The sequence below is a fragment of the Streptomyces sp. ISL-94 genome (assembly GCF_018614075.1).
Taxonomy (GTDB): Bacteria; Actinomycetota; Actinomycetes; order Streptomycetales; family Streptomycetaceae; genus Streptomyces.
On sequence record NZ_JAGGOZ010000017.1, the window covers coordinates 1 to 93,841 of the forward strand.

At 71.3% G+C, this 93,841-nt stretch carries 84 protein-coding genes, 3 tRNA genes, 1 pseudogene and 1 riboswitch; of the genes and pseudogenes, 39 read left to right on the forward strand and 49 right to left on the reverse strand.

The window, feature by feature from the left end; translation table 11 throughout:
• The 8 genes from J7E94_RS06335 to J7E94_RS06370 form a co-directional block, all read right to left on the reverse strand.
• The coding region (locus tag J7E94_RS06335; protein ID WP_215013081.1) for a glycosyltransferase family 39 protein at positions 1-759 on the reverse strand (759 nt) is incomplete at its 3' end.
• On the reverse strand, positions 756-2,030 hold the full coding sequence (locus tag J7E94_RS06340) for a bifunctional glycosyltransferase family 2/GtrA family protein (protein WP_215013083.1): 1,275 nt from the start codon (positions 2,028-2,030) through the stop codon (positions 756-758). The genes J7E94_RS06335 and J7E94_RS06340, both read right to left, overlap by 4 nt.
• A 25-nt stretch (positions 2,031-2,055) precedes the next feature.
• Positions 2,056-3,708 carry a HAMP domain-containing sensor histidine kinase gene (locus J7E94_RS06345; RefSeq protein ID WP_308344626.1) on the reverse strand — a complete coding sequence of 551 codons (1,653 nt, stop codon included), beginning with the start codon at positions 3,706-3,708 and terminating at the stop codon, positions 2,056-2,058.
• Positions 3,708-4,475 (reverse strand): response regulator transcription factor, encoded by a 768-nt coding sequence (locus J7E94_RS06350; RefSeq protein WP_285440720.1) that lies wholly within the window; start codon positions 4,473-4,475, stop codon positions 3,708-3,710. Before J7E94_RS06350 ends, J7E94_RS06345 begins: the two co-directional genes overlap by 1 nt.
• A 76-nt stretch (positions 4,476-4,551) precedes the next feature.
• Entirely contained in the window at positions 4,552-5,463 is a 912-nt protein-coding gene (locus J7E94_RS06355) for an amidohydrolase family protein (RefSeq protein ID WP_215013085.1), read from the reverse strand.
• Complete coding sequence (locus J7E94_RS06360) at positions 5,417-5,755, reverse strand: antibiotic biosynthesis monooxygenase (protein ID WP_215013087.1); 339 nt, start codon at positions 5,753-5,755, stop codon at positions 5,417-5,419. Before J7E94_RS06360 ends, J7E94_RS06355 begins: the two co-directional genes overlap by 47 nt.
• Positions 5,756-5,858: 103 nt before the next feature.
• Positions 5,859-6,743, reverse strand: coding sequence for a DUF2797 domain-containing protein (locus J7E94_RS06365; protein WP_215013089.1), 885 nt, complete (start codon positions 6,741-6,743; stop codon positions 5,859-5,861).
• Positions 6,740-7,174 (reverse strand): Lrp/AsnC family transcriptional regulator, encoded by a 435-nt coding sequence (locus tag J7E94_RS06370; RefSeq protein ID WP_215013092.1) that lies wholly within the window; start codon positions 7,172-7,174, stop codon positions 6,740-6,742. Before J7E94_RS06370 ends, J7E94_RS06365 begins: the two co-directional genes overlap by 4 nt.
• A gap of 107 nt (positions 7,175-7,281) precedes the next feature.
• Between J7E94_RS06370 and J7E94_RS06375 the strand changes: the two genes are divergently transcribed.
• On the forward strand, positions 7,282-8,193 hold the full coding sequence (locus J7E94_RS06375; RefSeq protein WP_215013094.1) for an SMP-30/gluconolactonase/LRE family protein: 912 nt from the start codon (positions 7,282-7,284) through the stop codon (positions 8,191-8,193).
• Between the two features lie 18 nt (positions 8,194-8,211).
• Here the strand turns inward: J7E94_RS06375 and J7E94_RS06380 are convergent, their stop codons facing one another.
• The 3 genes from J7E94_RS06380 to J7E94_RS06390 form a co-directional block, all read right to left on the reverse strand.
• On the reverse strand, positions 8,212-8,577 hold the full coding sequence (locus J7E94_RS06380; RefSeq protein ID WP_215013096.1) for a PH domain-containing protein: 366 nt from the start codon (positions 8,575-8,577) through the stop codon (positions 8,212-8,214).
• 204 nt (positions 8,578-8,781) lie between these two features.
• Positions 8,782-8,854, reverse strand: a tRNA-Arg gene (locus J7E94_RS06385).
• Positions 8,855-9,113: 259 nt separating this feature from the next.
• Positions 9,114-9,204: transfer RNA gene (locus J7E94_RS06390), tRNA-Ser, on the reverse strand.
• A gap of 186 nt (positions 9,205-9,390) precedes the next feature.
• On the opposite strand from J7E94_RS06390, the gene J7E94_RS06395 reads away from it, so the two are divergent.
• From J7E94_RS06395 to J7E94_RS06405, 3 genes are all read left to right on the forward strand, one after another.
• A complete protein-coding gene (locus J7E94_RS06395; protein ID WP_215013098.1) occupies positions 9,391-9,825 on the forward strand; it encodes an SSI family serine proteinase inhibitor in 435 nt (144 codons plus the stop codon).
• 119 nt (positions 9,826-9,944) lie between these two features.
• On the forward strand, positions 9,945-13,334 hold the full coding sequence (locus J7E94_RS06400; RefSeq protein ID WP_215013100.1) for a PAS domain-containing protein: 3,390 nt from the start codon (positions 9,945-9,947) through the stop codon (positions 13,332-13,334).
• A 13-nt stretch (positions 13,335-13,347) separates the two neighbouring features.
• Positions 13,348-13,923 (forward strand): antibiotic biosynthesis monooxygenase, encoded by a 576-nt coding sequence (locus tag J7E94_RS06405; protein ID WP_215013102.1) that lies wholly within the window; start codon positions 13,348-13,350, stop codon positions 13,921-13,923.
• 6 nt (positions 13,924-13,929) lie between these two features.
• Here J7E94_RS06405 and J7E94_RS06410 read toward each other — a convergent pair whose 3' ends face one another.
• From J7E94_RS06410 to J7E94_RS06480, 15 genes are all read right to left on the reverse strand, one after another.
• Positions 13,930-15,579 carry a long-chain fatty acid--CoA ligase gene (locus J7E94_RS06410; protein ID WP_215013104.1) on the reverse strand — a complete coding sequence of 550 codons (1,650 nt, stop codon included), beginning with the start codon at positions 15,577-15,579 and terminating at the stop codon, positions 13,930-13,932.
• A gap of 175 nt (positions 15,580-15,754) precedes the next feature.
• Entirely contained in the window at positions 15,755-16,288 is a 534-nt protein-coding gene (locus J7E94_RS06415) for a SigE family RNA polymerase sigma factor (RefSeq protein WP_215013106.1), read from the reverse strand.
• Between the two features lie 135 nt (positions 16,289-16,423).
• Entirely contained in the window at positions 16,424-17,590 is a 1,167-nt protein-coding gene (locus tag J7E94_RS06420) for a lipid-transfer protein (RefSeq protein ID WP_215013108.1), read from the reverse strand.
• Positions 17,587-17,982 (reverse strand): MaoC family dehydratase, encoded by a 396-nt coding sequence (locus J7E94_RS06425; protein ID WP_215013199.1) that lies wholly within the window; start codon positions 17,980-17,982, stop codon positions 17,587-17,589. Before J7E94_RS06425 ends, J7E94_RS06420 begins: the two co-directional genes overlap by 4 nt.
• A gap of 15 nt (positions 17,983-17,997) precedes the next feature.
• Complete coding sequence (locus tag J7E94_RS06430) at positions 17,998-19,032, reverse strand: acyl-CoA dehydrogenase family protein (RefSeq protein WP_215013110.1); 1,035 nt, start codon at positions 19,030-19,032, stop codon at positions 17,998-18,000.
• The gene (locus J7E94_RS06435) at positions 19,032-19,988 is read right to left on the reverse strand and encodes a bifunctional MaoC family dehydratase N-terminal/OB-fold nucleic acid binding domain-containing protein (RefSeq protein ID WP_215013111.1); all 957 of its coding nucleotides are present in this window, start codon (positions 19,986-19,988) and stop codon (positions 19,032-19,034) included. The genes J7E94_RS06430 and J7E94_RS06435 overlap by 1 nt, the downstream gene beginning before the upstream one ends.
• Entirely contained in the window at positions 19,985-21,187 is a 1,203-nt protein-coding gene (locus J7E94_RS06440; protein ID WP_215013113.1) for an acyl-CoA dehydrogenase family protein, read from the reverse strand. Before J7E94_RS06440 ends, J7E94_RS06435 begins: the two co-directional genes overlap by 4 nt.
• A gap of 193 nt (positions 21,188-21,380) precedes the next feature.
• A complete protein-coding gene (locus tag J7E94_RS06445; protein ID WP_215013115.1) occupies positions 21,381-21,692 on the reverse strand; it encodes a hypothetical protein in 312 nt (103 codons plus the stop codon).
• Between the two features lie 516 nt (positions 21,693-22,208).
• Positions 22,209-22,586, reverse strand: a complete 378-nt coding sequence (locus J7E94_RS06450) for a DUF6344 domain-containing protein (protein ID WP_251056229.1) — start codon at positions 22,584-22,586, stop codon at positions 22,209-22,211.
• Positions 22,587-22,775: 189 nt separating this feature from the next.
• Positions 22,776-22,860: transfer RNA gene (locus J7E94_RS06455), tRNA-Ser, on the reverse strand.
• Positions 22,861-23,116: 256 nt separating this feature from the next.
• Complete coding sequence (locus J7E94_RS06460; protein WP_251056230.1) at positions 23,117-24,067, reverse strand: peptidase; 951 nt, start codon at positions 24,065-24,067, stop codon at positions 23,117-23,119.
• 188 nt (positions 24,068-24,255) lie between these two features.
• Positions 24,256-25,302, reverse strand: a complete 1,047-nt coding sequence (locus J7E94_RS06465; RefSeq protein WP_215013119.1) for a YeiH family protein — start codon at positions 25,300-25,302, stop codon at positions 24,256-24,258.
• Positions 25,302-25,850: a cysteine dioxygenase family protein gene (locus tag J7E94_RS06470; protein ID WP_215013121.1), complete on the reverse strand. Its 549-nt coding sequence runs from the start codon at positions 25,848-25,850 to the stop codon at positions 25,302-25,304. Before J7E94_RS06470 ends, J7E94_RS06465 begins: the two co-directional genes overlap by 1 nt.
• 79 nt (positions 25,851-25,929) lie before the next feature.
• The gene (locus tag J7E94_RS06475) at positions 25,930-26,835 is read right to left on the reverse strand and encodes a LysR family transcriptional regulator (RefSeq protein ID WP_215013123.1); all 906 of its coding nucleotides are present in this window, start codon (positions 26,833-26,835) and stop codon (positions 25,930-25,932) included.
• 105 nt (positions 26,836-26,940) lie between these two features.
• Entirely contained in the window at positions 26,941-28,452 is a 1,512-nt protein-coding gene (locus J7E94_RS06480) for a S1C family serine protease (protein WP_215013126.1), read from the reverse strand.
• 224 nt (positions 28,453-28,676) lie between these two features.
• On the opposite strand from J7E94_RS06480, the gene J7E94_RS06485 reads away from it, so the two are divergent.
• The 3 genes and pseudogenes from J7E94_RS06485 (at position 28,677) to J7E94_RS06495 (ending at position 31,302) form a co-directional block, all read left to right on the forward strand.
• Positions 28,677-29,477 (forward strand): glycerophosphodiester phosphodiesterase, encoded by an 801-nt coding sequence (locus tag J7E94_RS06485; protein ID WP_215013128.1) that lies wholly within the window; start codon positions 28,677-28,679, stop codon positions 29,475-29,477.
• Between the two features lie 85 nt (positions 29,478-29,562).
• Positions 29,563-30,164 (forward strand): annotated as a pseudogene (locus J7E94_RS06490) (ATP-binding protein).
• 163 nt (positions 30,165-30,327) lie between these two features.
• Positions 30,328-31,302: a DUF5926 family protein gene (locus tag J7E94_RS06495; protein WP_215013130.1), complete on the forward strand. Its 975-nt coding sequence runs from the start codon at positions 30,328-30,330 to the stop codon at positions 31,300-31,302.
• A gap of 178 nt (positions 31,303-31,480) precedes the next feature.
• Here the strand turns inward: J7E94_RS06495 and J7E94_RS06500 are convergent, their stop codons facing one another.
• Positions 31,481-32,098 carry a hypothetical protein gene (locus J7E94_RS06500; protein ID WP_215013132.1) on the reverse strand — a complete coding sequence of 206 codons (618 nt, stop codon included), beginning with the start codon at positions 32,096-32,098 and terminating at the stop codon, positions 31,481-31,483.
• A gap of 109 nt (positions 32,099-32,207) precedes the next feature.
• Positions 32,208-32,927 (reverse strand): bifunctional DNA primase/polymerase, encoded by a 720-nt coding sequence (locus tag J7E94_RS06505; RefSeq protein ID WP_215013133.1) that lies wholly within the window; start codon positions 32,925-32,927, stop codon positions 32,208-32,210.
• A gap of 463 nt (positions 32,928-33,390) precedes the next feature.
• On the opposite strand from J7E94_RS06505, the gene J7E94_RS06510 reads away from it, so the two are divergent.
• Positions 33,391-34,920: a PP2C family protein-serine/threonine phosphatase gene (locus tag J7E94_RS06510; protein ID WP_215013134.1), complete on the forward strand. Its 1,530-nt coding sequence runs from the start codon at positions 33,391-33,393 to the stop codon at positions 34,918-34,920.
• Positions 34,921-35,051: 131 nt separating this feature from the next.
• The gene (locus tag J7E94_RS06515) at positions 35,052-36,518 is read left to right on the forward strand and encodes an aminopeptidase P family protein (RefSeq protein ID WP_215013135.1); all 1,467 of its coding nucleotides are present in this window, start codon (positions 35,052-35,054) and stop codon (positions 36,516-36,518) included.
• A 153-nt stretch (positions 36,519-36,671) separates the two neighbouring features.
• On the opposite strand, the gene J7E94_RS06520 is transcribed toward J7E94_RS06515, so the two are convergent.
• Positions 36,672-37,115, reverse strand: coding sequence for an ATP-binding protein (locus J7E94_RS06520; protein WP_215013136.1), 444 nt, complete (start codon positions 37,113-37,115; stop codon positions 36,672-36,674).
• 275 nt (positions 37,116-37,390) lie between these two features.
• Between J7E94_RS06520 and J7E94_RS06525 the strand changes: the two genes are divergently transcribed.
• The 9 genes from J7E94_RS06525 to J7E94_RS06565 all read left to right on the forward strand — a co-directional run bounded on the left by J7E94_RS06525 (position 37,391) and on the right by J7E94_RS06565 (position 47,219).
• Positions 37,391-38,230 carry a hypothetical protein gene (locus tag J7E94_RS06525; protein ID WP_215013137.1) on the forward strand — a complete coding sequence of 280 codons (840 nt, stop codon included), beginning with the start codon at positions 37,391-37,393 and terminating at the stop codon, positions 38,228-38,230.
• Positions 38,231-38,340: 110 nt separating this feature from the next.
• Positions 38,341-39,072, forward strand: a complete 732-nt coding sequence (locus J7E94_RS06530) for a YcnI family protein (protein WP_215013138.1) — start codon at positions 38,341-38,343, stop codon at positions 39,070-39,072.
• Positions 39,073-39,163: 91 nt separating this feature from the next.
• The gene (locus tag J7E94_RS06535; RefSeq protein WP_215013139.1) at positions 39,164-39,817 is read left to right on the forward strand and encodes an SCO family protein; all 654 of its coding nucleotides are present in this window, start codon (positions 39,164-39,166) and stop codon (positions 39,815-39,817) included.
• Positions 39,814-40,305, forward strand: coding sequence for a copper chaperone PCu(A)C (locus J7E94_RS06540; RefSeq protein ID WP_215013141.1), 492 nt, complete (start codon positions 39,814-39,816; stop codon positions 40,303-40,305). Before J7E94_RS06535 ends, J7E94_RS06540 begins: the two co-directional genes overlap by 4 nt.
• Positions 40,306-40,327: 22 nt before the next feature.
• Positions 40,328-42,346 (forward strand): copper resistance CopC/CopD family protein, encoded by a 2,019-nt coding sequence (locus J7E94_RS06545; RefSeq protein ID WP_215013143.1) that lies wholly within the window; start codon positions 40,328-40,330, stop codon positions 42,344-42,346.
• The gene (efeB, locus tag J7E94_RS06550; RefSeq protein ID WP_215013144.1) at positions 42,271-43,629 is read left to right on the forward strand and encodes an iron uptake transporter deferrochelatase/peroxidase subunit; all 1,359 of its coding nucleotides are present in this window, start codon (positions 42,271-42,273) and stop codon (positions 43,627-43,629) included. Before J7E94_RS06545 ends, efeB begins: the two co-directional genes overlap by 76 nt.
• A 43-nt stretch (positions 43,630-43,672) precedes the next feature.
• Positions 43,673-44,608 (forward strand): prephenate dehydratase, encoded by a 936-nt coding sequence (gene pheA / locus J7E94_RS06555; protein WP_215013145.1) that lies wholly within the window; start codon positions 43,673-43,675, stop codon positions 44,606-44,608.
• Positions 44,609-45,132: 524 nt separating this feature from the next.
• Positions 45,133-46,410: a serine--tRNA ligase gene (gene serS / locus J7E94_RS06560; RefSeq protein ID WP_215013146.1), complete on the forward strand. Its 1,278-nt coding sequence runs from the start codon at positions 45,133-45,135 to the stop codon at positions 46,408-46,410.
• Complete coding sequence (locus tag J7E94_RS06565; protein WP_215013147.1) at positions 46,407-47,219, forward strand: HAD family hydrolase; 813 nt, start codon at positions 46,407-46,409, stop codon at positions 47,217-47,219. Before serS ends, J7E94_RS06565 begins: the two co-directional genes overlap by 4 nt.
• Before the next feature lie 143 nt (positions 47,220-47,362).
• Here J7E94_RS06565 and J7E94_RS06570 read toward each other — a convergent pair whose 3' ends face one another.
• The gene (locus J7E94_RS06570) at positions 47,363-47,902 is read right to left on the reverse strand and encodes a hypothetical protein (protein WP_215013148.1); all 540 of its coding nucleotides are present in this window, start codon (positions 47,900-47,902) and stop codon (positions 47,363-47,365) included.
• A gap of 161 nt (positions 47,903-48,063) precedes the next feature.
• Here J7E94_RS06570 and J7E94_RS06575 point away from each other — a divergent pair, with 161 nt between their 5' ends.
• Together J7E94_RS06575 and J7E94_RS06580 are read left to right on the forward strand one after the other, a co-directional pair.
• A complete protein-coding gene (locus J7E94_RS06575; RefSeq protein ID WP_215013149.1) occupies positions 48,064-49,053 on the forward strand; it encodes a sensor histidine kinase in 990 nt (329 codons plus the stop codon).
• A 10-nt stretch (positions 49,054-49,063) separates the two neighbouring features.
• A complete protein-coding gene (locus J7E94_RS06580; RefSeq protein WP_215013150.1) occupies positions 49,064-49,708 on the forward strand; it encodes a response regulator transcription factor in 645 nt (214 codons plus the stop codon).
• On the opposite strand, the gene J7E94_RS06585 is transcribed toward J7E94_RS06580, so the two are convergent.
• The 5 genes from J7E94_RS06585 to J7E94_RS06605 form a co-directional block, all read right to left on the reverse strand.
• Entirely contained in the window at positions 49,705-50,367 is a 663-nt protein-coding gene (locus J7E94_RS06585) for a rhomboid-like protein (RefSeq protein WP_215013152.1), read from the reverse strand. The two genes, J7E94_RS06580 and J7E94_RS06585, sit on opposite strands and share 4 nt — an antisense overlap.
• A gap of 93 nt (positions 50,368-50,460) precedes the next feature.
• Positions 50,461-51,180 carry an ABC transporter permease gene (locus J7E94_RS06590; protein ID WP_215013153.1) on the reverse strand — a complete coding sequence of 240 codons (720 nt, stop codon included), beginning with the start codon at positions 51,178-51,180 and terminating at the stop codon, positions 50,461-50,463.
• 14 nt (positions 51,181-51,194) lie between these two features.
• Positions 51,195-52,106, reverse strand: coding sequence for an ABC transporter ATP-binding protein (locus J7E94_RS06595; RefSeq protein WP_215013154.1), 912 nt, complete (start codon positions 52,104-52,106; stop codon positions 51,195-51,197).
• 49 nt (positions 52,107-52,155) lie between these two features.
• Complete coding sequence (locus J7E94_RS06600; RefSeq protein WP_215013155.1) at positions 52,156-53,043, reverse strand: ABC transporter permease subunit; 888 nt, start codon at positions 53,041-53,043, stop codon at positions 52,156-52,158.
• A complete protein-coding gene (locus tag J7E94_RS06605; protein ID WP_215013156.1) occupies positions 53,033-54,022 on the reverse strand; it encodes an ABC transporter ATP-binding protein in 990 nt (329 codons plus the stop codon). Before J7E94_RS06605 ends, J7E94_RS06600 begins: the two co-directional genes overlap by 11 nt.
• A 284-nt stretch (positions 54,023-54,306) precedes the next feature.
• On the opposite strand from J7E94_RS06605, the gene J7E94_RS06610 reads away from it, so the two are divergent.
• The 4 genes from J7E94_RS06610 to J7E94_RS06625 are packed head-to-tail and all read left to right on the forward strand — an operon-like array spanning position 54,307 to position 58,814.
• Positions 54,307-55,164: a M24 family metallopeptidase gene (locus J7E94_RS06610; protein ID WP_215013157.1), complete on the forward strand. Its 858-nt coding sequence runs from the start codon at positions 54,307-54,309 to the stop codon at positions 55,162-55,164.
• The gene (locus J7E94_RS06615) at positions 55,161-56,951 is read left to right on the forward strand and encodes an SDR family oxidoreductase (protein ID WP_215013159.1); all 1,791 of its coding nucleotides are present in this window, start codon (positions 55,161-55,163) and stop codon (positions 56,949-56,951) included. Before J7E94_RS06610 ends, J7E94_RS06615 begins: the two co-directional genes overlap by 4 nt.
• Positions 56,948-57,889 (forward strand): metal-dependent hydrolase, encoded by a 942-nt coding sequence (locus tag J7E94_RS06620; protein ID WP_374224398.1) that lies wholly within the window; start codon positions 56,948-56,950, stop codon positions 57,887-57,889. Before J7E94_RS06615 ends, J7E94_RS06620 begins: the two co-directional genes overlap by 4 nt.
• 10 nt (positions 57,890-57,899) lie before the next feature.
• Positions 57,900-58,814 (forward strand): MerR family transcriptional regulator, encoded by a 915-nt coding sequence (locus tag J7E94_RS06625; RefSeq protein WP_215013160.1) that lies wholly within the window; start codon positions 57,900-57,902, stop codon positions 58,812-58,814.
• A gap of 90 nt (positions 58,815-58,904) precedes the next feature.
• Here J7E94_RS06625 and J7E94_RS06630 read toward each other — a convergent pair whose 3' ends face one another.
• Positions 58,905-59,738 (reverse strand): aquaporin, encoded by an 834-nt coding sequence (locus J7E94_RS06630; protein WP_215013161.1) that lies wholly within the window; start codon positions 59,736-59,738, stop codon positions 58,905-58,907.
• Positions 59,739-59,871: 133 nt separating this feature from the next.
• Here J7E94_RS06630 and J7E94_RS06635 point away from each other — a divergent pair, with 133 nt between their 5' ends.
• The 3 genes from J7E94_RS06635 to J7E94_RS06645 all read left to right on the forward strand — a co-directional run bounded on the left by J7E94_RS06635 (position 59,872) and on the right by J7E94_RS06645 (position 65,492).
• A complete protein-coding gene (locus tag J7E94_RS06635) occupies positions 59,872-60,411 on the forward strand; it encodes an RNA 2'-phosphotransferase (RefSeq protein ID WP_215013162.1) in 540 nt (179 codons plus the stop codon).
• 231 nt (positions 60,412-60,642) lie between these two features.
• Positions 60,643-62,472 (forward strand): HSP90 family protein, encoded by a 1,830-nt coding sequence (locus J7E94_RS06640; protein ID WP_215013163.1) that lies wholly within the window; start codon positions 60,643-60,645, stop codon positions 62,470-62,472.
• A complete protein-coding gene (locus J7E94_RS06645; RefSeq protein WP_215013164.1) occupies positions 62,469-65,492 on the forward strand; it encodes a tetratricopeptide repeat protein in 3,024 nt (1,007 codons plus the stop codon). Before J7E94_RS06640 ends, J7E94_RS06645 begins: the two co-directional genes overlap by 4 nt.
• A 57-nt stretch (positions 65,493-65,549) precedes the next feature.
• Here the strand turns inward: J7E94_RS06645 and J7E94_RS06650 are convergent, their stop codons facing one another.
• Positions 65,550-66,455, reverse strand: coding sequence for an LLM class flavin-dependent oxidoreductase (locus J7E94_RS06650; protein ID WP_215013165.1), 906 nt, complete (start codon positions 66,453-66,455; stop codon positions 65,550-65,552).
• An 80-nt stretch (positions 66,456-66,535) separates the two neighbouring features.
• Between J7E94_RS06650 and J7E94_RS06655 the strand changes: the two genes are divergently transcribed.
• Positions 66,536-67,423, forward strand: coding sequence for a Cof-type HAD-IIB family hydrolase (locus tag J7E94_RS06655; RefSeq protein WP_215013167.1), 888 nt, complete (start codon positions 66,536-66,538; stop codon positions 67,421-67,423).
• Positions 67,424-67,472: 49 nt separating this feature from the next.
• On the opposite strand, the gene J7E94_RS06660 is transcribed toward J7E94_RS06655, so the two are convergent.
• The 4 genes from J7E94_RS06660 to J7E94_RS06675 form a co-directional block, all read right to left on the reverse strand.
• Positions 67,473-69,209, reverse strand: coding sequence for a GAF domain-containing sensor histidine kinase (locus J7E94_RS06660; protein ID WP_215013169.1), 1,737 nt, complete (start codon positions 69,207-69,209; stop codon positions 67,473-67,475).
• 24 nt (positions 69,210-69,233) lie between these two features.
• The gene (gene cydD / locus J7E94_RS06665; protein WP_215013171.1) at positions 69,234-72,794 is read right to left on the reverse strand and encodes a thiol reductant ABC exporter subunit CydD; all 3,561 of its coding nucleotides are present in this window, start codon (positions 72,792-72,794) and stop codon (positions 69,234-69,236) included.
• A gap of 69 nt (positions 72,795-72,863) precedes the next feature.
• Complete coding sequence (gene cydB, locus J7E94_RS06670; protein ID WP_215013173.1) at positions 72,864-73,865, reverse strand: cytochrome d ubiquinol oxidase subunit II; 1,002 nt, start codon at positions 73,863-73,865, stop codon at positions 72,864-72,866.
• Positions 73,866-73,883: 18 nt separating this feature from the next.
• Positions 73,884-75,389: a cytochrome ubiquinol oxidase subunit I gene (locus tag J7E94_RS06675; protein ID WP_215013175.1), complete on the reverse strand. Its 1,506-nt coding sequence runs from the start codon at positions 75,387-75,389 to the stop codon at positions 73,884-73,886.
• 190 nt (positions 75,390-75,579) lie between these two features.
• Here J7E94_RS06675 and J7E94_RS06680 point away from each other — a divergent pair, with 190 nt between their 5' ends.
• The gene (locus J7E94_RS06680; RefSeq protein WP_215013177.1) at positions 75,580-75,948 is read left to right on the forward strand and encodes a cyclophilin-like fold protein; all 369 of its coding nucleotides are present in this window, start codon (positions 75,580-75,582) and stop codon (positions 75,946-75,948) included.
• Positions 75,949-76,008: 60 nt separating this feature from the next.
• Here the strand turns inward: J7E94_RS06680 and hisC are convergent, their stop codons facing one another.
• Positions 76,009-77,088, reverse strand: coding sequence for a histidinol-phosphate transaminase (gene hisC / locus J7E94_RS06685; protein ID WP_215013178.1), 1,080 nt, complete (start codon positions 77,086-77,088; stop codon positions 76,009-76,011).
• Between the two features lie 361 nt (positions 77,089-77,449).
• Between hisC and J7E94_RS06690 the strand changes: the two genes are divergently transcribed.
• The 3 genes from J7E94_RS06690 to J7E94_RS06700 all read left to right on the forward strand — a co-directional run bounded on the left by J7E94_RS06690 (position 77,450) and on the right by J7E94_RS06700 (position 81,006).
• A complete protein-coding gene (locus J7E94_RS06690; RefSeq protein ID WP_215013179.1) occupies positions 77,450-78,565 on the forward strand; it encodes a LacI family DNA-binding transcriptional regulator in 1,116 nt (371 codons plus the stop codon).
• Positions 78,566-78,782: 217 nt separating this feature from the next.
• Complete coding sequence (locus J7E94_RS06695; protein WP_215013203.1) at positions 78,783-80,027, forward strand: metallophosphoesterase; 1,245 nt, start codon at positions 78,783-78,785, stop codon at positions 80,025-80,027.
• 148 nt (positions 80,028-80,175) lie between these two features.
• Positions 80,176-81,006, forward strand: coding sequence for a hypothetical protein (locus J7E94_RS06700; RefSeq protein WP_215013180.1), 831 nt, complete (start codon positions 80,176-80,178; stop codon positions 81,004-81,006).
• A gap of 118 nt (positions 81,007-81,124) precedes the next feature.
• On the opposite strand, the gene thiC is transcribed toward J7E94_RS06700, so the two are convergent.
• A complete protein-coding gene (gene thiC / locus J7E94_RS06705; RefSeq protein ID WP_251056233.1) occupies positions 81,125-82,912 on the reverse strand; it encodes a phosphomethylpyrimidine synthase ThiC in 1,788 nt (595 codons plus the stop codon).
• Positions 82,907-83,050, reverse strand: a riboswitch (TPP riboswitch). Its footprint overlaps the gene before it by 6 nt.
• Before the next feature lie 75 nt (positions 83,051-83,125).
• On the opposite strand from thiC, the gene J7E94_RS06710 reads away from it, so the two are divergent.
• Positions 83,126-84,508, forward strand: coding sequence for a YibE/F family protein (locus tag J7E94_RS06710; protein ID WP_251056234.1), 1,383 nt, complete (start codon positions 83,126-83,128; stop codon positions 84,506-84,508).
• A 168-nt stretch (positions 84,509-84,676) separates the two neighbouring features.
• Here J7E94_RS06710 and J7E94_RS06715 read toward each other — a convergent pair whose 3' ends face one another.
• From J7E94_RS06715 to J7E94_RS06730, 4 genes are all read right to left on the reverse strand, one after another.
• Positions 84,677-85,126, reverse strand: coding sequence for an SsgA family sporulation/cell division regulator (locus J7E94_RS06715; protein WP_215013182.1), 450 nt, complete (start codon positions 85,124-85,126; stop codon positions 84,677-84,679).
• Positions 85,127-85,222: 96 nt separating this feature from the next.
• On the reverse strand, positions 85,223-85,960 hold the full coding sequence (locus tag J7E94_RS06720) for a helix-turn-helix domain-containing protein (protein ID WP_285440722.1): 738 nt from the start codon (positions 85,958-85,960) through the stop codon (positions 85,223-85,225).
• A gap of 291 nt (positions 85,961-86,251) precedes the next feature.
• Positions 86,252-86,479: a DUF5326 family protein gene (locus J7E94_RS06725; RefSeq protein WP_215013186.1), complete on the reverse strand. Its 228-nt coding sequence runs from the start codon at positions 86,477-86,479 to the stop codon at positions 86,252-86,254.
• Between the two features lie 199 nt (positions 86,480-86,678).
• A complete protein-coding gene (locus J7E94_RS06730) occupies positions 86,679-86,996 on the reverse strand; it encodes a cupin domain-containing protein (protein WP_215013188.1) in 318 nt (105 codons plus the stop codon).
• 89 nt (positions 86,997-87,085) lie between these two features.
• On the opposite strand from J7E94_RS06730, the gene J7E94_RS06735 reads away from it, so the two are divergent.
• The 5 genes from J7E94_RS06735 (at position 87,086) to J7E94_RS06755 (ending at position 90,761) form a co-directional block, all read left to right on the forward strand.
• On the forward strand, positions 87,086-87,466 hold the full coding sequence (locus tag J7E94_RS06735; protein ID WP_215013190.1) for a phage holin family protein: 381 nt from the start codon (positions 87,086-87,088) through the stop codon (positions 87,464-87,466).
• A 12-nt stretch (positions 87,467-87,478) separates the two neighbouring features.
• Positions 87,479-87,970 (forward strand): low molecular weight protein-tyrosine-phosphatase, encoded by a 492-nt coding sequence (locus J7E94_RS06740; protein ID WP_215013192.1) that lies wholly within the window; start codon positions 87,479-87,481, stop codon positions 87,968-87,970.
• Positions 87,967-89,130 (forward strand): cystathionine gamma-lyase, encoded by a 1,164-nt coding sequence (locus tag J7E94_RS06745; protein WP_215013193.1) that lies wholly within the window; start codon positions 87,967-87,969, stop codon positions 89,128-89,130. Before J7E94_RS06740 ends, J7E94_RS06745 begins: the two co-directional genes overlap by 4 nt.
• A 174-nt stretch (positions 89,131-89,304) precedes the next feature.
• Entirely contained in the window at positions 89,305-90,210 is a 906-nt protein-coding gene (locus J7E94_RS06750) for a LysR family transcriptional regulator (RefSeq protein ID WP_215013194.1), read from the forward strand.
• 71 nt (positions 90,211-90,281) lie between these two features.
• Positions 90,282-90,761: an NUDIX domain-containing protein gene (locus J7E94_RS06755; RefSeq protein WP_215013195.1), complete on the forward strand. Its 480-nt coding sequence runs from the start codon at positions 90,282-90,284 to the stop codon at positions 90,759-90,761.
• 35 nt (positions 90,762-90,796) lie between these two features.
• Here J7E94_RS06755 and J7E94_RS06760 read toward each other — a convergent pair whose 3' ends face one another.
• Positions 90,797-91,984: a globin domain-containing protein gene (locus J7E94_RS06760; protein ID WP_251056235.1), complete on the reverse strand. Its 1,188-nt coding sequence runs from the start codon at positions 91,982-91,984 to the stop codon at positions 90,797-90,799.
• A gap of 142 nt (positions 91,985-92,126) precedes the next feature.
• A complete protein-coding gene (locus J7E94_RS06765) occupies positions 92,127-92,777 on the reverse strand; it encodes an HAD family phosphatase (protein WP_215013196.1) in 651 nt (216 codons plus the stop codon).
• 135 nt (positions 92,778-92,912) lie between these two features.
• On the opposite strand from J7E94_RS06765, the gene J7E94_RS06770 reads away from it, so the two are divergent.
• Positions 92,913-93,812 carry a GNAT family N-acetyltransferase gene (locus J7E94_RS06770; RefSeq protein WP_308344642.1) on the forward strand — a complete coding sequence of 300 codons (900 nt, stop codon included), beginning with the start codon at positions 92,913-92,915 and terminating at the stop codon, positions 93,810-93,812.
• Positions 93,813-93,841 lie beyond the last annotated feature (29 nt).

A 93,841-nucleotide genomic window follows, 5' to 3' on the forward strand; every position in this document is an offset into this window, starting at 1 on the left:
GTACGGGCGGGAGGCGGCGGGCCACAGCTCCACGATGGCCACCCACCAGCCGCCGGCCAGCACCATCGCGAGCCCGGCCAGCAGCAGCTGGCCCAGCCGCCTGCGCAGCCGGGTGGGCGCGCAGACGGCGTACAGCACGGTGAGCGGCGGCAGGATGACGAAGGCCTGAAGGGTCTTGGTGAGGAAGGCGAAGCCGACCGCGCCCCCGGCCCCCACCAGCCATCGGGTGTGCGCCCCGTCCAGGGCGCGCAGCAGGCAGTACACGGTGACCGTCAGCAGCAGCGTCAGCAGCGCGTCGGGGTTGTTGAAGCGGAACATCAGCGCGGCGACAGGCGTGAGCGCGAAGGCGGCGCCGCCCAGCAGCGCGGCCCCCGGCCCGAAGTGGCGCCGTACGGCGGCGTACAGCACCGCGGTCGTCGCCACGCCCATCAAGGCCTGCGGGACGAGGATCTGCCAGGAGCCGAGTCCGAAGAGCCGGACCGACAGCATCATCGGCCACAGGGCGGCCGGGGGCTTGTCGACGGTGATGGAGTTCCCGGCGTCCGACGATCCGAAGAAGAAGGCCTTCCAGCTCTCGCTGCCCGCCTGTACGGCCGCGGAGTAGAAGGAGTTGGCGTAGCCGGAGGAGCCCAGGTCCCACAGCAGCAGGGCGGCGGTGGCGATCAGGAGTCCGGCGAGGGCGGGACGTTCCCAGCGCGGCCGGCCGGTACGGGCCCGGGCCTCGGCGGCCGGGAAGAGGGGGAGTGCTGCCGTGGTCATCGGCCGTCCTTGGGCGTAGGGATCTCGGGGCCGCGCCGCTCGGGGAAGACCCAGGCGCGGAAGAGCAGGAATCGCAGCACGGTGGCGGCGAGGTTGGCGGTGATCAGGACGGCCAGCTCGGTGCTGTGCGCGGGATGGGCCGCAGCCGCCCCGAGGGCGGCGAGGGAGCCGCTGGTCAGGGCCAGTCCGATGGCGAACACCACCAGCCCTTGGGCTTGGTGGCGCACGGCCCGGTCCCGGCCGCGCACGCCGAAGGTGAGCCGCCGGTTGGCGGCGGTGTTGGCCACGGCGGAGAGCAGCAGGGCGGCCCCGTTGGCGAGCTGCGGGCCGGTTCCGGCGCGGAAGGCGGAGTACAGCAGCAGGTAGAGGAGGGTGGACAGGGCTCCGACGGCGCAGAAGCCGAGGAGCTGGCGGGCCAGCCCGCCCGGCACCCCGGGCAGCGCGGAGCGGTCGCGGGGGTCGTCGCCGAAGGGGCGGGCGAGCCGGTCGAGGGGGAGCGCGCCGACGGCCAGCGCCCGGCCCACCCGCCAGACGCCCTTGAGGTCCTCGGTGGCGGTCCTGACGATGTGGACGGTGGAGTCGGGGTCGTCGACCCAATCCACCGGCACCTCGTGGATCCGCAGCCCGGCCCGCTCGGCGAGCACGAGCAGTTCGGTGTCGAAGAACCATCCGGAGTCCTCCACCAGCGGCAGCAGCCGCTCGGCGACCTCGCGCCGGATGGCTTTGAACCCGCACTGGGCGTCGCTGAACCGGGCGGCGAGGGAGGAGCGCAGCAGGAGGTTGTAGGCGCGGGAGACGAACTCCCGTTTCGCTCCCCGCACCACCCGGGAGGAGCGGGCGAGCCGGGTGCCGATGGCGAGGTCGGAATGACCGGAGATCAGCGGGGCGACCAGCGGCAGCAGGGCGTTGAGGTCGGTGGAGAGGTCCACGTCCATGTAGGCGAGTACGGGTGCCTCGGAGTCGGACCAGACGGTCCGCAGGGCCCTGCCCCGGCCCTTCTCCTCCAGCCGGGTGCTGCGCACACCGTCCAGGGCTGCGGCGAGCGCGCCAGCGACCTCGGGGGTGCGGTCGGTGCTCGCGTTGTCGGCGACGGTGATCCGGGAGGGGTAGGGGAAGGTGCGGGTGAGGTGGTCGTGGAGCCTGCGCACGCAGGGGCCGAGGTCTTTCTCCTCGTTGAAGACCGGGATCACCACGTCGAGGACGGGCTCGCCGGGCACGGGCGCGAGCGGCGCCCGTGCCGGAAGGGCCCCGGGAGAGGTGTCGGTTGGCATGCTCCGACCCTCGTGGGACGGCCTGTCACCGCTGTGTGGTGAGCCTGTGCCCCGTCTGTGAGTCTGTTGGCTCCGCGGCCGGCGCCGCGCCCGGTGCGAGGGGCAGCAGGACCTCGAAGCAGGTCCGCCCCGGCTCGCTCCGTACGCCGACCTGCCCGCCATGGGCGGTGACCACGGCGTGGACGATGGCGAGACCGAGTCCGGTGGAGCCCGCCGCCCGGGAGCGGGAGGCGTCGCCGCGGGCGAAGCGTTCGAAGACGTGGGGGAGCAGGGCCCGTGGGATACCGGGTCCGTCGTCCTCGATCCGCAGCCGGACGGTGGATGTTTCACGTGAAACATGGGCGGTGACGGTGGTGCCGGGCGGGGTGTGGGTACGGGCGTTGGCGAGGAGGTTGACCAGGACCTGCTGGATCCGGGCCGGGTCGGCGCGGACGGGCGCGGGTTCCTCGGGCAGGCGCAGGCGCCAGTGGTGCTCGGGCCCGGCGGCCCGGGCATCGCTGACGGCGTCGATGACGAGGGGGGCCACGTCGGTGTCGGTGTGGCCGGTGGAGGGCGGGCGCCCGGCGTCGAGCCGGGCGAGCAGCAGCAGGTCCTCGACCAGGCCGGTCATGCGGGTGGCCTCGGACTCGATCCGGCCCAGGGCGTGCCGGGTGTCGGGGCCGGGCTCCTCCCGCCCCCGGCGGGTCAGTTCGGCGTAGCCGCGGATGGAGGCCAGTGGGGTGCGCAGCTCGTGGCTGGCGTCGGCGACGAATTGGCGGACCCGCGTCTCGCTCTGCTGGCGGGCCGTGAGGGCGGAGGAGACGTGGCCCAGCATCCGGTTGAGGGCAGCGCCCACTTGGCCGACTTCGGTGCGGGGATCGGCCTCGGTGCCCGGGACCCGCTCGTGAAGGACCGGCTCGCCGCTGTGCAGGGTCAGTTCGGAGACCCGGGTGGCGGTGGCGGCCACCCGGCGCAGCGGGCGCAGGGCGACGCCGACCAGGACCTGTCCGGCCAGGGAGGCCGCGATCAGCCCGGCGAGGGTGACGCAGACCTCGACCGTGATCAGGGTGTTGACGGTGGAGTCCACCTCGTGGAGTGGGAAGCCGAGGACGAGGCTCCCGTCGGGGGCGGCCAGCACCCGATAGGCACCCAGCCCCGGCAGGTCCAGGTCCCGCGGCCCGGTCCGGCTGTGCGCGGCCTTGCGGGCGACCTCGGCGAGGGCCGCGGTCTGGGCCTCGCCGAGGGGGCGGGGGTCGAGCGCGGGCCCTTCGGCGGGCGAGGTGAGGGCGGTGACGATGACCTTGCCGTCGGAGTCGAGGCGGATCCCGGCGGTGCCCGTCGGGTTGCCGGGGGCCAGCACGAAGCCGGCGATGTTCTCGCGGGCCGCTTTCCCGGGTCCGGGGCCCGGCCGGCCCGCCATCTCGACCGAGGTGGTCAGCTGCTCGTCGAGCCGCCCGACCAGGTACGAGCGCAGCGCGAGGGTGGTGACGGTCCCGATGGCCACGCCCACCACGGCGATCAGCGCCACGGCCGAGACGACGAGCCGGGTCCGCAGGGACCAGGGCCGACGGGAACGCAGTCGCCACGGCCGCCTCCAGGGCAGACGCGGCGGCAGCAGCCAGGGCAGTCGCCGGGGCCACCACGAGGCCAGCCGCGACAGCAGCAGCCGGGACGGCCGCCGGGGCGGACGCAGCGCCACTACTCGGCCGGCTTGATCAGGTAGCCGGCGCCGCGCCGGGTGTGGATCATCGGGGCCATGCCGAGCCCGCTCTCCAGTTTCCGGCGCAGGTAGGAGATGTACAGCTCGACCACGTTGGCCTGGCCGCCGAAGTCGTACGACCACACCCGGTCCAGGATCTGCGCCTTGCTCAGCACCCGCCGCGGGTTGCGCATCAGGTAGCGCAGCAGTTCGAACTCGGTGGCGGTCAGGTGGACCTCCCGGCCGCCCCGGACCACCTCGTGGCTGTCCTCGTCGAGCCGCAGGTCGCCGACGGCCAGCACCGAGCCGCCGCGCGCCGCCTGGGCGGCGCCCGAACGGCGGACCAGGCCGCGCAGCCGGGCCACGACCTCCTCCAGGCTGAACGGCTTGGTGACGTAGTCGTCGCCGCCCGCCGTGAGGCCGGCGATCCGGTCCTCGACGGAGTCCTTGGCCGTCAGGAACAGCACGGGGAGCTGGGGGACCTCCCGGCGCAGCTGCCCGAGGACGGCCAGCCCGTCCATGTCGGGAAGCATGATGTCGAGGACCACGACGTCCGGCCGGAACTCCCGCGCCGCCCGCACCGCGCCCGCCCCGTCCCCCGCGCTGCGGACCTCGCAACCCTCGTAGCGCAGGGCCATGGACAGAAGCTCGGAGAGCGAGGCCTCGTCGTCGACGACGAGCACCCGGCAGGGGCCGCCGTCGGGCCGCACCAGGGCCGTGGGGTTGCTGGTGGACGTGGACGCGTGGGAGGTGGTCGTCGCTGTCATGCGACCACGCTGACCGGCGCCTGTGAGAGCGTTCTTGTCGCTCCCTGTGAATTCCCTGAGAAACGGGGCAGGCCTCTCAGTCGGGGAGGCGGAAGATGCGGGCGGCGTTGTCGTGGCAGACGGCCCGCAGCCAGCCGTCCCCCAGGCCGAGCCGCTCCAGGGCGTCGAGCTGGTGCTCGTACGGGTGGGGGATGTTCGGGAAGTCGGTGCCGAGCAGGATCCGGTCGCCGAGGTCCGCGAGCCGGCCCAGGTCCCCGGGCGGGAAGCCGCTGAACTGCTCGGAGAAGTCGGTGAAGGCCATGGTGGTGTCCAGCCGCACCTCGCCGTACCGGTCGGCGAGGTCGAGGAAGTCGGCGTACTCGGGCATGCCCATGTGGGCGACGATCAGCGGCAGCCGCGGGTGGCGGGCCAGCAGCCGGGCGATCGGCTCGGGCCCGGTGTGCTTGCCGGGGACGGGCCCGGAGCCGCAGTGGATCACGATCGGGATCCCGGCCTCGGCCAGCAGCCCCCACACCGCGTCGAGCCGGTCGTCGTTCGGGTCGTAGCCGCCGACCTGGAGGTGCGCCTTGAAGATCCGCGCCCCCGATTCGACGGCCTGCAGGACGTACGCGGCCACGCCCTCCTCCGGGAAGAAGGTCGCGGTGTGCAGGCAGTCGGGGGTCCGGGCGGCGAAATCGGCGGACCAGGCGTTGAGCCAGGCGGCCATCGCCGGCTTGTGCGGGTAGAGCATGGCAGTGAAGGCCCGAACCCCGAACTCCCGGAGGAGCGCGACCCGTTGTTCCTCTTCGTGCCGGTAGGTGATGGGCCATGCGACACCGGTCAGCGGGCCGACCGCGTCGAAGTAGTCCCACACCTTGTCCAAGACCCGGGTGGGCATGAAGTGCGTGTGGACGTCCACCAGTCCGGGCAGCCCGAGCCGGTCCCGGAAGGCGCGGACCGACTCAGCCGTTGCGGACAAAGCCGTGGCTCCGCTCGACGGTGGCGACATGCAGGGTGTAGCTCTCGTACCAGTCGGTGCGGCCCTGCTTCATGGCCGCACGGTGCTCCAGATCCTCGCGCCACGCGGTGAGCGACTCGTGGTCGCGGAAGTAGGCGACGGTGATGCCGAGGCCTCCCGGGCTGCGGGCGGACTCGTAGCCGAGGAAGCCGGGATTCTCCGCGACGATCTCGTTCATGCGGGCGAGGGTCTCGGGGTAACCGCTGTCGTCGGCGGTGCGGACATTGCTGAAGACGGCCATCACATAAGGCGGTTCGAAGGCCGGTACCGGCTGAGTGGTCATGCCCACCACCTTCGGCGGCGGGCCCCTGGCATGTCCACCCGGATGGGCCCCGAAAGGCGAAAGGGATCCAAGACTTGACCATGGCCGCCGCCGGCCAAACCCCTCAAAACAGCCCGTCCTGCTCGACGGGACCGGTTCCAGAGGCCGGGACCTGCGCCATCGGCACGCTGGTCACGGCGTCGTCCGCCGGGGCCACGAGCTCCCATCCCGCCAGCAGCCGGGTGTCCACCACCAGCCCGTCAGCGAGGTGCAGATCGGGCCCGGCAGCTCCCGTCAGCAGGCCCACGACCGCCCCGCCGGGGACCATCCCCGTGATCACCCGCGCCGGCGCGGGCAGTCCCTCCAGCCCGAACGCCCCCGCGTGATCGACGACTTCGCACCCCACCCGCTCGAGGGACTCCGGCCACCCGGGCAGCGCGGCCGCCCGGGCGTGCAGCTCGGCGACCTCCCGGGCCCACTCGGGTGCGCCCGGCAGGTGTGCCCGTGCGGCCCGCTTACGGGCGTACGCGATCCGGTCGGGCACCCCGAGGGCCGCCCGCAGCAGCTCCTCCGCGCGCCGGCCGGCCATGAGCGGCCCCCGCCCCAGCCACGCCCAGGCCACCGCACCCTGCTCCAACAGCCGGGCCGAGCCCCGCTCCTCGGCGGTGATGCCGACCTTGACCATCCCGGGCCCGAACCAGGCCAGATAGACCCGGTAGGTACGCGGATCGGCCACGTTGGTGTCGGCGGCCACCGAGAACGACCGGTCAAGACGCGCACATGCGGCGCACTGGGCATTCCCCGCGCGGCCGGGCACGGTTGCGGAGGTGGGGCAGGGCGTCCGCTTCCCGGCCCGCCGCACTCCCAGGCACTGCCGCTCCCCGCGCGCCACGAAGGCCAGCCGTTGCCCGTAGGCGAGCACGCTCGCCCGCTCGCCGCGCCCCTGCCCGTACCACCCGATGGCGGGCCGCCCTTCGCTCCACCGGATCCCGGTACACCACCAGGTCACAGCGGGAGCGGCCGCTCGAAGAAGGTGTCCAGGACGACGGTGGCATGCGTACCGCTGACCCCGTCGATGGCGTACAGGCGGCGCAGGACGTCCTGCAACTGCCCGGTCGAGGCCGTGCGCACCTTGACCAGCACCGAGGCGCTCCCCGCGATGATGTGCGCCTCCTGGACCTCGGGAATGGCGGCGAAGGCGGCGCCGGACTCACCCATCCAGGCGCTGGAGTCGACCATCACGTAGGCGAGCACGCCGCTGCCGACCGCGGCCGGGTCGACCTCGACGGTGGTCCGCCGGATCACCCCGCGCTCGCGGAGCTTCCGTACGCGCTCGTGGGTGGCCCCGGCCGAGAGCCCTACGGCAGTGCCGAGAGCGGCGTACGACTGGCTGGCGTCCTCCTGCAGGCGCAGGACGAGCGCCCGGTCGATGTCGTCCACGCGATTTTCCTCCCATGGGCCCGTCGGCCCTTGCGAAGACGGTACCGGATCCTGCAATCTCACCATCATGCCGAACGAAATTCGGCAATCTTTTCTCAGGGGGAATAATGTCTGCCATAGCCGACCTCACCTTGTACGAGATCCTGGACGAGCGCTTCCAGACCGGCCGCTGCACCAACGGCGACGCCCGGCTGGAACGGCTCTACGACGACTGCCGCTGGGCGGAAGGCCCGCTGTACCTGCCGGCCTGGCGGCAACTGGTGTGGAGCGACATCCCCAACGACCGGATGCTGCGCTGGGACGAGGCGACCGGCGCCGTCTCCGTCTTCCGCTCCCCGGCCGGCCACTCCAAGGGCAATACCATCGACCGCGAAGGCCGCCTGATCACCTGTGAACAGGGCAACCGCCGCGTCACCCGCACCGAACCCGACGGCACCCTCACCGTCATCGCCGACCGCTTCGACGGCAAACGGCTCAACAGCCCGAACGACGCGGTCGTCCGCTCGGACGGATCGATCTGGTTCTCCGACCCGGACTTCGGCATCACCAACGACTACGAGGGCCGGCGGGCACCCAGCGAGATCGGCGCCTGCAACCTCTACCGGGCCGACCCCGCCACCGGCGAGGTCCGGATGGTCGCCGACGGGTTCCTCGGCCCCAACGGGCTGGCCTTCTCCCCCGACGAGAGCGAGCTGTACGGCGCCGACACCCGGGCCGGCCACATCCGCGCCTTCAAGGTGACCGACGACGGCACCCTCACCGGCGACCGGGTCTTCACCGCCTGCCCCTCAGTCGACAACATCCGCTTCGACGACGAGGGCCGGCTGTGGGCGGCCGCGATGCACTCCGGCGTTCACTGCTACGACCCGGACGGCACCCTGCTCGGCCGCCTCCGCATCCCCGAACCCGTATCGAACATCGCCTTCGGCGGCCCCAAGAACAACCGCCTCTTCATCACCGCCACCACCTCCCTCTACTCCCTGGTGATGTCGGTGACCGGCCTCCCCCGCGTCCTCTGAGAGCAGCGCGGCGCCCTCCTACCGGGCGACGAACTGCGTCAGGATCGCCTGCACCTCATAGATGTCGACCCCCTTGGTGAAGGTCTTCTCGATCGGCGCCGAGCTCCCGGATATCCAGATCTTGAGCTCGGCGTCGAGATCGAAGTGGCCGGCCGTCTCCACGGAGAAGTGCGTGATGCTCCGGTACGGGACGGAGTGGTACTCGACCTTCTTGCCCGTGATCCCCTGCTTGTCGACGAGCACCAGCCGCCGGTCGGTGAAGAGGATCGTGTCCCGGATCAGCAGATAGGCGGCATGCACCTGCTCGCCCTGCCCCAGCAGCCGCGCGTAGTCCCGCTGCGCCGACGCCTGGTCGATGCTGTGCGCGTTTCCGAACAGTCCCATGAAAGCCCCCGCCCTTCAGGTTCGAACGATCACGCTCGAACGATCTGAAAAGACCGTACCGACGCCCGTCCGTAACCCGCGTCCCCCGCCAGAGCCATCCCAACCCCGACTACCTCCGGGGTATCCCCTCCCCACCAAGGAGGACACAAAGAAGGCAAACGACGAAGGCCCCCAGGATTTCTCCTGGGGGCCTTCGTCCTGCTGTGCACTCGGCAGGATTCGAACCTGCAACCTTCTGATCCGTAGTCAGATGCTCTATCCGTTAAGCTACGAGTGCTTGGCTTGTTGGGGTTTTGCGCCCCGTTGGCCTTGCGAGAACAACAATACATGGACCTCGCCGGGACGCGAAATCCATTAGCCAAACCAGCTCTGACCTGCGGAAACGCCCTGGAAGAAGATCATCCGGTTGGGGCGGGGCCCGAGTCCCGGAGGTTCGCCCGGGAGCGTGAGCCTCTCGCAGTGGCCGGCTCCTCCGGAGCAGTCGCCCCCTAACGCACCGAAGCCCCGGTCCGCATGGACCGGGGCTTCGTGAAGTGCGGAGGCGGAGGGATTTGAACCCTCGATGGGGGGTAAGCCCCAAACCGCATTAGCAGTGCGGCGCCATAGACCGGACTAGGCGACGCCTCCAGCACACCCTCGCGGACGAGGGTGCGTGCAGATGATGACACAGGCGCAGGGCCCCTCACCAATCCGCTCCCACGGTACTAGCAGGGGCGGCCAAGAGGCAAAGCCTTAAAGCCCCCGCAGCGCGCAACGTCAGGGCACCCTCGTCGTTGGTCACGCGTACGACGTACGGACGACCTGGAGTGCCCCATGCTGCGTCTCGCCGCCTTCGCCGTCACCTCCGCCCTGGCTGCCGCGGCCGCCGGGCCACTGCCCCCGCTCCCCGAGCCGCTGGGCAGGTTGCTGTCGGGGGGTCCCGACCGCCTCACGATCACCATGGCCAACACCGGCAACCGGCAGATGGACCGCAAGTACGAACTCGAATGCGGCCCCGTGGGCGGCAATCACCCCTGGCCCGAAGAGTCCTGCGCAACGCTGGAGCGGCTCGCCGCGGAGGGGAAGGACCCCTTCGCCCCCGTCTCCGAACGCCAGATCTGCACCACGGAGCACGGCGGCCCGGCCACCGCCCGGATCACGGGCACCTGGCACGGGCGCAAAGTGGACGCGGCCTTCCGCCGGACGAACGGCTGCGAAATCAACCGCTGGGACGAGTTGGAACCTCTGCTTCCGAGTGGACGTTCCTGACCTGGGAGGATGCGCGGAACGGGCGGTATCCACTTCACATCGGCCACCCCGCCGGGGGGCTGTGGCCTTAGACTCCTCCCGTGACATGCCGGTAGTTGTGGTCAGGGAGGAAGCTCGTCGTGAGCAGCAGGCCATCCCGAGGCGCTGCTCGCCTCGCAGCAATACTCGACGCTCTTCCGGACGCGCTGTTGCTCGTCAACGCCAACGGCACGGTCGTCAACGCGAATTCGATCGCTCTCGAGGTCATGGAGAGCCCGGGCACCGGGCTCGTCGGCCGCGGCGTGCTCGATCTTCTGCCCGAGTTCGACTCCAAGCTGATCCCCGGCTCCATGCGCCGGCCCGGCGAGGAGGAAGGCGGCCGGTCCCGGCCCAAGCGGATGACCGCGCGCCGCACCGACGGCAGCGAGTTCCCCGTCGAGGTCACCAGCGCCCATCTCGACGGGCGCGATGCCTACCGCGAGCCGCAACCCGCCTACACCGGTGACGAGCTGCTGATGCTCGTCGTGCGGGACCTCTCTCAAACCGTGGACACCGAGGCCGAGCTGGCCCGCTCCCAGCGGCAGACCGAGATGATCCTGCGGGCCGCGGCGGAGGGCGTCGTCGGCACCGACACCGACGGACGGGTGGTGCTGGTCAATCCGGCCGCCGCCCAGATCCTCGGCTACCGCGCCACCGACCTCGGCAACCGCGAACTGCACGGGCTCGTCCTGCACTCGCGTGCCGACGGCTCCCCCTTCCCCTTCGACGAGTCCCCGCTCGCCGACACCCTGCGCAGCGGACGCAAGCACCGAGTGCGCGGGCAGGTGCTGTGGAACAAGGCCGGGCAGCCGGTCTCCGTCGACTTGACCACCTCGCCCGTACGGGACGGGGAGCAGCTCGTCGGCGCCGTGATGACCTTCACCGACCGGCGCCCCTATGACGCCCTCGCCGCCCGCCACGCACAGCTGCTGGCCGTCCTGGGCGAGTCGCTGCGGGGGCCGCTGGACGAGTTGCGCGGGGAGCTGGCGACGCTGGCCGCCGACGACGCGGGACAGCTGTGGCCCGAGGCCAACCAGCTGCTGCACCACCTGGCCGCCGGGTACTCCCGGATGACCACGCTGGTGGACAACGTCCTGGGCTTCCAGCGCCTGGACGCCGGCACGGACCGGCTCACAAAGAAGAAGGTCCTGATCAACGGCGTCGTCGCAGCCGGTGTCGACGGCGCGGTCGAGCTGATCGGACCGGGCCGCGCGCAGTTCGCCGTCCACGCGCCGACGATCGAGGCCGAGGTGGACGCGGGCCGCGTCGCAACCGCGCTCGCGCACCTGGTCGCGGACGTCGCCGGGGTGGACGCCACCGGCAAGACCCGCCAGGGCAGCGGGTACAGCGACTCGACGATCGTGGTGGCGGCCGCGCAGCGCGGTGATGTCGTACGGATCGAGGTGCGCGGGCCGTACGAGGGCGGGAACCCGGTGCACGAGCCGATCGTGCGCGGGATCGTGGCGGCGCACGGGGGCGTGCTCCAGACGGTGGAGGTGCCGGGCGCACCCGGCGGGGCGTACGTGCTGGAGCTGCCGCTGGGCGCGGGAGCCGGGACGGTGACCCTGCCGGAGCCGGCGGAGGAGCCCCCGGCCGGTCCGGCGGAGGACGCTGCGGGGACGGCCGGCGGCGCGGCCCCGGGCAAGGTCTCCGGCGGGCGCCGGGCCCGGCGCGGTGTGGACGCCTTCCTGGACGACGAGACTGCGGGGCCCGAAGCCGGCCAGGGCGGCGGCGCGCTGGCGTTGCCGTCCGGGCGGCGGCGGGCGGGCGAGACCGGCGTCCCCGACGCGGGACTGGAGCTCGCGCAGTCCCCGGTGAACCCGGCGGGACTGGGCACCGGGCGCAGGCGCGGTCGGGCCGGCGACGGCAGCGCCGAGGCCGGCGCGACCGGTGGGCCGGTCGGCGTCGGCGCTCTCGGGGGCCAGGGCGGTCCCGGCGGCCAGAACGGTCCCGGCGGCCCCGGACGGCCGGTACCCCCGCAGGGCACCGCCATGCCCGCGCTACCGCCCGTCCCCCCAGTGCCCCCGGTTCCGCTGATGGAGCATCCTGCCGGGCGGCGGCGGGCCCTGGGTCCGGCCGGTCCCGCCCGTCCTGCCGCTCCCGCTCAGCCCGGTGGTCCCGTGCCGGCGACCGGGCTCGGGCCGACGCCCGCTCCCGCGCGGCCCATCGCCCCCGAAGGGGGCTTCGCACTGCCCGCCGGGCCGACCCCGGCTCCTCCCGCTCCCCAGGCCCCCGCGATGGCCGGGCCGGCTCCCGCTCCCGCCGAGGCCGATGGCGATACCGCGTCCGGGCGGCGTGGGCGCCGGGTGCTGGGCGCGCCCGGAGCCGAGGCAGAGGCGCCCGCCGCGCCGCCGGTCGCGGAGGATCCCGTAGAGCAGGCGCACCCCACCGGGCGGCGGCGTGCCCTGCCAGCGACCCCGGCGTGGCCCGTTCCCGCGGCCCGGACCGCTCCCGAGGACGACCAGGCCTCCGGCCAGGTCGCCGTTCCCGGGGCCCGGCAGCCGCAGGACACCCCGGCGGAGGGGCAGGCCTCGCAGCCGATCAGCGTGCGCGCCCTCGGCACCCTCGGCCAGGGCATCTCCGTGGACCCCGCCGGCTCGGGCTCCGGCCGCCGTCGCCGGCTCTCCGAGCCCGCGCCCCAGGGCCGGGCCTTCGCCATAGGGGCCCCCGAGGCGGGCTCCGACGAGGGCCCCGAGCCGCTGGACGGTCCGGGCGGCGCCGTGGAGGTCGTCAACCGTCCCGTGCCGCAGCCCGTTGACGACGAGCTGCCGCCGGAGCCCTTGGACAACCCGCGCCGACTGCTCGTGTGGCCCGCGCCCGATGTGCAGACGCAGCAGGCGCTCAGCGACTGCGGCTACCGCCCGGTGATCGTCCACTCCCGCGAGGAGGTGGACGCGCAGATCGCCGCGTTCCCCGCCGCGCTGTTCGTGGACCCGCTGACCGGGCCGATCACCCGGACCGCCCTGCAGTCCCTGCGCCAGGCCGCGGTGGCCGCCGAGGTGCCCGTACTGGTCACGGCCGGGCTGGGGCACGCCACGCGCGAGGCGGCGTACGGCGCCGATCCGGCCGTGCTGCTGAAGGCGCTCGCGCCGCGCGACAGCGAGCAGCACCCCTCCCGTGTGCTGCTGATCGAGGAGCACGACGAGATCGCCATCGCGCTGACCGCCGCCCTGGAGCGGCGTGGGATGCACGTCGCCCGCGCGGGCGCCGATACCGACGCCGTGGAACTGGCGACGCGGATGCGGCCCAACCTGGTCGTCATGGACCTGATGCAGGTCCGGCGCCGGCGGGCCGGGATCGTGGACTGGCTGCGCGCCAACGGGCAGCTGAACCGCACCCCGCTGGTCGTCTACACGACGACCGGCATCGACCCGGCCGAACTGCCGCGGCTGGCCTCCGGCGAGAGCGTGCTCTTCCTCGCCGAGCGGGCCACGACCGCCGATGTTCAGGGCCGCATCGTGGACCTGCTGGCCAAGATCGGCACCAACTAGTAATCCTGGCCCGATGGCCACCATCAATACGACCGAGCACACCGTCCCCGCCGACAACGGGGAGGTGAACCTGCTCATCGCACGGCAGGTGGAGCCGGGGCACGAGGAGACCTTCGAGGCCTGGGCCCACGGGATCCTGGAGACGGCCGCGCGCTTCCCGGACCACCTCGGCTACGGGCTCTTCCACCCGGCGGCCGAGGGCGGCCCGTGGTTCCTGGTCCACCGTTTCCGCAACCAGGCGGCCTTCCAGCGCTGGCAGGACTCCGCGGAGCGGGCGGAGTGGTTCTCCAACTGCCTCGGCCACCACCACACGGAGATAGCCCGCCGGGAACTGCACGGCATGGAGACATGGTTCGCCAAGCCGGGTATGACCCGGCCCGCGCCGCCACGGTGGAAGATGGCGATCAGCTCGGGGCTGGCCATCTTCCCGATCTCGCTGGTGGGCAACGCGGTGCTCGGGCCATACCTGGTGGATCTGCCCTTCGTGCTGCGGACGGCCGCCTTCGCCGTCGTCTTCAGCACCCTGATGACCTACGTGGCCATGCCCGCCGTCAGCAAGCTGCTGCGGCCATGGCTCACCAAGGGCTGAGGCGGGTCAGCCCAGCTTCGTGACGTCCAGCTCGCCGTCGGCGTACTGCTTGCGGATCACCTTCTTGTCGAACTTGCCGACGCTGGTCTTCGGGACGGCCTCGACGAGCGTCCAGCGCTCGGGCAGCTGCCACTTGGCGATGGACTGGCCGAGGAACGCGCGCAGGCCCGCGTAGTCCACGGTCGCGCCCTCCTTGAGGACGACCGTGGCCAGCGGGCGCTCGCCCCACTTGTCGTCCGGGACGGCGACGACCGCCGCCTCGGCGACCTCGGGGTGCGCCATCAGCGCGTTCTCCAGCTCCACGCTGGAGATCCACTCGCCGCCGGACTTGATGACGTCCTTGGCGCGGTCGGTGAGGGTGAGGAAGCCCTCGGATGTGATGACCCCGACGTCACCGGTCTTGAGCCAGCCGTCGGCGCTGAACTTGTCCTCGGGCCGGGAGGGTTCGCCGGACGCGCCGCCGTAGTAGGCGGCCGCGATCCAGTTGCCGCGCACCTCCAGCTCGCCCGCCGACTCCCCGTCCCAGGGCAGGACGTCGCCGCCGGGACCCACCAGGCGGCCCTCGACACCCGCCGGGAAGCGGCCCTGGGTGATCCGGTAGGGCCACTCTTCCTCCGCGCTGAGCCCGGCCGGCGGGTGCGCCATGGTGCCCAGCGGGGAGGTCTCGGTCATGCCCCAGGCGTGGCACAGCCGAACGCCGAGCTTGTCGTAGGCCTCCATCAGGGAGGGCGGACAGGCCGCGCCCCCGATGGTGACCTGCTTCATCGAGGTCAGGTCGCGCGGGTTGGCGGTGACCTCGGCCAGCAGCCCCTGCCAGATGGTGGGGACGGCCGCGGCGTGGGTGGGCTTCTCCCTCTCGATCATCTCGGCGAGCGGGGCGGGCTGCAGGAACCGGTCCGGCATCAGCATGTTGATACCGGTCATGAAGGTGGCGTGCGGAAGCCCCCAGGCGTTCACGTGGAACTGGGGAACCACGACGAGGCTGGTGTCCTTGTCGGTCAGACCCATCGACTCGGTCATGTTGACCTGCATGGAGTGCAGGTAGATCGAGCGGTGCGAGTAGATGACGCCCTTGGGGTCCCCGGTGGTGCCGGACGTGTAGCACATGGCCGCGGCCTGGCGCTCGTCCAGCTCGGGCCAGTCGTAGCTGTCGGGACGGCCCGCCAGGAGTTCCTCGTACTCGTGCACGCGCACGCCGAGGCCTTCGAGCGCGGAGCGGTCGCCGATGCCGGAGACCACGACGTGCTCGATGGTCGGCAGGTGCGGCAACAGCGGCGCGAGCAGCGGCAGCAGCGTGCCGTTGACCAGGACGACACGGTCGGCGGCATGGTTGACGATGAAGACCAGCTGCTCGGGAGGGAGCCGCAGGTTGAGGGTGTGCAGGACCGCGCCCATGGAGGGGATCGCGAAGTACGCCTCGACGTGCTCCGAGTTGTTCCACATGAGGGTGGCGACACGGTCGTCCTGCTGTACCCCGAGCTCGTCGCGCAGGGCGTTCGCGAGGCGGGTGGCGCGGGTACCGATCTCGGCAAAGCTGCGGCGGTGCGGCTCAGCCTCCCCGGTCCAGGTCGTGACCTGGGACTTCCCGTGGATCGTCATCCCGTGCTGGAGTATGCGGGTGACGAGGAGTGGTACGTCCTGCATGGTGCTCAGCAAAGCGTCCTCCCGGTGAGCGCTGCGGCGCTGCGGCGGCTACGGATGCTGCCGATTCTGCGCACGTACCGGTCGGCATGTCACTACCCGGAGGTAGAAACCGGGCCGTGTTTCACGTGAAACATCCCCGCAGCGGGCGCGGAGCGGTGTTTCACGTGAAACATGCTCCCCCTCCGGCTCACCTGACCGGAGTGAGCTCCGGGTCCTCGCGGAGTTTGACCAGCGCGCGCGAGACCGCGCTCTTGACGGTGCCGACCGAGACCCCCAGCAGCTCGGCGGTCTGCACCTCGCTGAGGTCCTCGTAGTAGCGCAGGACGACCATGGCCCGCTGCCGGTCGGGCAGCCTGGTGACCGCGCGCCACATCGCGTCGCGCAGGGCCTGCGCCTCCGCGGGGTCCGCGGCGGGGGCCGCCTCGGTCTCCGGGATCTCGTCGCAGGCGAACTCGTCGACCTTGCGCTTGCGCCACTGGGAGGTGCGGGTGTTGACCAGGGCCCGCCGGACATAGCCGTCCAGGGCACGGTGGTCCTCGATGCGGTCCCAGGCCATGTACGTCTTGGCCAGGGCCGTCTGGAGCAGGTCCTCGGCATCGCAGGGGTTGGCGGTGAGGGAGCGCGCGGTGCGCATCAGGACCGTGCCGCGGGTCCGGACGTACGCCGAGAACGACGGGTACGGCGTCGGATTCGAGGCGAGGGTGCACACAGGCGTGGTCATGGCTCCACGCTAAGAGCGCCGGCACGCCCTGGGATCGGCCGCAGGTGCCGAAGGAGAGTCCACCTCAGGTTGTAGGGCCGGGAGGTGCTCCACCTCCTGAAGGTGGAGGAGGGGGAGCCCACGGGCCTATGGATCTCAGTGGTCGGTGCCGAGGATCAGTCCGGAGGTCGGTACCCCGGTGCCCGCGGTGACCAGTACGTGTTCTGCCCCCGCGGCCTGGTTGACGGACGTGCCGCGCAGCTGGCGGACGGCCTCGGCGATGCCGTTCATCCCGTGCAGGTACGCCTCCCCGAGCTGGCCGCCGTGGGTGTTGAGCGGCAGCGCGTCGGCCGCGACGAAATCGGCGGCCTCGCCCGGCTCGCAGAAGCCGAATTCCTCCAGCTGCATGAGGACGAAGGGGGTGAAGTGGTCGTAGAGGATGCCGACGTCGATGTCGGAGGGCCGCAGACCGCTGGTCCGCCACAGCTGGCGGGCGACCACGTCCATCTCCGGCAGCCCGGTGAGGTCGTCGCGGTAGAAGGAGGTCATGCCCTCCTGGCGCCGGCCGGCGCCCTGGGCGGCCGCGGTGATCACGGCGGGCGCGTGCCGCAGGTCGCGTGCCCGTTCGGGCGTGGTGACGACGAGGGCCTGGCCGCCGTCGGTCTCCTGGCAGCAGTCGAGCAGCCGCAGCGGCTCCACGATCCAGCGCGAGGCGGCGTGGTCGGCGAGGGTGATGGGCTTGCCGTGGAAGTAGGCGGCGGGGTTGTTCGCGGCGTGCCGGCGGTCGGTGACCGCGACGTGCCCGAAGGCCTCGGGGGTGAGGTTGTAGGTGTGCAGGTAGCGCTGGGCGGTCATGGCCACCCATGAGGCGGGCGTCAGCAGCCCCCAGGGCAGCGACCAGCCGAGCGCCGCCCCCTCCGCGGAGGGCTCGCGCTGCTGTACGCCGGAGCCGAAGCGGCGCCCGGAGCGCTCGTTGAAGGCGCGGTAGCAGACCACGACCTCGGCGACCCCGGTGGCGACGGCGAGGGCGGCCTGCTGGATGGTGGCGCAGGCAGCGCCGCCGCCGTAGTGGATGCGGGAGAAGAAGGACAGGTCCCCGATGCCGGCCGCCTGGGCGACGGTGATCTCGGGGCTGGTGTCCATCGTGAAGGTGACCATGCCGTCGACGTCGGCCGGGGTGAGCCCGGCGTCGTCGAGGGCCGCGTGCACGGCCTCCACGGCGAGCTTGAGCTCGCTGCGGCCGGAGTCCTTGGAGAACTCGGTCGCGCCGATTCCGGCGATGGCGGCGCGACCGCCGAGCTCGTCGCGGGTGCGGACGCTCATGCCGCCCCCTCCTGGGCGAGGGTCACGGTGACCGTGCCGGTGACGTGCTGGCCGATGCCGTTGGCGCCGACGACGCGGATCTCGGCGGTGTCCCCGTCCAGGGCGGTGACGGTGCCGGTCAGGGTCATGGTGTCGCCCGGGTAGTTGGGGGCGCCGAGGCGGATGGCCACCTTGCGCAGGACGGCATGGGGCCCGAGGCGGTCGGTGATGTAGCGGCCGACCAGGCCGTTCGTGGTCAGGATGTTCATGAAGATGTCCGGGGAGCCCTTCTCCCGCGCGAGCGACGTGTCGTGGTGCACGTCCTGGTAGTCGCGGGAGGCGATCGCACCCGCGACGATCAGGGTGCGGGTGACCGGGATCTCCAACGGCGGCAGTTCCCCGCCGACTCTCAGTGCGCCGATCATGCCTCAGCCCTCCTGCGCCAGTACGGCGCCCAGTTCGGCCAGCAGCTCGCTGCCGCAGCCCAGGTACGCGTCCAGCTGGCGCCCCCACAGGAAGTGCCGGTGGACGGGATGATCGAGATCGGCGCCCATGCCGCCGTGCAGGTGCTGGCCCGCGTGCACGACCCGTTTGCCCGCCTCAGAGGCCCACCAGGCCGCCGTCAGCCCGTGCTCGCGCGCCGGGAGTCCCTCGTCGATGCGCCAGGCCGCCTCGTAGGCGGTGACCCGGATCGCCTCGGTGTCCATGTACGCGTCCGCCGCGCGCAGCATGACGCCCTGGTTGGTGGAGAGGGGGCGGCCGAACTGCTCCCGCGTGCAGGTGTACTCGACCGCCCGCGCGAGGGAGCCGGCGCAGACTCCCGCCTGGAGTCCGGCGAAGGCGGTGCGGGCCGCGGCAAGCGTGTCCTCGTACGCGGCCGGACCCGCCCCGACACGCTCCGCCCGGGCACCGGTCAGGGTCAGCCGCCCGGCCGACCAGGGGGCAGTGGTCTCCACCGGGGAGGTCCGTACGCCGGGCGCGTCGGTCCGTAGGAGCCACAGCGCCCGGTCTGCGTCCGGGACCAGCACATGGGTGGCGTCGCGCAGCCAGGGCACGGCGGGGGCGGTGCCGGTGAGCCGGCCGTCCGGTGAGGCGGTGATCCGGCCGCCGCGGGCCGGGAAGGCTCCGGTGGCGACGGCCTCGCCCGTTCCCAGGACGGGCAGCAGGCGGGCTCGCTGGTCGGCGCTTCCGTGCACCGCGATCGGGAGCATCCCGTACGCGCAGCTGGCGGCGTAGGGCACCTGGGCGGTGGTGCGGCCCTGTTCCTCCAGCAGCAGCACCAGGCCGAGCAGGCCGATGTCCGGGATGGCGGCGATCAGCCCGGAGGCGGCGAGGGCCTTCCACAGTTCGGGGTCGCTGCCGGTGCCCGCGGCGGCGAGGCGCTCGTGGGTGGCGAGGTCGCGGAAGATCTGCGCGGCGAGGCCGGCCGCGGCGGCCTGCTCCTCGGTGGGGTGGAAGTCCATCAGGCCGCACTCCCGCGGAAGACGGGAAGTTCGAGTTCGTCCTCGACGCGCAGGAACTCCAGCTGGACGGGGAGGCCGATGCACACCTTGTCGTACGGGACGCCGATGACGTTGCTGATCACGCGGACGCCCTCGGCGAGCTCGACGAGCACGACGGCGTAGGGCGGGTCGAAGGCGGGGAAGGGCGGGTGGTGGATGACGACGTAGCTGAACACCGTGCCGGCTCCGGATGCCTCGACGGTGTCCCAGTCGGGCGAGGCGCAGGCGTTGCAGCCGGGGAGCCACGGGAAGCGGAGGGTGGCGCAGGCGGTGCAGCGCTGGATCAGGAGCTTGTGGTCGCGTACGCCGTCCCAGAAGCCCTGGTTGTCGCGGTTGATCACCGGACGGGGGCGCCGGGCCTCGGGCTTCTTCTCCCGCTTGGCCGCGGGGGCGAACTTGAGGATCCGGAAGCGGTGGGTCCCGGCGATCTCGCCGTCGACCCGGACGTCCATACGGGTGGTCACGAAGTGGCCGGTGCCCAGCTTGGTCGTCTTGCGGGGTGACACCGACTCGATGACGGCGTCGAAGGTGATCGCGTCGCCGGGGCGCAGCGGGCGCAGGTACTCCTGCTCGCAGTCGGTGGCGACGACGGAGGTGAAGCCCGCGCCGTCGAGCAGCGTGAAGAGCTCGTCGTAGGCGGCGGAGCGGTCCGTGTGGCCGGAGAGCCCGCCCATCGTCCACGCCTGGAGCATGGTGGGCGGGGCTATGCCGTCCGGCCCGGCGTAGGCGGGGTTGGCATCGCCCATCGCCTCGCACCAGTGGCGGATCATCGGCTCGTTGACCGGGTCCTTGCCCCGGCCGGCGGTGGCGGCCGGCCTGCCCTCGAAGGCCGTCAGGAGGGCGTGGAACCGGGCTGCCTCGTCGGTCCCGGTCGCCCCGGCCGCCTGCCGGGTGGCCCTGGCCGCGTCTGCCGTCATCGCTTCCTTCCCTTCATGCCGAGCCGCATCATGGCGACGATCTCCCGCTGGACCTCGCTGACCCCGCCGCCGAAGGTGTTGATCTGAGCGGCCCGGTTCATCCGCTCCAGTTCGCCCCCCTCGAAGGCCTCGGCACCCGGCCCTCGGATCAGGGCTTGCTCGCCGACCACCTCCTGGCACATCCGGTACACCTCGACGGTGGATTCGGTGCCGAGGAACTTCACGCCGCTGGCGTCGCCGGGCGCCAGGGTGCCGCCGCCCACGTCCTGGACGAGGCGCCAGTTGAGGAGGCGTACGGCAGCCAGCCGTGCGTGCGCCTCGGCGAGCCGGGACCGGACCCAGGCCAGGTCGGCGGGGCGGTCGCCGGTGTCGGGGTCGGGGGTGCGGGCGTGGGCGAGGGCGGCTTCGTAGAAGTCCTCTGCCTGCATGCCGATGGCGGCGAGGGCCACGCGCTCATGGTTGAGCTGGTTGGTGATCAGGCCCCAACCGCCGTGTTCGGGGCCGACGAGGTTGCCGGCGGGGACGCGGATGGAGTCGTAGTACGTCGCAGTGGTGGTGAGTCCGCCGACGGTCTCGATCGGGGTCCAGGAGAAGCCCGGGGCTTCGGTGGGCACCAGGATGATCGAGATGCCCTTGTGCTTGGGGGCTTCCGGGTCGGTCCGGCAGGCGAGCCAGATCCAGTCCGCGTTCTGGGCGTTGGAGGTGAAGATCTTCTGCCCGTCGATCACCCAGTCGCCGGCGGCCCCGGCGGCCCCGGCGGCCCCGGTGGCCTCGGCGGCTCCGCCGTCACGGACGGCGCGGGTGCGCAGCGAGGCGAGGTCGGTGCCGGCTTCGGGTTCCGAGTAGCCGATGGCGAAGACGAGGTCGCCCTTGAGGATCCGGGGCAGGAAGTAGTCCTTCTGCTCCTGGGTCCCGTACTTCATCAGGGTCGGACCGACGGTGTTGAGCGTGACCATCGAGACGGGGGCACCGGCCCGGTAGGCCTCGTCGAAGAAGACGAACTGCTCGTCGGAACTCCGGCCTTGGCCGCCGTACTCGACGGGCCAGCCGAGGCCGAGCAGTCCGTCGGCGCCTATGCGGCGCAGCAGTTCCCGCTGGCGGGCCGGGTCCTCGGGGGCACCGTCCGGCAGCAGATCCCGAAAGTACTCCCGCAGTTCGGCGCGGAGCCGCAACTGGCCTTCGGTCGGAGCGAGGTGCACGGCGCTGGCCTCCCGGCATCACATCAACGAGTGAATCTGACTGTCCGTCAGATCCACCCGTGGTGTCAAGGTCGGGAAGGGCCCAGGCCGAGGCGCGGAAGGCGTCGGCATGCGCGAGGGCGCCTGCGCTACCGGACCCCAGCCGGTCCGGTCGCAGAGACGCCCTCAACAGTCCGAGCGGCTCAAGCCGCCGCTACCACCAGGGGTAGAAGTTGACCGCGACGTTCGAGTTGTCCTGGTCGATCGCAGTGAAGGCCGAGCCGTTCACCTGCGCGGTGTTGTTCTGATTGGACGCGCCGGAGCCGCTGGCCACCGGCTGAGAGGTGGACGAGTTGCCGAGATCGCTCCCGCCCACACCACTGCCGACGATGCTGGCGACGCTCGCATTCGATCCGTCGTTCGCGAAGGAGCCGTCGTCGGCCGAGGCCACCCCGCCGAACAGTGCGGCGGCGAGGGGGAGAGCGGCGACGGCGGCGATGACGCGGGCGGTACGGATGCTTGCCATGTCTTTGTCCTCCAGAAAACCGAAGTGGGAGTTTTTCCAAGGCAGTTGGCCGACCGCCTCGGTCGTTCCGTGTGGTGACGACGTCGCGAGATCAGAGTTGCCCACCGAATCCCCGCGAACCACCCCGGAGCCCCTGATTCCCCCGCAACCATGACCAACACCGGATAAACCCCATTTGCGCCCCCGCAGCCCCAGCTCAACACCCCTGCACCTACTGAAACCCCTGCCCCACAAGGGATGAAGCGCTCCGACAGATCGGCGCCTCCCGGACATGCCGAAAAGGGCCGCGCCGTCCGGGAACCCCACCGTCTCCCGGGCCTGCGGCCCTGCAATACCAAGCTTCACGCCCCCTGCACGCCCCCCGGCGCCCGCCGGGGCAATCCAGCCGTGCCCCGCTCCGGGGCACATCACGCGGCGCGATCCACGGTCGCCTGCGACCGGGCTCCAGCGCCTGTTCTTCACGGACCTGCGGACTTACGAACCTACGGGGATGTACGCGTCTATGGGTGTACGGGCCTACGCGGCGAGCGCGAGCGCGAGCGCGTTCCGCGCGGCTCCGACCGGGGCCAGGTCGCGTGCGGCGGTCCCCGTTCGGGCGCCCATGGCCGCGGCGGTGGTCGAACGGCGGACGGACGGGGACTTGCCGTGCGCCTCGGCGCGGATCCGCTGCTTGATGGTCGGCGGGAGCGAACCGCCCCGCATCATCGCCCGCCAGGTGCGCCGGGCGGTGAGGGCCGGCCGGCGTACGGCGGCGGTGGGGGCCGGGGCGGCGGACGCCGCGACGGAGGCGGCGGCCGGGGCTGCCTTCCCGCGCAGACCGAGAACGCTGAGCAGGGCCACCAGGGCGGCGAGGACGGAGGTCCAGATCGAGGTGCGGGTGCTGCGCTGAGCCATGACGAATGCCTCGTTTCGCGATGTTCCGACGGGCGCATCTGAATACATTCGTCATGATGTGTCCGCAACCGCACCGCTCCCACGACGCGCGCCGATCTTCCGACAAACACCACTCGGATGAACCAGCCACTGCGGAGCGGACACGCAAGCGGCCCCTGACCGGATTACCGGTCAGGGGCCGCTCAACTGCGGTGGGTGTGGGATTTGAACCCACGGTGACTCGCGCCACGACGGTTTTCAAGACCGTTCCCTTAGGCCGCTCGGGCAACCCACCATCCATCCGCCGGCCAGCGGCGGAGCGGGATCCAGAGTACCGGCTGTCAGGGGTGTCCGGGGGCTGTGGTGTGGGTTGGGCGCAGGGGGCCGGTGGGACGCCGGTCGTGGTCAGTTGCGGCCGCTGCCCCGGCGGTACTGGGTGAACCTGCCCTCGTGGTCGCGGGGCCCCCGCGTGAGCTCACGCTCGGGGCGCTCACTGCGCTCCGAGCAGCCGCTCGCGAACCGGACGAATGTTCCGGTACCCCACTGTCGGATCAGGCGGTCTGGGCCTTGTCGTAGGCCGCCTTCACCTCGTTGCCGAAGTACGGGCCGTACATGCGGTTCGGCAGGAAGGTGTAGCCGAAGCTGTTCACCGAGACCTGGGTTCCGAGGCCCGTGGCCTCGTTGAAGTCCTGGAACCAGGGGCCGCCGCTGGAGCCGCCCGTCATGTTGCAGGCCAGGCTGTGGTCCTTGGTCAGCAGGAAGTCCTTGCCCGTGTTGCCGCTGCAGTAGACGAGCTTGGTCCCGTCGTACGGGGCTGCCGCGGGGAAGCCGAAGGAGTACATCTTCTTGTTGTAGCCGCCGTTGAAGAGGATGCCCTGGGCGCCGACGGCCTGGCTCAGCGTCTGCCCGTTCAGCGGGGCGACGGCGGCGAGGCCGACGTCCATGTTCATGTCCTCGCTCGCGGCCCACTGGTCGGTGGCAAAGGTCTTGGTGGCCGACCACTGGCCGTAGGGAGCGCTGCCGTTGTTGTAGGCGGGGACGAAGACCCAGTTCGTGTGCCAGGCGCCCTGGTACTTCACACAGTGGCCGGCCGTGATCACCGTGCTGCCGTTGGCGCTCGTGATCGAGTCGCCGGAGCAGGAGGCGGTCCGGTCTCCCATGGTGAAGAAGACCCGGCCGGAGGTCTTCACGACCGCTCCGCCGCCCGTCCAAGCGCCGCCCGCCTGCGGGAACGCCGTGGGGGAGGCGGCCGAGGACGCCGTCGGGGGGATGCTGGTGGGCGCGGCCGAGGCGGCGACCGGGGTCCGGGCCGCGCCGGGGACCGCCGTGACGTCGAGCGGGGTGGCTCCCCGCATCCGCTCGGCGGTCCAGAAGCCCTGGGTGTGCTGCTGCCGGAAGGACGCGGGGGCGTCCGCCGCGATCGAGGGGTTGGCCGCCGTCAGGACGCCCGTGATCAGGGCGCCTGCCGATAAGAGGGCCGACAAGGCTGTGCGATGACGCATCACGCATGACTCCTTCTGCCGTGCCCGGACCAGGGCAAGGTGGGGGGTGAAGAGCGGTCGGTGCGGATCGGCGGTGCGCTGTGCGGCTTGCCGGGGGCAGAGTGGCACGGCCGGGCGACGATGTCAGCGGGCAGTCAGAACGTTCGGTCGGTTCCGGCCATGATTTGGCCAAGTCCCTTCCGTGTGCCTCATACGGTGAGCAGCACGCCCCCGTACGAGACCCCCGCCACGACCACCCAGGCTCCGAGCCCGAGCGCCGCGGCCCGGCCGCCGGTGCGGGCCAGCGTCGGCAGGTGCACCGCGCTCCCCAGGCCGAACAGGGCCGCCGCGAGCAGCGCCTCCTGTGCGGTGTGCGCCCATTCCAGCGCTACGTCGGGCAGTGCGCCCGTGGCGCGCAGCGCGGCCGCGGCCAGGAACCCGGCCACGAACAGCGGCACCGGTGCCGGGCGGCGTCCCGAGGCGGTGCGCACCCCGCGTCGCCGGTCCCGTACGGAGAAGGCGACAGCCGCGACCAGGGGCGCGAGCAGGGCCACCCGCATCAGCTTGACCAGCACCGCCTCTCCGAGCGCGTCCGGCCCCGCGGTCTGCGCGGTCGCCACCACCTGGCCGACATCGTGCACGCCGGCGCCGACCCATCGCCCGAAGGCGGGATCGGAGAGTCCCAAGGGGCCCTGGAGCAGGGGGAGTACCGCGATGGCGAGTGTCCCGCACAGGGTCACCAGCGCCACGGAGGCGGCCACGTCCTCCTCGTCGCTGCCGGACACCTCGCTCACCGCGCCGATCGCCGAGGCCCCGCAGATCGAGTACCCGGTGGCAATCAACAGCGGCTGGTCGCCTGGCAGTCCGAGGCGTCGGCCCAGCCACAGGGTGCCGAAGAAGGTGGCGGCGACCACCCCGGCCACCATGGTCACGGTCGCCCAGCCCAGCCGCAGGACCTGATCCAGCCCCAGGCCGAGCCCGAGCAGGACGATGCCGATCCGCATCAGCCGCCGGCCGGCCAGGGAGAGACCGGGGCGGGCGGTTCCCCGTACGAAAGTCCGTAGTCCGGGAAGGTGTGCCACCGCGATGCCCAGCACCACCGAGGCGGTCAGCATGGGAACGGCGGGGACGGCACGGTGGATGCACCAGGCCGCCAGCGCCCCGCTCGCGGCCGCCGCCAATCCGGGCCAAGGGGTGGATGTTTCACGTGAAACAGGCCGGACCGCCACACCGTGAGGGCGGTGAAGGAGGGCCATCAGTCGACTGATTGCGTGTAGACGCGACGGATGCTGGTGCCCAGACGGGACACGTCCGCCCCGTACACGTGAACCGATATCGCCTTTGTGCCGCAGGAGTTGCGGACCTTGTGGATGTCGCCGGGCGGAGCGAAGCCGCAGACCTCGCCCTGGCCGTTGACCACGTCCTCGGTGGGCACCAGCCTGGCGGGTCCCGTGCCGGGGGCGAGCCGGTAGCGGCGCTCGCTCTCCTCGCCCTGGTGCACCCCTGCCACACACCACGAGACGTGGTCGTGGATGCAGGTCTCCTGCCCGGGCAGCCAGACCAGCGCCACCACCGAGAAGCTGCCGTCGGACTCGGCGTGCAGGATGTGCTGCCGGTACCGCTCCGGGTCGCCTTCCTGCTGCGCCGGCGTCAGGAGGTCCGGCGCGCCCAGGTGCGGGCCGAGCAGCTCACCCACGAGGTAGGCGGTCAGGTCGGGGGCCAGCCCCCGGTCCACGACCGTGCGGATCTCGCTGACGAGGGCGGCCATCCTCGTGGTGGTACGGGCCGGCGTGGTGGTGGTCATAACGGCAGCGTGCTGCCGCCGTTCCATCACGTCCAACGACAGTTGCGACCTGAAATCCCAAGAGCTGCTTATGGATTGGTCAGCAGCCGACCCGGTTCGCCGCCACCTGCTTCAGCGCGTCGAGCACTACGGCCGTCGCCGGAATCCGCAGGTGGTCTCGGTAGACGTAGGCGGCTATGTGGCGGCGCGCGGCGGGTTGCAGCGCCCGCCCGCAGACCCGGGTCAGCGAGAGGGAGGGCAGCACCAGCGCGGGCATCATCGCCACGCCCAGACCCTGTGCGACCAGGCTCTGCACCACCAGGTTGTCGTCGGTGGCGAAGCGGATGTCGGGTACGAAGCCCAGCTCCGCGCACTCGTGCAGCAGATTGGCCCGGCAGCGCGGACATCCCGCGATCCACCGCTCTTCGGCGAGGTCCGCCAGGTGCACGGCGCGCCGCCGGGCCAGCGGATGCCCGGTCGGGAGCAGCACCGTCAGCTGGTCCTCCAGCAGCCTGACCTCGGCGACTTCCTCGGGGATCTCCTCGTGGAGTCCGGGATAGGTGAAGGCCAGGGTGATGTCGCACTCCCCGCGCTCCAGCCGCCGCAGGGAATCCGGGGGCTCCCCCTCGAGCAGCTCGACCTGGATGCCCGGATGGTCCTTGGCCAGACCGCTCAGGGCTTCGGGGACGAGGGTGACGTTGGCGCTGGGAAAGCCGCACAGCCGGACCCGGCCGGTGCGCAGCCGCGCGTACGCCTTCAGCTGGGCCTCGGCGGCGGAGAGGCTGCCGAGGATGGTCTCGGAGTGTCGGGAGAGGGACTCCCCGGCCTCGGTGAGGTGCATCTTTCGGCCCACGCGGGTGAACAGGGGGGTCCCGACGGCCCGTTCGAGCGCCTTCATCTGCTGGGTGATCGCGGGCTGGGTGTACCCGAGCACGCGCGCGGCCGCCGAATAGGACCCGGAGGCGACCACCGCGTGGAACGTCCGTATGTGCCGGGAATCGAACACCCGTGAAGCATAAGCGGACGTTGGGAGGGGCCGTAGGCGGAATCCCGCCCACGGCCCCTCACCATCAAGCCACTGGTCCCGGCCGAGCGGCCGGCTACGCGGCGGCTACTTGTCGCCTACCCGCGAGCCGAGGGTGATGTCGACCGTGGTCGGCTTGCCGCCGCGCAGGTAGGTCAGCTTGACCGTGTCGCCCGGCTTGTAGGTCCAGATCAGGCTGATCAGGGTCGGGCCGCTGTCGACCGGCTTGCCGCCGAGCTCGGTGATGATGTCGCCGGGCTTGAGCCCCGCCTTCCCGGCCGGGCCGTTCGGGTCGACCAGCTCGTTGGCGGGCGCGCCCTGCTCGGAGATCTTGGCGCCCTCGGACTTGGCCTGGAGGTCGACGGAGACCGAGATGACCGGGTATACCGGCTTGCCCGTCTTGATCAGCTGCTCGGCGACGTTCTTCGCCTGGTTGATCGGAATGGCGAAGCCGAGGCCGATCGAACCGGCCTGACCGCCGCCGAAGCCGCCGTTGCCGGCCGACTGGATCGCGGAGTTGATGCCGATGACGGCGCCGCGCCCGTCGAGCAGCGGGCCACCGGAGTTGCCCGGGTTGATCGAGGCGTCCGTCTGGAGCGCGCTCATGTACGAGTTCTTGCTGCCGGAGCCGTCGCCGGAGGCGACCGGGCGGTTCTTGGCGCTGACGATGCCGGTGGTGACCGTGTTGGACAGGCCGAAGGGAGCACCGATCGCGATGGTCGGGTCGCCGACCGCGACCTTCTCGGAGTCGCCGAGCGGCAGCGGCTTGAGGCCGGCCGGAGGGTTCTTCAGCTTCAGGACGGCGACGTCATAGCCCTGGGCCCGGCCCACCACCTCGGCCTCGTACTTCTTGCCGTCGGAGAAGGTGGCGGTGAGCTTGCCGCCGTTCGCTGCGGACGCCACGACGTGGTTGTTGGTGAGGATGTGGCCCTGCTGGTCGTAGACGAACCCGGTACCGGTGCCGCCCTCGCCGTCCCCGGCCGAGGCCTCGATGGTGACCACGCTGGGCAGGGCGCCCGCGGCCAGGCCGGCGATGGAGCCGGCGTCGCGCTTGAGCTCCTTGGGGGTGCTGCCGGCGCTGATCGTGGTCGAGCCGGTGCCGTTGTTGCTGCGGTCGGCGGCCCAGTAGCCGACGCCGCCGCCGATGCCGCCCGCGAGGAGGGCCGCCGCGAGGACACCAGCGATCAGGCCGCCCCTGCCCTTCGGCTTGGGCTGCGGGGCGCCGTTCGCGGTCAGGGGAGCACCCCAGGCACCGCCGCCGTGGCCGCCCCCGTGACCGTACGCGGGGACCGTGGGCGGCGGGGGCGGCCAGCCCTCGGCGCCGTGGGCGGCCGGGGCGGGAGCCGAACCGGCCGCAGCCGCGTACGGGGGCGCCGCGCCGGGCGGGATCTGCTGGGTCGGCTCGGCGCCGGGGGCGGGCATCGGCGGGAGCTGCTGGGTCACCGGCTCGGCGGCTCCGGTCAGGGGGGCCGGGGCGGCCGGGACCGCAGGGGCGGCAGGCGCCGCGGCCTGGGGTGCGTCGGCCGGCTGCGGAGCAGGGGGTGCGGACGGGGCCGCGGGGGTTGCGGGGGCCGCGGTGCCCTCGTTCTCGGTGCTCACAGCGCTCTCTCCTCGTCACACACGGCTTCGAAATCTCTGGCGATCGGTCCGGCTGAACGTTCGACGTGCCGCACAAGTTCCTGGGCAAAGCCTTTCCCATGACCCGTCAGAGCACTGTAAGCCGGACCTGTGCATCTCCCGTCATTCTTTATATCCGGCATTACGGGCGCATCCGCAGGAGGCCGCCTCGACACCGGGGGGCTTCCCGGTGGCACCATGACCCGGTGACCCACGCAACGCCTCGCCCCATCCAGGTCGTCGCCCACCGCGGCGCCTCGGAGGATGCCCCCGAGCACACCCTGGCCGCCTACCGAACGGCCATCGAGCACGGTGCCGACGCCCTCGAGTGCGATGTCCGGCTCACCGCCGACGGCCATCTGGTCCTGGTCCACGACCGCCGCGTGAACCGCACCTCCAACGGCCGCGGCGCCGTCTCCACCCTGGAGCTCGCCGATCTCGCCGCCCTCGACTTCGGCTCCTGGAAGGACCCCGAGGAGGCCCCCGACTGGGTCGGGGACCCCGAGCGCACGTCGGTCCTCACCCTCGAGCGCCTGCTGGAGCTGGTATCCGACGCGGAGCGGCCGGTGCAGCTCGCCATCGAGACGAAGCACCCGACCCGCTGGGCCGGACAGGTGGAGGAGCGCCTCCTCTTCCTCCTCAAGCGCTTCGGCCTGGACGCCCCGCCCGCCGAGGGCCCGCACCCCGTGCGGGTGATGAGCTTCTCCGCGCGCTCGCTGCACCGGGTGCGGGCGGCGGCCCCGACGATCCCGACCGTGTACCTCATGCAGTTCATCTCGCCCCGGATGCGCGACGGCCGGCTGCCCGCGGGGGTGCGGATCGCCGGCCCGGGGATGCGGATCGTGCGCAACCACCCCGGCTTCATCCGCAGGCTCCAGGGAGCGGGGTACTCCGTACACGTATGGACAGTGAACGATCCAGAAGACGTTCAGCTGTGCGCTGATCTTGGTGTAGAAGCGATCATCACGAACAGACCCCGTCAGGTTCTGTCCCAACTGGGGCGGTGACGTCCCCTTTTGCGCAGCAGCCACCCGCACCCCCGCTGTAACAGGTTGTGCCCCGGCGCATCCGTTCCGCATTCGCCGTCCTCCAATGCGTCAGAGGGCCCCGCGGCGGCGGTTTCCGGTCCAGGCCATTGGGGCATCCAGACCATGCGTGGGGCTAAGGAGGTTCCGGGGGTGGCGTTGGTGGTGGCACAAGAAGTGCCCACGTCGTCGTGCATGGACGTACGCCATGGTCCTGCGGGCGTGGGCGAGGCAAGACACCGGATGCGCGAGCAATTGCGTATCAGCGGGGTGCCCGAATCGGTCGTGGACGATGCCGTACTGATCCTTTCCGAACTGCTCAGCAACGCCTGCCGACACGGCAGGCCCCTGGGATCGCGGGAAGTCGGGGACGGGGAGATACGCGCCGCATGGCGCGTCGACCATGCGGGGCGGCTGACGGTCGAGGTCACGGACGGGGGCGGGCCCACTCGCCCTGTTCCTTCGACGCCCTCGGTCACCGCGCGCGGCGGCCGGGGGCTGAACATCATCAGCGCCCTCGCACAGGATTGGGGTGTCCGGGACGGAGCGTCAGGCGAGGTCACCGTTTGGGTGATCGTCGCAGGTGGGGCCCGGCACGAGGATTTCGCTACGCGCGTTGCGCCCCCGGCGATCGACTTCAGTACGACCTTCGACGATCTGGATCCGTAAAACCGGGATCCCCGAACAGCAGTACCGGTCATCCGTACAGGCGGCCGTCCGGGAGCGCACGCCGACCGTGCTCCCGGCCGCACCCCACCGGTTCCGGCGGTACGACGGGCTAGGCTCGCGCCCAGACACGACGCCGTACCGCCGCAACCGGGAGACACCCACGATGGCCAAGAAGCGCCCCGCAGCCAAGACTGCAAAGCCGCAGCTCAAGAACGGTGAAATTCCGGTGGTGGGCGCCCGCGAGCCCTGCCCCTGCGGATCCGGGCGCCGCTACAAGGCCTGCCACGGCGCGGCCGCCGCGCACGCCGTCACCGAGCACGTGCGGCGCCCCTTCGAGGGCTTGCCGGGCGAGTGCGACTGGGTCGCGCTGCGCGAGCTCGTGCCCGCGGCGACCGTCCCGCTGTCCCTCAAGGGGGGCCTGCCGGAGGGCGTCCCCTCCGTCACGCTGGTGACGGTCCTTCCCATGGCCTGGCCGGCGCTGCGCCGCGAGGACGGATCCGTCCTGCTCGGCCTGCAGAACGAGTCCTCCACCGGGGACCTCGGCCGCGACATGGGCGACACCCTGGAGCGTGCACTCGTAGCGGAGCTGGGCACTCCGATTCCGGCCCGCCGGGTCCCGGCCGAGGGGCCGCGACTTCAGGATCTCCTGGACGCCGACGGCGGTTTCGAGCCGGTTGTGCACACCGGCTTCGAATTCTGGCTTCCGGAATCGGAGAGCGCCCAGAGCGCCACCCCGGAGATCGCCGCCTCGCTCGAGCGCGCCAACGCGGCCGCCATCCCCACCGTCAAGCTGGCCGGCGTGGACGCGGCCTACTGGTGCGAGACGCCGGAGAAGAACCACCTGCGCTGGGTCATGCCGCACCCCGAGGAGAAGCTGCTCGACGCCCTCGCGCGGCTCCACGCGGCGGGCACCTCCTCGCTCGGCGAGGGCACGAAGCTCGTCGGTTCCTTCCGCGCGCACGGCCTCATGGTCCCGGTCTGGGACCTGCCCACCGGGGTCACGGCGGACGACGTCGAGAAGCCCGCGGCGGAGTTCGCGGAGCGGCTGGCCGCGGCCCTGGCCTCGGACGCACCGCTGACCACGGAGGAGCGGCGGGCGCGCGGCGGACTCACCAACCGCCAGGTGACGCTCAGCTGACCTGCGCGCCCGCAGAGCCGGTGACCGGAGTCACAACTCCCGCTAATCGGCTGCAAATCGGTGTCTGAATATCAGAGATCGAATTTGCGAACAGGCGATCTCTTGTTACCGTTCTTGTAGCCCGGTCGCTGGTGCATCCCCCGTCGCCAGCGACCGGGCGCTTCCATTTCGGCGGCGCTCAACCGTCACCGGGTGCCGGTGAGTTGCTCCCGGCCCGCAGCAGCAGCTGCCCTTCGTCATCCGGAATTGCAAATTCCGCAACTGCCGAGTAGCTGTCCGGAGTCCCGTTCGACTCCTCCCTCGGCGTCTCGCACAGCCCCGGCTCGTCGCCCGGGCCGACCACGCACCGGATCTGCACCGTCCGCCCGGCCGGCCCCATCACCGTCAGCACGGCGTCCAGCGCACGGCCACTGGTGTTCCGGTAGTAACTGCGGCCCCACGTCCGGCCTTCGGCCACCAGGACGCAGGTCTGCGCCTCCACTCCGTGCGGCGAGGACACCTCGGGTCCGCAGGTGGAATCCGTACGGGGCTGCTCGGCCGGACCGGGCTGTTGGGGCCCGGCCGCGGCCGGTGAGCCCGCGGGTTTCTGCGGAGCCGAGTCGGAGGAACGTGAGGAGTCCGAGGAGCTTGACGAGTCCGAGGAGCTTGAGGAGTCCGAAAGGCCGAGCGTCGAGAACAGGCCGCCGCCTTTTCCGTCATCCTGGCCGGCGAAATCCGGCCCCGCGATCGCTCCGGCCAGGGGGAGCGACAAGATGATCAGCACACCGGCGCCGATACCGGTCAGGCGGAGATTCATTCGCCGAAGATAGCGATGCGGGAATGGGGCGCGGAGATCCCCGCGCCCAATTCCCTTGGAAACCCGTCACGCTGGCACCCGTACGAGTGATCCGCCCGTGGCGGGCGGGTCAGTACGCGAGCCTGCTGCCGCCGCCGGGCGCTCCGCTGCTCGCCTCGACCAGCGCGTCCACGACCGCCTCGACCTCGGGCAGCCAGAGACGTACCGCGCCCGACCTCCCGGGCTCCGGCCGCGGTTCCCGCTCCCAGCGCACCTGGCCGCCGCTGGACGCGGCGGAGGGCGGCAGCAGCAGATAGCCGCCCTCACCATGGAAGCGCAGTGACGAGGGCACCTGGTCCTTGGCGTAGAGCAGTTCGCCGAGCCGCTCCAGCGAATACGGCGCCACCAGCAGCGACCAGCGGGTGGGAGTGGCCGCGACCGGCCCGAGCCGCATGCCCTGCGCGTCAAGCCGTACGAGTGCCCGCGCGGCCGCGCCGGCCGGGAGGCTCACCGCGCACGGGGCGGTCCCGCCGGTGGCCATCAGGACCGGGGCGGTGGGCCGGTTGGTCCACCACCAGGTCACCATCCGGGGGTCGGTGGTGGCCGCGAGCAGTCCCGGGTCGAAGGGGTGCGCGCCGGGGACGACGCAGTCGGGGTCGGGGCAGGCGCAGCGCGAGCCGTCCGCGGCGGACCGGCCGACGCCGGGCAGCACGGGCCACTGCCATGCGGTGGCGCAGGTGAGCGCCGCGTCGAGGAGAGCCGGCGTGCCACCGCTCTGTCCCGGGACGGGGCGCAGCGATTGAAAGCGATCGCGGAGCCGCTGGAGACGCCTTCCGAGGATCTCGCGCATGAGCGCTCGTTCCTTTCCGTTGAACGCCGAGGGCCACATCACACCACGTAAGCGGTGTCTCACCACACGTACACGTTTCGCGTCACTGTCCGCTATAAGCAGGTTCACACGGTTCGTGCAGTTTTCTTACGGGTCCATCACACGTCCGGCGGGGGTGAAGCGCGACCCGCACCGGTGCCCAGACCGGCTGCCGCCGCTAAGGACGACGGCCCATGCCGGGCGGTTCCCGAGCGGTGCCGGAGATCGTGCCGCAGGGGCGTCGGGGCGGGCAGGGACCGGGCAGGGACCGGGCAGGGGCGAGGCCAACTGGCCCCGGGCACTACAGATTACGTACCCGCACCCCTTGTGGAGCCCGCCCAGTCGACCCCGAAAACCGTCGGCTCCCAGCTTTTTCCGGACAAGTTCTAGCCTTGGCCGGACGGTGAGTTGCCGTCCCACGGACACCAGGATTCCCACCTGGGCGATGCTGGACATGCATCCGTGTGTGCGTGTAGATGTGGATTCCTTGATGGCGGCGCAGCACGATCTGGGGGTTTGCGATGCTATATGGCGAATCGCACCAGGTGGAAAGGCGGACGCCATGAGCGCCCCGCATCTGCCGAAAGTGGCTGGAATCGATTCAGCAGTTACGGCGTCACCGCACACTGTGCCGCCCACGCCCGCACGGACCGCTCCGGCCCAGGCCCCCGTACCCGGCCCGGGCAGTCTCATCCAGGACCGGCTCGCGGGCATGGTCTCGGACCTCACGACCCTCCACGAACTCACCGAGCGCCTGGCCCGCACCGGCGATCTGGACGCCTCCCTCCACGAATTCCTGCGCGCCGGCGCCGCCCTCGTCGGCGCCCGCCGCGGCCTGATCGTCATGGAGCCCTCCGACGGGCTCGGCCCCACCAGCACCATCGGCCTCGGCCTCGGCCACGCCGACCTCGGCCACATCGAGACCGTCCCGCGCAGCGCGACCTCGTACGGCCGCATCCTCGACGGGCTCCCCGACGCCCACGGCGGCTCCGAAGTGCTCCCCGAGCCGGACGCCCCCGCCGGCGCCGGAGGGTTCGCCGCCCCCGTCGATCCCCGTCACCGCGAGGTCGCCGCCCGTCTCGGCTACGCCGCGAGCTACGCGCTGCCGCTGACCGCGGAGGCCACCGGCCGGCTCGGCGCGGCCGTCTGGCTCTACGACGAGCAGGCCGAGCCCAACGACCGCCAACGCGACCTCGCCGGCCTGTACGTGCGGCACGCCGCCGAGCACCTGGCCCGCATGCTGGAGGTGGAGCGCTCCCGCTCGCGCCTGGCCATCGTCGCCGAGGAGCTGCTGCCCAGCCGGCTGCCCCGGGTCCCGGGGGTCCAGCTCGCCGCCCGCCACCACACCGGGCCGCTCGGCGGGGGCGACTGGTATGACGCCCTGCCGCTGCCCGAGGGTGCCCTGGGGCTGGCCGTCGGCTCCGTCACCGGGTCCGGGCCGAGCGCTGTCGCCGCGATGGGCCGGCTGCGCGCCTCCCTGCGCGCCTATGCCGTCATGGAGGGCGAGGATCCGGTCGCCGTCCTGTCGGATCTGGAGCTGCTCCTGCGCCTCACCGAGCCGGCGCGCTCGGCCACCGCGCTCTTCGCCTACTGCGAGCCCGCCCAGCGCAAGATCATTTTGGCCGGGGCCGGGCACACCCCGCCGCTGCTGATCGGCGAGCGCCGTACCGAGTACGTGGAGACCTCGCTCTCCGCGCCGCTGGGGATGCTGTCCTGCTGGGAGGCGCCGAGCGTGGAGCTCGATCCCGCCCCCGGAGAAACGGTGCTGCTGTACACGGACGGGCTGCTGCGCCGGACCGGCGACCCGATGGACCGCGCCTACGCCCGGCTGCACGCGGCGGCCGCGGGGGTGCCCCGTACCGCCCGGGACGATCCGGCCGCCCTCTGCGACCACATCCTGCGGACCGTGCTGCCCGAGAAGGAGCCGGCCGACCTCCCGGAGGACATCGTGCTTCTCGCCGCCCGATTCGAGTAATCTGCAACCTTTTATGGCGTTTGCCGCCGTTTGTGCAATAGGGCACAAGCCCCGCCGGGGGCCGTCGGGTCGCACATACGATGGACGTGGTCCACACCCAGGTCCGTGTCTGTCGTAGCTGAGGAGAAGACGTGGCTGACGAGCTCACCCCGGAGACCCCGGAAGAAGAGCAGCCCAAGAAGACGCACAAGCAGCGCAAGAACGGGCTGTACCCCGGCGTCAGCGACGAACTCGCCGAGAGCATGCGCTCCGGCTGGGCGGACACCGAACTGCACGGGCTGGAGCCCATCGCGCAGGCCGCGCACACCGCCGCCCGCCGCGCCGCGCTGTCCGCGCGCTTCCCCGGCGAGCGCCTCGTCATCCCCGCGGGCCGCCTGAAGACCCGCTCGAACGACACCGAGTACCCCTTCCGCGCCTCGACCGAGTACGCGTACCTCACCGGCGACCAGACCGAGAACGGCGTCTTGGTCCTGGAGCCCACCGGGGAGACGGGCCACACCGCCACCGTCTACCTGCTGCCGCGCTCCAACCGTGAGAACGGCGAGTTCTGGCTGTCGGGCCAGGGCGAGCTGTGGGTCGGCCGCCGCCACTCCCTCACCGAGGCGGAGCAGCTGCTGGGCATCCCCGCCAAGGACGTCCGCGAGCTCCCCGAGGCCCTCACCGAGGCCGAGGGCCCGGTGCGCAACGTGCGCGGCCACGACCCGGTCATCGAGTCCGCCCTCACCGACAAGGTGACCAAGGAGCGCGACGAGGAACTGCGCGTCTACCTCTCCGAGGCCCGCGCCGTGAAGGACGATTTCGAGATCGGCGAGCTCCAGAAGGCCGTCGACTCCACCGTCCGCGGCTTCGAGGACGTCGTGAAGGTCCTCGACAAGGCGGAGGCCACGTCCGAGCGCTACATCGAGGGCACCTTCTTCCTGCGCGCCCGCGTCGAGGGCAACGACATCGGCTACGGCTCCATCTGTGCCGCGGGCCCGCACGCCTGCACCCTGCACTGGGTCCGCAACGACGGGGACGTCCGCTCCGGCGACCTGCTGCTGCTCGACGCCGGCGTGGAGACCCACTCCCTCTACACCGCCGACGTCACGCGCACGCTGCCGATCAACGGCACGTACACCGACATCCAGCGCAAGATCTACGACGCGGTCTACGAGTCCCAGGAAGCCGGCATCGCCGCCGTCAAGCCGGGTGCGAAGTTCCGCGACTTCCACGACGCCTCCCAGCACGTGCTCGCCGAGAAGCTCGTCGAGTGGGGCCTGCTGGAGGGCCCGGTCGAGCGCGTCCTGGAGCTCGGCCTGCAGCGCCGCTGGACCCTGCACGGCACCGGTCACATGCTCGGCATGGACGTCCACGACTGCGCGGCCGCGCGCACCGAGGCGTACGTCGACGGCACGCTGGAGCCGGGCATGTGCCTCACCGTCGAGCCGGGTCTGTACTTCCAGGCCGACGACCTGACCGTGCCCGAGGAGTACCGCGGCATCGGCGTCCGGATCGAGGACGACATCCTCGTCACCGAAGACGGCAACCGGAACCTGTCGGCCGGACTGCCCCGCACCTCGGTCGAGGTCGAGGCCTGGATGGCGCGGCTCAAGGGCTGACGCTGGGGCTGTCGCATGGGCTGACGCTCGGGCTGTCGCATGAGCTGACGCGCGGGCTGACGCGTGGACTGGTGGACTGGCGCCTGGGTGACGACCCCGCTCGCGCGCATGACGAAGGGCGGGCTCCCGGCAGGGGGCCCGCCCTTCGGCGTCCTACGACACCTTCAGCAGCGCGTCGTCGCGCCATTTCAGCATCTTGTCGAAGCTCACCACCGCACCGCGGCCCGGCCTGTTGCGGAGGCGGACGTGGTCGGCGAGTTCTGCGATCAGGTGCAGGCCCCGGCCGTGCTCGGCGAGCGACGGTCTGAGGGGGGCCACCGTCGCGGGCGGGAACCCCGGACCCGAATCGGTCACTTCGATGTGGCAGCGGTCCCCGTCCAGATAGGCCGTGACGTGGTACGCCTCGGTCTCGTCCGGGATGCCGCCGCACCCGCCGTGCTCCACCGCGTTCGCGCACGCCTCGCTCAGCGCCACCGACAGATCGAAGGAGATGTCCGGGTCCACCCCCGCGGTCTCCATCGTCCCCAGCAGCAGTCGCCTGGCGAGCGGCACGCTCGCGGCTTCGCGCCTCAAGTGGAGAGACCACCAGATGCTCATACGGTTACGTATTGCCACCAGCCGGGGACCGTAAGCGCCCGGGGGGCCGTCGGACCCCTCATTGCCCCCGTTCGGCCGATGCGACTCTCCGGGCATCGGTGTATGCGGGGCGGGCGGGTCGGTGGGGTGCCTGCGGCCGTGCCCGCGGAGGCGGTTGACGGGCCGTACGAGAGGGCCCTCCACGGGGCGTGCCCGGGGGCGTTCGAGCGGGACTCAAGGGATGTTTCGGACCTGCCGTAGGAAGGGTCCAAGCGCAGTGCGATGATGGCCCGGCCATGACTGCCCCCCACGCGACGCACGCCGGAGCCGGCCTCCGGCTGATCCGGGCCGCGGTGTTCACCGCGGTCTGTGTCGTGCTGTCCGCCGCAGGGCACGCTCTGGCATCGTGCGCCACCGTGCCCTGGTGGTCGCTGTCCCTCGGCTTCCTCGCCGTCTTCGCGGTCGCGGCCCCGCTCGCGGGACGCCGGCGCACGCTGCCCGGCATCGCCGCCGGGCTCACCGCCGGACAGCTCACCCTGCACGTGCTGTTCGGCCTCGGCCAGCACGACGCCGTGACGGCCCAGGCCCCGGCCGCGGCCTCCGACGGCTCGCTCGCGGAGTTCGCCGCCCGGCTGGTGTGCGGGGGCAATTCCGTACCGCTCAGCCCGGCCGATGCCCGGCAGATCCTGGAGACCGCCGGCCTGGACCCGGCCGCCCTCGCCGCACAGGCAGGTCAGCTCACTCAGGCAGGAGGGCTGGCCGCACAAGGCCACGGCGCACACGCCCACCTGGCGCAGGCCGCCACCACCACGCCCGCGACCGGTCTCTTCAGCCCGGCCATGCTGCTCGCCCACCTGCTGGCCGCGCTCGCCGCCGGCTGGCTGCTCGGCCGCGGCGACGCCGCGCTCTTCCGGCTCGTCGAGCTGTCCCGGCTGTCCGCCGAAGCCGATCCCGTACGGCCGCTGCGCGCCGCGCTGGCCTTCGTACGGGCCCTCGGCGCCGGACTCAAGGGGGCGCCCGCGAGGCCGCGAGCCCCGCGGGCCGATGCGGCATCCCCGGCCGCGACCGGCCGGGAGGCACTCCAGCACACGGTGATCAGGCGTGGGCCGCCCACGGCGCTCGCCCTCGCAGCCTGACGCGGCACCCTCCTCCCCGGGACACACGGTGGGAGCACCGGTGCCGCGAACTCCGCGCGCGCCCGTGCGCGGAGCCACCGTCGCCCCTGCTTCCGTGGAGTGTTTCCGCCATGAAGACCTCTCGCATCTCCTTCGCCGCCGCCCTCGCCGCCGGTGCCGTCCTCGTCCTGTCCGGTCCTGCCTTCGCGCATGTCAGCGTGCAGCCCGGCGAGGCCATCAAGGGCGGCTACGCGACGATCAACTTCAAGGTCCCCAACGAGCGTGACAACGCCTCGACCACGCAGCTCGAGGTCAACTTCCCGATCGACCAGCCACTCACGTCCGTCATGCCGCAGGACATCCCCGGCTGGACCGTGACGGTCGAGAAGAGCAAGCTCGACAAGCCGCTCACCGTGCACGGCAAGCAGGTCAACGAGGCCGTCACCAAGGTGACCTGGTCGGGCGGCAAGATCGAGCCCGGCAAGTTCCAGCAGTTCCCGGTCTCCGTCGGCAAGCTCCCCGAGAACGCCGACCAGATGGTCTTCAAGGCGATCCAGACGTACGACAACAACGAGGTCGTCCGCTGGATCGAGGAGGCCAAGGAAGGCGCCGCGGAACCGCAGACGCCGGCTCCCGTCCTGAAGCTGACCGCCGCCAAGGGCGCGGACGACCACCACGACGCCGGTGACAAGAACGTCGACGCCAAGAACTCCGGCACGAACGGGAACGACGGGCACGGCCACGACAAGGCGGTCGGCAAGCACGGCTCCGACACGACCGCGCGCGCCCTCGGCATCGCCGGCATCGTCATCGGACTGGGCGGAGTCGCCTTCGGCATCGTCTCGCGCCGCCGCTCCGCCTGATCCACCTGATCCACCTGATCCACCGCGCCCGTAGACCAGGCGCTCAAGACCATCCGCAAACCTCCACCTCCCCGATCCCAGGGACATCTCCATGCGCACCACACGTGTGACGGTCGCCGCTCTTCTCGCGGCGGCCGCGCTCACCCTCACCGCCTGCGGCGGCGAAGCCGCCAAGACCGCCTCGGTCACCCAGATCAGCGGCGGCCAGAACAACGCCAAGGCCGGAACCGTCCTGGACCGCCCCTTCACCAAGCCGGAGCTGGTCCTGACGGACACCACCGGCAAGCCGTGGAACCTGCGCGAGCAGACCAAGGGCAAGCCGACACTCATCTACTTCGGCTACACGAACTGCCCCGACGTGTGCCCGCTGACAATGAGCAACATCGCCGTCGCCAAGAAGTCGCTCCCGAAGGCGGACCAGGACAACCTCCGGATCGTCTTCGTCACCACCGACCCCGAAAGGGACACTCCCGCCTCCCTCGGCGCGTGGCTCAAGGCCCAGGACCCGTCCTTCACCGGACTGACCGGGCAGTTCGCCACCATCCAGGCTGCCGCGCGCTCGCTCGGCATCGGCATCGAGGCCGCCACGAAGGAAGCCGACGGCAGCGTCGTCTCCATGCACGGTGCCCAGGTCATCGCGTTCTCGCCCAAGACGGACGAGGGCTACGTGCTCTACGGCGAGGGCACCACCGTCGACGACTACACCAAGGACCTGCCGGAGATCATCAAGGGAGAGAACCCGTGACCGCCCGCACCACCCGCACCCTGGCCGCCGCCTTCTCCCTGACGGCAGCCCTCGCCATATCGGGCTGCTCCGCCTCCTCGGAGGACGCGGCCAAGCCCTCGATGAAGGTCAGCGGCGCCTTCATGCCGCAGCCCGTCAACGACAAGATGGCCGGCGCGTTCATGGTCATCGAGAACGACTCCAAGACCGCCGACAGGCTCACCGGTGTCACCTCCACGCTCTCCGACGATCTCCAGATCCACGAGACCAAGGACCAGAAGATGCAGCAGGTCCCGTCCCTGGACGTGCCTGCCCACGGTGAACTCAGGCTGGAGCGCGGCGGCAGCCACGTCATGTTCATGGGGCTCAAGAGCACCCCCGAGGTCGGCGACAAGGTCACCGTCGAGCTGCGCTTCGAGAAGGCCGATCCCGTAAAGGTCGAGCTCGACGTGAAGGAACGGACGTACACCGCGCAGGCTCCGGCATCCACCGCCGGCAGCGCCCACTGACGGACCGAGGAACCGACACTCCATGACGGCCACCGCCCCCGCCTCCTCCCTGGCCCGCACCCGCGCCACGGCACTCCTGCCGCGGCTCGCGCTGGTCCTCGCAGCCCTGCTGGCAACCCTGTTCACCGCGGCCTCCCCGGCCACGGCGCACGCCGCACTCACCGCGAGCGACCCCAAGGACGGGGCGGTGGTCGCCACGGCGCCCGCCCAGGTCACGCTCTCGTTCTCGGAGCAGGTCGCCATGGGCGACGACTCCATCCGCGTCCTGGACCCCAAGGGCAAGCGCGTGGACACCGGTGAACTGCGCGACTTGTGCAGCGGGAGCACCGTCCGCTACGGCACCGCCCTGCAGTCCGGCCTGCCCAACGGCACCTACACCGTTGCCTGGCAGGCCGTCTCCGCCGACAGCCACCCGGTCTCCGGTGCCTTCACCTTTTCCGTCGGCGAGCCCTCGGCCACCGAGGTCGCCCTCCCCACCCGGCAGGCGGGCGGCGGTCCGGTCGGCATCGCGTACGGGATCGCCCGCTACCTCTCCTACGCCGGCTTCACCGTCCTCGTCGGCGGCTCCGCCTTCATCCTGCTGTGCTGGCGCCGGGGCGCCGCCGAGCGGCCGCTCCAGAAGCTGGTTCTGCGCGCCTGGGTCACCCTGACCGCGGCCACCCTGACGATGCTGGTGCTCCGCGGGCCGTACACCGGGTCCGGGAAGTTCGCCGACGCCTTCGACCTCGACGCCCTCAAGGCCGTCCTGGAAACCAAGACGGGCGCCTCCCTGGTCTCCCGGCTGCTCCTGCTCGGCGCTGCGGCCCTCTTCATCGCGGTGCTCTTCGGCGTCTACGCACGCCGGGTACAGGGCTCCGCGTCTGCGTCCGGCTCCGACTCGGAATCTGCGGCCGGCTCCGGCTCCGCCGAGGAGGCCAAGGACACCAGCGACCTCGCCTTCGGCCTGGCCATCGGCGGCGCGGTTTTGTCCGGCGGCATCGCCGCCACCTGGGCCCTGTCGGAGCACGCCTCCACCGGTATCCAGCCCGCCATCGCCATGCCCGCCGACATCCTGCATCTGCTGGCCGTCGCCGCCTGGCTGGGCGGGCTCGCCGCGCTGCTCATCGCCCTGCACAGGATTCCCGGTATCGAGCGGGCCGCTGTCCGGCGCTTCTCCCGGGTGGCCTTTGTCAGTGTCCTGGTGCTCACCGCCACCGGCGTCTACCAGTCCTGGCGCCAGCTCGGCAGCTGGTCCGCCCTCACCGGCACCGACTACGGACGGCTCTTGCTCGTCAAGGCCGGCCTGGTCGCCGTCCTCGTGGGGATCGCCTCCGTGTCCCGGAGGTGGACCGCGCGGCTCGCCGACGCCGACGCCGACGCCCGAGAGGCTGACGAGGCAGCCGCTGAGGTCGACACCGGGCGGGCTGCGCTGGTCCTCGCGCCGCGCGATGTTTCACGTGAAACACAGCCCGTCGCCGTCCCCGCCGACCCCCAGCGCGCCGCGCAGCTCGCCCGGCAGCAGGCCGCCCGTGAGAACGCGCGTCGGAAGCAGGTCCGGGACGCCGATCCGGACCGTGCCGGACTGCGCCGCTCCGTCCTCGCCGAGGCGGGCATCGCCGTGGTCCTGCTGGCCGTCACCACGGTCCTCACCAGCACCGAACCGGGGCGCACCGTGGAACGGGAGACCGGCCGCGCCGGGGCCACCACCGCCGTTCCCGACCGTGCCGTCAAGGTCACCCTGCCCTTCGACACCGGCGGCCAGAACGGCAAGGGCACCATCCGCCTCGAGCTCGACCCGGGCCGGGTGGGAGCCAACACCCTGCACCTCTGGGCCGAGTCCGGTGACGGCAAGCCCTTCGACCTCCCCGAGGTCAAGGTGTCCTTCACCCTTCCCGCGAAGGACATCGGTCCCCTGCCGCTCATCCCCGAGCAGGCCGTCCCCGGACACTGGACCGCGTCCGGGGTTCAGTTGCCGCTCGCCGGCGAATGGCGCATCGACGTGACCCTCCGCACCTCCGACATCGACCAGACGACCGTCCAGAAGACCGTGAAGATCGGCTGAACAGCGTGACCGAGAGCAACCCCGACATCGAGATCTCCCGGCGCCGACTGCTGGGCACCGTCGGCGCCGCGGGCGCCGCCGGGCTCGCGCTCGGCGCCACGGGCGGCGCCCTGGCGCACGCCGCGCTCGCCGACTCCGGGAGCGGCTCCGGGTCAGGGGCCGCCGGAAGCCTGACCTCCCTCGGCGCCACCCAGGTCGCCTTCCACGGTGATCACCAGGCCGGCATCACCACACCCCTGCAGGCCAAGGGTCACCTCGTCGCCTTCGACCTCGTGGGCGGCGCGGGCCGTACGGAGGCCGCCGCACTGATGCGGCGCTGGTCCGACACCGCCCGCAGGCTCATGGCGGGAGGGACCTCCGGGTCCTCCGACACCGGTATCGCCCTCGACGCCGGCCCCTCCTCCCTCACGGTCACCTTCGGGTTCGGCCACTCCTTCTTCGAGCGCACCGGCCTCACCGCCCGGCGTCCCGTGGCCTTGGACCCGCTGCCGGACTTCTCGTCCGACCGGCTCGACGCCCAGCGCAGCAACGGCGATCTGTGGGTCCAGATCGGAGCGAACGACGGGCTCGTCGCCTTCCACGCGCTGCGCGCCCTGCAGAAGGACGCCGGGGACGCCGCCCGCGTCCGCTGGCAGATGAACGGCTTCAACCGGTCCCCCGGCGCCACCGGCACACCGATGACCGCCCGCAACCTCATGGGGCAGATCGACGGCACCGGGAATCCGAAGCCCTCGGAGCCCGACTTCGACAAGCGGATCTTCGTCCCCGGCGCGGGCCCCGGGCCGGCCGAGCACTCCTGGATGGCCGGGGGCTCGTACGCGGTGGTGCGGCGCATCCGGATGCTCCTCGACGACTGGGACAAGCAGTCGCTCGCCCAGCAGGAGCAGGTCATCGGCCGTACCAAGGCCACGGGGGCGCCGCTGACCGGCGGCGGCGAAACCACCGAGATGGCACTCGACAAGATCGGCCCCGACGGCAAGCCGGTCATCCCGTCCAACGCCCACGCGCGGATCTCCGCCCCCGAGCAGAACGGCGGGGCCGCCATGCTGCGGCGCCCCTTCTCCTTCCACGACGGGATCGGCGCCGACGGCACTCCCGACGCCGGACTCCTCTTCGTCTGCTGGCAGGCCGACCCGCTGCGCGGATTCGTCCCCGTCCAGCGCAAGCTCGACCGCGGGGACGCGCTGTCGCAGTTCATCAGGCACGAGTCCAGCGGCCTGTACGCGGTCCCGCCCGGCCCGCGCACCGGCGAGTACGTAGGGCAACGCCTGCTCGAAGGGTGAACAAGCACCCCTCGGGGCGCTGCCCCGGCATTAGGCTGATCGCATGTCGGCCACCCGCTTCACGTATCTCGGTCCCGAGGGCACTTTCACCGAAGCCGCCCTGCGTACGCTGCCGGAAGCCGCCACCCGGGAGCTCATCCCGATGGTGTCGGTGCCGGCCGCGCTGGACGCCGTGCGCAACGGTGAGGCCGCGGCTGCCCTGGTGCCGATCGAGAACTCCGTCGAGGGCGGGGTCACCGCCACCCTGGACGAGCTGGCCGCCGGCGAGCCCCTGATGATCTACCGCGAGGTGCTGCTGCCCATCGCCTTCGCGCTGCTTGTCCGGCCCGGAACCGCCCTGTCCGACGTCAAGACCGTCACCGGGCACCCGGTGGCCCAGCCCCAGGTGCGCAACTGGCTGCGGGCCAATCTGCCCGACGCGATGTGGGAGTCGGCCGCCTCGAACGCCGACGGCGCCCGGCTGGTGCAGGAGGGCCGCTTCGACGCCGCCTTCGCGGGCGAGTTCGCCGCCGCGACCTACGGCCTGGTCCCGCTGGTCACCGAGATCCACGACGCGGAGAACGCCGAGACCCGGTTCGTGCTCGTCGGGCGGCCCGCCCGGCCCGCGGCCCCGACCGGCGCGGACAAGACCTCGGTCGTGCTGTGGCTCGGCGACGACCACCCCGGTGCGCTGCTGGAGCTCCTCCAGGAGTTCGCCGTGCGCGGGGTCAACCTGATGCTGATCCAGTCCCGGCCGACGGGCCAGGGCATCGGCAACTACTGCTTCGCGGTCGACGCCGAGGGCCATGTCTCCGACCGCCGCGTCAGCGAGGCCCTCATGGGTCTCAAGAGGACGTGCCCGCACGTCCGCTTCCTCGGTTCCTATCCCCGCGCGGGCGTCGCTCAGGGTGACGGGCGTGCCCCCAGGCCGGGTACCTCCGACGGTGACTTCACGGCGGCCTCCGACTGGCTGGCGCGCTGCCTCGACGGTCGTCCGTAGGACTTCGTCACTGTCCACAGAGTTATCCACAGGCCAAGAGGGGGACCTGGGGACAAGTCGACACAGCGGCACGACAAGGTCGACATATCGGTCGGGCGACCCAGGTTTCGCGCTGGGGAGCGAAAGGTGAACGGCGTCACCCACGTATCAGGGATCAACTCTTTGGGGCGAGTCATTCCCACCCGAATGAGTGTGTGAGGGTGGTTTGAACCCTGATTCGCCCCGAGGGTCGGCCGCTCGCGATTGATCTATTTCCGTGTCCACAGATGCAGCCCACAGCCTGTGGATAAGGTGGGGGCAGCAGAAATTCCTGTGGACAAGGAACGCCCTCCGGTGCTGCTCAGGACCTCCTCGGCCGTCGGCGTTGGGCCCCCTTTCGGGGAATGGGCCGCTTTATCGACCGCCCGAGAGGGATCACTTCCAGCCGACCGCCAAGACTTATCCATTCACGGCAATTGGGACATAGCGACACGCAGCGTGATATCGGTGTGATCCCAGGAACCCCAGCCCGGTAGCCTGGAGGGGTGATTGACCTCCGGCTGCTCCGTGAAGACCCTGACCGTGTCCGCGCCTCGCAGCGCGCCCGTGGAGAGGACGTCGAACTCGTCGACGCACTGCTCTCCGCCGACGAGCGCCGCAGGTCCTCAGGCATGCGCTTCGACGAACTGCGCAATGAGCAGAAGTCCCTGGGCAAGCTCATCCCCAAGGCCTCCCCGGAGGAGCGGGCGGAGCTGCTGAAGCGGGCCGAGCAGCTCAAGCAGGACGTCAAGGCGGCCGAGGCCGAGCAGAACGAGGCCGACGAGGCCGCCAAGAAGCTCCTGCTCCAGCTCGGCAACATCGTCCACGAGGACGTCCCGGTCGGCGGCGAGGAGGACTTCACCGTCCTGGAGACGCACGGCACCATCCGCGACTTCGCCGCCGAGGGCTTCGAGCCCAAGGACCACCTGGAGCTCGGCGAATCGCTGGGCGCCATCGACGTCGAGCGCGGCGCAAAGGTGTCGGGCTCGCGCTTCTACTACCTCACCGGAGTGGGCGCCCTGCTGGAGCTGGCCCTGGTCAACGCCGCCATCGCGCAGGCCACCGAAGCCGGATTCATCCCGATGCTCACCCCCGCCCTGGTCCGCCCGCGCGCCATGGAGGGCACCGGCTTCCTCGGCCAGGCCGCGGAGAACGTGTACCACCTGGAGAAGGACGACTACTACCTGGTCGGCACCTCCGAGGTCCCGCTCGCCGCGTACCACATGGACGAGATCATCGACGGCGACAAGCTGCCGCTGCGGTACGCCGGCTTCTCGCCGTGCTTCCGCCGCGAGGCCGGTACGTACGGCAAGGACACCCGCGGCATCTTCCGCGTCCACCAGTTCGACAAGGTCGAGATGTTCTCGTACGTCGCGCCGGAGGAGGCCGAAGCCGAGCACCAGCGCCTCCTGGAGTGGGAGAAGCAGTGGCTGACCAGCCTGGAGCTGCCGTTCCAGGTGATCGACGTCGCCACCGGTGACCTGGGCGCCTCCGCCTCCCGCAAGTTCGACTGCGAGGCGTGGATCCCGACCCAGGGCAAGTACCGCGAGCTGACCTCCGCCTCGAACTGCGACGGCTTCCAGGCCCGCCGTCTGTCGATCCGCTACCGCGACGGCAAGAAGACCCAGCCGCTGTCCACGCTGAACGGCACGCTGTGCGCTGTGCCGCGCACGATCGTCGCGATCCTGGAGAACCACCAGCAGGCCGACGGTTCGGTACGGGTGCCGCAGGTGCTCCGTCCGTACCTGGGCGGCCGCGAGGTCCTGGAGCCGATCACCAAGTGAGCCCGGCCCCGTTCCCGTACAAGCTCGTCGCGACCGATCTCGACGGCACGCTGCTGCGTGGCGACGACACCGTTTCGGAACGCACCCGTGAAGCGCTCGCCGCGGCCACCGCGGCGGGCGCGGCCCACATCATCGTCACCGGCCGTGCCGTGCCGTGGACCCGGAGCGTGCTGGACGATCTCGGCTACAAGGGGATCGCCGTGTGCGGGCAGGGCGCGCAGGTCTACGACGCGGGCGCTCACCGGCTGCTGACCTCGGTGACGCTGGACCGGCAGCTCGCCGGCCTGGCGCTGTCGAAGATCGAGGCCGAGATCGGGCCGCTGGCCCTGGCGGCCAGCCGGGACGGGGTGGACGGCGACGTCCTGTTCGGGCCCGGCTACCAGGTGCAGGAGGGCCTCCCGGCCCTTTACCTGGAGGACACCGCCGCAGTGTGGACGGCTCCACTGAACAAGCTGTACATCCAGCACCCCGAGCTGGACGACGACACGCTCGTCAAGGCAGCCCGGGAGACCGTGGGCAGCCTGGTCGACATCGTGATGGCCGGTCCCGGCATAGTGGAGATCCTTCCGCTCGGACTGACCAAGGCCACCGGCCTCTCGCTGGCCGCGCGCCGGCTCGGCGTGAAGGCCGCGGAGACCATCGCCTTCGGCGACATGCCCAACGACATCCCGATGTTCGGCTGGGCAGCGCACGGGGTGGCGATGGCCAACGCGCACGCGGAGCTGAAGGCGGTGGCCGACGAGGTGACGACCTCCAACGAGGAGGACGGCATCGCGGTGGTACTGGAGCGACTGCTGGGCGCCCCGTAGCCGCACGGCGCACAAGTACGAGAGGTCCGGGGCAGCCCGCGCCGGATGGCGCGCTCGAAGTGGCTGCCCCGGACCTTTTTGTTGCTCCCCGCACGACTCACTCTGCCCCTCGCAAACGCCCCGTACCAGCGAATTTCCGCGCGTCAGCCGTGGATCCGGCGGCGTCGCCAGTAGGCGGCCGTCACGACCGCGAGAAGCGGGCCCCACAGCACCAGCGGGGCGTAGCAAAGGGTCATGAGCCACCAGCCGGCCCCGGTGGGCGCCCCCGGCATCGCCATGGCCGTGCTCCAGTGGAAGGCACCTCCGACGGTGATGCAGGTGACGGCTACGGCCCCGAGCAAGGCGGGTGCGACGGCCGCGAGGGGCGGGATCCGGCGGCCCGCCAGCGAGGGGATCCAGCCGGGGACCACCTCGCCCCAGCGCTGTACGAGGCCGAGGGTGAGCAGGCCCAAACCCTCGGCGAAGGCGCTGAGGGCCACCAGGTAGAAGGACCACACGCCCGGGAAGAGTTCGGCCTCCAGTCCGCTGCCGACTCCCCAGCCGACGGGTATGCCGACCGCGATGGCGATCCGCCACAGGCCGCTGGGCAGGAGGGTGAGGGTGGCCCCATGGGCGGCCCAGCGGATCGGGCGGCTGACGGCGGGGACGGCGGGGGCAGCGGGAGTCGCGATGTGTGTGGTCATCTTCCAAGTCCTGTTCAGGAGGCGGCTGGTGATGCCTCAAGCCTCTTCCGGCGGGCCCGCCGGGACCATCCGCCGATCAGCAGGTCCGCGGTGGCACGGTGGCGGCTGTCTCTGCCGAACGGCAGATGGCCGGCCTGGGCGTGCGCTCGTAGGGTCGGCCCATGACCGGGAACCTGCGTGCCGTCTGTGCCCCGTTGCTGGCTTCGGCTGCCGTCGCCGGCATCGTCGCGTCGTTCCTGGGGGCGCCCGCGCCGTGGGTGCTGCTCTGGGCGTGTCTCCTGCTGCCGCTGCTGGCTCTGGTGCCCCGCTGGTCCCCGGTGCGTTCGGGGGCCGTCGCGGGCGCCCTGGGCGTGGCGGCCGTGGCGCTGTGGACGGTCCCGTTGGTGTGGGCGGACGGATCGTGGCTGGAGGTCGGCGGGGCAGCGGCCTTCTGGGCGTTGCCGGCCTTCGGTGCGGTGGCTCTGGGCGGCCATCTGCGCCGACAGGTGGGCCTGACGCGGCAGGCCGTACGGGACGCACGGCGCGACCAGCAGCTGGAACTGGCGCGGGATCTGCATGACTTCGTGGCCCACGACGTGAGCGCCATCGTGGTGCAGGCCCAAGCGGCCCGGTTCGTGGCGGGCAGCGACCCCGAGCAGGCGGTCCGCGCGCTGGAGCGGATCGAGGCGGCGGGGCTCGCCGCTCTCGCCTGCATGGACCGGACCGTGCACGCCCTTCGGGAGGCGGCCGGAGCGCAGTCCGCCTCGGTCCCGGGGACCTCCGAGCTGCCGAGGCTGGTGGAGCGCTTCGAGGGTGCGGTTCTGAAGGTCGATCCGGCAGCGGTACGGGAGCTGTCGCGGGAGGCGGACACCACCGCATACCGGGTGGCCGTCGAGGCCCTGACGAACGTACGCCGGCACGCGCTGGGAGCGTCGGTGGTACGCGTCGGTCTGCGACGAGCCCCGGCCGGGATAGAGCTGAGCGTGACCAACTCCGCGCCGGCCCGGGGCGCGAGCGGGCTGCTGGGGCGGCGGCGTCGGGGCGGGACGGGGTTGGCGGGTCTGCGTGGGCGGGTGGAGGCGGCGGGCGGCACGCTGCGAGCCGGAGTAGGCGAGGACGGTGGGTGGCTGGTTTCGGCGGTGTTCCCGGCGGTGGCCGGTCCCAAGGGGTGATCATGACGGCGTGACCACACGCATCCTGATAGCCGACGACCAAGAGGACATCCGCAGCGGTTTCCGGCTGATCCTGGATTCACAGCCGGACATGACCGTGGTGGGGGAGGCGGGGGACGGGGAGAGCGCGGTGGAGCTCGCCCGCGAACTGCGGCCGGACGTGGTGCTGGCGGACATCCGGATGCCGCGGCTGGACGGGCTGGAGGTGACCCGGCTGCTGGCGCCGCAGACCCGGGTGGTGGTGGTGACCACCTTCGATCTCGACGAATACGTGCACACCGCGCTGCGCAACGGCGCCTGCGGCTTCCTGCTGAAGCGGTCGGGTCCGGCGCTGCTGATCGAGGGTGTGCGGGCGGCGATGGCCGGGGACACACTGATCAGTCCACAGATCACGGTGCGGCTGCTGAGCCGGCTGACGCAGGCGGGTCCGGTGTCGCGGTCCGCAGCGCATCCGCTGACGGAGCGGGAGCTGGAAATCGTACGGCTGGTGGCACGGGGGCTGACCAACGCCGAGATCGGCGCGGAGCTGTTCATCACCGCGGGGACGGCGAAGACCCACATCGCGAACGTCCAGGCGAAGCTCGTAGTGCGGAACCGGGTGGGGATCGCCGCGTGGGCGTGGGAGCACGGCGTGGCGAGGGCGGAGCACCGCTAACGAGGTTTCACGTGAAACAGGGACCGTGTTTCACGTGAAACAACGTGGCGGGTGAGCGGCCAGGCAAGCAGGCCGACCGCCAGCGAAATGGCGTGGCCAAGGTCGGTGAAGTTTCCGCCGGTGGCGAGGGGGAGACCGAAGAAGGCGACCGCCCCGGCCAGGTAGAACCATCTCCAGGGGCTGGGGAGCCGGTAGGTGAGGACGCCCACGGCGGCCGCGAGCCCGTAGCTGACGCCGATGTCGACGACGTGGGTCATGCTGCGCGGCGCGCGGTGGTCCTGGATGGCCGTCAGCAGGACCTTCTGGCTGACCAGGGTGGCCACGATGTGGGCGGTCGCGACGATCACGAGCCAGCGCAGGGTGCCGAGCCAGCGTTCGACGGGGGCGTGGAAGAGCTCGAAGAGCACGGCGTACAGGGCGAGCGAGGCTGGGCTCTCGATCCAGAAGGCGCTGCTGAGGAGGGCCCGGACGGGGTACTTGACGAGCTGGTGGATATTGCTGCTGTTGCGGTGGAGCAGGACGCCCTCGACCTGGTCGGGCGCGATCACGACGATGACGCTCGTGACGGCGATGATCAGCAGCCAGATGTGTGTTCCGGGCGAGGAGCGTATCCAGGACCGCAGGGGCCTGGACGGCTCCGGCTCGGGGTGCTCGACCATGCACCGATGATGCCCCGCGAAGGTGTGCCCCGCCTGGCCGGTGGGCCGGGCGGGGCACAGCTTCGCGCAGGGTGCGTCGGGGCGGGAGTGGGCCTACTCCTCACCGGCCAGGGTGAGGCGGCGCAGCTTCTGGCCGGCGTAGACGGTGGCGCCGACGGTGACCACGGAGAGCAGGACCACAGCGGTGGGCAGGCCGACCGTGGCATCGACGTATCCCTCGCCCGCGACCTTCTCGGCGAGGGAGAGGGCCCACTGCTGGACGCTGAGGGTCTTGGCGCCGGAGACCAGGCTGCCGAAGAGCGATTCCCAGATCAGGGCGTAGACCAGGCCGAAGACGACCGCGTGCCGGCTCACGGTGCCCAGCAGCAGGAACAGAGCGCTGTAGGCGATCGAGGCGACGAGGGCGGCGACCGTGTAGGCGACGGCGATCTGCTGGCCGTTGCCGTTGAGGATGAAGCCGGCGATCAGGGTGGGAATGGCGGAGAAGGCCATGGTGACGGCGATCGCGACGATCAGCTTGGTCATGATGATCGTCGGCCGCTTCACCGGCTTGGAGAGCAGGTAGACGATCGATCCGTCGTCGATCTCGGGGCCGATGGCGCCGGTGCCGGCGATGACGCCGATCAGCGGGACCATCGTGGCGAGGGCGAAGCCGCCGAGCAGGTCGGCGGCGACCTTGTCGTCGACCCCCGTGAGCGCGCGGACGGCGATCGAGATGACGATCAGCAGGGCGGGCAGCAGGAAGAGGATCAGCGCCCGGCGGCGGCCGAGCAGGGCCCGGTAGGTGAGCCGGGCAACGGTGGGGTTGTACATGGGTGCCAGCTCCTTCAGGCTGCGACGAGGTAGGAGAAGACCGACTCGAGGGACTCGTCGGAGGGCGAGACCGTCAGCAGCCGGATGCCGTGCGCGCGGGCGACCTGCGGCAGCAGCTCGGTGAAGCGCCCGAAGTCCACGGCCTGGACGCGCAGGGCGCCTTCGTTGAGGTCGACCTCGATACCGGCCGTGGACGGGTCGGCGATCAGGGCCGCGGCGAGGGCCCGGTCGTCGGAGGAGCGGATGAGGTAGCGGTGCGGGCGGTCCGTCATCAGGCGGCGGATCTTGCGGAAGTCGCCGGAGGCGGCGTGCCGGCCGGCGACGACCACCTCGATGTGGGAGGCGAGCTGCTCGACCTCCTCCAGGATGTGCGAGGAGAACAGGACGGTGCGGCCCTCGTCGCCCATGCGCCGCAGCAGGTCCATCAGCTGCATGCGCTGGCGCGGGTCCATGCCGTTGAAGGGCTCGTCGAGGAGCAGGACGGACGGGTCGTGGACCAGCGCGGAGGCCATCTTCACGCGTTGGCGCATGCCCTTGGAGTACGTGGAGATCTTGCGGTCCTGGGCGTACTCCATCTCGACGGTGGCGAGCGCCCGCTGGGCCGCCGCGTCGTCGAGCCCGTGCAGCTCGGCATTGGCCACGACGAACTCCCGGCCGGTGAGGAAGTCGTACATCGCCTCGCGCTCGGGCACGACGCCGATCTGCTTGTAGACCTCCTCGTTGCGCCAGATCGGCGCGCCGTCGAGGGTGACGGTGCCCGTGGACGGTGCCAGGAAGCCGCCCATCATGTTGATGAGCGTGGACTTGCCCGCGCCGTTGGGGCCGAGGAGTCCGGTGACGCCGGGGCCGATGCGCATGGTCACGTCGTTGACGGCGACGACGTTCCCGAACCAGCGGGAGGTGTGGTCGATGTCCAGAATGCTCATGGGCGCAGCCCATTCCTTAGAGGGGTGGTGGCGGGCGACGGGTGGGCGGTCACAGCCCCGCCTTCCGGTAGCGGGCCATCAGGGCGGCGTAGGAGCCGGCGATGAGGCCGAGGATGACGAGCAGGTAGACGAGGCCGGTGCCGGCCGAGGGACCCTCGCCGCCGGGGAAGGCGGAGGTCGCGCCGAGGAACGCCGTCTGGAAGCCGTCGATCAGGGTGATCGGGGAGAACAGGCCCAGCCAGTCGATGGCTCCGGCGTTCCCGGTGTTGTAGGAGATGCCCTGGACGGCGGTGACCGCACCGTACGGGATGAGCAGCACGGCGATGATCGCAGCGACACCGAACCCGCGGCGCGGGGTGAGCGCCGCCATGACCAGGCCCAGCCCCGCGAAGAGAAGCGACAGCAGCAGCACCGACACGAGTCCCTGCCCGAATCCCTTGGTCTGGTCGCCGAAGTCGAACTTCGCCAGCAGCGAGCCGATCCACATGATCAGCAGCGGGGTGGCGGTGAGGATGAACAGCGCCGAGGCCATGGCGGCGTACTTGGCGACGACGTAGTCGACCCGCTCGATGGGCCGCGAGAAGTAGAGCGGCACGGTCTTGAAGCGCAGGTCGCGGGAGACCGACTGGGGCGCTTGGGAGGCGAGGTAGAGGCCGATGACCACCTGGGTGGTCAGGGCGTACGTCGTGTACTTGATCGGCAGTTCGGTGGAGCCGGGGACGGCGATGGCCACCGCGACGAGGATCAGTGCGGGAACGCACATCACCGCGAAGAGGATCATCGGCAGGACCTTGGACTTGGCGGAGCGGCCGAGTCCGTAGGCGCCGCGCAGGGACTGCGAGAACAGCGACTTGCGGGCGTAGGCGCGGCCGAGCCGGGGGCCGTCGTAGGACCGGTAGCCGATGTTGTGGATCTGGGTCGAGGTGTCAGGCGCCATCGGAACCGGCTCCCTTCTGCTGGATGGGCCGCGAGGGCTGGTCGTTGTCACGGAAGACCTCCGCGATGTGGTGGCGGCGCTGTTCCATGCGGACCAGGCCGATGCCCAGGTCGGCGACGGTGTCGCGGACGGTGTCGTACGTGTCCTCGCCCGTGGCCTCGACGAGGAGGATGTGTCCGGCACCGGGCAGGCCCTGCTCCTCGGCGATGTGGAGGGTGATGCCCGCTTCGGTGAGCGCCTTGCGCAGGGCGGCGGTGCCGTCCGGGTGGGCGTCGGAGTCGGTGACCTCGACCGCGAGGGTCGTGGTGATCTGGGTGAAGTCGCTGGTGGAGCTGGAGCGCAGCAGCTTGCCGCCGTCGACGACCACGACGTGGTCGCAGGTCCGCTCCAGCTCGCCGAGGAGGTGGGAGGTGACCAGGACGGAGATGCCGAAGTCCGTGTGGATACGGCGGATCAGGCCGAGCATCTCGTCGCGGCCGACCGGGTCCAGACCGTTGGTCGGCTCGTCGAGGAGGACCAGCTGAGGGTCGTGGACGAGGGCCTGGGCGAGCTTGACGCGCTGCTTCATGCCCGTGGAGTAGCCGCCGATGGGGCGGTAGCGCTCCTCGTACAGCCCCACGTGGCGCAGGGTGTCGGCCGTGCGCTCACGGGCCGCCGTCGGCGGGAGGCCGGACATGCGGGCCATGTGGACGACGAACTCGGTGGCCGAGACGTCGGGCGGCAGGCAGTCGTGCTCGGGCATGTACCCGACGCGTTCACGGATGGCGCTGCCATGCGTGGCGACGTCGAGACCGAGCACGGCGGCACTGCCCTCGGTGGCGGGGGACAGTCCCAGCAGGATCTTGATCAGCGTGGACTTGCCGGCTCCGTTGGCACCCACGAGGCCGGTCACACCAGGCCCGATGTCCAGGGAGAGCCGGTCGAGCGCGGTCACTCGGGGGTACCGCTTGCTCAGGCTTTCGGTCGCGATGACAGTCACAGGCCCGACGTTAGTGGCGCAGGCCGGGCCGATCGTCAGACTTGGAGCGGGATCCCGTCTCCGCCTTCAGGACTACGGACCCTGACGTAAGGCTGATGTGAAGGAGCGATCCGGGCTGACGCGGGCGGGCTGACACGGGCCGTCCTGATGCAGGGCCGTCCTATGCGGACCGGACAAGTTTGTCCACAGGTCTGTGCACGGCCCTTGACGTGATCTCCAGTCATTGTCACATTCATCAGTGTCAAGTTACGGGCGCGTACGGCTACAACGGACGGACGGCTGGCATGGCTGGGGACACCAAGCAACGCACCGCGCAACTCACGGCCGACCTGCGCGGGTTCAGGGAAGTACAGCGGCTCTCCTACGAATGCGCCGAGACGGTCGCCGCGCAGCTGCGGCCCGGGGTGACCGAGCGTGAGGCGGCGCGCATGCAGCGCGAATGGCTGCGCGAGCGCGGAGTCCGCGACTGGTTCCACCTACCCTTCGCCTGGTTCGGGGACCGCACCGCCTTCGTGAATTTCAAGATCCCGCTCCAGTTCTTCCCGACCAACCGGAAGCTGGAGCCGGGGATGCCGTTCATCCTCGACATGGCACCGGTCTACAAGGGGTATGCGGCCGACATCGGATATTCGGGCAGCCTCGGCCTCAATCCGGTGCAGGACCGGCTCATGTCCGATCTGCAGGCCCACCGCGCGCTGATCCTGGACCAGGTGCGCGAGCGGCGCTCGCTGCGCGAGATCTACGAGAACGTCGAGCGGCTGATGAACCGGCAGGGGTACGCCAACCGGCACCGCGCCTACCCCTTCGGCGTGATCGCGCACAAGATCGACCGCGTCAAGGAGCGGCGCTGGTCGCCGACCGTGTTCGGATTCGGCACCCAGTCCTTGAAGGGACTGGCCTCCGACGCCCTGCACGGGCACCGCGAGGGCTGGTCCCCGTTGTGGAGCCCCTACCACTTCTCCGACCATCCGCCGCAGCCCGGCCTGTGGGCGGTGGAGCCGCACCTGGGCTTCCGCGGCACCGGAGCCAAGTTCGAGGAGATCCTGGTCGTCACCGACTCCCGGGACCCCTTGGAGAGCGCATTCTGGCTGGACGACGATCTGCCGCACGTGCGGCGCTGGGCTGAGGAGAAGGCGGCATGAGCGGCATGGGCGGGGCGGGCACGGCGGTACCGGCAGGCGCGCGCGAGCGCTGGGTGAGCACCGGCGGGGTCGAGCTGTGCGTCGTCGAACTCGGCGAGGCGGACCGGCCGACCGTGCTGTTGGTGCACGGCTATCCGGACAGCAAGGAGGTCTGGTCCGAGGTCGCCGAGCGGCTGGCGGAGCGCTTCCACGTGGTGCTCTACGACGTACGCGGCCACGGGCGCTCGACCGCTCCGCGGCCGCTGCGCGGCGGCTTCACGCTCGAGAAGCTGACCGACGACTTCCTGGCCGTGGCGGACGCGGTCAGCCCGGACCGGCCGGTGCACCTGGTCGGGCACGACTGGGGCTCCGTACAGGGCTGGGAGTTCGCCACCGTCGCCCGCACCGAGGGACGGATCGCCTCCTTCACCTCGATGTCGGGGCCCTCCCTGGACCACTTCGGGCACTGGATCAAGAAGCGGATGGCGCGGCCCACCCCGCGCCGGGCCGCGCAGCTGCTGAGCCAGGGCGCCAAGTCCTGGTACGTCTACCTGCTGCACACACCCGTGCTGCCGGAGCTCGCATGGCGCGGGCCGCTCGGCAAGCGGTGGCCCGCGATCCTCCAACGCGTCGAGAAGGTTCCGGCCGGCTCCTACCCGACGGCCTCCCTGCCGTCGGACGCGGCGCACGGCGCCTGGCTCTACCGCGACAACGTGCGGCCCCGCCTGCGCCGGCCGCGCGCCGACGCCTACGCCCACGTACCCGTGCAGCTGATCACCCCGACCGAAGACGCCTTCCTGTCCGAGCGGCTCTACGACGAGCTGGAGCTGTGGGCCCCCGATCTGGTACGCCGCACGCTGCCCGCCAAGCACTGGGTGCCGCGGACCCGGCCCGACCAGCTGGCCGCCTGGATCGGCGAGTTCGTCACCGCCCGGGAGGAACCGGCCACCTGGGCACCGGAGCAGAAGGCTCCGGGCCGGTACGCCGACCGCTTCGGCGGTCAGCTGGTGCTGGTCACCGGCGCGGCCAGCGGCATCGGCCGGGCCACCGCCTTCGCGTTCGCCGAGGCCGGGGCCCGGGTGGTGGCCGTGGACCGGGACGCGGAGGGCGCGGCGCGCACGGCCGACATGGCCCGCTTGGTCGGCGCGCCCGAGGCCTGGGGCGAGTGCGTGGACGTCAGCGACGAGCAGGCGATGGAGAAGCTCGCCGCGAAGGTCGCCGCCGAGTACGGGATCGTGGACGTCCTGGTCAACAACGCCGGGATCGGCCTGTCCGGGGCCTTCCTCGACACCACCGCCGAGGACTGGAAGAAGGTCCTCGACGTCAACCTGTGGGGTGTCATCCACGGCTGCCGGATCTTCGGGAAGCAGATGGCGGAGCGCGGCCAGGGCGGGCACATCGTCAACACCGCCTCCGCCGCCGCCTACCTTCCCTCCAAGACCCTGCCCGCCTACAGCACCTCGAAGGCCGCGGTGCTGATGCTGTCGGAGTGCCTGCGCGCGGAACTGGCCTCGAAGTCGATCGGCGTCTCCGCGATCTGCCCCGGCATCGTGAACACCAACATCACCACCACCTCGCGCTTCGCCGGGGTGGACGAGGCCGAGGAGAAGCGCCGCCAGGAGCGCTCCTCGCGGCTGTACGGGCTGCGCAACTTCCCGCCGGAGAAGGTCGCCGACGCGATCCTGCGGGCCGTGGTGCGCAACGAGGCCGTGGTGCCGGTGACACCGGAGTCCAAGGGCGCCCTGTGGATGTCCCGCTTCGCGCCGCGCACCCTGCGGCGCCTCGCGAAGCTGGAGCCCAGGCTGTGAACGGGACCGGGACCGGGGCCGACAGCGACACCGGGACCGGGACCTCGTACGTGATCAGCCCGCGCCGGGTGGCCTTCGACTGGAAGACCACCCCGCTGCACTGGATACCCGGCGAGCCCACCGCCACCCACGTCATCAACGTGCTGCACCTGCTGCTGCCCGCCGGGGAGCGGTGGTTCGTCAAGGTCTTCAAGGAGGGCCTGCCGCTGGTCACCGACCCCGAGCTGCGCAAGGACGTCAAGGGGTTCATGGGCCAGGAGGCCACGCACAGCGTGCAGCACTCCTACGTACTGGACCACCTGGCCGAGCAGCGGCTGCCGACGGAGGCGTACACGCAGCACGTGGACTTCCTCTTCGAGAAGCTGCTCGGGGAGACCCCGCCCTTCGGGGCGCCCGTCCCGGCCCGGGAATGGCTGCGCTTCCGGCTCGCGCTGGTCGCCGCCATCGAGCAGTTCACGGCGGTCCTCGGAGACTGGGTGCTGCGCGCCGAGGGGCTCGACCGGGCCGGAGCGGACGAGATCATGCTGGACCTGCTGCGCTGGCACGGCGCGGAGGAGGTGGAGCACCGCTCCGTCGCCTTCGACATGTACCAGCACTGCGGGGGAGCGGGCCTGCCCCGGTACGCGCGGCGCATCGAGGGGATGGTGGTGGTCGCGCCCGTACTGGCCTGGCTGTGGGTGTGGGGGGCCTCGTACCTCATACGCAACGACCCGGAACTGGGCGGCCGGCCGCGCTATACGCTCCGCGCTCACAACCGGGCGGTGGCCAAGGGCCTGCTGCCCACGTGGAGAGAGCTCGGCACGGCCATACCCCGCTACTTCCGGCGGTCGTACCATCCCTCGCAGGAGGGCTCGCTGCGCAGGGCGGTCGAGTACCTTGCGGCTTCACCTGCCGCCCGGGCCGCGGCGGCCGCGGTCGGCCGAGCCGCGATGTCGTAGGGAGCCGGGATTGTCCGATCAGGCGGTAGCCGAGTACCGGATCGAGGATCTGGCGCACCACAGCGGGGCTACGGTGCGCACGATCCGTGCGTACCAGGACCGCGGTCTGCTGCCGAAGCCGGAGCGGCGCGGCCGCTCCAACGTCTACCGGGACACGCACCTGGCGCGGCTGCGCCAGATCGCGGACCTGCTGGACCGCGGCTACACACTGGCCTCCATCAAGGAGCTGCTGGAGGCCTGGGACGCGGGGCGCGGGCTGGGCGGTGTTCTGGGGCTGGTCGCCGAGGTGCACGGGCCGTGGACCGACGAGGAGGCGGCCCGGATCAGCCGGGAGGAGCTGAACGACCGCTTCGGCGGCCGGCCCGACGACGAAGCGGTGGACGAGGCGTGCGAGCTCGGGGTGCTGGAACGGATCCCGGGCCGTCCGGACCAGTTCCTCGTGCCCTCGCCGCAGGAGCTGGCCGTGGCCGCCGAGCTGTACGCGGCGGGCGTGCCGCTGTCGGCGATCACGGGTCATCTGCGGGAACTGCGCGGGCAGGTGGAGCACATCGCCTCGCGGTTCCTGGAGTTCACCACCGAGCACGTCTTCGCGCGCTACCTCGGGCACGTGCCGCCGACCGACGCGGACGCGGCGGAGGCGGCGACGATGGTGCGGAGGCTGCGGCCGCTGGCCCAGCAGACCGTGGACGCGGAGCTGGCGCGGGCGATGCGGCTGTTCGCGACCCGGCACCTGCAGCGGCACCTGGGGGCGGCCGGGGCGCCGCAGCCGTCGGGGCCGTCCCCGGTGGCGCTGCCGGCCGGGACGGTACGGGCGGTGCAGGACCTCGTCGGTGCCGATCACGTGGCGGAGTTCATCCGGGCCGCGACGGAGCGGGAGCTGCAGGCTCGGACGATGAACGATCTGGCCCGCCGGGGCGAGCGGTAGTCCACAGGGCGGATCCCACGTTTGTCGTCAAAACCCGCCCAAACGGCTGTGGACAAGTCCCGTTTGCCTGTGGGCAACGAGGGCGCCGTCTCAACCGATGGTCTCGTAGGCCGCCTTGTCGGGGACGGGCAGAGCCTCCGACACGGGCTCCGGGGCGGGCACTGGTATGGCTTCCGGCACGGCCTCCGGGTACGCATCCGCCGAAGCCTTCTCCGGGGACCGGGCGGTCCCGTACAGCAGGCCGGCGAGGGCCAGGCCGAGGATCCCGCCGAGCAGCTGGGCGCCGACGAAGCCGGGAAGCGACTGCGGGGCGATACCGGTGAAGGAGTCGCTGAAGCTGCGCCCGATCGTGCCGGCCGGGTTGGCGAAGGAGCCTGACGAGGTGAACCAGATCGCGGCGGCGATGTAGGCGGCGACCGCGGCCGGGATCAGCCGCGGTCGCCCGGTCCGCCCCAGGCCCTGGATGACGAGGACGAGGCCGGCGGTGGCGACGACCTCGCCGATGAGCAGGTGGCCGCCGTCCCGGACCTGGGTGGCGAAGGTGCCCGGGACCCGGCCGAACATGGCCTCGGCCAGGACGGCGCCGCCGATGGCTCCGGCCGTCTGGGCGGTCGCGTAGACCAGCGCCTCCCGGCCGGCGAGCCCCTCGCCGCCGGTGCGCCGGGACCACCAGGCGGTCAGGGTGACCACCGGGTTGAGGTGGGCGCCGGACAGCGGCCCGAACAGGGTGATGATCAGTCCGAGGCCGATGGCCGAGGCCAGCGAGTTGGCGATCAGCGCGACGCCGGTGTCGCGGCTCAGCTCGGAGGCCTGGATTCCGGAGCCGATCACGACCACGAGGAGGCCGGCGGTCCCGATCAGTTCGGCAGCCGCACGGCGTGGCAGAGCAGCCGCACGGCGTGGCAGAGAGGTATGGGCTGTCATGGTTTCTCCCCCTGAAGAGAAGTGGCAGCGGAAAATGTATTCCGTATCTTGGAATGGCGATAGAGGGTGTCCACGCCGGCCGGCGCTCGGAAAATGCCTGCCGGAAGGCCACCTGACCGGGCACGCTGGGACCATGGACGACAGACGCACGGTGAAGGTGTCCAAATACGTCTCGAAACACCTCCGGCATCAGCCGGAACGGATCGGACTGGTGCTCGACCCCCACGGCTGGGTGGAGATCGGTGATCTTCTGCGCGCGGCCGCCGCCCACGGCTTCCCCTTCAGCCGCGCCGAGCTCGACCATGTCGTCGCCGCCAACGACAAGCAGCGCTTCGCGGTCGAGGGCACCCGCATCCGGGCGAGCCAGGGCCACACCGTCGCAGTAGACCTCGATCTCCCCGAGGCCGAACCGCCCGCGTACCTCTACCACGGCACCATCGCCACCGCCCTGGACGCGATCCGCGCCGAGGGCCTGCGCCCGATGGCCCGCCACCACGTGCACCTGTCCCCCGACCGGGAGACCGCGACCCGGGTCGGCGCGCGGCGCGGCCGGCCGGTCGTCCTCGCCGTGGACGCCGGGGCGATGCGCGCCGCTGGACACGTGTTCCGGATCAGCGCCAACGGGGTGTGGCTGGCGGATGCCGTTCCGCCGGAGTTCCTTCGCTTCCAGTAGCCGCTTCGCCTGCACTTCTCCGGTGCTTTCCCGCCACATCACCAGTGCTTACCCTGCACGCGCCCGGCGCCCGCCCGGCAGGCGCCCGGCACGTCCCGTCCGCGGCCGGGCGCGGGAATTCACTCAGGGATTGTCGGACCATCCCCCTAATCTGTTCCCCACTCCGGGATCTGTGAGGGGGGCACCTCGCGATCGCCGAACCATCCCCGTATGCACGCGAGGTGACGCCCCATGACGTCCACACCCCACAGCTTTCAGGTAGATCTGCGCGGCCTGGTCGACCTGCTCTCCCACCACCTCTACTCCAGCCCGCGCGTCTACGTCCGCGAGCTCCTCCAGAACGCGGTGGACGCCGTCACCGCCCGTCAGAGCCTCGATCCGGCTGCGGAGATCCGCATCCGGCTGTCCGCAGCCGACGGCCGGGTGACCATCGAGGACAGCGGCATCGGCCTGACCGCCGCCGAGGCCCACTCCCTCCTCGCCACCATCGGCCGCAGCTCCAAGCGCGGCGACGAGCACAGCCTGGAGGCCACCCGCCGGGAGTTCCTCGGCCAGTTCGGCATCGGCCTGCTCGCGTGCTTCGTCGTGGCCCGCCAGATCCGCGTCGTCACCCGCTCCGCCCGCGACCCGCAGGCCGCGCCCGTCGAATGGCTGGCCACGGACGACGGTTCGTACACTGTCCGCGAACTGCCCCACGAGGCACGCCCGGAGCCCGGCACCACCGTCGTCCTCGAAGCCCGCCCCGGCGCGGCCGAATGGGCCGTCCCGGCCAAGGTCGAGGAACTGGCCCGCGACTACGGCTCCCTGCTGCCCTACGACATCACCTTCGACGACGGCGGCGGCGAGCCGCGCCCCGTCACCGACCGGCCCGCCGTATGGGACCGGCCCTTCCCCACGCCCACCGCCCGCCGCGTCGCCCTCGCCGGGCACTGCTCCCAGACCTTCGGCTTCACCCCGCTCGACAGCATCGACCTCGACCTGCCGGTCGCCGGGGTGCGCGGAGTCGCGTACGTCCTCCCCGAACTGACCAGCCCCGCCCACCGAGCCGGACACCGCGTCCACCTCAAGGGCATGCTGCTGACCGACCGCGCCGACAACCTGCTGCCGGACTGGGCGTTCTTCGTCCGTGCCCTCCTCGACACGGACACGCTGCGGCCCACCGCCTCCCGCGAGAACCTGTACGACGACGAAACCCTGTCCGCCGTACGGGAGGCCCTCGGCGCCCGCGTCCGGAGCTGGCTCGCCGAGCTGGCGGCGAGCGAGCCGGAGCGGCTGGCCGCCTTCCTGCGCGTCCACCACCTCGGAGTGAAGTCCATGGCCCGGCACGACTCCGAGCTGCTCGGACTGATGCTGCCCTGGCTGCCGTTCGAGACCAGCGACGGCCCGATGAGCCTGGAGGAGTTCACGGCCGCCCACACGGACGTCCACTTCACGCGCACGGTCGAGGAGTTCCGGCAGATCGCGCCGATCGCAGCCGCCCACGGTCTCGGCGTCATCAACGCCAGTTACACCTACGACGCGGACCTGCTGGCCCTGCTGCCCTCCGTACGGCCCGATCTGAAGGTCACCAAGCTCGACGCCGGAGCCGTCACCGAGCGGCTCGACCCGGTGCCCACCGCCGCGGAACTGGAACTCGCCCCCTTCCTCGCCACCGCACGCACCCGCCTGGAACCCCAGGGCTGCGATGTGGTGCTGCGCGCCTTCCAGCCCGTCGCCGTCCCCGCGCTCTACCTCGACGACCGCCAGGCCCGGCAGGAGCGGGACCGGACCGCCGCGCTGGAGAGCGCCGACTCCCTGTGGAGCGGCATCCTCGGCGCGCTGCGCGGCTCGGCGCCGCGCGCCCGCCTGGTCCTCAACCACAACAACCCGCTGATCCGACGGATCGCGGGGCTCCCCGACGAGGCGCTGACCGGCACCGCCGTCGAATCGCTGTACGCGCAGGCCCTGCTGATGTCCCAGCGGCCGCTGCGCCCCGCCGACTCCACACTGCTCAACCGGGCCTTCCTCGGGCTCCTGGAATGGGCGACCCACCCCACCGAGGCCCAGGAGGACCGGAAGTGACGATGCTGACGCGCCAGGAGATCGAGCTCGGGCTGGCGGAGAACCGCGAGGCTCCGAACGGCGCCGCGCGCAACGCGCACGCCGAGGCCCTTGTCGGCGCCGCCGAGGCCAGCGGCGACCGGGCCCTGTTCCGCGCGGCACTGGACAACCTGGTGGGCGCCTACCTCTTCAGCTCGGAGTCGTCGAAGCTGCTCGTGCCCTTCGCCCGGCTGCTCCAGGAGTACGACAAGGACCCAGGCGCCTTCTCCGAATGGGACGCCCATTCGTTGTTCTGGCAGTTCAAGTGGGTGACCACGGCCCTTTCCGACTCCCCCGGCATCCCGCTGGAGTCGGCCACCGGCTGGCTGGCCGAGATGGAGCGCCGCTACCGGCTCGCGGGCTACAGCGAACGCCCCGTACGCGAGGCCGAGCTGTGGCTCGCCGACGCGATGGGCGACGACGAGCGGGCCGATCGTGCCTTCAAGCGCTGGCTGGCGGCCGAGCGCGACGACATGAGCGACTGCCACGCCTGCGAGCTCAACGGTCAGGGCCAGTACGCCGTGCTGCGCGGGGACGACGCCCGTGCCCTGGAGATCTGGACGTCGGTGCTGGTTGGCGAGAGGACCTGCGCCGAGGAGCCGCACCGGGTGCTGGCGACCTCCCTGCTGCCGCTGCTGCGGCTCGGCCGGGCCGACGAGGCCCGTTCGCACCACCTGCGCGGCTACCGCATGGCCCGCGGCAACGAGAGCCTGCTGCCGTCGATCGGCAAGCACATCGAGTTCTGCGCGCTCACCGGCAACGAATCACGGGGCCTGGAGATCCTGGCCGAGCACGCCGCCCACGTGGCCCCGCTCGCCAACGTCGACGACCAGCTGGCCTTCCACGGCGGCATCCTCGTCCTGCTGCGCCGGTTGACGGAGCTGGGGCACGGTGGGAGCCCGGCCGTCCCCTACGAGGGCGCGCCGCGCACCGTCTCCGAGCTGTACGAGGTGCTGTACGCGGGCGCGCTCGACATCGCCCGCCAGTTCGACGCGCGCAATGGAACCACCCGGGTCTCGGAGCGGTTGCTGGCGCGGATCGGGCGCGAGCCGCTGACCGGCCGCCTGCCGCTGGGGGTGCGCAGCACGGCGCTCGCCGGGGCGGCGCCCGCCGTCGCGGCGCCGGTGGTGGAGCCGGCCGGGCCGACCGGGTTCGCCGAGTTGGTGGAGCGGGCCCGGCAGGCGCGCGACCAGGGGCATCCGGGCGCCGACGCGCTGTGGGCCGAGGTGGCGGTACGGGTGGACGCCCAGCCGGAGCCCGATCCGCTGGTCGCGGCCGATCTGGCGGACCACCGGGCCCTGGCCGCCGCGCGCCGCGGGGCCGAGGAGGCCTCCGCACTGCTGACGGCGGCACGGGACGGCTACCGGGAGCTCAGACAGGCTCAGCGCGCGGCGCTCGCGGAACTGCGGCTGGCGACGCTGGCCGCGCAGTCCGGCGCTTCGCCGGCCGAGGTACGGCGGCTGCTGGGCGTGGCCGTACGGGCCGCCGAGGGACTCGACGCCGCCGAACCGCTGCGGATCCGGCGGATCGCGCTCGCGGAACTGTCGGCGATCCGGGTGGAGTCGTACCTGCGCTCGGTCGAGGCTGCCTCCCACCCCCATCACGAGGGTGGGCACGATCACGCCGGGGACCACGGTCACGGTGGGCTGGCCGCCGAGTTGGCCGCCTTTGTCGCCGCCTACGCGGACACGGTGCCGGATCTGGCGGCGGAGGCCGAGGAGACGCTGGGCCGGGTGGCCCTGTCGCAGGGGGATCAGGAGCGGGCCGTGGCACTGCTGGCCGGGTCCGCCGTACGGGCGGTAGCGGCGGGGCGGCCCTGGCAGGCGGTGGATCCGCTGGTGCTGCGGGCGGGGGTGCTCATGTCCCTGGACCGGCCCGAGGAGGCGGAGCAGGCCGCGCGTTCCGCACTGGAGCACGCCGCCGAGGTGACCGACTCCGAGGCGCAGGGCGTCGTACGTCTGACCCTCGCGGACATCCTGCTGCGGCGGGGTGACGCGGCCGCGGAGGCAGCCGGGCACGCGCTGGAGGGAGCCCACTGGTTCGACCTGGCCGGTCTTACGGCGGACGGAGGGGCGCAGGCCCGGCTGGTGCTGGCCCGCGCCCATGTTCAGGACGACCGTGCCGCCGAGGCGGCCGAGGTGCTGCAGTCGGCGCTGCCCGACCTGCTGGAGCACGGCGAACAGCAGGCGGTGTCGGTACGGGAGTTCCTGGGCGATCTGCTACGCCGGCTGAACGAGCCCCGCCGGGCGGCCGAGCAGTACCTGCTGGCGGCGGAGACGGCCAAGGGCTGGGAGGATCCGCGGCCGCAGGCGAGCTTCGCGCAGTCGGCGGCCGACGCCCTGTCCGACGCCGGGCTGGCCGTGGAGGCGGTCGCCGCCTACGAGAGGGCTCTGGAGCTGCACCGCCTGACGGGGGAGGCGCCGGTCGCCGAGGTGCGCGTCCTGCGCTCCCTGGCCTGGCTGGGGCTGCGCGAGGGGGTCGATGACGCCGCGGTGAACCGGGCCCGGGCCCTGATGGCCGAGGCCGCCCAGGTCCTGGAGGCCGCCCTGGCGGCGGAGCCGGGCTCCGTCGGGCTCCGCTCGGAACTCGCCCAGACCTGGCATCAGCTGGCCCAGGTGCTCGACCGGCACGTCAGCACGCAGCAGGAGCACGACGAAGAGGGCGACGAGGACGACGAAGACACCGAGAGCGCCGGCGAGGACGGCTCGGCCCCGGCGGCGGAGCGGCTGGGCGAGGCAGAGATCGAGGCGCTGCGGCTGGAGGAGATCGCGCTGTGGGACCGGGCTGCCGCGACCTATGCGGAACTCGGCCCGGGCCATCTCCAGGACCGCTTCCAGTGCCTGAACAACGCCGCCTGGACGGAACACGAGCGGGGCCGCGCGGAGGCGGGCGCCGAACGGATCTCCGCACTGCTCGACGGGGTCCGGGAACTGCCGGAGGACGCCGTGCCCGAGTGGCTGCTGTCGTCCGCCGAGCGGCTGATCAGGCAGCTGACGGCCTGAACCCGCTGCCGCCGGGCCGTCGCCACTTCCTCCTGGCAGTGGCGGCGGCCGACGGGATCAGTCGTCCAGCTGGGCCAGGGCCTCGGTGGCGATCTTCTCGAAGACCGACTCGTCCGCGGCGAAGTCGGAGTCCGGGATCGGCGCATGGATCACCAGCTCGGTGAAGCCGAGCTCACGGTGGCGGCCCGCGAAGTCGACGAACGCGTCCACTGATTCCAGCAGGGTGCTGCGCTCGGGGGTGAAGCCGGTCAGCAGGATCTTCTCCATCGGCCCGGAGTCCCGACCGATCTCCGCGCAGGCCGCCTCCAGCCGGCCCAGCTGCCCGCGCATGGCGTCGAGCGACTGCTCGGGCGTGCCCTCCTCGAACAGCTTCGGGTCACCCGTGGTCACCCAGGCCTGGCCGTGCTGCGCGGCGAGCCTCAGGCCGCGCGGCCCGTTCGCGGCGACCGCGAACGGCAACCGGGGACGCTGGACACAGCCGGGGATGTTGCGCGCCTCCTCGGCGGAGTAGAAGGCGCCACGGCGGCTCACCGCCCCCTCGGTCAGCAGCTCGTCCAGCAGCGGCACGAACTCGGCGAAGCGGTCCGCCCGCTCACGAGGCGTCCAGGGCTCCTGGCCCAGTGCGGTCGCGTCGAAGCCGTTGCCGCCCGCGCCGATGCCGAGGGTGAAGCGCCCGTCCGAGATGTCGTCGAGGGTGATGAGCTCCTTGGCGAGCGTCACCGGGTGACGGAAGTTCGGCGAGGTCACGAGCGTCCCCAGGCGCAGCCGCTCGGTGGCCGCGGCCGCCGCGGTCAGGGTGGGCAGCGCACCGAACCAGGGCCCGTCGCGGAAGGTCCGCCAGGACAGGTGGTCGTAGGTGTAGGCCGTGTGGAAGCCGAGCAGCTCGGCCCGCAGCCACTGGTCGCGGCCGCCTTCGTGCCATCGACGTACCGGAAGTATCACCGTGCTCAGACGCAGACTCATGGCCCCGAGCCTACGGGGGCCGGTGGCGATGTTTCACGTGAAACATCGCCACCGGCCCGTGGTCCGGCCACCGGGTGGCGATGGGCGAAGATGGAGCCGTGACCTCGGCTTCCCAGTGCCCGGACGGGCCAACCCCCGCGCCCCGGCTCATCGCCACCGACCTCGACGGCACCCTTCTGCGCGACGACAAGTCCGTCTCACTGCGCACTGTCGCCGCGCTCGCCGCCGCCGAGGAGGCCGGGATCGAGGTCTTCTTCGTCACCGGCCGTCCGGCCCGCTGGATGGACGTGGTCAGCGACCACGTCCACGGCCACGGCCTGGCGATCTGCGCGAATGGCGCGGCGGTCGTCGACCTGCACGCCGGACGGGAATTCGTCCAGGTCAGGGCCCTTCCGCGAACGGCCGCCCTGACCGTCGTCCACACCTTGAGGACCGCGGCACCCGGTACGTCCTTCGCGGTCGAGCTGACCACTGGCATCAACTACGAGCCGACGTACCCGCCGTTCTTCCAGGACCCGGGCGCCAACGTCGCCACGGCCGAGAAGCTGTTGTCGGACGACACGGACGAGAGCGCCGCGCCCGTACTCAAGCTGCTCGCGCACCACGCCGAGCTGGCCCCGGACGAGTTCCTGGCCCTGGCGCGGTCCGCTGCCGGTGCACACGCCTCGATCACCCGCTCCAGCCCGACCGCCCTGCTGGAGATCAGCGGGCATGGTGTGTCCAAGGCGAGCACCCTGGCGCTGTGCTGCGCCGAGCGGGGCATCTCCCCCGCCGAGGTCGTCGCTTTCGGGGACATGCCGAACGATGTGGAGATGCTCAGCTGGGCGGGCACCTCCTACGCGATGGGCAACGCCCACCCGGATGTGGTCGCGGCCGCGTCGGGCCGTACGACCGCCAACAACGAGGACGGGGTCGCCGTCGTCATCGAGCGCATCGTGGCCGACCGCATCGCCGGCCGGCAGGTATAGCCCTCCGGGGAACGGCGGAGAGCGACCGCCGGTCCACCGGCGCGAGGCCCTAGAGCGGGGCCTCCCACACCACGGTGGTCCCGCCGCCGTCCTTGCCGAGGCCCGGGCCGTAGGAGCTGGAGCCGCCCAGGGCCTCGGCTCGCCGGCGAAGGTTCCGCAGCCCGCTGCGCCGTCCACCCTCGGCGATGCCCACCCCGTCGTCGGCGACCTCCAGCCGGACCCCGGGGCGCCCGTCCGCCAGCGCGACGGTGGAGTCCAGGACCACCTCGATCCGGGACGCGTCGGCGTGCCGGAACGCGTTGGACAGGGCCTCGCGCAGCGCGGCGATCAGGTTCTTGCCCACCAGTTCGCCGACGACCGCGTCGATCGGGCCGACGAAGCGGTGCGCGGGCTTGAAGCCCAACGGCACGGCGGCCATGTTGATCTCCCGCAGCACCCGGGTACGCAGCCCCGACGGCGCCTCCGCCGGACCCTGCTGGAGGGCGAAGATCGCGGTGCGGATCTCCTGAATCGTCACGTCCAGCTCGTCCACGGCCTTGCCGACCCCGTCGCGGACCTCGGGGACGATGGACCTGCGCTGCGCACCCTCCAGCATCATCCCGGTGGCGAACAGCCGTTGGATGACCAGGTCGTGCAGGTCTCGGGCGATCCGGTCGCGGTCCTCGAACACGGCGAGCCGCTCCCGGTCGCGCTGTGCCTCGGCCATCATCAGGGCGAGCGCCGCCTGGGAGGCGAACTGCGTGGCCAGGGTCCGCTCGGCCTCGCTGAACGGGCGCTCGCCGCGGCCCCGGGGAGTGACCAGGGCGCCCAGGACCCGTCCGCCGCTGTGCAGCGGCAGCATCATGCAGGGCCCGTACTGGCTGGTGAGCTTGCTGATCATGCGGGGGTCGGTGGCGGCGTCGTCCACGAAGACCGGCTCGCCCTGGAGCAGCCTGTCCACGACCGGGCTCTCGGCGGGGATCACCAGGCCGAGTGAGGTCGCCGCGTTCTCGGCGGAGACGGCGACGATCTCCATCCCGCCCTCCTCGGCCGGGAGCATCACGATCCCGGCGGCGGAGTCGGCCAGGTGGCGGGCCTGTTCGGCCACCACCGCCAAGGCGTCGTCCGCGTCCCCGCCGGACAGCAGGGCGGTGGTGACGGCCACCGAGCCGTCGATCCAGCGCTCGCGCTGGGTGGCCGCCTCGTACAGGCGGGCGTTGCCGATGGCGATGCCCGCCTCGGTGGCCAGCACCCGGACCATGTGGAGGTCGTAGTCGTTGAACTCTCCGCCGCCGTGCTTCTCGGCGAGGTACAGATTGCCGAAGATCTCCCCCTGCACCCGGATGGGGACACCGAGGAAGGTCTTCATGGGCGGGTGGTGCGGCGGGAATCCGGCCGAGCGAGGATCCTTGGTCAGATCGGCGAGCTGCACGGTGCCGAGGTGCGAGATCAGTGCTCCGAGCAGGCCGCGCTTGCCGTCCGGGCGGTGCCCGATCTTGCGGGCCAGCTCGGCGCTGATCCCGTAGGTGACGAAGTCCGAGAGTCCGCGGCCCTCTGTGTCGACGACGCCGATCGCCGCGTAACGGGCGTCCGCGAGCTCGGCCGCGGTCTCGCAGATGCGGTCCAGTGTGGAGTGCAGCTCAAGGCCGGTCCCGACCGACCTCATGGCTTCCAGCAGCTGCGGTACCCGGGCCGTGAGCTCGGTGGACAGGCCTTGGAGGCTCCGGGTGGCCTGGGTGGCCGCCTCCAGTGGGTCCGGTGCTCCCGATGACGGATCCGGCGGTTCCTGCGACTCCTGCACTGACATGCCCTTGAGACTAGTTAGTCCCGTTTAGCAGGGAAAGTTGCGGCTTGCGGAAAGCCGGCCGAGCCCGTCCGCTTCCCTTTCCCGCTCCAGCAGTCGGCGCAGAGGCCCTTCGACGGTCGCCAGCTCCGCGTACGGACCGCGCTGTACGACCTCTCCTCGGTCCAGCACCACCACCTCGTCGACCGCCTCCAGCCCGGCCAGCCGGTGTGTGATCAGCACGGTGGTACGGCCTTCGGTCGCGGCCAGCAGGTCCCCCGTCAAGGCGTCCGCCGTGGCCAGGTCCAGGTGCTCGGCCGGTTCGTCCAGGACCAGGACGGGGAAGTCGGCCAGCAGGGCGCGGGCCAGGGCCAGGCGCTGTCGCTGACCGCCCGAGATCCGCTCGCCGTGCTCGCCGACCAGCGTGTCCAGCCCGTCCGGAAGGCCTTCGGCCCACTCCAGCAGCCGGGCCGCGGCCAGCGCCTCCCGCAGCTCCTCCTCGCTCGCCCCGGTCCGGGCCAGCCGCAGGTTCTCCCGTACGGAACTGTCGAAGAGATGCGCGTCTTGGGCGCACAGGCCCACGAGCGCGCGCACGTGGTCGCCGTCGAGCGTGCGGGCGTCGGTCCCGCCCAGGGTGTACGCGCCTTCGCGCGGGTCCAGGAAACGGAGCAGGACCTGGGCCAGCGTGGTCTTGCCGGAGCCCGAGGGGCCGACGACCGCGATGCGACGGCCGGCTTCCAGAGTGAGGTCCAGGCCGCGCAGCGCGTCGCGCTCCTGACCGGGATGCCGGGCGGTGAGCCCCGTCAGTCGCAGCGGGAAGGGCGAGGCGGGGGCCGCGCCGGGCCGCTCCGGCTCGACGACCGGAACCGGCGCGTCGATGACCTCGTAGACCCGCTCGGCGCTGCGGCGCACCCGCTGGCGGCACTGGACGGCCAGCGGAAGGCCGTTGACCGCCTCGAAGGCGGCGAGAGGGGTCAGCACGGCAACCGCCATGGCCACCCCGGGCAGCCGTCCGTCGTGGACCGCGTTCGCTGCGGCGGCAGCGGCCGCCACGACGGTCAGCCCGCACACCAGGGCGGACAGTCCGCTGCCCAGGCCGTTGGCGGCCGCGCCCCGGGCGGCGATGCCCGTCAGCACGGTGTCGCTCTCCCGCGTGAGGCGCTTGCGGTCCTCCAGGGCGCCGACGACGGTGAGCTCCGCGGTACCGGTGAGGAGATCGGCCACCCGTGTCGCGAGCTCGCCCCGCGCGGGGGCGAGCCGGCGCTCGGCACGCCGCGCGCACGCCCCGCTGACCAGCGGCACCCCCACGCCTGCGGCGAGCAGCCCGACGGCGAGCGCGGCTCCGGCCTCGGGGAGCAGCCAGGTGGTGAAGGCGACCGAGCCGGTGGCGACCAGCACCGCGGTGCCGACCGGCAGCAGCCAGCGCAGCCAGTAGTCCTGGAGCGCGTCGGCGTCGGCGACCAGCCGGGCCAGCAGATCCCCGCGCCGGTGCTCGCGCAGCCCGGCGGGGGCGATGCGCTCCAGCCGCCGGTACACGGAGACCCGCAGGTAGGCGAGCATCCGCAGGACGGCGTCGTGGGAGACGAGCCGCTCGGCGTAGCGGAAGACGGCCCGCCCCATGCCGAAGGCGCGGGTGGCGGTGACCGCCACCATCAGATAGAGCACGGGCGGCTGTTCGGAGGCGCGCGAGATCAGCCAGCCGGACACGGCCATCAGCCCGACGCCGCACCCGACGGCGAGGGCCCCGAGGAGCAGCCCTAGCCTGAACCGCCCTTGCCAGGCCTTTGACGCGGCCCGTACCCGGGCCAGGGGGGGTTCCCCCGAGCCACCCCTCCACGAGGCGGCGGGCTGCGCCGCTCCCGGCTCCCCTTCCAGGGCAGGCTCCGCGCCCGCCACGCCGTCACCGTCTGGGGCGGGGCTCCGGTGGACGTCTCGGGGCCGCAGTCCCGAAGTCTCGGGGGGCTGCTCCGCAGGGAGCACCTCCACCACCCGGTCGGTGATCGCCAGGAGCGCCGGGCGGTGCACGACCAGCAGCACGGTGCGGCCCACCGCCAGGCGTCGTACGGCCTCGACCACGGCCGCCTCGGTTTCGCCGTCCAGCGCTGCCGTCGGCTCGTCCAGCAGCAGGACGGGCCGGTCGGCCAGGAAGGCCCGCGCCAGCGCCAGCCGCTGCCGCTGGCCGGCGGACAGCCCGGCGCCGCCCTCGCCCAGCGGGGTCTGCACCCCGCGCGGCAGGGCGGACACGAAGTCCCAGGCTCCCGCGTCCCGCAGCGCCGCGGCCACTTCTGCCTCGGAGGCCGCCGCGCGGGCCAGCCGTACGTTCTCGGCGATGGTCCCGGCGAACAGGTGCGGCCGCTGCGGCACCCACGCGATCCGCTCCCGCCACTGCGCCGGTGACAGCTCGGCCAGGTCCACACCCGCGACCCGTACCCGGCCCCCGGTCGGTGTCACGAACCCCAGCAGCACTTGGAGGATGGTGGACTTCCCCGCCCCGCTGGGGCCGGTGAGGGCCACGCACTCCCCCGGCTCGACCGTCAGCGAGACGGGCGCGGGCGAGTCCCCGCCCCGGCCTTCGTACCGTACGGCGACCCCGTCGATCTCGATCCGCAGCGGAGCGCCCGCGGGCAGCCCGGCCCCGGCGGCCGCATCCCCGACGGGGGTTTCCAGTACGGCGAAGATCTCCTCGGCGGCCGCCAGCCCCTCGGCGGCCGCGTGGTACTGAGCGCCCACCTGCCGCAGTGGCAGGTAGGCCTCGGGCGCCAGGATCAGGATGACCAGCCCCGTGTAGAGGTCCAGGTCCCCGTGGACCAGCCGCATGCCGATGGTCACCGCCACCAGCGCCACCGACAGGGTCGCCAGCAGTTCCAGCGCGAAGGAGGAGAGGAAGGCGATGCGCAGGGTCCGCATCGTCGCGCGCCGGTAGTCATCGGTGATCTTCCGGATGGACTCGGCCTGCGCCTTGGCGCGCCCGAAGACCTTCAGCGTCGGAAGTCCGGCCACCACGTCCAGGAAATGCCCCGACAGCCGGGACAGCAGCCGCCACTGGCGTTCCATCCGGGACTGGGTGGCCATGCCGATCAGGATCATGAACAGGGGGATCAGCGGCAGGGTGACCACGATGATGGCCGCCGAGACCCAGTCCTCGGTGACGATCCGGGCGAGCACCGCCACCGGTACGACCACCGCGAGCCCCAGCTGGGGCAGGTAGCGGGAGAAGTAGTCGTCGAGCGCGTCCACGCCCCGGGTGGCCAGCGCCACCAGCGAACCGGTCCTCTGGCCGCCCAGCCGGCCCGGCCCGAGGTCCGCGGCCCGCTCCAGCAGCCGGCCGCGCAGTTCCGACTTGACCGCTGCGCCGGCCCGGTGCGCGGCAAGCTCCGTCAGCCAGGCGAGCAGGCCGCGCCCCAGCGCCACTGCCACGAGCAGCAGCAGTGGCGTCCGGAGCTCCGCGCCGCCCAGCCCCTCCTCGAAGGCGCCGACCACGATCTCGGCGATCAGCATCGCCTGACCGACGACCAGCCCCGCCCCGGCAAGCCCGAGGGCCACCACCGCCCCCAGGAAGAGGCGGGTGGAGCGGGCGTACCGAAGCAGGCGCGGGTCGATCGGTTTCACGTGAAACATCCCCCAGGGCAGGGTCCAGCCGAACGGTCTGGCGTCGCGGTCAGGCGTCGCGGTCAGGTGTCAGTGCGCGTCGACGATGTGCTGCGTGCCGATGCGCTTGCGGAACACCCAGTACGTCCAGCCCTGGTAGAGCAGGACGAGCGGGGTGGCCACTCCCGCACACCAGGTCATGATCTTCAGGGTGTACGGGCTGGACGAGGCGTTGGTGACCGTGAGGCTCCATGCGTCGTCCAGCGAGGACGGCATGACGTTCGGGAAGAGCGTCAGGAAGAGCATCGCGACGGCCGCCGCGATGGTGACCCCGGACAGGGCGAACGACCAGCCCTCGCGGCCCGCGAGGTTGCATCCGAGGGCCCCGACCAGCGCGATGACCGCGATGGCCATCGCGACCAGGCTCTTGGCGTCGCCGCTCGTGAACTGCGTCCAGGTCAGGAACACCAGGGCCAGTACGGCGGTGGCCACGCCCAGCTGCGTCGCGAGCTTGCGCGAGCGGTCCCGGATGTCCCCGACCGTCTTGAGCGAGGTGAAGACCGCGCCGTGGAAGGTGAACAGGGTGAGGGTGACCAGGCCGCCGAGGATCGAATAGGCGTTGAGCAGGTCGAAGAGGGTGCCGACGTACGCCTTGTTCTGGTCGATCTTCACACCGCGCACGATGTTGGCGAAGGCCACGCCCCAGAGGAACGCCGGGATCAGCGAGGTCCAGAAGACCGCGTGTTCCCAGTTGGTCTGCCAGGCGTCCTCGTCCCGCTTGTGCCGGTACTCGAAGGCGACACCGCGGATGATCAGGCAGAGCAGGATGAGGAGCAGCGGCAGGTAGAAGCCGGAGAAGAGGGTGGCGTACCAGTCGGGGAAGGCGGCGAAGGTCGCCCCGCCCGCGGTGAGCAGCCAGACCTCGTTGCCGTCCCACACGGGCCCGATCGTGTTGATCAGTACCCGCTTCTCGGTGCGGTCACGGGCGAGCAGCTTGGTCAGTACGCCGACTCCGAAGTCGAAGCCCTCCAGGAAGAAGTAGCCGATCCACAGGACGGCGATGAGTACGAACCAGACGTCGTGAAGGTGCATGGTGTGGTCTCCTCAGCCTCAGTACGAGAAGGCCATCGGCCGGTCGGGGTTCTTGTCGTCCCCGCCGATCCTGGTGGGCGGGGTGAGGTCGGCTTCGCTGAGCTCGGGCGGGCCGGCCTTGACGTACTTGACGAGGAGCTTGACCTCGATCACGGCGAGCACGGCGTAGAGCAGCGTGAAGCCGATCATCGAGGTGAGGACCTCGCCCTGGGAGACGTTCGGCGAGACCGCGTCCCGGGTGCGCAGGACTCCGTAGACCACCCAGGGCTGGCGGCCCATCTCGGTGAAGATCCAGCCCCAGGAGTTGGCGATCAGCGGGAAGCCCATCGTCCACAGGGCGACGATCCAGTACAGCTGTCCGAACGTGGGGCTCAGCGCCTTCTTGAAGAGGACCAGGTTCGGTACCTCCTCCTCCGAGGTCCGCAGCCCCGGCGGCAGCATGAGCTTCTTGCGGGTCAGCCACAGCCCCAGCACGCCGATGCCGAGGGAGGCCATGCCGAAGCCGATCATCCAGCGGAAGCCCCAGTAGGCGACCGGGATGTTGGGCCGGTAGTCGCCGGGTCCGAACGTCTCCTGCTCGGCCTTGTTGACGTCGTTGATGCCCGGGACGAACGAGGTGAAGTCGTCGTTGGCCAGGAAGGACAGCAGACCCGGGACCTCTATCGCGACCTTGTTGTGGCCCTTCTCCACGTCGCCGTAGGCGAAGACGGAGAAGGGAGCCGGCGCCTCGCCGTCCCAGAGCGCCTCGGCGGCGGCCATCTTCATGGGCTGCTGCTTGTACATCACCTTGCCGAGCAGATCGCCGCTGATGGCGGTGCCGAGTCCAGCGATGATCATGACGGCCAGGCCGAGCCGCAGCGAACTGCGCATTACGGGGATGTGCTTCTTGCGCGCCAGGTGGAAGGCGGCGATGCCGACCATGAAGGCGCCGCCGACCAGGAAGGCGGCCGTGATGGTGTGGAAGAACTGGGTGAGCGCGGTGTTCTGGGTGAGCACGCGCCAGAAGTCGGTGAGCTCGGCCCGGCCCCGCTCCTCGTTGATCCGGTACCCGACCGGGTGCTGCATCCACGAATTGGCCGCCAGGATGAAGTAGGCGGACAGGATGGTGCCGAGGGAGACCATCCATATGCAGGCCAGGTGGATCTTCTTCGGCAGCTTGTCCCAGCCGAAGATCCACAGACCGATGAAGGTCGACTCGAAGAAGAAGGCGATCAGCGCCTCGAAGGCCAGCGGGGCTCCGAAGATGTCACCGACGAATCGCGAGTAGTCGGACCAGTTCATGCCGAACTGGAACTCCTGGACGATGCCGGTGACGACACCCATCGCGATATTGATCAAGAAAAGCTTGCCCCAGAACTTCGTGGCCCTGAGGTACTTCTCCTTCTCGGTCCGGACCCACGCCGTCTGCAGGCCGGCGGTGAGTGCCGCCAGCGAGATCGTCAGGGGAACGAAGAGGAAGTGGTAGACGGTGGTAATGCCGAACTGCCAGCGCGCCAATGTCTCAGGCGCCAAAGCCAGGTCCACGTCGTCTTCTCCTTGTCGTCGCCGTGGTCACAGCGGGCAGTCTGCCTGGCGGGTTCCTTCCATACCGGGAGGAAGCAGGACACGCTTGTGAACGCGTTCACATTCACAAGCATTATGGCGCACCCCTTTTCGGCCCCTTCAGGCGGGGTCCCCCTAGCCAAGAAATTCAACAGATTGTTGAATACTGCCCATGAAGATTCGAATCTCCTGGCCCGCAGGCCAGCTCACCGCGACCCTCGACGAAACTCCGACCGCCAAGGCCCTGACCGAGGCGCTCCCGATCTCCGCCAGCGCCAACACCTGGGGCGAGGAGGTCTACTTCGACACCGGCGTCTCCGTGGCCCTGGAGCACGACGCCCAGCAGGTCGTCGACCCCGGCACGGTGGCGTTCTGGACCGAGGGCGACGCACTCGCGCTGCCCTACGGGCCCACGCCCATCTCGCGCGGAGGCGAGAGCCGCCTGGCGAGCCCGTGCAACGTGCTCGGCTCGTTCGACGGCGACCCCCGCCTGCTGGCCACCGTCCGCGACGGCGACCCCATCCGCGTGGAACTCGCGTAACCCACTCAACCGGCGCGACTCGGGCGGCTCACCAAGCCCGCCCCAGCCCGCCCGCCGGAGCTAGAGCTCCTTGAAGAAGGCCTCCGCCGCGTGCAGGAAGAGGTCGTTCGCCTCGGTCTCACCGATCGTGACCCGCAGGCCCTCACCCGCGAAGGGCCGGACCACCACACCGGCCTTCTCGCAGGTCGCCGCGAACTCGGCGGTCCGCTCCCCCAGCCGCATCCACACGAAGTTCGCCTGCGTGTCCGGGACCGTCCAGCCCTGCGCGCGCAGCGTCTCGTGGACCCGCGCACGCTCGCTCACCAGCGCCCCGACGCGCCCCATCAGCTCGTCCTCGGCGCGCAGCGAGGCCACCGCGGCGTCCTGGGCGAGCTGGCTGACGCCGAAGGGCACCGCCGTCTTGCGCAGCGCCGCGGCCACCGGCTCGTGCGCCACCGCGAAGCCGACGCGCAGGCCGGCGAGCCCGTACGCCTTGGAGAACGTACGCAGCACGGCGACGTTCGGCCGGTTGCGGTAGATCTCCAGGCCGTCCGGTACGTCCGTGTCGCGCACGAACTCGCGGTACGCCTCGTCCAGCACCACCAGGACGTCCGAGGGCACCCGGTCGAGGAACCGCTCCAGCTCGGCGCGGCGCACGGCGGTGCCGGTGGGGTTGTTGGGATTGCAGACGAAGATCAGCCGGGTCCGGTCGGTGATCGCCTCGGCCATGGCGTCCAGGTCGTGCACATCGCCCTCGGTGAGCGGGACCTGCACGGAGGTCGCACCCGAGATCTGCGTGATGATCGGGTACGCCTCGAAGGAGCGCCAGGCGTACATGACCTCGTCGCCCGGGCCGGCCGTGGACTGGATCAGCGACTGGGCCACGCCGACTGAGCCGGTGCCGGTGGCGACGTGCTCGACCGGCACCCCGAACCGCTCCGCGATCTCGTTCACCAGACCGGTGCAGGCCATGTCCGGGTACCGGTTGAAGGACCCGGCCGCCGCGACCGCGCTCTCCAGCACCCCGGGCAGCGGCGGGTACGGGTTCTCGTTCGAGGACAGCTTGTACGCGACGGGGCCGCCCGCGGCAGCCGGCTTGCCGGGCTTGTATGTGGGAATGCCATCCAGCTCGGCGCGCAGCTTCGGGCTCTTCTCGCTCACCGCAGGTCCTCCTCGACCGTCCCGTACGACGTCGCCGTCGACTCAATACTGCTCACCTTATGAGGATTCCGCCGTCCCGAGAATGGGGGCGCCTGGAATGCGGGGGAGCGCGCGCATATATGCGCGCGCCGGTGGCCTGCGCCGTGGCGCGCATCCCTCGTACAGGTGAGTTGAGACCGGCCCGAGACCACACCGCTTTGGCATGCCCGGACCCGCCGACAAGCGCCCCGCCAGCTCCTGGAGCCCAAACCCCTTTGATTCCAAGGTCATTGGGGGTGGCGAATCATGCAGAATCGTGCCTGTCAACGCGTGCATATGCACACGGACCACCCACCCCACCGAGCCCTACTATCGGCTCGCCATGACAGCAGCAGGGAAGCATCAGGTGAGCCGGACCGAGACCACCCGGCGGGCCGCCGGCCGACAGGGCCGGGCAGGCATCAGGGACGTGGCCGCCGCGGCGGGCGTCTCCATCACAACCGTCTCCGACGCGCTCAATGGCAAGGGACGGCTGCCGGACGCCACCCGCCGCCACGTTCGCGAGGTCGCCGACCGGCTGGGCTACCGCCCGTCCGCCGCCGCCCGCACCCTCCGTACCGGCAAGTCCGGCCTCATCGGCCTGACCGTGACGACGTACGGGGATGAACCTTTCACCTTCACCGAATTCGCCTACTTCGCCGAGATGGCCAGGGCCGCCACCTCCGCCGCGCTCGCCCGCGGCTACGCCCTCGTCATCCTCCCCGCCACCTCCCGACACGACGTGTGGTCCAACGTCGCCCTCGACGGCACCGTCGTCATCGACCCCTCCGACCACGATCCCGTCGTCACCGAACTGGTCCGCCAAGGCCTGCCCGTGGTCTCCGACGGCCGCCCCGCAGGCTCCCTCCCCGTCACCGCCTGGGTCGACAACGACCACGAGGCCGCCGTACTGGGCCTCCTCGACCACCTCGCCGCCGCCGGCGCCCGCCGAATCGGGCTGCTGACCGGCACCACCACCGACACCTACACCCGGCTCTCCACCACCGCCTACCTCAGCTGGTGCGAGCGCGTCGGCCAAGACCCCGTCTACGAGTCCTACCCCGCCCACGACCCCTGTGCGGGCGCCGTCGCCGCCGACCGGCTCCTCGCCCGCCCCGACCGGCCCGACGCCGTCTACGGCCTCTTCGACCCCAACGGCACCGACCTGCTCGCCGCCGCCCGGCGCTACGGCCTGCGCGTCCCCGAGGACCTGCTGCTCGTGTGCTGCAGCGAGTCCACCGTGTACGCCAACACCGAACCGCCCATCACCACCCTCTCCCTCAAACCGCGCCGCATCGGAACCGCCGTAGTCCAGCTGCTCATCGACGCGATCGAGGGCGTGGACACCGGACGCCCCGTGGAACAGGTCGTCCCGACCGAACTCATCATCCGCACCTCGTCACAGCGCAGGCAGCCCCGTACGACCGTCAGTCCGCCCCGGTCCCCGGCACAGGACTGACGCGCCACACCGCTCCACCGGCGGGGCCGTCGGCCCCGCCGCGGATTTCAGCAACACCGATATCGGGAGAAAGCGGCAGGAACGATCGGCTCCGCACAGGATTCACCACCCCTGGTGCATCACAGAGCGCGAGCCGCATTCCTATGATGGGCGCACGACATCACGGACCCTCCACGCCAGAGGTCAGGAGGGTCCGCAGGTGTACGGCAGCGCGACGGTGGTGGAGGGGTCGATGACTCAGGGGGCCGGTCAGGGACCCGCGATGCGGACGGACACGCTGCGGGACTTCCGGGTTCCGGTCGCCGAACCCGCCGCGTACTCCAAATCCACCGGGCTTCCCGGTGATGCCCCCGTGTACGGCGAGTACCCGGCGTACTACGAGGGGGGCGCGCCGGCCGTGCCCCCGCAGCCCGGCTACGCACCCAAGGCGGGCACGCCTCCGCTTGCCGAACCCGGCGGCGCCCCCACCCCCGAGCCCGCTCCGGCCCCCGTCGACGTTCCCGTCGAGCCCGACGACGACCTCGACGGCTACACCCCGACCCAGCGCGACCTGCCCGTCATCGGCCGCGGCGCCCTCGGCGGCCCCGGCGACACCGTCCAGGTCCAGTACGTCCCCGAGGATCCGGCGGCAGCCGGCCCCGGCCCGCTCTACGTGGTCGGCGACATCCACGGCTACCTCGACGAGCTCGTCACCGAACTCCACGCCCAGGGCCTCATCGACGCCGAGCGCCGATGGTCCGCCGGCAACGCCCGCCTCTGGTTCCTCGGCGACTTCACCGACCGCGGCCCCGACGGCATCGGCGTGATCGACCTCGTCATGCGGCTGTCCGCCGAGGCCGCGGCCGCCGGCGGCTACTGCAAGGCGCTCATGGGCAACCACGAGCTGCTGCTCATCGGCGCCAAGCGGTTCGGCGACACCCCCGTCTCCTCCGGCGCCGGCACCGCCACCTTCCAGGCCGCCTGGCTCCTCAACGGCGGTCAGCGCACCGACATGGAGCGGCTCCAGGACGTACACCTCCAGTGGATGTCGCGCCTGGACGCGGCCGTCCTGGAGGAGGGCCACCTGCTGCTCCACTCGGACACCACGGCCTACCTCGACTACGGCGACTCCATCGAGGACGTCAACGACACCATCCACGAACTGCTCAACCGCAACGATGCCGACATCACCTGGGACCTCTTCCGCAAGTTCACCAAGCGGTTCGCCTTCCGCGACGAGGAGACCGGCCCGCAGGCCGTACGCGAACTGCTCGGCACCTACGGCGGCAGCCGCGTCGTGCACGGGCACAGCCCCATCCCGTACCTGCTCGGCGAAGTGGGCACCGAGGACGGCGACGAGGCACGCGGCCCCGAGGCCGTGGACGGCCCCCACGTGTACGCGGAGGGGCTCGCCATCGCGATGGACGGCGGGGTGACGATGGCAGGCAAGCTGCTCGTCGTGCAACTGCCCCTCAACGACTGAGGGTTCCCGAACAGCGCTATTTCGGCAAAGCCCCTGTCAACCGGTGGTCCGTGCCCTCTACCATCGCTCTATCCGTAGCAGGCTCTCCTCCGTTTGTGCCGGCGCCCGAATCTACGCGGGCAAACCGGCTTCTACGGAGCATCGGGGGATGCACATGACCAGCGCTCCGCACCTGCTGACCGAAGACCGACCCGAGTTCGACCGGCTCCTCGACGAGGCGCTGCGCACCGCACACGAACGGCCGGAATTCGCCGCCCTCGGCGAACGCCTGAACGCCGAACAGCTGCGCACCATGGCTCTGGGCGCCAGCGCCCTGCTGACGGCCGCGGCCGCAGCCGAGTACGACCACTACGTGAAGCTCCGCGAGGAGCGGCGCGACGCGGTCCTCTCCACGCCCGGGACCGCGGCGGAGGAAGGGGACGACGGTCAGGACGGCGCCGCCGGCGCGGGCGTCAGCGCCGTGGTCGCGGTCCTCGCGCCCGTCCTGGCGGGCACCGCCATGCTGATATTCCTGCTGGTGGGCTACATCCTGAAGATGGTCGAGCCCGAACCGGCCTTCGCCGAGACCATGCTGACGGCGGGCTGGCTCTTCGGAGCGCTCGCGTCGGTCGCCCTGCTCTGCGCGGTGGTGGGGCTGCTGGTGGCGGCCGTACGCAACAGCGCGACCGAGGTGGCGGCGGACGGGGACAGGGCGATACCCGACGATGTCGCACAGGCCCGGGAGGCCTGGCGGCAGGCCCTGCTGGAGCGCGGGATCATGCCGTTCCTGCGGGCCGCCCTGGCCGACCCGAACGCGGGACCGGCCTTGCCGCCCCCGCGCGGACGCGGGGGCCGGATGCCCCATCTCGGGTACACCGCGCCTGATTTCACCAGTCCGGGGTCCCCTTCGGAGGGACCCCGGCCCCGGCCCAGGCCCGACTACACGCCTCCGGACTTCATGAGCCCGGACTTCGGCGGTCCGGAACACCGGCCGGACTGACGGACCGAGGACGGCGGTCCGCACTCCGGCCGGCCCTCCGGACCGTGGACCGTGCGCCGTGCGCCGTGCGCCGCGAGCTGTGCGCCGTGAGCCCTGCCCGCGACGCGTGCGCCGTGCGTCAGTCGGCCAGCGGCAGGTAGACGCGGTTGCCCTGGGCCGCGAACTCCGCGGACTTCTCCGCCATGCCCGCCTGGATCTCCTCGGCCTTCAGGTCACCGCCGTGCTCGCGGCGGATGTCCTGCGAGATCTTCATCGAGCAGAACTTCGGACCGCACATGGAGCAGAAGTGCGCGGTCTTGGCCGGCTCGGCGGGAAGGGTCTCGTCGTGGAACTCACGGGCCGTGTCAGGGTCGAGGGCCAGGTTGAACTGGTCCTCCCAGCGGAACTCGAACCGCGCGTCCGACAGCGCGTCGTCCCACTCCTGGGCACCGGGGTGCCCCTTGGCCAGGTCGGCGGCGTGCGCCGCGATCTTGTACGTGATGACGCCGGTCTTGACGTCGTCCCGGTTGGGCAGGCCCAGGTGCTCCTTGGGCGTGACGTAACAGAGCATCGCGGTGCCCCACCAGGCGATCATCGCGGCGCCGATGCCCGAGGTGATGTGGTCGTACGCGGGCGCGACGTCCGTGGTCAGCGGGCCGAGCGTGTAGAACGGCGCCTCCTCGCAGATCTCCTGCTGGAGGTCGATGTTCTCCTTGATCTTGTGCATCGGGACGTGGCCCGGGCCCTCGATCATGGTCTGGACGTTGTGGCGCTTGGCGATCGTGTTCAGCTCGCCCAGCGTCTTCAGCTCCGCGAACTGCGCCGCGTCGTTGGCGTCCGCGATGGAGCCGGGGCGCAGGCCGTCGCCCAGGGAGTACGTGACGTCGTACGCCGCGAGGATGTCGCAGAGCTCCTCGAAGTTCGTGTAGAGGAAGTTCTCCTTGTGGTGCGCCAGGCACCACGCGGCCATGATCGAGCCGCCGCGCGAGACGATGCCGGTCTTGCGGCGGGCGGTCAGCGGTACGTACGGCAGCAGCACGCCGGCGTGGACCGTCATGTAGTCGACGCCCTGCTCGGCCTGCTCGATGACCGTGTCCTTGTAGATCTCCCAGGTCAGGTCCTCGGCGCGGCCGTCGACCTTCTCCAGCGCCTGGTACAGCGGGACGGTGCCGATCGGGACGGGGGAGTTGCGCAGCACCCACTCGCGGGTGGTGTGGATGTTGCGGCCGGTGGAGAGGTCCATGACCGTGTCGGCGCCCCACTTGGTCGCCCAGGTCATCTTGTCGACCTCCTCCTCGATGGAGGAGGTGACGGCGGAGTTGCCGATGTTGGCGTTGACCTTCACCAGGAACCGCTTGCCGATGATCATCGGTTCGATCTCGGGGTGGTTCACGTTGGCCGGCAGCACGGCGCGACCTGCGGCGATCTCCTCGCGGACGACCTCCGGGGAGACGTTCTCGCGGATCGCGACGTACTCCATCTCCGGGGTGATCTCGCCCCGGCGGGCGTACGCGAGCTGCGTGACGGCGGCGCCGCCACGGCCCCGGCGGGGCTGGCGGGGGCGGCCCGGGAAGACCGCGTCGAGGTTCTTGAGACCGCCTCGCGGCGAGGTGTGCTTGATGCCGTCGTCCTCGGGGCGCACGGGACGGCCCGCATACTCCTCGGTGTCGCCGCGGCCGATGATCCAGTTCTCGCGCAGCGGCGCGAGGCCCCGGCGGACGTCGGTCTCGATCTGCGGGTCGGTGTACGGCCCGGACGTGTCGTAGAGCGTCACGTCCTTTCCGTTGGTGAGGTGGACCTGGCGGACCGGCACCCGGAGGTCGGGGCGGGAGCCCGCGACGTACCCCTTGTGCCAGCCCGGCTGGCGCTCGGTCTGGCCGTCGGCGTTCTGGCTGACGGCAGGCGTGCGTGCGTCCTGAATGGTCATGAGACCTGATCTCCCTACGCCGGCATTACCCGGTAACAGGTTCGGCGGTCGACGCAGCCTCTTCCCGTACGCACTACTTGTGCGTACGGTGATCAGCGCCCTCTCAGCCCGGTGCTCCGAGCTCCCGCGTTGTGCAAAGGTGCCCCCACGCTAGCGTCATTTAGGGCGTGCTGAACAGTGGGCCCCCTCATCTCTTGCGATGATCTGCCGGTGATGTCCTCGCCGCAGCGCCCCAACGAGCCCAATGTCCCCAGTGAGCCCACCGGCCACGCGGGCCACGAGCACGCAGGTCACGGGGCCGGCCACTCCCACGGTCACGGCCACGGTCACGGCCCGGCGGCCCCCGTCTCGAAGCACCTGCGCAAGGTCATCGCGGCCGTACTGATCCCCTTCGCCGCCGCCGTCTTCATCGGCATGGCGGTGCTCTGGCCGGGCGGCGCCCCCGCCCACGAGCGCACGGGGGTCGGCTTCGACCGGCAGACGCAGCAGGGCACGGTCGCCTCGCTGGAACGCGTCGACTGCAAATCGGTGAACGCCTCGCAGGTACCGCCCACCGGTGACACGTCCACCCCCGAGGGGCGCGAGGCCCAAGCCGCGCAGACCGGCGAGTGCAAGAAGGCCACCGTCGAGGTCAGTAACGGTCCGGACAAGGGGCGGACCTTCGTGGAGATCGTCCAGCCTGGTGCGCCACGGCAGTTGGCGAAGGGTCAGGAGGTGGTGGTCGCGTATGCGCCGGACGCCCCCCGGGACCTCCAGTACTCGGTGATCGACGTGAACCGCAAGTTCCCGATGGCGCTGCTGGCCGGCATCTTCGCCGTCGCGGTCGTCGTCGTCGGCCGGATGCGGGGGCTGTTCGCGCTGATCGCGCTCGTCGTCAGCTTCGGCGTCCTGACCCTCTTCATCCTCCCGGCCATCCTCCAGGGTTCGAACCCGCTGGTCGTGGCGGTCATCGGCGCGAGCGCCATCATGCTCATCGCCCTGTACATGTGCCATGGCCTGACCGCGCGCACCTCGGTCGCCGTCCTCGGCACGCTCGTCTCGCTGCTGCTGATCGGGCTGCTGGGCTCGCTGTTCATCGACTGGGCGTTCCTGAGCGGCAACACCGACGACAACACCGGGCTGATCCACGGGCTCTACCCGGACATCGACATGAGCGGTTTGCTGCTCGCAGGTGTGATCATCGGATCGCTGGGCGTGCTCGATGACGTGACGGTCACCCAGACGTCGGCCGTATGGGAACTCCACCAGGCCGACCCCTCGATGGGGCCGCGGCACCTCTACAGGGCGGCCATCCGGATCGGTCGCGACCACATCGCGTCGGTGGTCAACACCCTGGTACTGGCCTACGCGGGTGCGGCGCTACCCCTGCTCCTGCTGTTCTCGATCGCGAACAGCAGCATGGGTTCGGTGGCCAACAGCGAGCTGGTGGCGGAGGAGATCGTACGGACGCTCGTGGGCTCGATCGGACTGGTCGCCTCGGTCCCGGTCACGACGGCACTGGCCGCGCTGGTCGTCTCCGCCGACCGGCCGGGATCCCCGGCCGCAGCTCCGGCCTCGGGACCGGTCCGCGGCCGGGGCCGGCGGCGCAAGCGCTGAATGGCGTGCCGAAGGGGCCGGTCGTCCGGGGTGCGGTGTGCGGTAGAGCGGTAAGCGGTCGTGCCTGATGCGGTGATGCTGTGGTGCTGTGGTGCTGTGGTGCTGTGGTGCTGTGGTGCTGTGGTGCGGTGATGCTGTGGTGCGGTGATGCCGCGGTGCCGCGGTGCGTCAGCCCGCGTTCTGCTCGTTCTGCTGCGATTCGGCCAGGATCTTGCCGAGTGCGTCGTCGAGGTTCCCTTCGAAGTCGCCGAGGTTGCGCTCCTGGCCGAGCGGAACGAGCCGGTCGGTTCGGTCGAGGAACGCGACGAGCGGCGCCGCGCCGGCGCGGAACAGGGCCCGGTCGCCCCCGACCTGGAGACGGATGTGGACATCGGACAGTTCCTCCGGCTCGGTGGGCGCGATGCGCACATCGCCGTCACCGCACGGCTTGTTGATGCCGTCGAGGAGGAGTTCCCGGCCGAACGTCCAGGTCACGGGCGCGTCTCCGGGAAGGTGGAAGGTCAGGCGGACTGCGTAGGGGTCACGAGCGTCGTACCGGAGTTCCACCGGGATCCGGAACGAGAGCTCCTCGGAAACGAGGAAGCTCATCATGACCTCTGCCTGTACCGACTCGCGCATTGCCTACCCCGCTTTAGTGGAAGTGGCCAGGAATGGTCCCCCAAGGCCTCTTGACAAGAGTGGTGGAAGCGCTAGCAGATCACAAGGAGTGAGTTTTCAGATACTGATAGAGAAGGAGAGGGTGCTCAACAGCGCGCCTACTTCACTCCGTAGTCGATCGACTACGGACAGCAATCGATCTTCTTGGTGCAGGGGTAGAGAAATCGCCATGGTTGCGGCGGTATCGCCCGCAGTGATGGGGATGGCGGCACAAATGGTGCCGAGGGCATATTCCTGGCGTTCGGTTACAGGCTGCATCCGCTCGAGGGATCCGATCCGCTGTTCCAGAGACCGCAGATCCCGCACGGTATAAGCGGTGATCGCCTCGATCGGGTGACGGTCGTAGTGGTCCCTGCGCGCCTTCTCGTCGAGCTGGCCCAGCAGGCACTGTCCGATGGCGTGCGCGTGCCCGGTCGCACGGAAGTCGGCCCACTCCTCGCACGCCGGGTTGTCCGGGGTGTCCGAGACGCCCACGACCTCGATTTCACCCTCGCGGTAGACCGCGAAGTAGACGGGGGCCCCGACCGCGTCGCGGAAGTGCGCGAGGGAGTCGAGGATCATGCTGCGACGTTTCTGCTGGAGCCCGCCGGCGACGAGCCGCCCGGCTGCCTCGCCCAGCACGAACACTCCGCCCTCCCGGCGCAGATAGCCCTCGTGCGTCAGGGTGCGCAGCAGGTGGTACGCGGTGGGAAGCGGAAGCCCGGCCTCTCGCGCCAGCTGTTTCGCCGGAGCCCCCTCACTGTGGGAGCCCACCGCTTCGAGCAGCCTCAGCGCCCGCTGCACCGAGCCGATCAGAGTCGGCACACCGGCGTTGTGAACCGAAGACAAAGCTCACCCCCAGGCATGGCGGCGGGCCTCGGGGGGCCCGCCCTGCGGGGGCCGCCCCCGCGTATGCCGTCGCTCCTGGGGGTCGTGCTCGGCGGCTGGTTAGCGTAACCGCGGGTCAGAGCGGTGCGAAACCGACTTTCGGTGCCCAGGGAACGGCACAGATTGCCACTCTATCCGCCGATTCCGGCGCTGTGAGTGGTTTCGTCCGTCACGTTCCCTCGCCTGGCGCAATGACGCAGCCGCCCGGCCCGAAATCCCCTACCACTCACCGGAGGAGGACTTCGAAGCTCCGCCGGTGACCTTCTTCACGACGAAGATCAGCCCGCCGACAAGGCCGACGAAGAGGAGCAACTTGAAGACGAACCCGATCAGGGCGCCCAGGATGCTCGTGATCACGCCGCCGAAGACGAACAGCGCCAGCAGCGGAACGGCGACCCACTTAACCCACCAGGGCATGCCCGCGAATACCTGTCGGATGCCGTCCATGTCCTCGACCTCTTCCTCGTCGTCATCATCATCGTCCGTGACTTCCTGCTCCCGATGCTAGGAGCCGGAAGTCCCGGACGGGGGGCCGCGAGCCCCCGGAGTCCCCTGATCGACCCCCTAGGGGGAGCAAGGGCGCGACCCTCAGCCGGCCGGGCCCCGCCCGCGGCCCGCCCGCGGCCCCCTCGCCGCCCGGCGCCGCTCAGCCCTCCGGCGGGGAGAACACCACCATCACCCGCAGGTCCTCGCTGATGTGGTGGAACCTGTGCGGCACGCCCGCCGGGACGTAGACCACACTGCCCCGCGCCACCGTGGTGGTCTCCTCCCCAACCGTGATCGAGGCCCGGCCGCTCACGACGAAGTACACCTCGTCCTGGCGGTGCGGCTGCTGGGGATCGCTCTGTCCGGCGTCGAGCGCATACAGCCCGACCGACATGTTCCGCTCCCGCACGAACTGCAGATAGGCGCCCTCATTGGCGGCCCGCTCCGCTTCGAGCTCGTCAAGCCGGAAGGCTTTCATCGTTCTTGTGCCCCTTGTACTCGATCGTGCCCTCGCATCCGCTGATCTGCGGATGTCCCACCGGGATCTTCTCTGCCACGATCAGACACATGACGAATTTCGTAGTCAAGACGCTCGCCAACGCGGCAGCCCTGGCCGTCGCGATCTGGCTCCTCGCCGGCATCACCCTGGACGACGGCAGCAGCTTGGGCCGCCGGACGCTGACCCTTATCCTGGTCGCCCTGGTGTTCGGCCTGGTCAACTTCATCGTCAAGCCCGTGGTGAAGCTGCTCTCGCTGCCGCTGTTCATCCTCACCCTCGGCCTGTTCACCCTCGTCGTGAACGCCCTGATGCTGCTGCTGACCTCCTGGCTGGCCAAGCAGCTCGACCTCAGCTTCCACGTCGACGGCTTCTGGACCGCGGTCCTCGGCGGCCTGATCATCTCCATCGTCTCGTGGGCCGCGAACCTGGTCCTGCCCGACAAGGACTGAACGGGGCCGTCCATGTACCGCGTGTGCTTCGTCTGCACGGGCAACATATGCCGCTCACCCATGGCCGAGTCCGTCCTCCGCGCCCACGTCACCGAGGCCGGGCTCGACGGCCTGGTCGAGGTGGACAGCGCCGGAACCGGCGGCTGGCACGAGGGCGACGGAGCCGACCCTCGCACCGTCTCCGTCCTGGAGGGCGCCGGATACGGGCAGGACCACCGGGCCCGGCAGTTCAAGGCGTCCTGGTTCGCCGGCCTGGACCTGGTCATCGCGCTCGACGCCGGTCACCTGCGGGCCCTGAAGGCCTTGGCGCCCACCCCGCAGGACGCCGCCAAGATCCGGCTGCTGCGCTCCTACGATCCGGCGGCCACAGCCGCGGAGACCGACGTACCGGATCCCTACTACGGCTCGCTCGACGGGTTCGAGGAGTGCCTAGAAATGGTCGAGGCGGCAAGCCCCGGCCTGCTGGACGCCGTCCGCCACGCCATCAAGGAGCACACCACGTGAACCACGACGACCGCGAACACGACGGAGCAGCGGGCGCGCTCGGCGACGGCACGCTGGCCGTCCGCGCCGGGCTGCCCGAGCCCGTCAAGAACGAGCCGCCCCTGCCCGGACCGGTGTTCGCCGCCCACTTCCACCTCCCCGGCGACGTCGAGGGCCCGTACACCTACGGCCGCGACACCAATCCCACCTGGACCCTGCTCGAACGGGCCATCGGAGAACTGGAGGCTCCCGGCCAGGACGTCCACACCACCGTCTTCGCCTCCGGCATGGCGGCCATCTCCGCCGTCCTCCTCTCCCAGACCCGCACCGGCGACACCGTCGTCCTGCCCGACGACGGCTACCAGGCGCTGCCCCTGTTGCGGGAGCAGCTCCAGGCGTACGGGATCCACGTACGCACCGCTCCGACCGGCAACGATGCCCAGCTCACGGTCCTGGGGGGAGCCCGGCTGCTGTGGATCGAGACCCCCTCCAACCCCGGGCTCGACGTGTGCGACGTACGGCGCCTCGTGGACGCGGCGCACGCCGACGGGACCCTGGTCGCCGTGGACAACACCCTCGCCACCCCGCTCGGCCAGCGGCCCCTCGAACTCGGCGCGGACTTCTCCGTCGCCAGCGGCACCAAGGGCCTCACCGGCCACGGTGATCTGCTGCTCGGGTACGTCGTCTGCCGCGACGCCGAACTCGCCGCCCGCGTACGGCAGTGGCGCAAGATCGTCGGAGCCATCCCCGGCCCGATGGAGGCCTGGCTCGCCCACCGCTCGCTGGCCACCATCCAGCTGCGCGCGCAGCGCCAGTGGGCCAACGCGCTGGCCGTCGCCGAGGCGCTGGCCGACCGCACCGAGGTGACCGGGCTGCGCTATCCGGGCCTGGCCTCTGATCCGTCGCACAAGACGGCCGCCCGCCAGATGCGGGGCTTCGGGTCGGTGGTTTCCTTCACCCTGCCCGACCGCGCGCACGCCGAGCGCTTCATGACGGCTCTGCGTCTGGTCGAGGACGCCACGAGCTTCGGTGGAGTACGGTCCACCGCCGAGCGGCGCGGCCGGTGGGGCGGTGACGCCGTGCCGGAGGGATTCATCCGCTTCTCCGCGGGGGCCGAGGACACGAAGGACCTCGTCGCGGACGTCCTGCGGGCCCTTGACCGTGCTGGTGCCGACCGCTGAACAGGCTGTGGAGAGCGGTCCGAGCCTCCCCCTAGTGGCTCGGACCGCCCCGGGTTCCGCGCGCGAAGAACCACACGTCAAGGCTAGTTGACCCTGCGTCAGAGTCCAATCACGTCAACGACAGGGGGGTATCGGGATATTTATAGTTGAAGGCCCCCACCGAGAGGTGCCTCCATGGACCTGGCTCTGCTGCGCACCTTCGTCGCCGTCCACCGGGCAGGCTCCTTCACCCGGGCCGCCGCGCTCCTGGGTCTCTCCCAGCCGGCCGTGACCTCGCAGATCCGCACCCTCGAACGCCAGGTGGGCAGGCCGCTCTTCCACCGCCGAGCCCGCGGGGTCAGCCCCACCGCCGTGGGCGACGAGCTCGCCCACAAGGCCGCTCCGCACCTCGACGCCCTGCTGCAGATCACCGAGGCGGGGCGGGAGGCCGCCGGCATGGTACGCACCCTCCATGTCGCCGGGCCCCCCGAGTTCCTGTGCCTGCGCGTGCTTCCCGCCCTCGCGCCCCTCGTCGGGCAGGGCCACACCCTGCGGGTGGCCCTGCAGGCCGACGTCGAGGAGACCCTCGACGGCCTCGCCGCGGGCCATCACGACCTCGTCGTCACCACCGCCCGACCCCGGGGCGGCCTGTTCACCGCCACCGCGCTGTGCGACGAGGAGCACGTCCTGATCGCCGCGCCCTACGGGGCGGCCCTCGTCGACCCGGACCACCTGCGGGAGGAGGGGCCCGGCGCGCTCGACGGCATCCCGCTCGTCGAGGTCCACGAAAGCCTCCCGCTCGTCACCCGCTACTGGGCCACCGTCTTCGACACCCGGCCCGATGCCGGGCGCGCCACCGCCACCGTGGTCGCCCCCGACCTGCGGGCCGTCCTGGAATGCGTCCAGGCCGGTGCCGGACTCGCCGTCCTGCCCCGCTACCTCTGCCAGGACGCCCTCGCCGAAGGCCGGGTCGTGGCCCTGACGGATCCCCCCGTACCGCCGCTGCGCACCTGGTTCGCGGTCGTACGGACCGGCAGCCTCTCCCTGGCCCACCTCGCCCGGGCCCATGACCGGCTGCTGGACGCGGCCAGGCTCTGGTGAACCGCCGTTTCGGGCGCGTCTTTCCGCCCGTGGCGCGTTTCAGAAGCGGAGCGGCGGGCCACTCTTCTCCCATGACCGAACGTCCCGTGGTCAAACGCACCGCCCGCGCGATCCTGCTCGACGGTGACGACCTGATCCTCATCAAGCGCACCAAGCCCGGCGTCGATCCCTACTGGCTCACCCCGGGAGGGGGAGTGGAGGCCTCGGACGCCACCGTCGTCGACGCACTCCACCGGGAGCTCCACGAAGAACTCGGCGCGAAGATCATCGATGTGGTCCCCTGCTTCGTCGACACCGTCGAACACATCGCGGACGGAGGAGTGACCGGGGTGAAGGTGCAGCACTTCTTCGTCTGCCACCTCGAATCGATGGACCCCAGCCAACGCCACGGCCCCGAGGTCGACCATCCCGAAGGGGAGTACGAGATCGTCCGCGTGCCCTTCAGCCGCGTCGGCATCGCCGCCGTCCACCTCGTCCCCCTGTCCCTGCGGCACTACCTCGACGGGAACATCGAAGGGGTCCGCGCCATGCACGCCCCCGACCTGGGCTGAGGGCCCCGTACGAGACCGGCGGCCCGCCGCCGGTCTCAGCCGGCGACGCCCGCCAGCTCCTCCACCGCGTCGTGGCGGATCCGTTCGCCGGGAATCCCGATCCTCTTGAGCTCGTCGACCCCGCTGCGGATCATGGCGGGGGGCCCGGAGATGAACGCGTCGTACGAGCTCCACGGCCCGTGCTCGCCGATCGCCTGCGGCAGCTGCCCGGCCAGCCCGTCGCCGACCACCGGGCGCACCGACAGCCACGGATGGGAGCGCTGGAGGCTCAGCAGCGTGTCCTTGTCGTACAGGTCGTTGTCGCTGCGCGCCCCGAAGAACACCTCCACCGGGCGCCGCTCACCGTGCTCGGCCACATCCTCGATGAGTGCCTTGATCGGCGCGATTCCGGTGCCCCCGCCCAGACACAGCATCCCGTTGTCCGTCGTGTGGTCCACCACCATCGAGCCGGCCGGCGGGCCGAGGCGCAGCACGTCTCCCGGGCGGGCGTGGCGCACGAGCGCGTTGGAGACCCAGCCGGCGGGAACGGCCTTGATGTGGAAGGAGAGCAGCCCGTCGGCGCGCGGGGCCGAGGCGAAGGAGTAGTGCCGCCATACGCGGGGCCACCACGGGGTTTCCAGGCTGGTGTACTGGCCGGCCAGGAAGGCGTACGGCTGGTCGGGGCGGACCGTCAGCACCGCGATGTCCGAGGTGCGCAGGTCGTGGGAGACCACCTCCGCGTGCCACCAGGCCGGGGCCTTCGCCTCGTCCTCGGCCGCCGCGTCGATCATGGTCTGGGAGATCGCGGTGTAGGCCCGCACCCATGCGGCCTCGGCCTCCGGCCCCCAGCTCTTCTCCGCATAGCGGGCCAGCGCGCCGATGAGGGCCTCGCCCACCACCGGATAGTGGTCGGCCAGGGTGCCGTACTTGCGGTGGCCGGTGCCCAGCCGGCGCAGGTACGGGATGAGCACCGCCGGATTGTCGATGTGCTCGGCGGCGGTCAGCAGCGCCTTCAGCAGCCGGTCGCGCTGCGCGTCCATGGCCGCGGGGAACATGCCCCGGATCTCCGGGTGCCCGGTGAACACCAGGGCGTAGAAGTACGAGGTCACCCTGTCGGCAACCGGTGCGACCTCCGCGAGGGTCCGGCGGATGAGGACGGCATCCGGCGAAGGCTCCGTCGTGCCGCCCTCGGCGGGTATCCGGCTCGTATCCCGTCTGGCCGATCTGGTGGGCGGAGCGTCCATGTGGTGCCTCGCTTCGAGCAACTCGGTCGGTCTGCACACGCCACGGCCTGTGAATCCGTGGTTCCGGGTTCTACAGCGTGCCAGCCGGCCCAGAGGGCTGTGGGGAAATGCGGAAAAACCGCGCTTCGAACGCACCTTCCTCTTAAGATGCCTCAACTCCCGGGCGTGTCACCGCTACAAGCTGGTATGCCTCCCGCAGGTCCCGACCCTCGTATACGTGCGTCGCACGCTGCGCCAGATAGGGCCGCGCGTTGACCGCCACCGAGACCGGCACCGTCTCGAAGAGCACCGCATCGGTCCTCGAATCCCCGTACGCGACACAGTTGTCCCGGGTCACCCCGAACTGTGCGCACAGCCGGTCTGCCACCGTGACCTTGCCCTCGGGCGTCAGGATCCCGGCCACCTCCACGGGCCGCGTGAACGGAACCTCCGGGAAGACCGACCCGTGCGCGGCGTGCGCGCCCCACTCCAGCAGCAGTTCCACGAAGAAGGACGGCGACAGGGAGATCACCGCGCAGTGGTCCCCGCGCTCGCGGATCTCCCGCCACACCTCCTGGATGCCCATGAGCCACGGCGATCCGTCGAACGCCGCTCGCACGTGCGCGGGCGTCAGATCCGCCCACAGTGCGTGCGCGGCCACCGAGAACTCCTGCGGCCCGATCTCCTGCGCACCGAAGGACCGCTCCAGCTCGGCGATTTCCACGCTCAGGCCGAGCTGTCGGGAGATCTCGACCGGCGCCGCCGAGCCGAACATCAGCGTCCCGTCGAGGTCGAAGAGGTGCAGGAGAGTCATAGCCGTCGAGGCTAGTCCTTCTGTTTCACGTGAAACAGTGTGTTTCACGTGAAACATCGCCGTTGTTTCACGTGAAACACCCTCCTCGCCCCAAATCCTCTGGACGGCCCACCGGTGATGATCCAGTCTGGGCCGGTGACACCACCACACCTCAATGACCTGCCGATCCGGGCGCTGACCGCGGGCGATCTCCGTCACTGCGCCGACCTGTCCGAGGACCGCGGCTGGCCCCGCGAGGAGCACAAGTGGGGACTGCTCCTGGCCGCGGGGAACGGGTACGGGGTCGCCGCTCCGGACGGCGAGGGACTTGCCGCCGCCTGCGTCGTCACCCGGTACGGCTACACCCCCGCGAAGCCGGACCTTGCGGCCATCGGAATGGTCCTAGTCGCCGACCGCTTCGCCCGCCATGGCCTGGGTCGCCGTCTGATGACGTTCATCTGCGACGACGTACTCAAGGGCGTCCCCCTCACCCTGCACGCCACCCCCTACGGCCGCCCCCTCTATGAGGAGCTCGGCTTCAAGACCACAGGACGGGCGGAGATGGTCGAGGGCCTCTTCTGCCCGGACCCCGCCGAAGTCACCGGCGCCGCTCTCCGGGGCACGGGCCGCGTCCGGCCGGCCACCGCCGAGGACCTCTCCCGGATCATCCGCCTGGACACGGAAGTCTTCGGCGCCGACCGGACCCACATGATCACCAGGCTGCCCGCCTTCACGGACCGGCTGCTCGTCGCCGAGGACCGCGAGGGCGACCTCACCGGCTACGCCGCCATCTGGCCCAACATGCACACCCATGTCATCGGCCCGCTGATCGCCCGCGACACCGCCGGAGCCCAGGCTCTCGTCACCGCCCTCGCCGCCACGACCGACCGACCGCTGCGCACCGATGTCGACGTACGCCACGAGGCGCTCCTGGCCTGGCTCAAGGACCGCGGCCTGGTCTCCGTGGCCTTCAACGCCGTCATGACCCGGAACATCCCGGGACTGCCCGGCGACTGGACCCGCCGCTGGGCACCGCTCACCGTGGCCGCAGGCTGAAAACAGGAGGCGTCGATGCCGACCCATAT

Excerpts from the sequence above, each read along its gene's own strand:
- J7E94_RS06340 (WP_215013083.1), bottom strand. The coding sequence starts at position 2,030 with ATGCCAACCGACACCTCTCCCGGGGCCCTTCCGGCACGGGCGCCGCTC.
- J7E94_RS06350 (WP_285440720.1), bottom strand. The coding sequence starts at position 4,475 with ATGACAGCGACGACCACCTCCCACGCGTCCACGTCCACCAGCAACCCC.
- J7E94_RS06355 (WP_215013085.1), bottom strand. The coding sequence starts at position 5,463 with ATGTCGCCACCGTCGAGCGGAGCCACGGCTTTGTCCGCAACGGCTGAG.
- J7E94_RS06360 (WP_215013087.1), bottom strand. The coding sequence starts at position 5,755 with ATGACCACTCAGCCGGTACCGGCCTTCGAACCGCCTTATGTGATGGCC.
- J7E94_RS06375 (WP_215013094.1), top strand. The coding sequence starts at position 7,282 with ATGTCTGCCATAGCCGACCTCACCTTGTACGAGATCCTGGACGAGCGC.
- J7E94_RS06380 (WP_215013096.1), bottom strand. The coding sequence starts at position 8,577 with ATGGGACTGTTCGGAAACGCGCACAGCATCGACCAGGCGTCGGCGCAG.
- J7E94_RS06395 (WP_215013098.1), top strand. The coding sequence starts at position 9,391 with ATGCTGCGTCTCGCCGCCTTCGCCGTCACCTCCGCCCTGGCTGCCGCG.
- J7E94_RS06405 (WP_215013102.1), top strand. The coding sequence starts at position 13,348 with ATGGCCACCATCAATACGACCGAGCACACCGTCCCCGCCGACAACGGG.
- J7E94_RS06415 (WP_215013106.1), bottom strand. The coding sequence starts at position 16,288 with ATGACCACGCCTGTGTGCACCCTCGCCTCGAATCCGACGCCGTACCCG.
- J7E94_RS06420 (WP_215013108.1), bottom strand. The coding sequence starts at position 17,590 with ATGAGCGTCCGCACCCGCGACGAGCTCGGCGGTCGCGCCGCCATCGCC.
- J7E94_RS06430 (WP_215013110.1), bottom strand. The coding sequence starts at position 19,032 with ATGGACTTCCACCCCACCGAGGAGCAGGCCGCCGCGGCCGGCCTCGCC.
- J7E94_RS06435 (WP_215013111.1), bottom strand. The coding sequence starts at position 19,988 with ATGACGGCAGACGCGGCCAGGGCCACCCGGCAGGCGGCCGGGGCGACC.
- J7E94_RS06445 (WP_215013115.1), bottom strand. The coding sequence starts at position 21,692 with ATGGCAAGCATCCGTACCGCCCGCGTCATCGCCGCCGTCGCCGCTCTC.
- J7E94_RS06450 (WP_251056229.1), bottom strand. The coding sequence starts at position 22,586 with ATGGCTCAGCGCAGCACCCGCACCTCGATCTGGACCTCCGTCCTCGCC.
- J7E94_RS06460 (WP_251056230.1), bottom strand. The coding sequence starts at position 24,067 with ATGCGTCATCGCACAGCCTTGTCGGCCCTCTTATCGGCAGGCGCCCTG.
- J7E94_RS06465 (WP_215013119.1), bottom strand. The coding sequence starts at position 25,302 with ATGGCCCTCCTTCACCGCCCTCACGGTGTGGCGGTCCGGCCTGTTTCA.
- J7E94_RS06470 (WP_215013121.1), bottom strand. The coding sequence starts at position 25,850 with ATGACCACCACCACGCCGGCCCGTACCACCACGAGGATGGCCGCCCTC.
- J7E94_RS06495 (WP_215013130.1), top strand. The coding sequence starts at position 30,328 with ATGGCCAAGAAGCGCCCCGCAGCCAAGACTGCAAAGCCGCAGCTCAAG.
- J7E94_RS06500 (WP_215013132.1), bottom strand. The coding sequence starts at position 32,098 with ATGAATCTCCGCCTGACCGGTATCGGCGCCGGTGTGCTGATCATCTTG.
- J7E94_RS06505 (WP_215013133.1), bottom strand. The coding sequence starts at position 32,927 with ATGCGCGAGATCCTCGGAAGGCGTCTCCAGCGGCTCCGCGATCGCTTT.
- J7E94_RS06510 (WP_215013134.1), top strand. The coding sequence starts at position 33,391 with ATGCTGGACATGCATCCGTGTGTGCGTGTAGATGTGGATTCCTTGATG.
- J7E94_RS06520 (WP_215013136.1), bottom strand. The coding sequence starts at position 37,115 with ATGAGCATCTGGTGGTCTCTCCACTTGAGGCGCGAAGCCGCGAGCGTG.
- J7E94_RS06525 (WP_215013137.1), top strand. The coding sequence starts at position 37,391 with ATGACTGCCCCCCACGCGACGCACGCCGGAGCCGGCCTCCGGCTGATC.
- J7E94_RS06530 (WP_215013138.1), top strand. The coding sequence starts at position 38,341 with ATGAAGACCTCTCGCATCTCCTTCGCCGCCGCCCTCGCCGCCGGTGCC.
- J7E94_RS06535 (WP_215013139.1), top strand. The coding sequence starts at position 39,164 with ATGCGCACCACACGTGTGACGGTCGCCGCTCTTCTCGCGGCGGCCGCG.
- J7E94_RS06545 (WP_215013143.1), top strand. The coding sequence starts at position 40,328 with ATGACGGCCACCGCCCCCGCCTCCTCCCTGGCCCGCACCCGCGCCACG.
- efeB (WP_215013144.1), top strand. The coding sequence starts at position 42,271 with ATGGCGCATCGACGTGACCCTCCGCACCTCCGACATCGACCAGACGAC.
- pheA (WP_215013145.1), top strand. The coding sequence starts at position 43,673 with ATGTCGGCCACCCGCTTCACGTATCTCGGTCCCGAGGGCACTTTCACC.
- J7E94_RS06570 (WP_215013148.1), bottom strand. The coding sequence starts at position 47,902 with ATGACCACACACATCGCGACTCCCGCTGCCCCCGCCGTCCCCGCCGTC.
- J7E94_RS06575 (WP_215013149.1), top strand. The coding sequence starts at position 48,064 with ATGACCGGGAACCTGCGTGCCGTCTGTGCCCCGTTGCTGGCTTCGGCT.
- J7E94_RS06585 (WP_215013152.1), bottom strand. The coding sequence starts at position 50,367 with ATGGTCGAGCACCCCGAGCCGGAGCCGTCCAGGCCCCTGCGGTCCTGG.
- J7E94_RS06590 (WP_215013153.1), bottom strand. The coding sequence starts at position 51,180 with ATGTACAACCCCACCGTTGCCCGGCTCACCTACCGGGCCCTGCTCGGC.
- J7E94_RS06595 (WP_215013154.1), bottom strand. The coding sequence starts at position 52,106 with ATGAGCATTCTGGACATCGACCACACCTCCCGCTGGTTCGGGAACGTC.
- J7E94_RS06600 (WP_215013155.1), bottom strand. The coding sequence starts at position 53,043 with ATGGCGCCTGACACCTCGACCCAGATCCACAACATCGGCTACCGGTCC.
- J7E94_RS06610 (WP_215013157.1), top strand. The coding sequence starts at position 54,307 with ATGGCTGGGGACACCAAGCAACGCACCGCGCAACTCACGGCCGACCTG.
- J7E94_RS06615 (WP_215013159.1), top strand. The coding sequence starts at position 55,161 with ATGAGCGGCATGGGCGGGGCGGGCACGGCGGTACCGGCAGGCGCGCGC.
- J7E94_RS06630 (WP_215013161.1), bottom strand. The coding sequence starts at position 59,738 with ATGACAGCCCATACCTCTCTGCCACGCCGTGCGGCTGCTCTGCCACGC.
- J7E94_RS06635 (WP_215013162.1), top strand. The coding sequence starts at position 59,872 with ATGGACGACAGACGCACGGTGAAGGTGTCCAAATACGTCTCGAAACAC.
- J7E94_RS06640 (WP_215013163.1), top strand. The coding sequence starts at position 60,643 with ATGACGTCCACACCCCACAGCTTTCAGGTAGATCTGCGCGGCCTGGTC.
- J7E94_RS06650 (WP_215013165.1), bottom strand. The coding sequence starts at position 66,455 with ATGAGTCTGCGTCTGAGCACGGTGATACTTCCGGTACGTCGATGGCAC.
- J7E94_RS06655 (WP_215013167.1), top strand. The coding sequence starts at position 66,536 with ATGGGCGAAGATGGAGCCGTGACCTCGGCTTCCCAGTGCCCGGACGGG.
- J7E94_RS06660 (WP_215013169.1), bottom strand. The coding sequence starts at position 69,209 with ATGTCAGTGCAGGAGTCGCAGGAACCGCCGGATCCGTCATCGGGAGCA.
- cydB (WP_215013173.1), bottom strand. The coding sequence starts at position 73,865 with ATGCACCTTCACGACGTCTGGTTCGTACTCATCGCCGTCCTGTGGATC.
- J7E94_RS06680 (WP_215013177.1), top strand. The coding sequence starts at position 75,580 with ATGAAGATTCGAATCTCCTGGCCCGCAGGCCAGCTCACCGCGACCCTC.
- J7E94_RS06690 (WP_215013179.1), top strand. The coding sequence starts at position 77,450 with ATGACAGCAGCAGGGAAGCATCAGGTGAGCCGGACCGAGACCACCCGG.
- J7E94_RS06700 (WP_215013180.1), top strand. The coding sequence starts at position 80,176 with ATGCACATGACCAGCGCTCCGCACCTGCTGACCGAAGACCGACCCGAG.
- thiC (WP_251056233.1), bottom strand. The coding sequence starts at position 82,912 with ATGACCATTCAGGACGCACGCACGCCTGCCGTCAGCCAGAACGCCGAC.
- J7E94_RS06710 (WP_251056234.1), top strand. The coding sequence starts at position 83,126 with ATGTCCTCGCCGCAGCGCCCCAACGAGCCCAATGTCCCCAGTGAGCCC.
- J7E94_RS06715 (WP_215013182.1), bottom strand. The coding sequence starts at position 85,126 with ATGCGCGAGTCGGTACAGGCAGAGGTCATGATGAGCTTCCTCGTTTCC.
- J7E94_RS06725 (WP_215013186.1), bottom strand. The coding sequence starts at position 86,479 with ATGGACGGCATCCGACAGGTATTCGCGGGCATGCCCTGGTGGGTTAAG.
- J7E94_RS06730 (WP_215013188.1), bottom strand. The coding sequence starts at position 86,996 with ATGAAAGCCTTCCGGCTTGACGAGCTCGAAGCGGAGCGGGCCGCCAAT.
- J7E94_RS06735 (WP_215013190.1), top strand. The coding sequence starts at position 87,086 with ATGACGAATTTCGTAGTCAAGACGCTCGCCAACGCGGCAGCCCTGGCC.
- J7E94_RS06740 (WP_215013192.1), top strand. The coding sequence starts at position 87,479 with ATGTACCGCGTGTGCTTCGTCTGCACGGGCAACATATGCCGCTCACCC.
- J7E94_RS06750 (WP_215013194.1), top strand. The coding sequence starts at position 89,305 with ATGGACCTGGCTCTGCTGCGCACCTTCGTCGCCGTCCACCGGGCAGGC.
- J7E94_RS06755 (WP_215013195.1), top strand. The coding sequence starts at position 90,282 with ATGACCGAACGTCCCGTGGTCAAACGCACCGCCCGCGCGATCCTGCTC.
- J7E94_RS06760 (WP_251056235.1), bottom strand. The coding sequence starts at position 91,984 with ATGGACGCTCCGCCCACCAGATCGGCCAGACGGGATACGAGCCGGATA.
- J7E94_RS06765 (WP_215013196.1), bottom strand. The coding sequence starts at position 92,777 with ATGACTCTCCTGCACCTCTTCGACCTCGACGGGACGCTGATGTTCGGC.